The organism is Paenibacillus sp. FSL H8-0168 (assembly GCF_038592955.1).
Taxonomy (GTDB): domain Bacteria; phylum Bacillota; class Bacilli; order Paenibacillales; family Paenibacillaceae; genus Paenibacillus; species Paenibacillus polymyxa_B.
Map to the genome: position 1 here is coordinate 4,723,920 of NZ_CP151948.1, position 115,343 is coordinate 4,839,262.

Below are 115,343 nucleotides of genomic sequence, written 5' to 3' on the forward strand. Positions count from 1 at the left end.
CCCAACTTGTGTAACCGATAATTTCGACTCCGTCTTGCAGAGCCTCACCCATTTCGGCAATATGCCGCTTGAGATAGTCGATCCGGTAATCGTCGTTAACTTCTCCTTCAGGCGAAACCACATCATTGGCACCAAAACCGTTTTCCACTACGAACAGAGGCTTTTGGTAACGGTCATGCAATTGGTTGGCTGTGATGCGGAATCCTTTTGGATCGATCGTCCAGCCCCATTCGGACTTGTCCAGATATGGATTGGCCACGGAGCCAAATACATTACCACTGGTCATGTTCTTGACGATTTCCGGGTCTGTGCTGGTCGTCCGGCTCGAATAATAGCTGAATCCGATATAGTCAACGGTATGATCTTTCAGAATGGCTGCGTCGCCTGATTCCATCTCAATGTTTAATCCATGGTCCTTGAAGAAGCGCTTCGCATAACCAGGATATTCGCCGCGTGACTGTACATCAATAAAGAAGTAGGACTCGCGGTCTTTTTCCATGCCCTGATATACATCTTCGGGATTACATGTATACGGATAGAAGCTGCCGGCAGCAAGCATACAGCCAATCTGGGCATCCGGGATAATCTCGTGACACGCTTTAACAGCCAGCGCACTTGCGACAAGCTGATGATGTGCAGCCTGGTACTGAATTTGTTTAACGTTTTCACCTTCTTGAAAAACAAGCCCGGCACCGAGAAACGGCAAATGGAGAAGCATGTTAATCTCGTTGAATGTCATCCAGTATTTCACTTTATCCTTATAGCGGGTGAATACTGTTTTGGCATAGGTTTCAAACAGGCCTACCAGCTTCCGGCTCCGCCAGCTTCCATATTTCTCGACCAGATCTACCGGCACGTCAAAATGAGCGAGGGTAACGACTGGCTGAATGCCATGTTTATGTAACTCGTCGAACAAATCATCGTAGAATTGCAAACCTGCTTCATTTGGAGTAGCGTCTTCTCCTGTTGGAAAAATACGAGCCCAGGCAATGGAAACGCGCAGCGCCTTAAATCCCATTTCTGCAAATAGCGCGATATCCTCGCGATAGTGATGATAGAAATCAATGGCTTCGTGGGAAGGATAGAATTCGCTTTCAAGTGGAGTCAGCGAAGGAACATTCCCTTTCATTATGTTTCTTCTCTTCTCTCCGGTAGGCAGCAAATCTACCAGACTCAATCCTTTACCGTCTTCCAAATAAGCACCCTCAGCCTGATTGGCAGCAAGAGCACCGCCCCATAAAAAGTCTTTAGGAAAAATATAACTGGACATAAACATTCTCCTTCCAAATGTGTGATAAAAGGGGTTCCGATGGATGATAGATAATAAAAAAACCCAAACCAGCCTGTATACACTTACAGTGTAAACAAGCCAATTCAGGTTATGCCCTATCGGTAACATCCCATGAAAAGGTTATACGTATTTGATTGAAACTCTAACAAAGATTTGGGAACCTGTCAAATTCATTTGATATAATAACACGCATTTAACTAACCAACAGCATTACTTCAATCTATTGGGTAATCAATAGAAAGACCCAACCCAAGGTGGCGATAGACATGAAGAACGAAGAAATCGGTGATCTACTCAGTTGCTAATTTAAAATATTTTGTTGCAAGAAATTTAGAAAATCCCTTTGCATAGAGCCAAGAGGAATAATTTTTTTGATTATCTTGAACCTCCAATGCTGTCCTTTACTGTTAAATGACCATATTGCAGAAGAGAGATATATGGAATGATATTTTTGTTCTTGTAAATCAGCTACTTCAAATTCAACTTTTTGTACTACTTTAGTGGAAAATAGATTGAGGAAAAGGATAATAATTTTATCATTATTTAGGAGTAATATAGCCCGACTTGACCAAGCCGAAAGGCTTTGAGGAGTTGAATAGCAGATAAGCATGTTAGGTTCTCTATGCGATTCAGTTAGCTTATTAATAGTTTTTTTGTTAATGAATATCATAACCAAAAACCTTTCTATTTGGATGTTCAAATAAAATAGCTTTTTAAAGAATATCTTTCAAAATATTTAAAATTCTAATTGTTTCCATTGGTTGTTTATTGATTCGTTTCATAAACTGGCCGACATGAAGCTTAATCTTATAAAACCTCTAAAAAAACACGTTATTCGCCACATTGGATTTAAGCCACAGCCATAGCCCCTCGACTGGATTCAGATTGGTACTATAGGGCGGAAGAAAGACCCGGTGCAGGCGTAGATGTTCCTTCAGGAGGAGTTGTAACCCAGTGGCATATAGTTATTAAGTTGTCCTCAGGAGAGTGTTTATCTTACAACATCATATAGAAAATATCCTGCCCTTTTTTACTATAAAAACAAGAAACCTCCATCAATTTATCCCCATTCTTACTGGGTTTACTGGTAGATAGTTTGTCTCATTTAGATGTTATAAGTAGTCTTATTTGATTTTATAAACCACATAGACAGGAATTATTTTAGTTTAAAAGTTTCGTTTCGTTGTCTCATCGTCTCAAATAATAGCACCGTAGAAGCCATAGCTGCGTTCAGTGATTCCGCTTGCCCCTGCATCGGAATGAATACCGACTCATCCACCATGCGCGCGGTAGCAGCAGAAATCCCTTGGCCTTCGTTTCCGATTACAAGCCAAGTGGAAGCGCGCAAATCTATGGCATAGCATGACAAGCTCGCATCCAGTGAGGTGCTGAGCAAGCGGGCACCTTTACTTTTGGCCTGCGGTAAAAGCTCCTCCAGGCTGCCTTCAATCACCGGCAGGTGAAACAACGATCCCATCGTGGAGCGGATCGTTTTGGGATTGTACAGGTCGGCGCAGCCATGACCCAATATTACGCCTGCGGCTCCAGCAGCGTCCGCGCTGCGGATGATGGTGCCTACATTGCCGGGGTCCTGCACCCCGTCCAGCACCATCACCAGTGCATCCGGCTGCCCCAGCAATGCCGGGAATGCACTGCGCTCCTCCTTACGCACGATGGCAAAGACCGACTGCGGCGTCTTCGTATCGGTGCATTTTGCAATGACCGCCGCTGACACGGGAACCCATTCCACCGGCTGGTCGGCTTGATCTAGGCCATTCAGCTCAGCGGGAATGCCCTTGTCCAAATCATAGGCGACGGTTTCGACAGGCACGTCCGAACGCAGCGCTTCCTGCACCAGATGAATACCTTCGACAATATATTTATGCTGCCGTGTGCGATGCTTTTTCTCCAGCAGTTGCGCCCACTCTTTTACACGCGCATTATTCGGTGAAATGATTTCCATTCGTTTAACCTTCCGTTTCTTTGGTCCTTTTCTTTAAACATAAATGATGTATCACTTTTGCTTTAACACCAAGCCTCATTAGGCTGCAAAAGCCAGCTCCAGCTTGGTCAGATCATCCTTGTGGCCTACAATGACCAGCACATCACCCGGCTCCAGACGATCTTCGGCATAAGGTGAAATGTTCATTTCCTGATTTCTGCGAATCGCCATCACATTGCAGCCAAAGCGTGCACGTATGTCTAGCTCTTTCAGGTTTTTGCCAATCATGGAATCGGCGGCTCTCATCTCCAAAATACTGTAGTCCTTGGACAGCTCGATATAATCCAAAATGTTGGGAGATGTCAAATGATGGGCTACCCGCAACCCCATATCCCGTTCAGGATAAACGACTTTATCCGCACCTATTTTTTGCAGCACTTTCCCATGCAGTTCATTTTGTGCCTTGACCACAAGAGCGGGTACGCCCATGTCCTTGAGAATCAATGTCGTCAGAATACTGGCCTGTATATCTTCACCAATCGCAACTACGATTACGTCAAAATTACGGATACCCAGCGCTCGCAGCGCTTCCTCATCCGTCGAGTCGGCAGACACCGCATGCGTCACAATATTCGACATTTCCTGTGTACGCTGCTCGTCCGAGTCAATAGCCAGCACATCAAAACCCATCTCACTCAGCGCACTGGCAACACTGGAACCAAAACGGCCCATACCAATGACCGCATACTGTTTTTTTGCCATTCCTTCTTTACCTCCCGATCACCATACTGTCCGTCATAGTATAGCATATCATGCTACAAACATAAATTTTGACATACTTATGCCAAATGCTTCTCCATGTATACTGGACAACAGCCCAAGCCATAATACATTCGACCACTACTACAACATACGGGAGGTACACATGCCCATTACAATGGATTTACGACAAGCAATTGTTCACAAAGTACACGGCAAATCAGAAGCTGATCTTACGGACATGATTATTGGGTCAGTGGACGGACCGGAGGCCGCTTTGCCTGGGTTGGGTGTCATTCTTGAAATTGCTTGGAAGCATATGAGTCCAAACCAGCAGCACGATTTCGTCCACTTGGCACATGAACAAATCGATAAAATCAAACCCGTACCCTTAACCTAGCTCTAGCTATTTAACAATTGGTTCCGATTTAATTGTGCTCATTATTTTACCCGTATTCGAAAATGAGAATAGTCCACTCGCATTAACATCGAGTGGACTATTCGTGGTATACACTAAATGACCGAGATTAAACTGTTCTGCTTATTCAATCTTATGGAGCCATTTCTAAGAACTTAGCTGTCGGATTTTTCTCCATAGCCGTACGCATCGCATACTCGTTTTCGAACAAGGCGACATAATTGCCTTTCTTATCCTTTACCAGCGTAGAGTTAATACGGAACTTGCTTGGGTCAATCTGATCATCCACAATCCAACGTGCAAATTGGAATGGCATACGCTGAAGCTGTACATCAACGCCATATTCACCCTTCATGCGGTACTCAAATACTTCAAATTGTAGTTGGCCGACAACACCCAGTAGCGTATCGTCGAAGCTCACCGTACGGAACACCTGAATCATACCTTCCTCGGTCAACTGATCAATACCCTTCAGATACTGTTTGTGCTTCAAGGCATTTTTCACCGTTACCTTGGCAAAAATCTCAGGCGAGAAGGTCGGCAATTCATCAAACACAACCTCGCTACCTTGGCTGAGTGAATCACCAATACGGAAAATACCCGGGTCAAATAATCCTATAATATCGCCAGGAAAAGCCTCCTCGACAATATCACGGTCCTGTGCCAGAAACTGCTGTGGCTGGGACAGCTTAATTTCCTTACCCATCCGTACATGCTTAACACTCATCCCGCGTTGAAACTTACCGGAGACAATACGCAAAAATGCAATACGGTCACGGTGAGCCGGGTTCATGTTCGCTTGAATTTTAAATACATAGCCGGTAAACTTTTCGTTTGTTGGCTCAATTTCCCCAGCTGTACTACGGCGCGGCTCCGGTTTAGGAGCAAGCTGAAGGAAGTTTTCCAAAAATGTTTGTACACCAAAATTATTAATCGCACTGCCGAAGAATACAGGTGTTAATTCTCCGCGCTGTACTTTCTCCATGTCAAAAGGGTCACCCGCGACGTCAAGCAACTCCAAGTCTTGGCATAATTGGTCATGCAAATATTCGCCCGCCATCTCACGAATGATCGGATCATTGTAATCTTCCACTTTCTGTACTTTGATCGTGGAATGGTCATCTCCCTGAAACAGCTCGACCTGATTTTTGACACGGTCATAGACACCGCACAGCTCGCGTCCTGTACCAATCGGCCAATTCATAGGCACCGAACGGATGCCAAGCACCTGCTCCAGCTCCTCCATCAAATCAAAAGGACTGCGTCCCTCACGATCCAGTTTGTTAATGAAGGTGAAAATCGGAATTCCACGCTTCGCACAAACTTGAAACAGCTTAATCGTTTGCGCTTCCACACCTTTCGCTACGTCAATCAGCATGACTGCACTATCTGCTGCTGTTAATGTACGATACGTGTCTTCACTGAAATCCTGGTGACCTGGGGTGTCCAGAATGTTGATGCGGTGACCATTATAATCAAATTGCATTACTGAGGATGTTACAGAAATCCCCCGCTGTTTTTCAATCTCCATCCAGTCACTCGTGGCGTGTTTGCTTGCTTTACGCGCTTTAACTGAACCCGCAAGACGAATCGCGCCCCCGAACAGCAGCAGCTTTTCCGTCAGTGTCGTTTTACCCGCATCCGGGTGAGAAATAATCGCAAACGTACGCCGTTTGTCGACTTCCTGTTGAAGTATATCTGTTGTTTTACTCATTTCACATATCCCTTCATGATCAAATCCATTGCATTACTGCTCAAGCTATTCATAAAAAGGCCATGATGCACGCCTGTTTTCATAAGTTTATCGGCTCTATCGGCTACATTGCCGTTAGCTCCAGTATTCGGCGTACTCCGTTACCATATTCATTATAAATACGATCTATTTACATGTTTTAGCCTGCCTTTAACTTATAATCAGTTGCAAACTGAAAACCTGAGACTAAGCTATTATAGCACACTCCGAACGCAAAGCATCCCCTTACGTCCTGAACAGGACATAGGGGGATGCTGGACAAATCGGGATTACTGAACACCGCCTACTCGCCAGATGACATTATCTTCATCCTGACCGCTAACCGGCCACCACTTGAAGCCATCCTGCTCCAATAGCTTGTGAGCACCTTCCGGTCCCCATGAGCCTGCAGCATAGGTTTCCAGCGTATCCGGGGTCTGCTGCCATGCTTTGGCGATTCGATCGACGAATCCCCATGCCGTGGCAACCTCATCCCAACGCGTGAAGTACGTCGAATCACCCTCAATCGCATCCATCAACAACCGTTCATAAGCCTCCGGTGAGTTGATACCCACCATACAGCTTTGGCAAAAATCCATAGCCAGTGGCTCAATATCTGATTCCGAACCAGGTTTCTTGGCATTGATTTTAATGTAAATGCCCTCCATGGGATTGACCCGAATCACGAGCAAGTTCGGTTCCAGCTTATGCTTTTGACCGAGGTACACGTTCGTTGGCATGCTCTTAAATTCCACAACAATCTCCGTTGTTTTTACAGGGAGACGTTTGCCCGTACGAATATAGAACGGTACGCCAGACCAACGGAAATTATCAACAAACACGCGTGAAGCAAAATAAGTCTCTGTGTTCGACTGTGGATCAACCTTGTCTTCTTGGCGATACCCCGGCAACTGCTGACCGCGATAACTGCCTTCGGTGTATTGACCACGCACCACATTGGTTTTCACATCCTCAGACGTTTCAAAAGGGCGCAGCGAACGCAGCACTTTTACCTTTTCATCACGGATATCCTCAGGCAACAAGCGACTAGGTGGCTCCATCGCAATCATCGTTAGCATTTGCAACATATGGTTCTGTCCCATATCCCGCAAGGCGCCGGAATGGTCGTAGTAACCTCCTCGTTCCTCCACCCCTACCGTTTCACTAAGCGTAATTTGCACATTGGCAATATGCTTATTATTCCACAGTGGTTCAAAGAAGGCATTCGCAAAGCGAATCACCTCAATATTTTGTACCATTTCCTTGCCAAGATAGTGATCAATCCGATAAATTTCTTCTTCGGCAAATACTTCTCGTATTTCAACGTTCAATTCTTGTGCAGATTCGAGGTTATAACCGAATGGCTTCTCAATTACTAGGCGATTCCAGCCTTTTCCATCCATCATGCCGCCATCTTTCAAGCTCTTCGACACGCTTCCGAATAATTCAGGAGCCAAGGCCAAATAAAACAACCGATTTCCCGGTATGTTAAACTTGCTTTCTATAGACTCCGTCTGCTGTCTCAGCTCATGGAACCCTTCGACATTGTTGATATCCAGCGATTTATATTCAAAATGCTCGGCAAATGCCTGCCATTCTTGATCATTTTCTGCTTTGTAGCGACTAAACTCCTGTATGGAAGCATACAGGTCATTACGGAATTCTTCCTCTGTGCGCGGACGCCTTGCTACCCCAATAACGGCAAAATCTTCAGCAAGCTTGCCTTCGCGGTACAAGCTGTAAATAGCAGGAAAAAGCTTGCGACGAGCCAAATCGCCCGTAGCGCCAAAAATAAACAGAACTGCGCCTTGCGTCACAACAGATTCTTTAGCAGGTATGTCAGCCATGAAGTACCTCATTCTTCCCATGTCAAGATTCCGCAATCCACAATCCCCGAAATCCGCATGTAGTATTGTGTATATTTATACAAGATCATACTTGATTTTCGAAAAACATGGAACTAAAGATTTGATGATATTTTATCATATCCTACATGGATAAGCTATCCGATGAATCATAAATTTACCTTATAAGTCAGTATTCAATCGTGATGAGCGGGAAACCGAGCGTTATACGTGTATTCTGCTGCTCCCTATCTTCATGTACAGCCATCTGCATCTGGACCTGATGCTCACCGCTTTGAATCATTAACGGCAGCTCTGGAGCTTCATAGGATATAGCCACAGTAGTCGCATCCGTATATCTTTCTTTGGCCTGCATGGAGATGTTCTCTGCTAAGCTCGCCTCTGTCAGTTTCAACAGTTGATCTTTGGATTCCTTTGTATGCAGCGAACGCTGAAGGGCTGTGTTCCACTGCGCTTGAATCCCCATAGATTTTAATTGCTCAGCACAAAGCTTATGAAGCTGAATCAACCGCTCACGTCCTGCATTATTACTCTCCAGTTGAACAACTACATACCATTGTCCAGTTTGACGTTCCATCACATTTAAGCGGATTCTTAGATCCTCACTATGACGAACAGAACGATAAACCGTGTGTCCATTTTCTACGAGTTTGTTTACTGTGGGTATATTCAGCTGATCGGCTATCTGTGCCGCCACATCTGCCGGCTCTTCATGGTTAGAAATCCAATCGCCTTGCCACTTCACAACCAGCTTATCCAACGTACCCGGGGTCTGATCCGAGATGATTAACAATGAGCGTAAAGCCGTTTCTGCCTCGCGGGAGTCATTTCGGTTTGTCTGAAGGGTTCCGTAACGCCAGCCAGCTAGTACCAGCACCGTTCCTAATACCAAAATTACAATAATCCCCTTTTTAATCAGCTCTGCTTTTAACATTATCGTTCCCCCCGCTCCACAACCATCCGATTCCCACACCTACGCTCTGGATACTTTCTTTTTCGGCTGGATTGAAATCTATGAATCTATCAATAGCATTCCCATTGTCAGAGGTTTTATACACACAGCACTACGGCCAAGCCCTTCTAAAATATTCATCTGCCTACTGGGTGTTCGACCATACATCGTAGGCACCGTAAGAATAGACTATGATCACAATGCATCTTACACCAAAAGAGGTGAAATCATGTTTCCGATTTATCCTGTAAATGAAGCCAATGTGGCACCTCATGGTGGACGTCTGGTCTGTGCCGTTATGCGTGATGGTACACGACACATCGGCATCTTAAGTGGGTGTAGCAAAGGCAAGCTGATGTTGAACGGATATCCACCTTCTTTTCCTGGCAGTCTTTATGCCGGGAGCTACAGTAACAAAGGAAAACAATCCCCCAAAAAGAATTCCTCTAAAAAGAAAAAAAGGAATCCTACAAACAAAGCTCGTAGCTCTGCCAAACTAAATGCCTTAATTAAGCCGCCCAACGCACCTCTGAGTCCATCCTTTCTTTATGACGCAGGCGGCTTTGCTGGAAAGGGCTATAGTAATTATGGAAATGGTAGAACAGGCTATCGCGGTGGGTACGGCGGATATGGATACGGGGCAGGGCTTGCACTTGATCTGGCTTTAATCGCCTTTTTATTCCTCCTGATCTAAACAACTTGTTATGGAACACAAAAAAACCGGAGGACTATTGTCGTCTCCGGTTCTTTGTATTCGTTTATTCTACTTCTACTCTGCTAATCCGTTCTTATAGGCATAGATTGCCGCCTGTGTACGGTCTTCCACTCCTAATTTAGCGAGAAGGTTCGTGACATGGAATTTTACCGTCTTAATCCCGATAATCAGCTCATCTGCGATATCCTGGTTAGACTTCCCTTGTGCCAACAGGCGAAGCACCTCCATCTCACGATCAGTCAGCTCCGTATGCGCGGGTGCCTCAGCCTGTGGCTGGCGGAATCGATTCATCATCTTGGAGGCCACCTGTGACTCTAGTACGGACTGTCCGCGTGCAGCTGCACGGATGGCATCCGCTATCTCGGAAGCACGAGACGTTTTGAGCAAGTAGCTGAATGCCCCTGCCTCAATGACCGGATACATTTTCTCATCGTCCAAATAACTCGTCAGCACAATCACCTTGGTCTCTGGAAGCAGGCGAGTTACTTGGCGTGTCGTTTCGATGCCATCCATGCCATCCATGACTAGATCCATCAAAATCACATTTGGCTTGTATTCAGAAGCCAACCGTATGCCTTCTTCTCCGCTTCCGGCCTCGCCGACCACTTCAATACCTTCTTCCGTCCCCAGCACCGCCGCAAGACCAATCCGTACCATTTCATGGTCGTCTACCAGCAGTACGCTAATCGGTAATTCCGTTTCCATGATCATCGTTCCTTCCGCTTTCATCATTAATAACTGGCACGGACACCTCGATCCGTGTTCCTTTTCCCGGAGCCGTTATATACTGAATAGCTCCCCCAATCTCACTGACCCGCTCCTGCATTGTGGATAATCCATATGAAGTCTGCTTTTTCTCATCCAGTTCAAAACCAATACCGTTGTCCCGAATCGTCAGCCTGATGGAATCTGGACGTTGCACGATACGAATTTCCATACGGGTTGCTTTGGCATGACGCAATGTATTAGACATCGCTTCCTGAACAATACGAAACAAGTGGTTCTCAATGCCTTTAACCAACTGTACTCCGCTTTCAATCTCAAAATCAATCTCCATCGGTACCTTTGCCTGCAACTCTTGTACCAAATCACGCAAACCCTGCTCAAGCCGTTTCCCTTCCAGATAGACAGGCCGCAGATGAAGTAGTAACGCCCGCATTTCGGATTGTGCCACGGAAGACATTTCTTCAATTAGCGCAACTTGACGCTGCGCTTTATCAAAATCCTTATCCAGTGTCCTCCCCACAGCCGTTGCCGTCATTGAAATAGCAAATAATTGCTGTGATACGGCGTCATGCAACTCTCTGGCCAGCCGCTGCCGCTCCTCCACAATCGCAGTCATCCGTGCCTGTTCTGCCAGCTGAGCATTATCCGTAGATAAGCGTTGTAAAGACGTAACTTGTTCCTGCCATTTACGCCCAATCCGTTCCAGCTGCTCACCCAGCCTGCCAAGCTCATCATGCCCTAGGGGCGGCAACTCACGTGCTGGCGTTCCCTTTTCCCACATCAGCAACGTCTCTCTCAACATTTCCAGTCTGCTTTTAAAGCGGTAGCTTTCATAAAATCCGTACATTGCCCCTGTACCAATCAACACCAATATAACGGCTCCTGCAACTTTCAATATCATTCCCCAGGTTGGGAACGACTTCACATATCCATATGTATACAGCATATAAAAGACAACTACGCCCACAACAACACACAGGAGGATACCTTCACCCATACTGCGGGTTACCATGTTGGACGTTTTTTTATGATTCATCCCGGCTCCTCCTGATTCAATAAAATCGGACGCGGACATCGCCCGCCAAGTACGAAACGACAAACTTCACTTTATACTCACTCTGCTCAAAATGGGGAGACTTCCAAACCAGTCGATTGAGCATCCCCGCCTCATGATCCCGGTCAAACTGAATCTGTCCGAACAATATGAACATCTCCACCTCTACACCGTAATTATCCGGTAAGGTGATGTCAATGTCACCGAAGATCCCCTGTAAAAATATAACGGGCTCACGTTCCTCTGGGAGAGCCAACGTCAGGTCGGCGTCCACGTCCCCAACCACATGCCATATGCTTGTGCTGCGCAGGCTCCAAGGCACTTCATCCCATTTATGATTGGATATAAAATTGTGCTTGAATATGGAGCTTTGACCTTTATGCAGCTTCCTTGAACGTGAATAGAATACAGCTAATGATGCTAGTGTAACTACCACAAACAGGAACAAATGATCCAGTACTAACAGTCCAGCACCCATCGCGAGCATCGTGTAGCCCTTTTTGATTTTGGAATTGCGGATCTTATATATTCCGGCCAACATTAGGATCAGTGCAACCACGGAGAGGAACCCAATCCACTGACCGAATAAAATGATAATCCCGATGCCAATCCCTGCCAGTGCCAAGGCCGATTTTCTTCTCTCCATGCTGCACCCCCTTTTTGTTTATACAGGACGGAAAAGCCATAGTGGCGCAACATTCCGCCATATGGCTTTCCTGAACCATACAGATTAGGCACGATCATCGACCAATGTCCATTCCATACAGCATATCATAATGTCTTGTTTCCGAGTAGTCAGTCCTTCTTCATATCGACTGGTTTAGCACCTGTCTGAATTTTGGACTTAAGCTGTTGAAGCTGCTCATCCACTTTAAACTGTTTTTCAGCCTCAGCCGGATTAACATATGCTTCTCCTGGAGCTTGACGGTAAGGAGCACGCAGTACGTCAGCTTCAGCTTCCATTTGCATGATTTTTTCTTCCATACGGTGGAAGCCCAGTGAAGCAGACCCACTTTCAATCGTGTGCAAACTATTGATTTGAGACATTTGCTTTTTAGCTTTCGCCATTTGAGCACGGGATACCAACTCATTGCGCTTGTTGCGCATTTTATAGAATTCATCTTTCATGTCGTGAAGCTGCTGTACCAATTCTTTTGCTTGAAGCTCAGCTTGTGTATGCAAGTCGCGGTATTCGTCCTGCTTCTGCACAAAATAAATCTTCTCTCCCAACAACTTGCGCGCTACTTCTTCCTGACCATTTCGCAATGCGGATTCAGCTTGTTTCTCACGCTCATTGGATACACGTACCGCTTCCTCCAAACGCTGTTTCATACGTCGTTCATTCGCCATTTGCTTGGCAACCGTTACCTCAGCCTCGTGAATTTCCGCCTCCATATCGCGCAGATATTGATTCAACATAATAATCGGATCTTCCACTTTATCCAACACTTCATTCACCGATGCTCTTGTCATATCCTTCATTCTTTTAAAGATCCCCATTATTTACGATCTCCCTTCTCAAATTGCTCTACTTTTTTGCGTAACTCTGCCAATTCTTTTTTCATTGCCTTTTTCTCGATATCTTCCATCATGGAATCCAGGTCACTGTTCTGACCTGTGTTAAATTTAGATGAGTTGCGGGCATCTTGACCAAAAAACGGGTTCGAATTGCCATATGCACCGCCCTGGTTGTAACCAGTTCCCGGCCCATACTGCGATCTTGTATTGTTACTGCCATAATAGCGTGGATCCTGTTGATTGTAGGGTCCGCTGTCAGGGCCAAATCCTCCATCGAAAGGAGATCTCGGCTCCTTGGAGATAACTAGGGCCGCAATCACATAAATCATAAATGTGGTTCCTGCTGTAATAAAGAAACTGATCACAACCAGAATACGAATCCATGTTGAGTCCATTCCTGTTGCGTCAGAAAGACCGCCACATACACCTGTTATTACTCTATCCCGGCTTGATCTGTAAATTCGGGTCATTATCAAATTACTCCTTCCCGCTGTTGTTCAGCTTGCTTTTCAGTCTCGCCCACTCTTGTTCGAGCAGCGATCCACCGCCTTGGGCATCCTGTGCATGGTCGCCCTCACCCCGACGTAAATCACGCAGACTCATCGTTTCTGCTTCCATATCGGCTACCCGGTCTTCCAAGCGGTTGAACATTCGGGGAACATTCCGTCCACCGTATGTACCAGCCCGTTCGTTCATTTGCTGCTGGAGTCTCAACGTCTGTACACGTGCCGCATAATACTGACGCTTGCTGTGTACCGTTTGATATTCTGTCTTTAATGTATCTAGCTGTTGTTCTAGCTCACGTAGTGATTCACGGCTCTGCTCCCACAGTTCTCTATACTGCTCTTCTTTTTCTGCATATAGCATTTTCTCCTGAAGGGCCAGCTTCGCGATATGTTCTTCATCAGCCTTCAAAGCCAGTAGCGCCTGTTCCTCCCGTTTGGTCTGCATGGACAATGCATGATCCAACTGCTGCTTCATCTGTCTTGTATGCATCGCATACTGTTGATGGAGTTTTTCCGCTTCGGCAATTTCCTGGCGGGTATTATACAAGAACTGGTCAATCAGTTGCACTGGGTCTTGGCTTTGTTCCAAATGCTCATTGAAGGTCGCTACCGTGATATCGCGCATTCTTCGAAAAACACTCATTTGCGTCTGCTCCTTTCACAATTCGTATTCCATAATTCAACACTTAGTTACTGAAATCTTTCTTAATTCTTGCTAAACTGCTAAAATCAGTAACGTCTTCTACGGTCACTCAGCAGGGAAACACCAAATATGATTAATCCGATTGCCAGTAGCGGTCCCAGAAGCCAGGACAGTTTGCCAAGCAAAATCAGTACCCCAAGTACGAGTACGATCCAGCCGAAGAGCGCATTTCCTTTTTTCACACCGTAGTAGCCTAGCATCACCATAGCTATCGGAATTAAGTAACCAATCAGATGTCCTAAAAAGTGACCGAAAAACGGAGTAAACTTACCGAGCAGCATAATCGAACCCAACACGATCAGTACAATGGCTAACCCATTCCCTTTGTTAACTCTCATCATCTCTCACCGCCTTTCACTGTGTCTTGCTTATGTCCTTATTGTACGCTGAACTAGCGTTTGACAAAACGGACCCCAGACGGTTTTTGAACCTAGACCTAAGTCGGGGATGAGTATAGACCTGCGGCTATCCTCATCTACGCTGTTCTGCTGTACGGGCTATCGAGTGTTGCTCACCCGCTTGCTTGGAACGTAGTGAAAGGACGAGACAAGCCAGTAACGCTATAGCTGCAACCATATAAGGCAGATTAATATGAACATCGAACAGCAATCCCGCAACAAGCGGTCCAATCACATTACCCAAGCTGGTATAGGACGAGTTCATGCCTGCCACAAAGCCTTGCTCATCTCCAGCCTGCCGCGATAGAGAAGTGCTTACTGCCGGACGAAGGATATCCATAGCCAGAAAAATGATGAAGATCGTCAGCATAATCATCACGTACTGTTCAGCAAATAGGGTTAGAAAAATGAACAGGCCCCCAATAGCCAAACAGAGGTGAATTACTTTTTTCTCTCCAAAACGATTAATGATCCATCCAAATATAGTCGCTTGGACAACTGCTCCCAAAATGGAGCCTGTCGTTATGATGATGGCAATATCCATCGGTGTAAAACCATATTTATGGTCAACAAACAGTCCAAATACTGTTTCAAAGTTCGCTAACCCAAAAGCAACGACAAATACAATGAGTAAACCCATGAAATATGGAGATTGATATGACTTGGCAAATTGCTGCAAAAGATTTTCTTTTTGACGTGGAAGCTCTCTATTATATTGTTGCTTTTCCTTGCTTAAAGACTCAGGCAGTACTAACAGAGACAAGATAGCTGCTATTCCCGCAGCTCCTGCTGCCGCAAAAAAGGGAATGCGTATTCCATATGTGGCAAGCAATCCGCCAATCCCTGGCCCGATTATGAAGCCTGTGTTGATCGCTGCATTGATCATGCCCATTCCCTTGCCTCTTTCCTCAAACGAGGTCACGTCAGCGACATAGGCCATAATAGAAGGAGTAAGCAACGCTGCCCCTGCTCCACCCATGATTCGTGCTATGAACAGGGTAGGAATGGAATTCGCCAGTCCAAAAACAAGCTCTGATAACATGAAGATGAACATCCCAGAAACAATCAACTTTTTACGTCCATAACGATCAGACAACTTTCCTGACAATGGTGATAACAAAAGCTGTGTCAACGCAAAAGCTGCAACCATCAGTCCCATCGAGGAACCATTCATCCCTAGCTCACTTATAAACTTAGGTAACACAGGGACAACCAATCCAATCCCCATGAATGCCAAAAAAATGTTAAGCATCAATAACAGCATTGCTCCTCGATTTCTTGTGAGTATAGACATATTTCCACCCTTCCTTTTCCGTATCTCTTTATTCAGCATTAGGTAAACTTCATTATTCTTTTTCAAAAACAATTGAAACTAAAATTGTTTTCTTAGTTTTCATATAAAAAAATGGCCTCTTCAAATATGCAGCATATTGATGAGGCTATTTTTTATTTTTCGACCAATCCGAACAACAAAATATCTACAATAGAATAAGTTGCTTCCTCTACCGTCACACTGTTATCCAGAAAGAAACGCTGATCAAGCGTTAAATTTACAGATTCAATAATAAGCTTCATGATCAGAGCCTCATTTTTGTTCACAATAATTCCTTCACGGATGCCTTCCTGAATTAATGTTCTAATCGGAGACCAGTCATTTAAATCGGCATGTACCCTTTTCCATTGCTCAGGATAATACTTTTTCATCTGGTCCAATATTCTTAAATCGTAAAACTTATAATACAGAGGCATGACCCTAATCGACTGCTTAATCTTGTCTAACAAAGATAACTCATTATTTTCGATAATCTGCTCAGTTTTTCGAATCATATCATCATTTGTACGCTCAATAAGTGTTTCTAAAATAAGCGTCTTAGACGAAAAATTTTCATACAATGTACGCTTACTAATAGCGAGTCTTTTCGCAAGATCATCCATCGTAAATTTCAATCCATTTTCATGAACTTCATCTACAAAAGCCTCCAAAATTCTTTCCTGCATATTCATCCTCATTTCTCTTGTACTTAATAAACTAAAAATGTTTTTTCAGTACCACCATCTTACTATAAGATTAAAGACCTGGTCAAATCCATGTTAACCTTGTTGCCAAAATCATGAATACATAATAAAAAGGATGATAAAATGCCTTTAAGCATTTTATTATCCTTTTGTGTATACCGGCGAGAGGACTCGAACCTCCATGGTTTCCCACTCGATACCGAATACAATCTTTCTAATACCTTGTTTGATGAAGGAAAAAAGTGTTGCTCGTCGATTTCGACCCGCAAAGTAATCTGTCGATGTACTTTGGTATTGAGCAGCGGGATCAACTTCCGTAGCTATGGTCTGCGACAGGACTAACTCAGTTGCTCAGTATCAAGGAATTTAGAATACTTGTACAACTTCTTTAATATCATCAATTTCCTCAAGAATTGCGCGCTCAATAGCAACCTTTAACGTAATCGTAGCACTTGGGCAACCATTGCAAGCTCCCAAAAATCTTAATTTTGCTATACCGTTCTCAACCTCGACCAGTTCAGCATCTCCACCGTCACGCAGTAAGAAAGGACGTAGTTTGAGAAGAACTTCAGATACTTCATCGAATAAAACTCCATTTTCATCCATTATGTCAACTCCTCCCATTGTTTTACCAACCGTCAATTCAGACCTTTTTTCACCCTAGATCGTCTGAGTGATCCTTTGCTTTTTGCCTAAGAGTGACCTGTTGATCCGAAAGTTCCCTTATAAGCGTATGAATAGAGTCTAAAGGTATCATCACACCACAACTTGCGCTCAATCCTGACAGCATATTGAAGCAGAACTGAAGTTTTCGTATCTCTCGGGTAATTTGAGCTAGTTCTGAATCGTCCGAATTATTTTTCTTCATTACTAGCACCTCGCACTTCTTTAAAGAATGATAAAGGTTTGATCTATTAAATTAATGAATCAACCGATGCTTCCTTCCATCTCAAATTGAATCAACCGATTCATTTCAACGGCATATTCCATTGGCAATTCTTTGGTAAACGGTTCAATAAAGCCCATTACAATCATTTGTGTAGCATCTTGTTCTGTAAGCCCGCGGCTCATTAAGTAAAACAATTGTTCCTCGGACACTTTGGATACTGTTGCCTCGTGCTCCAAAGTAATCTGATCGTTTTTAATTTCATTGTACGGAATCGTATCTGATGTTGACATGTTGTCCAATATCAACGTATCGCACTTAATATTGGACTTGGACCCTGCGGAATCGCGGCTGAAGCTGGACAACCCTCGGTAGTTTACTTTTCCGCCCTGCTTGCTGATGGATTTGGATATAATCGTAGATGTTGTCTCGGGAGCAAGGTGAATTACCTTCGCGCCAGCATCTTGATGCTGATCTTTACCGGCTACGGCAATAGACAGGATGGACCCCTTGGCTCCCCGTCCTTTCAATAATACTGCCGGATACTTCATTGTTACCTTGGAGCCGATGTTGCCGTCCACCCATTCCATTGTGGCATTTTCTTCTGCCACAGCCCTTTGGGTTACCAAGTTGTAGATATTAGGAGCCCAATTCTGAATGGTCGTGTAACGGACACGGGAATCTTTCCGGCAAATAATTTCAATAACTCCACTATGCAGAGAACTGGTACTATAAATAGGTGCTGTACATCCTTCAACATAATGGACAAAGCTACCCTCTTCGGCAATAATTAATGTCCGCTCGAATTGACCCATATTTTCAGAATTAATACGGAAATAACCTTGTATAGGAACCTCGCACTGAACACCCTTCGGAATGTATACAAAGCTACCGCCTGACCAAACCGCACTATTAAGCGCCGCAAATTTATTGTCGGCGGGAGGGATGATCGTCCCAAAATGTTGCTTAAACACTTCGGGGTATTGCTTTAATGCACTATCCGTATCAAGGAAAATAACGCCCTGATCCTCCAGTTCTTTCCGCATGCTGTGATAAACTACTTCCGACTCATATTGAGCGGATACGCCCGCCAGGAACTTTTGCTCCGCTTCAGGGATTCCCAGCCTGTCAAAGGTTGCTTTGATCTCGGAAGGAACCTCCTCCCAGGTCTTTCCCTGTTTTTCAGAAGGGCGAACGTAATACTGGATGTCATCAAGATTTAGCCCGGTCAAATCCGCTCCCCATTCAGGCATCGGCATTTTGTAGAATTGTTTCAAAGCTTTCAACCGAAAATTGAGCATCCACTCCGGCTCTTCCTTGATTCGGGAAATTTCCCGGACAATCTCTTCCGTCAGACCTTTTCCAGATTGAAAAATAGACTGGTGCTTGTCGCGAAACCCATATTTATATTCGCCCATATCTGGTGCTTTTTTAGCCATTAGTATCACTCCTTTTTAACCTTTCAAGATTCATTTTGATTTGCTATGATCTGCCGAGCTTGCTTTCTACTAAATCTTTTAGGCGACTGCGAACACCTTCCAGCGGGATCTCCGAAATGACAGGAGCGAGAAATCCGAAAATAACAAGATGTTCGGCTTCACTCCGTGATATCCCGCGCGACATCAGATAATAGATTTGCTCTGCATTTACTTGCCCCACGGATGCAGCATGACCCGCGGTTACATCATCCTCATCTATCAGCAGGATCGGATTGGCATCGCCGCGAGCTTTAGGACTTAGCATAAGCACGCGTTCTGTTTGCTGACCATCACAATGGGTTGCACCTTTTTCAATCTTTGTAATGCCGTTGATAATGGCCGTAGCTTCTTCAAGCATGACTGCACGCGTAATCATCTGGCTTACCGAGCTTCTGCCAAAATGCTGAGCTTGAGTTGTATAGCTCGATTTTTGATTGCCCGTGCCAATAGCAATCACCTTATTGTCGGAGACCGCCCCGTTGCCTTGTAGCAAAGTCTTGGTATCGCTGGCGGTATAACCATTGTTCATCTCACCGATAATCCATTCCACACCCCCATCAGCAAGAACGACCGCCCGTCGCTGGGTGAAATCTGTTGTAGTTGCAGCAAGCTGATGAACCGAAGCTACTTGCACCTTTGAGCCCGCCCCCGCGAAGACCTCCGTCACACCGTTATGCAATACCTTGACATCATCACCACTCGATACACAATTATCCACATAAGTGATCTTGCTGTTGCTCCCTGCCACAATTAAGACGTGAGGAGCAAAACACACACCGCTTGTATCGTTAAGAAAGATCGCTTGAATAGGTGCTTCAACCTCTACACCGTCTGGGACATATAGAAAAACGCCACCACTCCATAAGGCACTGTGTGCAGCAGATAAACGATGTTCTTCTGGCTTTACTGCCTGAAAGAGAAAACGTTGAACCAGCTCCTCATGCTCTTTTGCCGCAGTATGCAAATCCGTTAAAATGACTCCCTGGGCGGCTAAGCTCTCGGACAATTTCGTATACACTACATCCGAGTTGAACTGAACGATTAGTCCGCCTTTCACCGGAGAAGCAACCAAACCTCGAACAACCTCCGGCGCTTCCTCCAAACTAGACCACGCATTCTCGGCTTTGTAATCTCCACTTTCGTAGATATCCCATTTTTCGAGATTGATTTTCTCCACTTTAGGCAACTCCAGCGTCCCTACCAGTTCGAGTGCGTGAACGCGGCGTTCAATCAGCCAACGAGGTTCATTCTTAGCGCTTGACCATGCGCGTAAATCGTCCACATTCATTGAAACTCTAGCTTGTATATCCACGTGCTGTTCCTCCTCTCCGGCTTTTAAGCTTCCCTTACCGTCTCATCCGTAATCCCAAGTTCCTCCTTCACCCAATCGTACCCTTCAGCCTCCAAACGGTGTGCAAGCTCCGGACCGCCAGATTTAACTATCCGGCCTTGCATCATGACATGCACAAAATCCGGGGTAATATAATTCAACAGTCGTTGATAATGGGTGATGATTAAAAAGCCTCTATCCGGGCTGCGCATCTCATTTACGCCATTGGCCACAATACGCAGTGCATCAATATCAAGCCCTGAGTCCACTTCATCCAGGATCACAAACTTGGGTTCAAGTAGCATCATTTGCAAAATCTCATTCCGCTTTTTTTCACCGCCAGAGAATCCCTCATTCAAATAACGATGCACAAATTCCGGGTTCATCTCCAGCCCCTTCATTTTGCTCTCCATTTCACGGATAAAACGGATTAAGGATATCTCATCGCCTTCTTCACGCCGTGCATTGATGGCACTTCTGAGAAAGTCCGAGTTGGTCACGCCAGCAATTTCACTTGGGTATTGCATAGCGAGGAACAAGCCTGCCTGGGCACGCTCATCCACCTCCATCTCCAGAAGGTCTTCATTGTCCAATGTCACCTTACCGCCAGTAACCTCATATTTGGGATGGCCCATTAAAGCTGAAGCCAATGTACTTTTTCCCGTCCCATTAGGCCCCATAATCGCATGAATCTCTCCGCCATGAATCTCCATTGTGAGCCCTTTTAAAATTTCTTTCCCTTCAATCTTGGATCTTAATTCCTCAATCTTTAATGTCGTCATTTATCGTAAACTTCCCTTCGGAGTATTCTTCGGCACGCGCCACCAAATCACTCATAAATTTTCCAATAGTCTGCAGTTCAACCTCTGAATAGGATTCAATGAATTGGTAAAACCTTTCTTCTTTTTCTTTGTGCAGTTCTTTATGCAAATGATAAACGTGTCTTCCCTTATCCGTTAAACTAAAGTAAATCTCCTTACGATTGCTGTTCAGTTGACTTCTCATAATGAAGCCCATTTCCAGCAGCTTTGCACTAATTTTAGTAATGCTAGCTTTGGACAACCCCATCTTCTCCACAATCCCGGTATGATTTATCGGTTCATAATCACCAATGCAATCAATAACGTGTACACTAGTAATATTGTTGGAGAGCATGTCAATCTCATACTTTCTGGCCTGTTGCCGAAACGAGTTAAATTCTTGTTCAGTATACAGCTCATTCAGATGTAGCATTTTAATATATTGCTCGTAAAGATGACCTTTAAAATGATTTTGAAACTCCAATTTCCCAATCTCCCCTCTCTTGTAGTAGTTGCAGATCAAGTTCAGTGTCACCATTAGATTATTTTTTGTTCACTAGTGAACAAAATCATATTAACACAATTGATATTGATAATCAATATCAATTGTGTTGAATGTGACGCAATTTTGGAGGCGCTTTTCATGGGTTTGTTGTCATTGTCATCGGCCTCATGCTGTGTTTTGACTAGGGCACGTCCTGGAAATGGTTTTGCCTACCTCTGATCAATCCTGCTTTGCGGGGGTTGAACAATGGAACCAATTCGGCAGCACCCGGATGGATCTGGTAACCGAAGCCAAGTCCAATACCGTTGCCTATGAACGTCATGGTACACCTGCCACAGACCGGGGGCGCTACCGTAAAAAGAGGACAAAGGTGGTGCTTGGCCGAGCTGTTTTAAAGCCGTATCGCCGCGTTTGAGTACGCTATCGTGAGCATGTATGGCAAAGAATAATCCGTCAATTACCTGTGTCTGGATATGGTATGGGGCCAAAGAGTATACCAAAAACTGTGGTTTTTGCTGGTGAATCCGAACAGGCGATGCTCCATTCTAGCCAGCACCGATCTGACACTGGAGGCGACTTAGATCATCGAACTTTATACCGCCCGGTTCAAAATAAAATGCACCTTCTGGGCGCTAAAGCAATCCATCGGCGGATTCAGCTACCACTTTTGTAGCAAATCCATTCGGAAGCCCAACCGGTATTTGAAAAAGGATCGGGTTCACCCTCTGGAGTTGTTGGAAGAGGAGAAAGCGCAACGGGACATCCGCCTAACTGTAAAGATAAGAATGGTAAACGATAACCAAAATGGATCCCTACGGGGCTTAAGATAAAAGGAACCAAGAAAAGAGCCGAAATCTTGCTTCAGGAAGCCAGGAAGAATTATCATATGGAAGGACAAGCACTCGCGGTTGAAAACGAAGATATGCTGTAAGAGTAAAAGCGGCTACTCCATCCGGTAATAGCAAAAGGCTGTTCGCAGACTTTATGCTTCAATGGCTAGAGATGATGAAAAACAGTATCGGGCTTATCTCCTATATCTCCTATTCCGACACTGTAAAAGGCCACGTAGATCCTTTTTCCGAGAGAAAGGGATGTATTGCTTGATGATTTAACTACAGAAGATTTTCAGACCTTGTATACCCATGAAATGAATGTGCAAGGTGTCAGCGCCAATACCGTTATTCATTACCACGCGAACATTTGCAGAGCCCTTCAGTATGCCGTGAAAATAAAGCCGATTGTGGCGAATCTCCCTGACTTAGTTGAAAGCCCAAAAAAGAACAATTACGTCGTGAGCTTCTACAATGCCGAGGAGCTGAATCAACTCCTCGCAGTAATCCGAGGCGAAAGAATTGAGCTTTTCGTTATCCTGGCTGCCTTTTATGGGCTAAGCCGAAGCAAGGTCGTAGGATTAAAATGGTCGGCTATTGATTTATTGAATTGGACTATTAATATTAAACATACCGCCACATCGGGCAATTTGAATGGTAGATATATTGAAATTGAAAAGGATCGAACCAAGAATAAAGCCAGTCGCCGTATACTGCCACTGGTGGACACGTTCTATGAGCTTCTGATTCGTATGAAGGAATAACAGGAATCCTATCTTCTGACAATTCTTATTGTCTTGAATACCTGGAGTATATTTATGTAGATGTATTAGGGGTAAGCATGAAAGAAGTTCAGGAATGGCCGGGTCACAGTGATTATGGAATACAACTCGAAAGTATCTTCAGCTCAAACAATGAGTGAGGCACTAAAACTCGAATAAAAAAAGCTCACTAGAAAATGTCTCTAATGAACTCTTTTAGTTAATACCGGCGAGAGGACTCGAACCTCCACGGTTTCCCACTCGATTTTGAGTCGAGCGCGTCTGCCATTCCGCCACGCCGGCGTATTCAATTATGGAGGCGCCACCCAGATTTGAACTGGGGAATAAAGCTTTTGCAGAGCTTTGCCTTACCACTTGGCTATGGCGCCAGAGTGTAACAAAGCGGACGACGGGAATCGAACCCGCGACCCTCGCCTTGGCAAGGCGATGCTCTACCGCTGAGCCACGTCCGCATAATGATGGCTGGGGATATAGGATTTGAACCTATGCATGACGGAGTCAAAGTCCGTTGCCTTACCGCTTGGCTAATCCCCAATAAGTAAAGGGCGGCCGATGGGGCTTGAACCCACGAATGCCGGAGTCACAGTCCGGTGCGTTAACCACTTCGCCACGACCGCCGCAAGTAATGAATGATTGGCAGGGGCAGCAGGAATTGAACCCACACCAACGGTTTTGGAGACCGTTGTTCTACCTTTAAACTATGCCCCTATAAAACTGGTGGAGGATGATGGATTCGAACCACCGAACCCGTAAGGGAGCAGATTTACAGTCTGATGCGTTTGGCCACTTCGCTAATCCTCCAAAAATGGTGCCGGCGAGAGGACTTGAACCCCCAACCTACTGATTACAAGTCAGTTGCTCTACCAGTTGAGCTACACCGGCACATAAAATATTCAATTAAAAGTGGCTCGGGACGGAATCGAACCGCCGACACGAGGATTTTCAGTCCTCTGCTCTACCGACTGAGCTACCGAGCCTTATTCTAAGACTCATCATTAAACGTTGTATTACTAATGGCGGAACTGACGGGATTCGAACCCGCGATCTCCTGCGTGACAGGCAGGCATGTTAGGCCTCTACACCACAGTTCCATAATAAATTTTAATTGGTTGCGGGGGCAGGATTTGAACCTGCGACCTTCGGGTTATGAGCCCGACGAGCTACCGAACTGCTCCACCCCGCGACAGTAATAAATATTTATTTTTCAAATGGTGGAGGCTGAGGGGCTCGAACCCCCGACCCTCTGCTTGTAAGGCAGATGCTCTCCCAGCTGAGCTAAGCCTCCACAATTAAGCACTTCTCATATTATACCATAATGAACTTTTTATTGCAATCCCTTTTATGATATTTTTATGACCCGTAGGGGATTCGAACCCCTGTTACCTCCGTGAAAGGGAGGTGTCTTAACCCCTTGACCAACGGGCCATGCTACAAATCAATTATGGCGGAGAGAGAGGGATTCGAACCCTCGAGACGCTTTTGGCGCCTACACGATTTCCAATCGTGCTCCTTCGGCCAACTCGGACACCTCTCCATATGGCTCCCCGAACAGGACTCGAACCTGTGACAACTCGATTAACAGTCGAGTGCTCTACCAACTGAGCTATCAGGGAATATTAAGCATTTGTTTCAAGGTTACACCCTGAAAACTGGATCCGAAACTCATTTGCGTTTTATTTTAGGATAAGCCCTCGACCGATTAGTATTGGTCAGCTCCATGCATTACTGCACTTCCACCCCCAACCTATCTACCTCGTCGTCTTCAAGGGGTCTTACTAATTGGGAAATCTCATCTTGAGGGGGGCTTCACGCTTAGATGCTTTCAGCGCTTATCCCTTCCGTACATAGCTACCCAGCGGTGCTCCTGGCGGAACAACTGGTACACCAGCGGTACGTCCATCCCGGTCCTCTCGTACTAAGGACAGCTCCTCTCAAATTTCCTACGCCCACGACAGATAGGGACCGAACTGTCTCACGACGTTCTGAACCCAGCTCGCGTACCGCTTTAATGGGCGAACAGCCCAACCCTTGGGACCTACTTCAGCCCCAGGATGCGATGAGCCGACATCGAGGTGCCAAACCTCCCCGTCGATGTGGACTCTTGGGGGAGATAAGCCTGTTATCCCCAGGGTAGCTTTTATCCGTTGAGCGATGGCCCTTCCATGCGGTACCACCGGATCACTAAGCCCGACTTTCGTCCCTGCTCGACTTGTAGGTCTCGCAGTCAAGCTCCCTTCTGCCTTTGCACTCTTCGAATGATTTCCAACCATTCTGAGGGAACCTTGGGGCGCCTCCGTTACTCTTTAGGAGGCGACCGCCCCAGTCAAACTGCCCACCTGACACTGTCCTCGCACCGGATCACGGTACCAAGTTAGAACCTAGATACGATCAGGGTGGTATCCCAAGGATGCCTCCTCTCAAGCTGGCGCTCAAGATTCTACGGCTCCCACCTATCCTGTACAGATCGTACCCAAATTCAATATCAAGCTGCAGTAAAGCTCCATGGGGTCTTTCCGTCTTGTCGCGGGTAACCTGCATCTTCACAGGTATTAAAATTTCACCGGATCTCTCGTTGAGACAGCGCCCAAGTCGTTACGCCATTCGTGCGGGTCAGAATTTACCTGACAAGGAATTTCGCTACCTTAGGACCGTTATAGTTACGGCCGCCGTTTACTGGGGCTTCGGTTCATAGCTTCGCCCCGAAGGGCTTACCACTCCCCTTAACCTTCCAGCACCGGGCAGGCGTCAGCCCGTATACTTCGCCTTGCGGCTTCGCACAGACCTGTGTTTTTGCTAAACAGTCGCTTGGGCCTTTTCACTGCGGCCCCCTCGGGCTATTCACCCTACCGAGGCACCCCTTCTCCCGAAGTTACGGGGTCATTTTGCCGAGTTCCTTAACGAGAGTTCTTCCGCGCGCCTTAGAATTCTCTTCTCGCCTACCTGTGTCGGTTTGCGGTACGGGCACCTTCTCCTGGCTAGAGGCTTTTCTTGGCAGTCTGAGATCATGACCTTCGCTACTACAATTTTCGCTCCCCATCACAGCCCAGCCTTAACGATGTGCGGATTTGCCTACACATCAGCCTCACTGCTTAGACGGACATCCATCAGTCCGCGTCACTACCCTACTGCGTCACCCCATCGCTCATAACGGATTACGGTGGTACAGGAATTTCGACCTGTTGTCCTTCGACTACGCCTATCGGCCTCGCCTTAGGTCCCGACTTACCCTGAGCGGACGAACCTTCCTCAGGAACCCTTAGGCTTTCGGCGGATCTGATTCTCACAGATCTTTTCGTTACTCATACCGGCATTCTCACTTGAATGCAGTCCAGCGCTCCTTACGGTACACCTTCAACCCGCATTCAACGCTCCCCTACCCCTGATGCATTGCATCAAGCCATAGCTTCGGTGGTGTGTTTAGCCCCGTTACATTTTCGGCGCAGAGTCACTCGACCAGTGAGCTATTACGCACTCTTTCAATGGTGGCTGCTTCTAAGCCAACATCCTGGTTGTCTGTGCAACTCCACATCCTTTCCCACTTAACACACACTTGGGGACCTTAGCTGATGGTCTGGGCTGTTTCCCTTTCGACAATGGATCTTAGCACTCACTGTCTGACTCCCGGAACTAAATCTATGGCATTCGGAGTTTGACTGAGCTTGGTAACCCTTGCGGGCCCCGCACCCAATCAGTGCTCTACCTCCACGATTCTGTTTTCCGAGGCTAGCCCTAAAGCTATTTCGGGGAGAACCAGCTATCTCCGGGTTCGATTGGAATTTCTCCGCTACCCCCACCTCATCCCCGCATTTTTCAACATGCGTGGGTTCGGGCCTCCAGTGCGTGTTACCGCACCTTCACCCTGGACAGGGGTAGATCACCCGGTTTCGGGTCTACGTCCACGTACTCATTCGCCCTATTCAGACTCGCTTTCGCTGCGGCTTCAGCTCTTCACCTTAACCTTGCACGGGAACGTAACTCGCCGGTTCATTCTACAAAAGGCACGCCATCACCCATAGATCGGGCTCTGACTTCTTGTAAGCACACGGTTTCAGGATCTATTTCACTCCCCTTCCGGGGTGCTTTTCACCTTTCCCTCACGGTACTGCTTCACTATCGGTCGCCAGGGAGTATTTAGCCTTGGCAGATGGTCCTGCCGGATTCATACGGGGTTTCACGTGCCCCGCACTACTCGGGATCCGTCTCGGAGAGAACAAGTTTTGAACTACAGGGCTTTTACCTTCTCTGGCGGGCCTTTCCAGACCTCTTCATCTAACCGGTTCCTTTGTAACTCCATGTGAGACGTCCCACAACCCCAAGGAGCAAGCTCCTTGGTTTGGGCTAATCCGCGTTCGCTCGCCGCTACTGACGGAATCACTATTGTTTTCTCTTCCTCAGGGTACTTAGATGTTTCAGTTCCCCTGGTCTGCCTCTATTCTGCCTATGTATTCAGCAGAAAGTGACTGTCGATGAAGACAGCCGGGTTTCCCCATTCGGACATCCCCGGATCAAAGCTTGCTTACAGCTCCCCGAGGCTTTATCGTTGTTCGCCACGTCCTTCGTCGGCTCCTGGCGCCTAGGCATCCTCCGTGTGCTCTTTGTAGCTTAACCTAGTATTTACATGGTAAATACGATTCGCTTTGAATTTCGGTTCAACACGAATGTGTGAATGAAATTCAAGGCAGCTACCTTTATTTCACTTGTTTACACAAGATCAGCTTAAAGGAATATTCTAAAACGCAATTTCGTTTCGGTATCCAGTTTTCAAGGTGCACAGCTGTAAACAACCAGCTTTTCCTGAGAGTTTGAGCTCTCAAAACTGAGCAACGAGTGAGTAGTTTTTGAAGCATACGCTTCATATTTGAATGTTTCCATTGCAGGAAACGATTCTCCATAGAAAGGAGGTGATCCAGCCGCACCTTCCGATACGGCTACCTTGTTACGACTTCACCCCAATCATCTACCCCACCTTCGGCGGCTGGCTCCCTTGCGGGTTACCCCACCGACTTCGGGTGTTGTAAACTCTCGTGGTGTGACGGGCGGTGTGTACAAGACCCGGGAACGTATTCACCGCGGCATGCTGATCCGCGATTACTAGCAATTCCGACTTCATGTAGGCGAGTTGCAGCCTACAATCCGAACTGAGACCGGCTTTTCTAGGATTGGCTCCACCTCGCGATTTCGCTTCCCGTTGTACCGGCCATTGTAGTACGTGTGTAGCCCAGGTCATAAGGGGCATGATGATTTGACGTCATCCCCACCTTCCTCCGGTTTGTCACCGGCAGTCTGCTTAGAGTGCCCAGCTTGACCTGCTGGCAACTAAGCATAAGGGTTGCGCTCGTTGCGGGACTTAACCCAACATCTCACGACACGAGCTGACGACAACCATGCACCACCTGTCTCCTCTGTCCCGAAGGAAAGGTCTATCTCTAGACCGGTCAGAGGGATGTCAAGACCTGGTAAGGTTCTTCGCGTTGCTTCGAATTAAACCACATACTCCACTGCTTGTGCGGGTCCCCGTCAATTCCTTTGAGTTTCAGTCTTGCGACCGTACTCCCCAGGCGGAATGCTTAATGTGTTAACTTCGGCACCAAGGGTATCGAAACCCCTAACACCTAGCATTCATCGTTTACGGCGTGGACTACCAGGGTATCTAATCCTGTTTGCTCCCCACGCTTTCGCGCCTCAGCGTCAGTTACAGCCCAGAGAGTCGCCTTCGCCACTGGTGTTCCTCCACATCTCTACGCATTTCACCGCTACACGTGGAATTCCACTCTCCTCTTCTGCACTCAAGCTCCCCAGTTTCCAGTGCGACCCGAAGTTGAGCCTCGGGATTAAACACCAGACTTAAAGAGCCGCCTGCGCGCGCTTTACGCCCAATAATTCCGGACAACGCTTGCCCCCTACGTATTACCGCGGCTGCTGGCACGTAGTTAGCCGGGGCTTTCTTCTCAGGTACCGTCACTCTTGTAGCAGTTACTCTACAAGACGTTCTTCCCTGGCAACAGAGCTTTACGATCCGAAAACCTTCATCACTCACGCGGCGTTGCTCCGTCAGGCTTTCGCCCATTGCGGAAGATTCCCTACTGCTGCCTCCCGTAGGAGTCTGGGCCGTGTCTCAGTCCCAGTGTGGCCGATCACCCTCTCAGGTCGGCTACGCATCGTCGCCTTGGTAGGCCTTTACCCCACCAACTAGCTAATGCGCCGCAGGCCCATCCACAAGTGACAGATTGCTCCGTCTTTCCTCCTTCTCCCATGCAGGAAAAGGATATATCGGGTATTAGCTACCGTTTCCGGTAGTTATCCCTGTCTTGTGGGCAGGTTGCCTACGTGTTACTCACCCGTCCGCCGCTAGGTTGTTTAGAAGCAAGCTTCTAAACAACCTCGCTCGACTTGCATGTATTAGGCACGCCGCCAGCGTTCGTCCTGAGCCAGGATCAAACTCTCCATTAAAGACCAACCAAAGTTGGTTTATAGAAAGAGCGATAAGCTCATGTTGAAACTGACGAGATAAAAATATCTCTTGTTTGATTTTGCGAACAAAACCGTTTTACTCACTCGTTGTTCAGTTTTCAAAGATCAAACCTACATTTTGTCTTACTTTGTTTCACCACCGCGTCTCAGCGGCGACTTAAATAATGTAACACATAACCTCATTTTTCGTCAAGCTTTTTTTGAAAATTCATTTTTACGCTTGATGCAACACGTTTATCCTGCTTTAAACAGTTCTAAATTATTCATGCTGCTTAATGGGGCGAGTTATAACTTAGCACATATTTTATATACTCGTCAACCTAAATTAATAATTTATATTTTTTAACTATCTATAAATACTAAATCACGTACAAAAAAAGGAAGAAAAGTCGATTTAACAACCTTTCTTCCTGACAAATCAACCCCTGCACATCAAATAAGGGAGTAACGCAGTTCACGATTTTGCCCACGATCCCTAAAATCCCCGGCAGCTGTTTCTCTAATAAGTGAACGATATACCAGTTTACGGAGCACGACGGTAAGATCCAATTGAAGATTCTTTAGCTCTGAATGGTTAATAAGTTCATTTATAGACCAGGGTTCCCGTCTGCTGCCTAATATACGGAATAGCGGAGATGAGCACTCCTCCATTTTTGACATCACTGAAAATTCACAAGCAAGCAATACTAGTTCAACCCGTTGTTCCAAGGTTTCTGTACTTAATGTGAGTTCGTTATACAGTTTGTCAATCGTTCGATCCAGAGGCTGTACCTGAACCCATAAGTGAGTCTTTGGATAAATCCCCCGTTCAATGAGTTCAATAGATGCCCAATGATCCAATGCTTTCAGAACACTTTGATAAGCGTCAATGATCCGCCCTTCTCGCACCGCTCTTTTACCATGAACGTAATTGACCAGAAAGCGGGAGAACTCATGAAATCGCTTCTGCTCCCGTAGTGGATCGTTAAAATCAACAATTTCCTGTCTTAAAAGACGGACCCCGTCATCCCGTTCCCAGACAATACGACCTTCTAGCACATAATCTATAATGTTGGCTTGTTCACCAGCGATAATCCATTCCTTCAGACAACTGAGCGTTGCGTACAACACTTGGCATCTTAAGCCATTCATAAATAAGTGTTGAATAGAACGAACCGGCTTGGTGCCTTCTCCAATAATTAGAATGAGTTCATCAAAGTCATACAACATCGAACCGTGAAAATACTCTCCCGGCTTTCTGTACGAAATAATACCTATTGAATCTTCCTGCAACATTTCATCATACATTAGGTTTAATTTGGTTAGCTGCACTTCTCCCTCCATACCTGCAAGGCGGCTATGACCGCAAATTGGATATTTGGATACATGTGATCATTTCTACATAAATAAGAAACTTCCTTCTTCAATTGTATAAATTTTTATCTTATTCACTTATTTTTTTCAGTGATACCCAAGCGTTTTCATCTGCAAAGGTTCGATTCCACGCCCCAATTCCTCCGAGCTTCAGCGATTTGGCAAGTTCTACTCTTGCCTTCAGAGATACCTCATCCTCTAGCCAAATCTTTTTGACCACGCCGTCTTCTGTATACTCGACATAATTCTGGCCTTCAGCAGCTCTAAACTTGGGCTTCAACTTAAATTCGGCTATGATACCGGCTGCTGACTTCATACCAAGTGATTTAGAGGTGACCTTAATCTTCCCTTCTTTGGGAGTCTCGGACCACACGCGAGTATATAACGGAATACCTAAAATCACTTTTTGAGGCGGCACTTCATCTTCCTGAATAATTCGCTTAATTGACGCTTCCGTCCATGGTAGCGAGGCGACAGAACCAGCCTTTGGACTAGCCGCCCAATGCTCATCATATGCCATTACCATGAGGTAATCTGTGATGGTGCCCAATGATTTTCGATCCAAAAAAGCTGACCACATTTCACTTTGAGATTTAGGCGTAACATCAATGGACAGTATCAAATCATGTTCCCGAGCCATCGGTTTAAGTTCCCGCAAAAATTGGGTGACATTGGGGCCATCCTTCGTATGAACATTTTCAAAGTCAATATTAATACCATCCAGATCATTTTCTAGGGCAAATGAAATCATCTGATCTATAATCGACTTTCGACGTTCAAAGGTAGACAATGCTTCAGTTGTTAATTCGGGATTAAAGCTGTTGCTCAACAAGCCCCAAACCTCCATCCCCTTGCGATGTGCCCAGCTGACATAGGCAGGATCTGCCTTGCTTTCTACAGTGCCCTCATGATCGACGACACTGAACCACGTAGGACTCACCACATTTACTCCAGGCATAGGATCAAACTTGGAAGGATCGGGCTTACGATTATAGACAGCTTCCCAAGCGAGGTTTACTGGCCTACCCTCCCAATGTTTTTCCGAGATGGACAAATCGTCTTTAGCCGAAGGGATCACAAGCTCTTCTCCTTCAGCGATATGGTCTGACTTAATGTATCCCGCATAGCCATTGTCTAATTGAACAAAATACCAATCTCCTTGTTTGGACCAAATACGTACCTTCGTCCGCTGAGATATATCTGTCAAAATAAAAGATAGGTTAGAGGCTTCTTTACGTAAGGCAATTCTAGCATCCTGTGAGCCATCCTTCTTTTCTACACTCCCCAGCCTGACCTTCTCTCCAGCTTTCATTAGGATGACAGCACCAGTTACAGGGTCTTCGTGTATAGAAACGCCGTATACTTCACGTACAGCCTCTATCGGGATATATACCTCTCCACTGATCACCTGAGGGGCTACGCTAAGCGCATATGTCTTACCATTCAGTTCCCCTTGTGCCTTCGAAACCTTCATATAGAGCAGGCTTTGTCTCGTCGCCATAATGACGGTTTGGCTATCATCCTCATAGCGAACCGTAGGATCAATTTGACTTTGCACCAATTTAAACGGCATCAGCATGTTCTTGCCCGAGCTTTGAGCTTCATACCCAGTCAACTTGCCCTGCATAAAAATAGGACGGACACTGCCCTGCCAATCGGGTTTCTCGTGAAGGGGATTACCAAACCATACGACAGTAATTGCGCATATAATCGCTGCAAATAATAGCAGGCTTGCCGCTCCTCTGAATCGCGAACGTTTACGGCGGCGTCTGGAATGATTTCTGGCCAATATTGAACCTCCATTGTATGAACTTTGAATTCTCGTATTTTGTAACCACAACAGATTACTTAAAACAAAAATACAGTGATTTAAATAAAAAAACGCGGTAAATCCCCGCTTATGGGGAATTCCTCACGTTTCCAATCCATTACAATATATACATACCGCACAAAAAACTTCTATTCCTTGTTTCGTTACGTTTGTTTGTTACTACAAGCTTTGCATACTCCGTGTAACTCCATTCGATGTCCATGCACCTCGAAGCCTGTTTCCAACGCGGCATGGCGTTCCACATCAGCCAAATAGGGATAACTGAAATCTTCAATTTTTCCGCATTTTTCGCAAATGATGTGATAGTGCTCCGAAATATTGGCATCATAACGACTGGCGTTATCTCCATAGGTCAACTCATGTACCATACCCGCTTCTATAAACATCTTTAAGTTATTATAAACCGTAGCCACACTCATACTTGGAAACTTGGACTCAAGCGCTCGATATATTTCATCTGCAGTCGGGTGCCCCATAGTTTCCATTAAATAGTTTAATATGGCATGACGCTGGGGTGTTATGCGTACACCTGTCTTCTTCAGAAGTTCCAAAGCATGCTGGACGCGTGCCGCCATATATGTCCACCGCCTTATCCCTTACTTACGATCCTATCAATTACCACGCATCTATTTACAACTTACTTCTAAACCTACTCACATTGTACGGTCTACTCAAGTTTCTTGTCAACGCGCCGTATTGTCGCCGGATGTTCCTATAGAAGTATCTGACTCAGGAGCTCCGGGTTCAGCCGTAGAGCTTTCAGATGTATCGGGCGCAGTCGTACCCCCGGAATCATCCAAGTCAGGTAACGACGGCATCAGTAACTTTTTAATGGTTAAATTACTGTTACCCTCTACGTTGATCGCATACTTGCCTGTCCCGTTTTGGCCTGAAATACTTTTACTGTCTATTTTAAATGGAAAATCGGATTGAAGATTACCATAACTGCTTGAACCCTCTAACTGAAAATCTCCATTCGACGGAAGATCCAATACAATATCACCGACAGCACTGTATATTTTCCAATCTCCGCCCACCTGCTCGCTATGCACTTTGATAGAGCCATTAAGCGAATTTGCATTCAGCTTGGCTGTAGAATTCAGCACATTCATGTCACCATTCTGAGTATCTACGGTGATGTCCCCTTCCGAACGAGCGAGCTGAATATCACCTACCATGGTGTGTAGTGTCACAGCTCCTTCAATATCTCCTGCCTGCATATCGCCACGGTTCGTGCGCACATCTACATCTCCAGAAATCCGATGCAATTTAACCTGACCGTTCAGCGTGCCTCCCTTGACATTGCCGATAGCGTCATTAACGGTGAGATTTCCATTACCGCTCTCGAGCCGAATGCTATCAATAGCATCAACTCCATTCAGGGTAATATTCCCGTTGGAGGTTCTAATCTGCACATTGAACCGCCGGTCCTCCGGCACGGTGATCAGCATGTTCACACGGGGCTGACGTTTGCTTGAAGCTCCGTATGACTGTGCCTCCGGACGAATCTGGATGGTCTTGCCGTCGGTAGAAGTCAGTGAAGAAGCTTGAGCAATCTTGTCCGCTTCGGCAGCAGGCGCTTGATCCACCCATAGAGTCCCACGTACCTCTATATTGGACACAGGCCGTCTGATCAGTGTTACATCACCATTAACCGAATCAACTACTAAATCGGACGTCTGCATAGTTACAGGTACCAGTACACCACCCATATCATACCGATTCTCTTTAGCCTGACTAAAATCCATAGAGGCTGACGTCAGATTGAGACTGACCCGGTTCCACAGATACATATAATGATTTTGCTGGGTCACGATAAAAACCGAGGCTGCCACTACCAAAGCGGACAGAATCCCCTTTAGGTCAGGTCTGAATCGCCTTCCGTTGTCAGACTTGCCTTCTTTCCGATAGTACACAGCAAAAAAAATCAGATATTCCAGTCCCCAAAGCACGAAGATTACGGGCCACCAAACGAGGAGCTGAAGCATATATTCAGTATTTTGAAACACATCTACAATAAGCAAAATGCCTACAGCCATCAACAGAAGCGAAGAGGTGTAGCGACCGACTCTTATTTTACGGTGCACGCCAGCTTCACCCTCTTTCTTTCAACTTTTTACGTTTAAAGGACAGAAAGGCTTCCCTTAGAAAAAGGGATAAACCGATCATCATTAATAAAATGGCCAGCGTCAGGAATCCATAATCCTCAAAGAAATTGCTCAACCAGCGAGGTTTCATGCGAAACAAAATCATAAGCCCACCGCCTGCCACCATCAGCACAGCAAAAGCAAAGCCTCTCTCCCATGCATAAAAAGGACTACTTTGCTGGCCTTTAGCATCCATTCGTGCATAACGATCTGGCTTACGCCGATAACGAACCATGTAATCTGCTGACTGTAAGACATCATATACATTATAAAAATATAAAACGGGTATGAACAATCCAAGCAAAATAAGTAATGGGATGTTAATCCTCAAGCCATCAGAAGAAACATACAGCATCGCAAAAATATCTAGCAGGAGCAACACAATAAAACTAAGCCCCCTAATAAACAGCCCTAAAAAAAGATGTCCCAGTCCGGGTAACAATGCGGCCATGATAATGGCAATCACTTTGCGAAATTTAGCGTATTTTAGACGCTTCCCCTGTCTGGGTTGTTCCCGCTGTTCCGGCGCTTGTAGCTGCCCAGCCTCTCCAGACGGTAACGGTTGTTCCGAGTTCATGCCATCCTCCCCTTTGAATCCCATGCGTGGCTCCGCTGAAAAATACTTCAATGCTTACATAGTACCCCAATCGGATTTAAGAGTAACTGTTAAAAAAAGGTAGGCTATTACTCAACAGAGACTGCAGCTATATCTTCCCATTGTCGTAAATCAGCTGCAATACGTACGGGATTAAAATCATGACGGGACAGCACCTCTAGGGAAACCTCCATACTCTGCCGATCTGGATGTAATTCGTGAAATGGGACATTTTCATGTTCTTTAATCATTATTTTACGTATTTCCACTTTTTCTTGCTCTAAATAAGTCGAAATCTGCTCCAGCAATCCGTGAGACGACAATCCGTACAATGTAATAAGATGACGCTTGCGTCCACGCATATACCGAAGTTCGACTTTGTTAAATACCCATAAATTTAAAAATACGAGCACTGTCGCCGCTATAGACGGGAAATAAAAGCCTGCTCCGACCCCAAGACCAATGGCAGCCACGACCCAAATGGAAGCCGCAGTCGTTAGTCCGGTAATGGATTTACCTGTGAACATAATCGTCCCTGCACCCAAAAAGCCTACGCCAGTGATTACAGCCGTAGCCAAACGAGCGGGATCTATGCGTACATTAGCTTCTTTAATAAAATCGGCAAAGCCGTAAATGGAGAGTAGCATAATCAGCGTCGAACCAAGACTGACCATAATATGAGTCCTCAAACCAGCTGCGTGATTGGAACGTTCGCGTTCAAAGCCAATGAATCCACCGAGAAGCATGGACAGCAAAAGCCGTAAAATGATATGTGAATCGTCTATAATCCACGGATTATTCATTCAAGTTACTCCTCCCGGTTATGTCGTGCTTCCCACTCCGGGTGCGCGGTTTGTGGGCTTATGTGCATTTTTAATGCCAATTTAATGATAACTCAATGCTATTCCAACTTATGCAGATGGTAGGTGGTTAATTCCACGCCTGGGGCGACCTCCGCCGCAGATACGGGGCGAAAGCCATGTTTTCGATACAATGTCACGGCAGGAGTATTTAAAGTTCCTGTAGAGACGATAAACAACGGGATATTTTGATATTCATTCAAAACATGCTTCATTAAAGAGTCTGCAATACCTTTTCGAAAATGATCTGGGTGAACCATCATACGTGTAAGAGTAAGCGAATCGGGCGACTCAGACTGCACAGCCAGTGCCCCTAGCAATTCACCTTCCTCCAGCCACCCATAAAAAGACTCTCCACAGCTTCTCAGCGTATCCAATGTATCCATCAGTGGAGGAATCTCATCAAACCCAATCAGCTCAGCTTCCAGCCTATAGGCAGCGTGCTGTAGACGCCATATCTGACTGACGATATCATCATCTTCCAATGAACATAGGGTAACCATGCTGTTTTCCCTCCTAAGGAAACTCATAAAATGCCATCAGGATTCTAAAGCTTGTTTGCGCCAATCGTTCTCAGCGTCTATGCAAAAGGGGCCTGTCCCTAAAAGACAAGCCCCTGTCAAATCTATGCCATTAGCGGTTCAGCACTTCCGTCAGCAACTTATTAGCAAGGCCAGGGTTTGCCTTTCCCTTGCTCTCCTTCATCACTTGACCGACTAGGAAGCCGATGGCCTTTTGCTTGCCGGCTTTGTAATCTTCGACCGATTGCGGGTTAGCTGCTACAACTTGTTCGACAATGGTCAAGATTGCACCCTCATCACTGATCTGTACAAGCCCTTTTTCTTCAACAATTTGCTGTGGCAGTTTATCACTTTCCAGCATTTCCTTGAAGACCGTTTTGGCGATTTTGCTATTGATCGTTCCCTTCTCCAGCAGTCCGATCATTTCACCCAAGCCCCGTCCGGTCAATTTAACCTGCGACAGCTCCACACTGGCACTGTTCAAATAACCAAGTAAATCCCCCATAATCCAGTTGGATACTGCTTTGGCATCCTTGGTGAATTGAAGGCTATCCTCAAACAAATCGGCCAATGGCTTGGAGGACGTAATCACCTGGGCATCATACTCAGGTAATCCATATTCCGAAGTGTAGCGTGCTTTACGCTGGTCAGGCAATTCAGGAATCGAAGCACGGATGCGTTCTTTCCATTCCTCATCTATATGCAGTGTAACGAGATCCGGGTCTGGGAAATAACGATAGTCATGGGCCTGTTCCTTACCACGCATGGATAAGGTTTTACCTTGTGCCTCATCCCAACGACGTGTCTCCTGTACAATCGTTCCGCCTTCGTCCAACGTCTGCTCCTGTCGGAACTGCTCATATTCCAGTCCGCGCTGTACGCCACGGAAGGAGTTCATGTTTTTCAGTTCCGCTTTAGTTCCCAGCTCTTTTTGTCCATGCGGACGAAGACTGATATTCGCGTCGCAGCGAAGTGATCCTTCCTCCATCTTCACATCGGATACATCACAATACTGCATAATGGCACGTATTTTTTCCAGATAGGCCTTGGCTTCTTCCGGCGAAGATATTTCCGGCTCCGAAACGATCTCGACCAATGGTGTGCCGACCCGGTTAAAATCGACCAAAGATGCGTAGCCACCATCAACATGTGTTAATTTTCCTGCGTCCTCTTCCAGATGCAGTCGGGTAATACCGATACGCTTTGTCTCACCATTCACTTCAATATCAATCCAGCCATTTTCGCCAATGGGTTGATCGTATTGTGAGATTTGGTAAGCCTTAGGTGAATCGGGGTAAAAATAGTTCTTACGGTCAAACTTGCTCACATCAGCAATGGTGCAATTCAGCGCCATTGCTGCTTTCATTGCATAATCAACGGCCTGACGGTTCAATACCGGCAATACCCCTGGATGACCGAGACAGACCGGACATGTATGAGAGTTGGGTGGTGCTCCGAAGGATGTCGAGCATCCACAGAATATTTTAGACTTCGTATGCAATTCCACGTGCACTTCAAGTCCGATGACCGTCTCATATTTGGATGTAGTTGTAGACATGAATAGGTTCCCTCCTTTTTAGCAAATTACAGCTGCGGACGCTGCTTGTGAAATTCGGTATTTTGTTCAAAAGCATGAGCTACGCGTAGCACGGAAGACTCGTCAAAGGCCTTTCCAATAATTTGTAGTCCGACTGGCATTCCATCCGCAAGACCACACGGAATGCTGATGGCTGGCACACCAGCTAAGCTCACCGGAATCGTCAAAATGTCGTTCAAATACATCGTCAATGGATCATCCACTTGTGAGCCGATTTTGAAAGCAGTTGTCGGTGCAGTAGGTCCGATAATTACATCATATTGTTCAAATACACGATCAAAATCCTGTTTAATCAGTGTGCGCACTTTTTGAGCTTTCAAATAATAAGCATCGTAGTACCCGGAGCTGAGTGCATAGGTACCCAGCATAATCCGACGCTTCACCTCGGGACCAAAACCCTGCGTACGGGACTGATGGTAAAGATCAAGCAGGTTGTCCGGATTGTCAGAACGCACACCATAGCGCACGCCGTCAAAGCGGGCCAGATTGGACGACGCTTCGGATGAAGCCAACAGGTAGTATGTCGCTACCGCATATTCCGTGTGCGGAAGAGATACCTCTTCCCATACCGCGCCCAATCCTTCCAGCGTTTTCAGTGCGTCGAGCACCTTTTCCTTGACCTGTGGATCTACGCCCTCACCAAGATACTCTTTAGGCACAGCGATACGAAGTCCTTTTACATCCCCGGTTAAAGCGTTCAAATAATCAGGAATGTCTACCTTTGCAGAAGTGGAGTCCTTCTGGTCATAACCTGCAATGGCTTGTAGGACATAGGCCGAATCCTGAACATTTTTAGTAATAGGTCCAATTTGGTCTAAAGAGGAGGCAAAAGCCACCAGTCCAAAACGGGATACTAGACCATAGGTTGGTTTCAGGCCAACTACACCGCAGTAAGAAGCAGGCTGGCGAATGGAACCACCTGTATCCGAACCGAGCGTGAAATAAGCCTCACCCGCTGCAACAGCCGCAGCCGAGCCGCCACTGGAACCGCCGGGAACACGTTCTAAATCCCAAGGGTTACGTGCAGGGAAAAAGCTGGAGTTCTCGTTAGAGCCGCCCATGGCGAATTCGTCCATGTTCATTTTACCGAGTGTCACAGTTTGCGCTGCGCGCAACTTGCTAACAACTGTGGCATCGTAAACGGGATCAAAATTTTTCAAAAACTGACTGCCACATGTTGTACGCAGCCCTTCTGTCACAATATTATCCTTAATACCAACCGGCAGACCAAACAACAACCCTCTTTCCTCTCCGGAAATCAGCTGATCATCCAGCTGACGTGCGGATGCACGGGCCTGTTCCTCGTCAACGGTAATATAAGCTCTGATCTTGTCTTCCCGCGCACCAATCGTCTCCAGAGCGTGTCCCACCAGATCACTCACGGAAATTTCCTTTTGATGCAGCTTGTTATGTATCTCGGGCAATGTGTTATTGAACAAGCTCAATTTGCATCCTCCTTTCAAATATGAGATCTATTCCAGAACAGCAGGAACCTTAAACTGTCCGTCTTCTTCTTCAGGTGCATTGCGCATCACTTGCTCATGTGTCAAACTTTCACGAACTTCGTCGTCTCGCATGACATTGCTGACGTGCAGCACATGAGTGGTCGGTTTTACCTGCTCCGTATCCAGCTCATTCAGCTTCTCCGCATAATGGAGAATGGCGTTTAATTGTCCTGTCATCGTTTCTTCTTCAGCCGCGGTCAGATTCAACCTAGATAGCTTGGCTACGTGACGGACATCTTCCGTGGAAATGTTCATACAAAACCCTCCTCATGTATATGAGGATTTTGCAAAAAGTCCAATAAGCGACTGGAATCGAATTTTGCAAAATCCTAATATTAAAAAATGCTGCACCGAACTTTGAAATAACGTTTTTAATTATAGGATAGAACCCTTTACAATTCAATCTTTGACGCGGTACAGAAGCAAACTGTACATCAATGAGGGAAATGTTGCTAAAAGAATATAAAAAAAGCACCTCTCGGTGCTCTTTCGAGATAACTATAAGAGCTGAGATTGTGCCCATTATATATTTTTAAAAAGAGTCGGCAGTAGCCGACCCCTATATCCAAGCACGCAAATTGACTTGTCTGATAAAATCAGCCTGTGACAACAACTCTGCCGCGGTTTCTTCTTCTTCAGTCTCTACCGAATCAAGACCACCGTTCATTACATGCTTGAACAGTTGCTCATTATGAGTAGCAAGGGCATAATCTATCAGCGCTTCACGCTCAATCCGCTCGGCTTCTAGCTTGAGAATACTCTCTTCCAGCTCGATGTCCCCGGATGGTACAAAAAAATTGCGGTTCACCTTCGGTACGCGAATGACATAGTCAAAAGCATTGTCCGCATTACGGTCGTAAGCAATGATATAACCATGTTCGCCCACAGGAAGATTCTGCTCAAAAGCATCCGCGACGATCATAATTCTAGCTCCTAAATGATGCATCGTTAGCCCCCCCGTTTGTCTGAACTTATCTGCTAAGTCTACTAAAAAAAAAGTAGCTTGTCTATATCATCTATGTATCTTCATAATCGACCGTCTCCACGTCCCAACCTGTGTTCATTCAATCTCACATGCCAGTTTTGTGAAGGGATTCCGCCCCGTCGTTTCACCTTTTTCCAAGTTATGATCTTCGGTTCGGAACCTACCACAGAATCTTCAATATCTATTATATTGGGAACACGGAAACTACCTCCAATCTCACGTTGTACCCCATATATATGTTTTCTTTTCATTCTTGCTCCCCCTTGTGATCTGACGGCCTCATGCCTCTTTATCCTCTTAATGGGCAAAAAAAAGAACGCAAACCGGGATTCATCCACAGCTTGCGTGCTTCGCGAGTTTAGTATGTAACTTTAATAAATTTATGTTAACAAAAATAAAAACCTTTGTCTATACATAATTTATAATTTGTTGTCGAATTGGGGCAAAACCTGTCAAACCTTTGATTTTGCCCCTCCTGAAAGGTTCATCACATTTACCGGATATACGGATTGTTAGCTTTCTCATAACCGATGGACGTTTTGGGACCGTGACCGGAATAGACTGTAACGTCATCTCCGAGCGGAAACAATTTGTTTTGAATAGAATCGTATAGATCCCGTTCCCGGCCACCCGTCAGATCCGTGCGTCCAACGCCCTGACGGAATAGCACATCCCCGGAAAAAAGATCTTTGCCGCACAAAAAGCTGACACTTCCGGGTGAATGGCCCGGTGTATGGAACACCTTGAACGTGTGCCCGATCAGGTTCAATTGCTGACCTTCCGCCAAATCATATTCGGCAGGACCGGTTGAGATTGGTGGAGATGCCTCTGGCCACATCAAGGAGCCATTCAGCTTAGGAGATGTGAGCCAGTCTTGCTCCAAGGCGTGCAAATACACCGGGCATCCTTTGGCATTGCGAATCTCCTCCACCCCACCAATATGGTCAAAATGGGCATGGGTCAGCAGGATAGCTTCAATAGTCAGAGACTCAATCGCCCTCAGCAAAGGACCCGGATTCATTCCCGGATCAATAATAATGGCGCGCTGTGGATCATCCCCTTGAAGCAAATAAGCGTTCGTCTGAAGTGGACCGAGATTAAAGCTGCGAATAGATAGCACCATAAGTTAAAATCCCGAGATCAGCTCACGTAATTCCTGAACAATCACAGGATGGACCTCGGTTCCCTCCCCATATTTTTCAGCCATTTCTTTACGAGCAACTGCAATTTTTTCTTGATAATCATCGGCTTCCCGATCTGGATTTTCACGTTTGAATTCGATCATAATTTGTTGGACATGTGCAGGGCGTGGTCCCCAGTGGCCAAGTACGTGACCTCCTGTATCCGCAAAAATCACAATCGGTACAGCACGTCCGCCCATTGTCAGGAAGTCATCCATCAGCGCCTGATGGTTTTCCAAGATTAATACTTCGGTCGGAATCCCGCTATTCTCCAGCGCACGGAACACAACTGGCACATTGCGTACCACATCCCCACACCAGTCGGCAGCCAAAATAAGCACGCGCAGATCATCCCTATGGTTCAGGCTTTCAAAATACTCTCGATCCTCTTCGCGATTCCACACAAACTGATCGTACCCAGAGCGGAAGGCTTCTTTGTTCTTTTCCATGCCCTCCATAAACTGTTCAGGGCTTAAGCCCTTTCCGAAGTATTGCGATACATTAGTACGGCTCATGTTATACACTTCCTTTTTTGTTTTTGGACAAAATCCATTTGATAACAAAATAAATGATCAAGAGCGCAAGGGCAACCAGCAAAATCGGTTTGATGTAAGGTGCTGCCACTTCGTCAATTTGCTCCCACTTGTCTCCTAGCAGCATACCTAAATATATAAACAAAACAGACCAAGGTATAATCGCTAGCGTCGTCAAAATAATAAAGCGCCATACGTTCATTCGAGCCAACCCGGCAGGGATTGAGATGGCATGACGCACAACAGGAATAAAGCGAGCTGTGAAAATGACCCCTGTACCGTATTTGTTAAACCAGGCTTCAGCATGGTCGACATGACTTTTTTTGATAAGTATGTATTTTCCATATTTATCTAATACCGGTCTGCCGCCATAGCGTCCAATCCAGTAAATGAACAACTGGGCCAGAACCCCGCCAATCGTTCCAAAAACGACTGCGCCAAAAAAATTAATATGACCCGAGGATACTAAAAAGCCACCGTAAGCGAGGACAATTTCGCTTGGAATGACCTCAACCATCAAGCCTAGCATAATACCAAAATACCCAAGACTACGAATGATCTCAAACAAATAATTAATGATACTAGATATTTGGTCCAATTCTCTTCCCACTCCCTGCCTGTTTCTCTATTTTCATTAGTGTATCACAGCGGCAGAACAAGTCGCCACTTCGCCCAAATAGGGAGGTCAGTGACCCCGGCTCCTCTGCCCGCATAAGTTGGGAGAGAGAGGAGGGGGTACAATATGGCTCCCGGCAAATTCCCCAAACATGACAATTCACAATCCCGTTTACCCACGGCTCGTGGTATCCGCCGCGCATGTACCAAAGAGTTGTATCGAACCTGCAAACGTCTGCCTGTTCACATTGCTCCTGATCTGGTCAAGCAGGGCGAGGAGCTATACTGCCGCAAGGTCGTCGGACACCTTATCTGGATTGCGGAAAACCATAGTAATCGCAAACTACTATGCGACTGGTGGGACGAAGATGTCAGCGAGGAGCTCGCGGCATTGTGGAAGGTGGATCGCGATGTCTTGTGCACCGCTTTTAGAAGCGCCTATGGCGGATAGATATTGGCGTACTGCAACCATGAACTGTAAACTACAAAAAAGTGGAGCCACCCCGCAGTGGCTCCACTTTTACTATATTGTTAGCTATGTGTCTGCTTCTTCCCCGCTCCTTCGGGAAGCAAATCCGCACAAGCGCGTTCCAAATAAGGATCAGCATGAATAAAATCCCGAAATGCTGTGTATTCACGCCACAAAACGGATTGTTCTCCCGCCTGCCCTTTGACGGCACGAATCAGAATATTTTTAGGTGTATGCTCCATGTCGATAAATTCCAATAGCTGTGTCCGATATCCCATCATATCCAGCAGTTTGGCCCGGATTCCATCCGTTGCCAGTGCAGAAAAACGCTCCTTTAAAATACCGTGAGATAGCAAAGGCTCCAATACCGGATTTTCTAGTTGGCTGAACAGCTCATGCTGGCAACACGGAACCGACAAAATAACGGATGCTCCCCAGCGGACGGCCTTTTCCAGCGCCGCATCTGTTGCTGTATCACAAGCGTGCAAGGTAACAACCATATCCACCTGTTCCAGTTCGTTATAGTCTGCGATATCACCGACCAGAAACTCCAACTGTCGATATTGCAGCTTTTGAGCCAGAACATTACAGGTTTCAATGACATCTGCCTTCAAGTCCAAACCAACGATCTGCAATGGTCGCTTTTGCTGTACAGCCAAATAGTGATACAGCGCAAAGGTCAAATACGATTTGCCACAGCCAAAATCTACAATCGTCAATGGGCGGCCTACCGGAAGGCTGGGCAATACATCCTGCACCATTTCGAGAAACCGGTTAATTTGACGAAACTTATCATACTTGCGGGCCAGTACCTTACCATCCTCATTCATAATCCCAAGCTCAATCAGGAAAGGAATTCGCTCCCCTTCTTCGAGCACATATTGCTTTTTGCGATTATGAGACAGGTCGGCTTTACTTTTGCTCGGTGACTTTGTCAGAATGGATACTTTATATTTTTTACTGATCAGCACTTGGTAGTCTGCATCCTTGGCGCATAGAAGTCCTTGGCGGAACGTGTCCTCAAACAAGGCAGTCATACGCTCATTAGCTTCGTCAGGGGTCAGATTTTCATGAATGACTTTGTTGCTATAATGAAAAGCAAACTGGTAATACAGCTTATTTTTCAATTCTACAGGTTTGATTTGCACTTTAGTAAAAGAAGCATCCTCCCGTTTGCGAAGCTGACTCAGCGTCGCTGTTATGAGGGATCCTCCCGTGGTCAATTGGTATATAAGTTCGCGCAGTGAATCCAAAAGGTACATCTCACTTTCTTTCATGTAATTGGGTGATCTCGGTCAAACCCTCGGTGACTTCCTGGCGTGAAATTCCACCCAGCTCCAGCTCTGCATTGGTCTTATCCAGTAATTGACTATAAAACGTCTCCGCTTCCGCTAGCAGCTCTGGCTGCTCCCATGCCAATCCAAACCAGACATCGGCGGCTTCGTCCAGCCTGTTTTCCCGCTCGTAATGAACAGCCAACAGTTTGCTGGTTTCAGGGGGAAGCTCATATTCACGCACCAGTTTCATGATACACGCTATTCGTTCAGGCAAGACCTGCAGATCACGAGTCGCGCCATTCGTATCGCTGTACAAATATAAATGAAGAGATTTCATCAAGATTCGTATGCCCTCGTCTGTTCTGCTGGTTTCCAGGTAAATCACGGCTTCTTCCTCTAAAATGCGAGCCACCTGCTGAAGCTTATCCGCTTCAATTCCAGGGCCCAATCGGAAAAGCTCAATAATTTGTTCCGGCGGCAATCGTCTGAGCAAATCTGAACGAAGACGAAACTGCTTGTTGAGCAGGTCATCTAGTTGTTTCAGCGCTTCGACGTGTTTATTTTCACGCCTTAGACCGAGCACCGATGCTACTGCGGATGTCAATTCTTCCATCATACTGAGCAAATAATCTTTTCTAAGCAAGCCGTTCCCTTCCTTTCATCCCGATGCCTAGACAACCAGAAACTCTGTCTTCTGATTGTATGACATCCTTGTCTAAAAGCCAAATGCCCTACCATGCAGAAATACCACTTATAACCTTCACCCTCAGTTAACAACATCAATGATCAGGAAGTCAGAATGCTCACACATGGCAGTGAATTCCTACGGTACAGCACTTTGTAGCAGATCATGTGACTAGCGAATGACGTTTTTTTTAAATCAATATTGCTTCTTCATTAGTGTTGTGATATTTTTGTTTCATACGAAACAAAAAAATAATCAGTATATTTAAACATTCCATAAAATTATTTATAATAATTATTTTCTTCAGAAACAAAATTTATATGAATATTTTTGTGAGAAAGGATGATGGAGTTTGGGTAAACAATTTAGCTCGATATTACCGGAACATCAAGAGTTTATACAGCGGCAGCACATTTTCTTTGTAGGATCAGCACCGCTATCCAAGACAGGGCACGTTAACCTTTCCCCCAAGGGATATGATTCCTTTCGTATTCTATCGGACCAAAGGGTAGCCTATCTCGACTTGGCGGGAAGCGGCAACGAGACAAGCGCCCACATTATCGAGAACGGACGGGTAACAATCATGTTTTGTGCATTTGAGGGCGCTCCCAGTGTACTAAAGCTCTATGGTACTGGTACCGTCGCGCTGCCCGATACTAAGCAATGGAATGAACTGTACCCTCTCTTCAACCCGCTTCCCGGCGCAAGACAAATCATTGTTGTGGACGTTCACATGGTGCAGAATTCATGTGGTTTTGCGGTTCCCTTCATGACATACACGAACGAACGGGAAAAGCTGAAGGAAGTCTCGATTCAGATGGGAGAAGAAGCACTTAAAAAATATGCCTATGAGAAAAATCTGGAGAGTATTGACGGTTTGCCGACAGCGTTTGCCTTTAACAAAAGCAATATAAATTAGACACCTTACACACCTAAATAATTGACTACCCAAAAACCGGAACCTTCTGTTTATCACATCAGAAGGTTCCGGTTTTTGGGCTTACCTTAGTCTACCTTTTCAAGTTTTGCTCTAAAAATGTCAAGATGGTGTTCGCTAATAACTCCGGTGCCTCGAACAGGCTCATGTGACCTGCTTCCGGTAGGGTAACCTGAGTTACTCCGGCCCGATCTGTTGTAAACGTCCGCGCTGGAGGAACCGCCTGATCCTGCTCACCCGCTACTAAAAGGGCTGGCAATGCAGAAGCCGACAACACATCCCGCCGATCAGTACGCTCGCGCATAGCCAGTGATGCTCCTACGGCTCCTTGTGGTGGTGTTTTGTAGCCAATTTCTTTGACTTTAAGTAATTGGCTGGACATTGACTCCACATGATCAGGAGCAAACAGTCCCGGTACGAGTCCATCTACAAAGGTCGTAATCCCCTCCGTTTGGATGGTGGATACAGCCTTATTCCGCTTTTCTTTACCTTCATCCGTATCTGCATATGCTGTAGAATGAATCAGTCCAAAGGCTGTCAGGCGCTCTGCATGTCTCTGCACTGCCGAAAGGGCAAGATAGCCTCCTAGGGAGTGACCAAACCAGGCAGCCTGAGGAATGTCCAATTGTTCTTGAAGTTTAAGCACATCATCTGCCATTTGATCAATAGTATAGGCTCCTAGTGGAGCATCGCTGCGTCCGTGTCCACGCAAGTCTGGAACAATACAACGATAGCTTGGGGATAGCAAGGGAACAACCTCATCCCAGTAGGAAGAACTTCCGCAAAATCCGTGCAATAGAATGATCGGATCTCCTTTTCCCTGTTCGGCATAGCAGATCGTCGTTCCTTCGCATAATACCTTTTCCATGTGGAACCCTTCCTTCTCTGTATATAATCTATTGGATCTGAATATATTAGTGAGTAGAACATGCTGATGTATATTATTAAGCAGACCATCAATATCTGAAACGGTAACCCTCTGGAAAATCTTGCGAAGCTGTTTTTAAACCAAATTCATAAGCCGCCGCATTAGCAATATGCGCAGCCATGGTCATGACCAAGTGAAGCGACGTCATTTGGAGTGTCCAATAGGGTTTGGGACTGCGCTCATTCACAATCGCTGCAACACTATAATGACCAACAGACGGCAGAGACAGCCCCACCGATCGCGCAGGAGTTAGCGGTTCACGCGCAATAAGAAACATTCCCGTTGAGCCGTGCTGTCCAAGACAAGCATCTATGGCGATCACATGATGATCTTGGGGAATGCACTCCAAGTATGAAACCAGATGATCTGCATCGCAGGGCTCCGTCATTGTGCCAATCACGTGCGGAAAGCCTTGCTCCTTGAGCATGGTGCCTACCAGTGGCCCGAGTGAATCACCCGATGAGCGATCTGTACCGATGCAAACAAAAGTCAACTTATCTATAGCATGCTGTTGATAAATTTCTCGGAAAAACGGCGCGAGTCCATCTCGATCTGTTTTCTTTACATTATGTTCTAAGGACGAGCGACCGGGTGCGGAAGCTCGATTATACAAAGACAACTTTGTCCATCCTCCTTGATTCGGTTGTATATCAGTAATCTGGCTTTCAGTACATTCTACAACAAAAACATGATACAATACAGGCAACTTCCCCTGTTATGAAAGGATGGAAAATTAACGATGGATTTGTCTGTACCGTCTCATGCCAACATTGAGTATATGATTGAGGGTATTAAAACCAAGCTCCGTATGGCGAGTGGTGCTGCTATGCAGGCATCCGCTTTCTCGCTGGAGCAATACGAGGACATCCATGATGTCTATGATATGGTGATAAGCAAGCCTAACCTGAGCATTTCAGAGGTTGAAGCTATTGTTTCTGAACTGGGCAGATTACGCAAATCCTCCTGAATAGCTTATAGGAATACAGCTTAGCTGTATTACAACCTATCATCATGAACAACAGCCTTCATGATAGTGCCCTGTCACCGTAAATAAAGCTCGTATCTCCGGTCGTCTCAACAGACGTGCAACGGGATACGAGCTTTATTTTCTCGATTGCATATACGGATTTTCATACACTTCTTCACTCACTCAAAGATGCTTCAAGGCAAATCCGCTAACACCAATTCAGATATATCCTCATTACCTGTAGCTAGTATTTTTAAGGAACAGCTTTTTTGAATTCGCGCGGCGTCACCAGGTCCTAACTGAAAATCTCCATCCTGGCACGTAATTTCCACATGACCGCTAACTACATAAATATGGGTGCGGCGCTCCTCTTGCTGCGGATATTCAAGCTGCTGTCCTTTTTCCAATCTGCTCAGATACAGATTTATATCCTGCGCGATGGATAACGCTCCCTCCACTTCTGAACCAGACACAACAGGCTGAAGCCGATTTAGACGTTCACTGTGCTTGAATCTTTGCACCTGATAAGAAGGCTGAATGCCAGGACTCTCGGGTAAAAACCACATTTGCAAAAAACGAACCGGTCTTTCATCCCCAGTATTTCGCTCTTCATGTTCAATTCCGGTGCCTGCACTCAGAACCTGGATCGAGCCGCTTTTCAAATCCTGCTCATGTCCTAGGCTGTCGCTATGATGCAATTGGCCTTCAATCACGTAGGTGACGATTTCCAAATCGTGATGCGGATGTCTTTTAAAGCCTTGCTGCGGTTCAAGCTCGTTATCATTATGGGCTAGCATACAGCCAAAATGGGCATTGCTCGGATCTTCATAATCGGCAAACGAAAAGCTAAACTCACTATGAATCCATCCTTTATTTGAGGTATGTCTTTCTGCCGATGTCACTATTTTAATCATCCTTAACACCTCCATGGATTACAGTTCCGTAAAGCAGCTTTGCTTCGTGATGACTATTCCACTTCCGGCCCTGGCATTACAAACGCTGTGATACGATCCCTTTACCCCGGGCTTATATGCCTCAATCAGCCTGTCGTCGCCGTCGGGTTTTGCTCTTAAGTTCATTATTAGTTAAGTTAATAGTACGAAAAATTGAATCTATTACAGCCATAAGGAGGAGATTTATTACATATGCTATCCCATGAACCCCAACCATCCCGGTTCCTACCAAGCTATTTGCGTCGTAGTCTGTATGCATCTATTATCATGATCGCTGTGTTGCTTCTCATCGCCTACTCTGTGAAGTGGATTGGCACAGCTCCTTTTCTATATTGGGATGAACGCATACAGGATGCCGTTTTTCCAGACACAGCAACTGCTCGTTACCAACTGCTAACCATCGCTATATTCATTACATCTTTCGGTTCATTCCGCATGTCGTTGATCATCGCCCTCGGTGCCGCTACCTTGTGTTGGGTCAGTCTTCGTTCAAAAGCTTATTCCTTTGCGATCCTAAGCAGCTTTACGGCGATGTGGGTGCTGAATACGCTCATTAAGGAAATTTTGCAACGGGAACGCCCGTCACTTCAACATTTGGTTGAAGCCGGGGGTTATAGTTTTCCCAGCGGTCATGCGATGATTTCCATGGGATTTTTCGGAATGATATTTGCCATTTGGGCCATAGAACGAAAGATTCGTGGGCGTTCGCTCTTTCTTCCGTGCGCTCTGGGTGTACTACTGATTCTCTTGATTGGATTAAGCCGCATATATCTAGGCGTTCACTTTCCTACAGATATTGTGGGTGGCTATATTGCAGGTATAATTTGGCTGGTGTTTACCGTTCCTGTGATCTATTGGCGAGCGCGCATGCAGCTTCCTTCCACTCCCCACCGGTAAATGTCTGAGTCGGCTTTTTGTTTCACTCCGGGTCACGACGTTTATATACGAAGTAAGCAAGGCTCAGCAATATCGAAGCTCAGCATTCATCAAAAGCGTTATGGTTTTGTGAACTTAGGATAAGGGAGGCGATCCTTGTGTGGGGAATTGTACTAAGTATTGTAATGGCTATTATTATCGGATTGATTGGCGATGCACTGGCTGGTCATGAAATGCCTGGCGGCATTGCGGGCTCTATGATTGCTGGATTTGTAGGAGCTTGGCTAGGTGTCATGCTATTGGGAGACTGGGGCCCGGTCATCGGAGATTTTGCCGTCATTCCAGCCATACTCGGAACCGCATTGTTCGTGTTCTTGCTCGGACTAGCGTCCAGGCTATTAAGAAGGGCTACCTAAAATTTTATATATATTTTTTATTCTTTAATTCTATAAGAGGAGTGATATAACATGAGTAACATTGACAATCAAAATATGGCAAGTACTTCAGGTTTTGCAAAAGGTTTATTTATTGGAGGTTTGATTGGTGCTGCCGCAGCCCTGCTGTTCGCGCCGAAGCCGGGTCGTGATTTGCGTAGTGATCTGTCTGATAAAATTACAGTCGTCTCCGATAAAACAAAGGACGTGGCATCTGTAGTGAGCAGCAAAGCGACAGATTTGGCCAAAACCGTTTCCACCAAAACAGCAGATGTAGCCAAAACGGTATCCGAGAGTAAAGACAACATCGTATCCAGCGTAACCAAAGCTTCTGCAGATGTCGCTAATGAAGCAGCCAAAGCGGATAAAGAAGTTATGGATGCAACGGCTCAAGCGGCCAAGGATACGCAAAAACAATTGAATGCAAATTCCTAACAGCTACACATTCTGATGGCAAAAAATAAGCCTACACTGAACAGCCAGCATGCAAGAAGCTGGCTGTTTTTAAATGATAGAAAGGCTGGGATGACAATGAACAAGCCAAATTCCTATGGAGATGATCTTACCGCGAACAACAAAAGAACCTTTCATCCCCTACAGGCTCAAGATCAGCCAGATGAAGTTTCATCCAAGCAGACTTCTTCTACTCATAATCATGTTAAAACACATGATCAGGAGAGAGACTTTGATGTAAATGAGCATCCTTTTGAGCTGCGCCATGAGGTCAAGCGGCTTAACAAACGCTTAGATCAAATAGCAGATACGCTTGAAAGAGCAGAATTCAAAGATATTCTAGAGAACTACTCCAGCACTAAAAGAAGAATTATGAGCAATCTGACCGCAGGCATTGCACGTGGTCTCGGTCTTACGCTGGGTACAGTGGTCATACTCGCCTTGCTCGCTTGGTTGCTCAGTTTCCTGGTGCAATTAAATCTTCCGGTCATCGGAGATTTCATCGCCGAATTATTAGGATATATCAAAATGAGCCAAGGTACTAAGTAATTGTCCCTATCTCATTTAAAAACGATCCATCGTAACCGGTAACAGACTCCTCAAAGAGCCTCCAGTTACGATGGATCGTTTTTTATTTGTAAATTGTAACAGCTGTAGTCAGCCGCTACAATTTGTTGCGCTTGTTAGCCTTCAATAAGTCTCCTGTCCACCCCTTCATCATCAGCCAGCCGTACATTCCCGCCATACTTAGCAGTGTGGCAATAATCACGGTGGTAAAGCCCCAGCCTGTTTTAATCCAAGGCAGATTTTCAAAGTTCATGCCCCATATAGCGCCTACTACGGTTGCTGGTGTAAATACGGCGGTGACAATGGTCAGCGTCTTCGTAATCTCATTCCCTCTAAATGCGGAAATGGCGTCGTCAATGGAGATCAATGTGTCGATTTCCTTTTCATAATGCAGGAAAAGTCCTTCCATCCGAGTAACACGGTAAAGTAACTGCTTAAAAAAACGATTCTCCTCCAGTTGATCCAGATATGCCTCCCGAGAAGCCGTCACCAGCTCTGAAAAAGGAATGAACATATTGCTCCAATACAAAAGCTCGAAACGTGCATTCAATATAGAATCCATCAGCGTACGGGCATTCCTTTTCTCCATCTCCTCTTCCAGTCTTCTCAGGTTGATCTCGAACTTATCCATACCTGTATGAAAATAATGAAGCACGGCTCTCGCCAATACAAACATGCCGTCAGCTGCATCCTCACACTGTTCCAGCATTTTTTGGCGTTCCGCGGTGTGCATGATTTCACGGGTATTTTGATCCAAATTTAAAGTCACTAACTTTTGGTTTAGAACCAGAAAATAAAACTTATTGCAATTACGCTGACTGTCGATCTCCTCCTGAACGGAGTAAATCAACGACCCGTACATTAAGGGCTGATTGCCATCTGGAAAGCGCACAGATATAAAGCTGGATGGAATGTCCTCTACCTTGTCCAGCCATTCTGCGGCTTCTGGGAGCTTCTCCTTCAAGTGCTGTATGACCGAATCTTGCCAATTCCCAGCACTGATGTCCCACCATTCCCATCCTCCACGAAAGGAAGAAATCTGTTCAAATGCTGTCATGGATTCCAACCTTCCTCCCAACCTTTTTCGCTTTATAAAAAGGACACGCTTCCCATATCGGAATAACGTGTCCTTACGATGTGACGTCAAATATGTTAAGCCAAGAATTCCGCGGTCTTCTCATGAAATAGAGGAATTAGACATAATCTGCTTCAGCTTTTCCGTTGCCCGCTTCTGAATACGGGAAACGCTCATCTGCGATACGCCCAACGTCTGTGCAATCGCACGTTGAGATTGACCGTCCTGAAATGCCAGAAGAAGCACCTTTTGTTCCTGCTCCTTCAGTTGGCTTAAAGCCTGCTGCAAATCCATTCGTTTTTCCACAGTGTCATAATCGTTAGCATCCGAACTAATGAGCTCGCCTAACGTAGCTGCACTCTCTTCCTGGGATAAAGGCGAGTCCAGTGAAACATAGTGATAGCACTCACGGCCTGCAAGCACCTCAATCGTTTCTTCCACGGTAAGATCCAAATAGGTCGCAATCTCATCCACATTGGGTGAGCGTTCCAATTTAACGGTTAGTTCATCAATAGCATGTTGAACAAGCGCACCCTTTTCCTTAATACGGCGAGGAACCTGGATGTACCAGGATTTGTCGCGCAAATAATTTTTCATATGTCCCAACATACTTTTCATAGCATACGGTTCAAATGGGATACCCAAGCTGATATCGTATTGCTGAAGCAGACGTATCAAAGCCATCTGACCGGTCTGATATAAATCCTCGTATAAGTCCGGACGGTTACGGGAGATCTTCCCGGCAGCCATCTTGACCATTGGCTCATACTTGCGGATCAGCACGGTAGCAATCTCGTTATCTTTTGTTTGCTGGTACTCCCAGATTAGACCAACGGCTTCATCCATCGACTCCGGGGGAGTTACCTTTTCATTCATACTCTTTCCTCACTTCTGGTCAGGCGCTTTACCAGCACCACTTCGGTGCCTTTTCCTGTCTCATTCAAGATATGGACATCGTCCATAAGCGCCTGCATGAGATAAAAGCCTAATCCGCCTATCTGCGCATCATTCAACTCCTTGTCATGCAAGGATGCGATACGGGACGGGTCCTCCACACGTTCAAAGCTCTCCCCTTCATCTTTGACACGAATGGACAACGAAGCTTCATCAAATTCGAATGTTACTTCCACGACTCCCCCCTCATGACCATATGCATAAAGGACAGAGTTATTACAGGCTTCCGATACAGCCACTTTCATGTCTTCAATATCCTCATAAGAGAATCCCATTTTCGCGGCAATACCGTATAAATTTAATCTTACAATATCAACAAAGTCAGCAGTTGCCGGTAAATTAAGAACTACTTTTTGAATTTGAGCATTCATTTCTTTTTCTTTCCTTTCCTATTGGGAATTCTCCTGGGGGACAAAGAATTTGGCAATACCGGTCATATCAAACAGCTTTTGAATTTGAGGCGGTACCTCTTGAACAGCAAAGCGAGACTCCATCCCATGCCTTGCTTTTAAAATGGATAACAAGATACCAATACCCGTGCTGTCAATGTATTTAAGGTCTCTCAAGTTAATAATCAAATCTTGGCTGGACTCCCCCACCAAAGGCTCCATCACCAGACGAAAATCAGGTGCTACCGAAAGATCCAACTCTCCACTCAGATAAACGGTATTTACGCCATCGGTTGTTTCTGTAATTGCATTAAATTTCTCATTTTTATTTGTATTCATAGGCCTACTCTCCCGAAAAAAGATTTCCCTACATACTAACCCATTATACGAGCGTTTGAATCACGGTATAACTTTTTAAATACTACCAAATGCCACCATCTAGGCTTCATTGATTTGATCTTTACCCGGCTGCATTGGAAAATGGTCCGGAGAATGCCGTAGCAACGCCTGTTTTACACTGCTGATTTTAACGGGCTTACTAATATAATCGTTCATCCCAGCTTCAATACATCGAGGCTGAATACCCTCCATGACGTTAGCCGTCATGGCGATAATGGCAGGTTGGGATCTTCCCGCCAATTGTTTACGCATTCTACCCGTACATTCCAGACCGTCCATCACGGGCATCTGCAAGTCCATAAAGATATAGTCATAGTCGTGATTCGCCATGACCATATCAAGCGCCTGTTGCCCATCTGCTGCCACATCTGAAGCTAAACCGAGCTTATCCAGTATATTAACCATTAGCTTCTGGTTGATCGGATGGTCATCCACCACCAGTACAGGTTTACGACTTGGAGACTCCTGATGTGGAATTTCCCAATCGTGGCTGGACTCCCCCTCCAGTTCATTTTCCTCAGCAAAGCCAAGCTTCATTGTAAAATGAAACGTCACGCCTTGTTCTCCGCTCGTATCTACGCGGATATCTCCGCCCATCATATTCACTAAGGTTTTACAAATGGCGAGTCCTAACCCGGTTCCACCATATTTACGCGTCATCGAAGAATCCAGTTGGGAAAAGGGCTGAAACAGCCTTCCAACCTTAGCGGGATCAATACCAATGCCTGTATCCTTCACAGAAAACTCAACGGTAAGTCCATTGTCGCTTTGCTCTTTGACAGATGCGAAGACATACACCCCGCCCCGATCTGTAAATTTGACGGCATTGGATACCAGGTTAATCAATACTTGACGCAATCTTCCCATATCTCCATATAACACAGGAGGCATCTGTTCATCGAGGAAATAAACCAGTTCCAAGTTCTTTCGGTTCACCTCTACCGTAAATAGGCTGAAAACTTCCTTGATACAGGAAACCAGATCAAAAGGATATTCCTCTACCTCCATTTTGCCTGACTCCAGCTTAGTGAAGTCCAGAATATCATTAATGACTGCTACCAGCGCGTCTGCACTACGACGGATGATATCGGCATATTCCTGTTGGTCGCTTTGCAGCTCCGTCTCCATCAGCAAATCAATCATGCCAATGACGCCGTTCATAGGTGTGCGGATTTCATGGCTCATCATTGCCAGAAATTCCGTTTTGGCATTGGCAGCAATCTCTGCTGCCTCCTTGGCGGCAATCAGTTCGCTGTTCATCTTCTCAAGCTCCTGCGTCTTGTGGTGAAGCAGCATGGATTGTGTCTTCAAGCGTTTGTTTGTCAGATACATTTGCACGAAGCCTTCAATTTTGGACTTGAGAATTTGAGGGATGAACGGCTTCACCATATAATCAATACCACCGGCTGAATATCCCGCAAACAAATGCTCAGCTTCCTTGCTGTTAGCTGAAATAAAGATAATCGGAATATCCTTTGTTTTCTCTCTGGCCTTGATTAACTTTGCAGTCTCAATTCCATCCATACCCGGCATCTGCACATCAAGGACTACAAGTGCGAATTCATCTTTTAATAGACATCGCAGCGCTTCTTCCCCGGATGTGGCTTTTACCAGATTATATTGTTCACTCTCCAGCACCGCCTCAAGAGCGAGCAGGTTCTCAGGTCTGTCATCTACCAGCAATATATGAATCGGTTCATGAAGCCCCATGGAATCCTCCTAAGCATCTCTATTTAATCTTCCGGTATATTTTTTCTATCCGGTCTAGCGGCTCGTAGGAATCACTATAATCGGTAAAATGTATGGATTCCTTGGCCCCAAGCACCAACACACCAAAATGACTTAAGCTATCATAAAACAACCCATGTACATGGTTGCGAAGTTCGTCGTTAAAATAGATCATGACATTCCGGCAAAAAATCACATTGAACTCGTTAAAGGACCGGTCTGTCGCTAAGTTGTGCTCCGCAAAAATAATATTCTTCCGTAAAAAAGGATGAAACATCACTGAATCATACTTGGCTGTATAATACTCAGAGAACGATTGTGTTCCCCCGGACTCCAAATAATTTTTGGTATACAGCTTCATTCGGTCGATCCCGTATACGCCTTCCTTCGCCTGCTGTAAAGACAGGTTATTCATATCCGTCGCATAAATGCGAGCCTTATCATATAAGCCTTCTTCATGCAGCAAGATCGCCATAGAATATACTTCCTCACCAGTGGAACAACCTGCATGCCAGATTCGAATGTACGGATACGTTCGCAAAATAGGAATGATTTTCTGCCTGAAATTTAGAAACAGCTCCGGGTCACGGAACATCTCGGTCACCGGAATGGAAAGGCTTTGTACCAGTCTATCGAAGGCGCTGCGATCATGCAGCACCTTCTCCTGAAGTCCTGATATCGTGCTTACATTCTCGGACTGCGCATGATAATAAACACGCCGCTTAATCGAAGGCAGAGCATAGTTACGAAAATCGTAGCCGTACAGCCGATGTATACCTTCCAGCAACAGCTCAATCTCAATCAATTCCCGCTCAGTATCATTCGATTTCACTTCATTAGCAGCATTATCCGCCATATCCTTAGATGTCATAATCTCTCTCCAATTCCTAAATAGGTTTTGCCTATGCCGCTCCAATCATGTGTCGATTTATATTACCCATTTTTTTGGGTTACGAATACAACCACACCCGCATTAATGATAAAAGCTGTTCGGTTTGAATCGGTTTTTTTACATAATCGGAAGCGCCTGCCTCAATACACTTGGAACGATCATCCTTCATGGCCTTGGCTGTCAGGGCAATAATAGGCATCTTCTCGAATTGTGGCATTAGCCGGATACGTCGCATCGCTTCATATCCATCCATTTCCGGCATCATCATATCCATCAGCACCAGATCAAAATCAGGTGTCTGTTCCAGCAGTTCCAGTGCTTCTCTTCCATTTTCCGCAAAGGTAACCTCCATACGATAGCTTTCCAGCACACTGGACAGAGCAAATACATTGCGAATATCATCGTCTACCAACAATATTTTTTTACCTTCAAACAGCTCTTCCTTGTTGTATAGCTTCTGCAAAATTTTGCGTTTGTCCTCAGGAAGGTTCGCCTCTACACGATGCAAGAACAACGTTGTTTCGTCCAAAAGCCGTTCCGGCGATTTAACATCCTTAATAATAATAGACTCTGCATATTTACGAAGTTGCGTTTCTTCTTTACTATCCAGATCTTTGCCTGTATAAATAATGATCGGCAGATCAGTTAGCTGTTCATTCTCTCGAATACGATCCAGCAGTTCAAAACCAGTCATATCGCTCAGCATCAGATCCAGTACCATGCAGTCATACCGCTGGGTAGCCAGCTCATTTAGTGCTTCCTGACCTGTCGATACCGCCGTAATGGCAACATCATCATGATCGATCAGCTCAATAATGGATTTACGCTGATTATCATCATCTTCAACCACAAGAAGACGTTTGACCATCTGGTCCGTATACGATTTGATATGTGAAAATGCCTTATCCAGACTTTCCTTCGAAGATGGCTTTTTGAGATAGGCAATCGCGCCCATCATCAAGCCCTGCTTCACATCATCTATGACCGAAATAACATGCACTGGAATATGACGTGTCGATGAATTTCCTTTTAGCTCGCCCAAAATAGACCAGCCATCCATCACAGGTAATTGAATATCTAATATAATAGCGTCCGGCAAATAAGACTGAGCCATGTTGAGCCCATCGTCTCCTTGGAGAGCGATCAGGGCCTTAAAGCCCCGGCTACGGGCCATATCGTACAAAATATTAGCAAAATTAATATCATCCTCAATAATCAGCAGCACTTTATCCTGTGAGGTAATCTCGTTTCGGTCGTCCCCCGGATGAATAATGTCCGCCGCTTTGTTTTTCGAAGGCATTTGATATAATGGCAACCGTTTAGCAGGCATAATCATGGGAAGATCCGTTTCTGCCGAGGCTGCGACATTCTCAACATCCGAATTCACAACCGTACCGTTAAATTCCTCTCTCGAATGAGAATCCATATCCTCAGCCGTTGGCGTTTGTTCCGGCAAATACAGTGTGAAGCAACTGCCCTGTCCCTGCTCGGATTCTACCGTAATAACGCCGCCCAACAATCTGGAAAGCTCGCGGCTGATCGACAGACCTAGTCCTGTCCCCCCGTACTTCCGGCTGGTTGTACCGTCTACCTGCTGGAAGGCTTCGAAGATCAGATCCGTTTTATCGGAAGCAATCCCAATGCCCGTATCACGCACAGATAGAGCCAGATAGGATCTTCGTGGATTTAGCAGACCAGGAAGCTGCTCTCCGTTTGCACGGGATACATTGAAACTAATAGAACCTTCCGTGGTGAACTTAAACGCATTGGACAGCAAATTACGTAAAATTTGTTTGAGACGATAACCGTCACTGATAATGGCATCCGGCAGGTTCTCTTCGATTTCGGTATGCAGTTGAAGCTCACGTTGGGCTGCGACCGGAGCAAAATTCTGCTCCACAAACAGTTCCAGTTCCTTCAAGTGGACCGCTTCATGGTTAATATCCATTTTTCCAGCGTCCACTTTGGATAAATCCAGAATTTCATCAATCATTTTCAACAAATCGGCGCCTGACATATAAATGGTTTGTGCATATTCCACTTGCTTTGGCTTAAGATTGCCTTCCTTGTTCTCAGACAAGAGCTGAGAAAGAATAAGCAAGCTATTTAGCGGAGTACGCAGCTCATGAGACATATTGGCCAAAAACTCGGATTTGTATTTGCTGGTGATTCCTAGCTGCATTGCCTGTTGCTCCAACTGAGCTCGTGCACGTTCGATCTCATCGTTCTTTTCTTCTACTTCTCGAACCTGTTCTTCTAGCGCTCTAGTTTTGGCAATCAGTTCAGTATTAAAATGCTCCAATTCTTCTTGTTGACGTTGTAACAATTCCTCTGAACGCTTGAGTTCTTCTGTTTGCTCCTCCAAATTTTCGTTGGAGCGCTTGAGCTCCTCTTGCTGAGTTTGTAGTTCTTCGGATTGGCATTGCAATTCCTCAGTAAGTGCCTGAGATTCGCGCAGCAATTGCTCTACACGCATCCGTCCCTTGATGTTGTTCAGAATGATCCCCAAGCTCTCTACTAATTGAGCAAACAGCTTCGTTTCCAGATCACTGAAGCGATCCAGTGACGCTATTTCTACAGCACCGATACACTCATCCTCGAACAAAATAGGAAAAATCATAATTCCCACGGGCTTACTTTCTCCTAAGGCAGAGCCTATGGACAAATATCCGTCAGGAGCCTCTGTAATCAAGATCGGCTTACGATCCAGAACACATTGTCCGAGCAAGCCTTCGCCCACATGGATAACGTCCCTAATCGAATTTTCGCCAGTCACCTTTGCATAGGAACCGTATAACTTAAAACGGTTGTCTTCTACATCTTTCCCTTGCAAATAGATGGCTCCATAGCTACCTCCCAAGATGGGCGTAAACTCACTAATGAACATCTGAGCAACCTGCTCCAGTGAATTCACACCACGGAACAGCTCAGTTACCCGAGCAGTATTGGCATTAAGCCAAGTTTGATCCTTCTGCGTTTGAAGGACAGAATGCTCAAATCTCCGCTTTTCTTCCAAGTCTCCGGCCATTTGTTGAAATACACGAGCGACCTCCCCGATTTCATCCTTGGAAGAAACACTCATTCGGCTAATGGCCCTGTATTTCCCCTTGCCAAAACCATTAATCATGAGATTAACGATATTTAGACCTTTGGCAATGCTTGGGAGCACCCACAAAATAACCAGTAAGCCCATGATCAGACCGGCGGCCATCAGAATTGTGGTAATCTGCACAGATTCCTCATAAGCCTGATTGGCTTGCTTCATGTCGTTATCAATCTCCCGATCCTGAAAAACGGCAAGGGCATTAATGCTATCCATTGCCTCCTCTTGAGCAGGCAAACCAGTACTATTGCGGAAAGCGTTAGCCTCATCAATGCGATCTTGTCCCAGTAAGGAAACTAACCTTTGTTCGTAACTTAGAAATTCATTCCAGGCGACGGCTACCCGATCAACCTGCTGCTGCTCTTCACTGGTGCCTGAATTTGTTTGCAAACTTGCCAGCACTTTCGTTCCAGTAGCAGAAATATCATCAAGCTCACGTTTGGCCTCGCCGACGGAGGAGCCCGGATTTAAAATCAAGTTGGCCATAACTTTAGCCATATCATTCACCTGACCACGAATAGCTGTTGTTTTCCGGACCTTCACATATCGGTCCTGGTAAACCTGATTCAGCTGCTCATTCAGGTTCCCCATACGGTCATAGCTGATTAGCGTCAGCACAAGGAGGATCGCCATAAGCGATCCAAAGCCGATCAGCAGTTTATTTCTGATTTTCATGCAAGCTCTCTCCCTCTTTCAATGAAATCCAGATCAGGCACTTATCATCATCGCGATCCTGTGGCGTCTCATTACGAAAAAATGCATCCAGCATCGCTTCTTCGTTCCATTCCTCATACTTACGTAGACACTCAGTCAGATACTCCAACTGCTCCTCATATTCACCTTCCACCGCTTCCAGCAAGCCATCCGTATACAAAGCGATATGTCCAGTTCCTTCATAATGAATCGTGTGCATTTCTGCATCAATCTTATCAAACAAACCAACCGGGCTACATGCACGGTCAAATTTGGTAATGCTGCCATCCTGATTGAACAGCAAACCGGGAGGATGTCCCGCATTTACATAGTCAATTCGCCGTGAACGGGTATCAATCACCATATAAATCGCCGTAAAATAATACTGTACCAGCTGCTTGCCCAGATCCAGTTGGTTAAAACGCCGATTCAGCTCTTGTATGACTTTCTCAGGCTCCACATATGTGGTCACCGTATCCTTAAGTACAGACGCAATGAACATGCAGAACAGCGAGGAAGAAATGCCATGCCCCATCATATCAAGCAAAATGATGGCATATCGCCCCTCCCCTAACGGATACCATGAATATAAATCCCCTGCCAGTTCAAAGGAAGGCTGATAGAGCGCATTCACTTGCAGCACTGGGTCATGGATGGCAGGGCTAAGCACCGCCTGCTGCACCATCGCGGCCAGCTTCAACTCATCCTGAATTCGCTGATCCCGATCCTTATGCCAATCCTTCTCCTGTTTGAGACGCAAGGCAGACCGGATTCGCGCCATGAGCTCTACCTTGTTGATTGGCTTCGTGACGTAATCGACGGCTCCCACATCTAGAGCTTCGGCCAATTTTTTGGAATCGCCTACCGCCGTTACCATAATAATCGGGATATCTTTTAAATGCTCATATTCCTGTACAATACTGCAAGCTTCAATGCCGTCCATTTCAGGCATCATCATATCCAGCAGCACCAGATCAATATCTGAAGGACGGGGCCTGAGACTAATGGTACGGTCGCCGATTCCCAGATGCTCCAACATTTCTGCGGCCGAGCTAGCAGAGATCACATCCCGATAATTTTCTTTTTTCAGTATTTCACGAATAATAATGACATTCGTCGGGTTATCGTCAACAATTAGAATTCTCATTGGCCTCTCCTTATCTGTAACTCATGTATTATACTATACCTGCTTATACGGCAACACCCTTGTTGATTGGAAGTAGTGTTTCCGTAAGAAGGCATTCCAAAAACATAGATAAGGAATGAGGCTAAAACCCCATTCCTTATCTATGTTTTTGGAGGACCCGCGAAACACTTGTGGTGCGGTCAACTTCCTTTTTTTCGAATCTAATGTCACTCAGCTTTTATGGTGAACAGCAATATCACGCTTTTTTAGCAATGACCAGCACTTTACCCTGATCCAGTTCTTTTTCATAAAAGTCAGCTTCGGTATCTGTAAATCCCAAAGAAGTAATTTTAGCGCGAAGCTCATCGCCACGGGAACGGAACAAGTTGGCTAATGAATCGAAAACGCCCTCTTCCTTAATCCCGATTTCCTTGGCATCCACCGTATCGGCAATACGATCTGTCCGATCCTGATCATGAGCGAGCACGAACACATCCTCATAACGATAGCCCGTGTTACGCAACTCATTTACTGCTTCAACGGCTTGTACACCGTTATCTACCACTTTGGCATAAGATTTATGATTGGTCTGATTCATGTTTCTCACGCTCCTTTAAGGATTGACTTCTCTGACTATTACACTTCACATATCCATTTGAAACTTCCATGTTATGTCACGCCTCAAAAAAATCGATTACCACTCCGTTTCATCAAAAAATTCAACATACTTAGGTTTATCAGACGTCTCATCCATAAACACTTTGATTGCACGTTGTCCGCGTACATAGACCTCTCCGTCTTCCGCCGTGAATTGCGAGCCACCCAGCGCCTGATCCAGCGTTTTCCGTTGCAGCGGCAGCCACTTATCATTTACCTTGATTCGACCAGCAGCAGGATCTACATGCACATAAGAAACGACGTCCTCACGCATACCTACAACAACATCTGGATATTGGTATTCTGTAGAAAGCAGCAGCATATCCTTTTTGACTCGTTGTGGCTTGCCTAGCTTCTTCAACACATCCGCACGGGTGTCATCCAAAGATATGCCATTTAAGGTATGAAAATCTGCTGGTACAGCATGTGGAGCGGGTATCGTCTGTACAGTCCTAACCATATGCCCCGCTGTTTGCGGGGAAACGGTTTGCTGAACCGTATCCTGTCCGGAAAAGGGAGTGAGCAAACCAGCAGCTAGTAATAACGTCTTCATCATAAATCTCACCCTTTCAATGAATTTCCTGTAGTTTACGGTTCAGCCACTATGCTACTGACGCATTTTCTGCCACACTCCAGCAGCGATGTCTACATAACCCAACCAGTTTTTACCCGGTTTGGCCGCAGGCTCCTCATAAGTCGCATTGTAGCTCTGAACCGTCCGCTCCGTTGCGGTCAAAGGTCTATTCGGTGTCGTTGCCTTGATCGCGTGATCTGTTCTGGAAGTATTACTCGCAGCGCTATGCGATTTCTGAAACCGTGTCATTAACGCTGTTGAAGCCTGCTTGGCAGCCAGCGTCACTTCACTGAGTACCTCTCCCAAGTTTCTAACCGATTCCATCACTGGCTCCACTTGCTTCAATTTATGATCAACGTCTGCGGTGATGTCATTCGCATGTCGAACCGTTTGTTTTACTTCATAACTCAGTTCATCTATCGTTTTTTGTACATCCTGCAAGGTTTGAGTCACCTTATCCAGAGAGCCTTGTGCTGCTTTTAACGTTTTGATGAGGAAAATAACGAGAACTGCAAATGCGATAGCAATAATAAAAATGCTGACCTGTGTTAACATAGCGTAACCTCTCTTTCGTCTTTCACGATGATGTTTATGATTACTGCATAGTTACCCTTTAGATTCAGACACGAAACAACGTCCAGGCTGGCTTCTTCTCCGCTCCAAACGTTATGATTCACGGACTCTCGCACCGTTTAAAACACCATATAACGATGGCACAGCCACGAATAATCTATAGAAGTCATTGTCATCTGCAACCACGCTCTATCGGAGCGTGAGTATGCCACATTATATACAATTAAAGGAGGATACAGAACATGCTAAAATGGTCCGCTTTATTCTTAATTTTTGCTGTGATCGCCGGGATCTTAGGTTTTTTTGGTATCGTCGTGTCCATAGCTGCTACAATCGCTAAAATATTATTTGTGATATTTCTGGTATTGTTCGTCATTTCACTCTTTACCGGAAGAAAACGGGTTTCATAGTTATCGGATGCTAGCTGCACAAAAGTAATATTCTAAATGTTTATAAAAAAAGGATGTTCCCACCCTGGTTAACAGGGCTGTGGAACATCCTTTTTTGATACAGCTTTTTAACATTTAGCAGCGCTCTATTGAATCACGCTGCCCCCAAACAGGAAACGATCCTGCCAAGGCTTGCTGAAATCCGTAACTTTTACACCGCCACCCGCTACAGAAAACGTATGGAGAAGCTTGTTGTCTCCCAAATATACAGCTACGTGTGTAATCGTTTGGGAGGAATTATCCAAGGACGTGTACGCCCCGGAAGATGCATTATAATTTGTAAAGAAGAGCAAATCACCACGCTTCAGCGTAGTCATGTCCGTATTCGGCTGACTGTTTTGCTTGATCCACTCACCCTGTGAACGAGAATCTGCCGGAAGCTGGATACCTACAGCCTGACGGAAAATTTGACGGGTAAATGCCGAGCAATCAAAAGTAGCCGTACTGTTGCGATCTGAACCATATTCATATGGAGTTCCGAGATAAGTCATCCCCGTGTTAATAACCTGCTCTATTGCAGCCGCTGCATCACCGGAAAACATGTTCATAGTTGACACAGGAGAGGCTGTCGCAGGTATTGCGGTAGTATCAGGAGTGGTTGTCACCGGAGCAGACACAGGCTGCTGCACAACAACGCCCTCACCAATACGAATATACTGTGGAGACGAGCTGACGTAGCCCACCGTACCATCAGCATTGGTAACCTTGAACCAATAAGCATTACTTGGGTCGGTAATCGTAACGACATCCCCTGCATTCAAATAGCCCAAAACCTCGGAAGAAGTGGATGCCTCCGCCCGCAAACGAACGGACGTTTGAATCGTGGCTTTCGTTTGACCGGCAGAACTATTCACTGAGGCCACTGCCTCTTTAGCTGAAACATTTTTAACTGACTCGGTGGCTTCCGATTTACGAGTGGTAGACGGGGTGACAGCAGCAGCGACGCTGGTAGCGCCAATTTTTATGTACTTGTCGGAGCTGCTAGTGTATCCGGTTACTCCATCAGAAGTCTTGATCTTATACCAATAGCTGTTCGTTTTCTCCAATACCGTTACGGCCTCTCCCTGCTTCATAAAGCTGACTACATCCCCTGTAGTCGAAGGACCGGATCTAAGCTTTACAGCCGCCTGAATAACCGCCTTCTGTCCTGTGGATGCTGTTGATGCCGCTGCGTCAACTTGACCCGCCGCCACATGAATTGCTGCCAACAGCGCGGCTGACGTCATGAGCATTCCCATCACGCGTCTTCTCAATGTTGCACCTCCTGGCTGTTTTTACGAATTTGAAGAGCATATCCAATTCCGACGAATATAGCCGGACATGCCTTCATTATAGTAAAAGCAGCAGGAAGAGAGATATAATCCAAACGTCACAAAAGGAAGCGTATACGGCTTTTGCATATAGGTCTAAAGTCACTTTTAATACTAACTATTCAATAATTAATCTATAATTTGGGTTCTACATGGACATGGACATGCATCGTGTTATGAACCTCTTGCAGGCGCTCCTCAATCCGGTCGCTGATCCGATGCCCTTCAATCAGGCTGAGTTGCGGATCCACCTCAATGACCACATCCACCAGCGCATGATTGCCGTGTACACGTGCCTTAACGTCCCGAATCCCCTCTACTCCAGGTATACAGGCAATCGTACTCCGTAAGTCAGACAGTTCTTGCTCATCAAATCCATCGGTCAAGCTGTGCGTGGAATCCTTAAAAATATCCCATGCTGTTTTACAAATGATAAATCCTACCGCGATCGCAGCTACAGTATCCAGCCAGGGTAGCCCGAACTGTGCGCCGATAATGCCAACTGCTGCCCCAACACTGACAAGTGCATCCGATAGATTATCCTTGGCCGCCGCCAGCAAAGCCTTATTGTTAATTTGCCGTGCCAGTCTGTTATTGTAAAGGTACACTCCCAGCATAATCACTGCACAAATCACAGCTACACCCGCGGAGGTGATATCCGGTATTTGCTTTCCGCCCTTGAAAATGCTCCCTATCCCATCAATAAGCACCTGCAAACCGACGACAGCCATAATAAAGGACGCCAGCAGCGCCGCGATCGTTTCTGCGCGAAAATGTCCATAGGCATGGTCAGAGTCCGGTGGTTTTTGGGAAATTCTCAGTCCAACCAGTACAGCGACCGACACTATAATATCGGTGACATTGTTGAACCCATCCGCCCGCAACGCGCTAGAAGCAAATATATATCCGCTAATCAGCTTAAAGGCGGATAGCAAGAGATAAGCAGCAATGCTCACCCACGCCCCACGCTCGCCTTTTCGTATTTCTTCATAGACATTTACCACAACGTAGGACACTCCTTCAAATATATAGTTTCCAGCAGAACGATCTCACCGGGCCTAAAATAAAAATAGCAGCGTTGCTGCCCTGAATAATAACAATTTTTCTTTGGTTAACTGTTATTTTCAGGATAGCAGACGAACTTTGTGTGGGTCTAGAGAAACAGTCTTTCCGCTCTGCATCGCTGTAGTAACAACGAAAAAGTATTGCCAGGCCTCATTCCTGTAGGTTACACAAAACATTTTTTCCTTCACACAAAAAACAGACGTTTTCTCTTCCACCCCACCCCAGATGTGTGTTATCATTGTTGCCCTTGTCCCTTCTTTTAAAAACGTATAAAATGAGGACACAGCCGCGTTTTTCTTCAATCCAGCATGATTGACATGAATCTGGCGGCAACAGGAGGAATTTATTCATGAGCGATGCCAATGAACCACGTAAAGTTAATCTCGCAGATGCCATTCGGGAAAAGCTGGCACAAAAAAAACAGCAGTCCGGCGCTTCACAGCAGGGCGGCTTTCAAGGCGGTTCCACCAAAACACTGAAAAGCCAAAATACGAAGAAGCCGAACAACCAACGCCGTCGTACAGGCGGATCATAATCCACCTCATAGCCTTTATAGGGTATCAAAGGTCTGGCGTACCTCACTGCCAGAACCAAGTAAGCTATGGGCATGGTACAAAAACGAAAAAGAGGAGTCTCCCTGCCATCTTAATGGCCTGAAGGAGCTCCTCTTTCGTTTATCTAGTTGCTGAAGTTAGCCAATTTCTACCGGATACATACGTTCACGCAATTTCGCGATTTCTTCATTTTCCAAGTACTCATCATAACTCATCGTACGGTCAATTACGCCGTTTGGTGTAATTTCTACGATGCGGTTCGCGATCGTTTGAATAAACTGGTGGTCATGAGATGTGAACAATATAGTACCGTCAAAGTCGATCAGACCATTGTTCAGCGCTGTAATGGACTCCAGATCCAAGTGGTTGGTCGGTTCTTCCAGCAGCAACACATTGGCACCGTTCAGCATCATTTTCGCCAGCATACAGCGAACCTTTTCGCCCCCGGACAGTACACTTGCTTTCTTAAGCGCTTCTTCTCCAGAGAAAAGCATACGTCCCAAGAAACCGCGCAGGAACGTTTCGTCCTGATCCTTGGAATATTGACGGAGCCATTCCACAAGATTCATATCCACGCCTTCAAAATAGGTGGAATTATCTTTCGGGAAATAAGCCTGGCTAGTTGTAATCCCCCAAGAGAATTCTCCGCTATCCGCTTCGATCTCGTTCATCAACACCTGGAAGAGCGTCGATTTAGGCAAACCGTTCGGGCCAACAAACGCGATTTTATCGCCTTTGTTCACAACCAGACTGAACTCATTCAGTACTTGCTCGCCTTCAACGGTTTTACTGAGGCGGTCTACTGTCAGGAGTTGTTTGCCTGCTTCGCGTTCAGGCTTGAAGTTCAGGAAAGGATATTTACGGTTCGATGGACGGATGTCATCCAACGTAATTTTATCCAGTTGTTTTTTACGTGAAGTAGCCTGTTTGGACTTGGAAGCATTCGCGGAAAAGCGCTGAATAAAGGCTTGCAGTTCCTTGATCTTCTCTTCCTTCTTCTTGTTGGCATCACGAGTCAAGGCAAGCGCAAGCTGGCTAGACTCATACCAGAAGTCGTAGTTTCCGACGTACATCTGGATTTTACCAAAATCGATATCCGCAATATGCGTACATACCTTGTTCAGGAAGTGACGGTCATGGGATACAACGATGACGGTGCCTTCATAGTCCATCAAGAAATTTTCCAGCCATTGAATGGATTCGAGATCCAAATGGTTGGTAGGCTCATCAAGCAGCAAATTGTTCGGACGACCAAACAACGCTTGAGCCAGGAGAACACGTACCTTGTCATTACCACTCAGCTCAGACATGTTCTTGTCATGCAGGTCGCGGTGAATACCAAGACCGATCAGCAAGGAAGCTGCATCTGGCTCGGCATCCCATCCGTTCAGCTCCGCAAATTCACCTTCAAGCTCACCGGCACGTAGACCATCCGCTTCGGTAAATTCCGTTTTGGCATACAGCGCATCCTTTTCCTTCATGATTTCATACAGACGCGTGTGGCCCATAATAACGGTTTCCAGAACCGGGAATTCATCGTATTCATAATGGTTCTGCTTGAGGACTGCCATCCGTTCACCCGGTGTCATGTGAACCTCGCCAGAATTGGCTTCAATTTCACCGGAAAGAATTTTCAAAAAGGTGGATTTACCCGCGCCATTCGCCCCAATCAGGCCGTAGCAGTTCCCAGGAGTAAATTTGATATTTACGTCTTCAAAAAGTGGGCGTTTACCATAACGAAGCGTTACGCCGCTTGTACTGATCATATAAGCATACCATCCTTATCATTAGTAAAGTGCTAAACACAAAATTACCGACGGCAATAGTATAACACACAAAAGATCGGATTCGAACCGTAGTATAAGCATAACCGCCCCTGAATCTCATCCAATATCTTATAAATAAAATAAAAAATGCTTCTGTCTCCACGATTGTCACCTGACAAACACATGGACCAGAACCATTTTCATGTTTTAAATTCGTTGAGATGCCGTGAGGACAGACGCGTTATTCAGTCGCAGCATTGATTGTTCCGTGCGCTTGTAAATGTCAGGAAACCCCGACACCTATCGGAATGAGGTACATGCCCGCTTCATCATCCTGTTTGATTACGACCTCCACGTCATAGACCGCCTGGATCAGCTCAGATGTAACGACCTCTGTAGGTGGGCCGTTCGCTATAATACGCCCTTCCTTCATGGCAATCATCACATCGCTATACCGAATAGCCTGATTGATATCATGCAGCACCATCACGATGGTCAGTCCATGTTCCTGGTTTAACTGCCGAATGAGCTCTAAAATTTCAAGCTGGTAGTACATATCCAAATAGGTGGTCGGCTCATCCAAAAATAAAATTGGCGTCCGCTGTGCCAAGGCCATTGCAATCCATACACGCTGCCGTTCTCCTCCTGAGAGCTGATCCAACGTGCGAGTTCTACGTTCGTTCAGATTAGTACAGGCTATCGCCCACTCGATCGCTTCCTCATCCTCATCACGTCTCGCTGTGAACATGTTCTTATGGGGCAACCTTCCGAAGCTGACGAGTTTTTCTACAGTCAAGTCGGAAGGTGCCTCATTCTGCTGATGGACTACTGCCAGTTGACGGGCCAGCTCCTTGGGCTTGTAGTGGGCTATCTCCTTGCCGTCCAGAATCACCTGGCCCAAGCGGGGAACAGCATTGTTGGACATCACGCTGAGCAGCGTCGATTTGCCGCATCCGTTGGGACCAATTATGGTCGTAATCCGTCCCGACTCAATAACAGCATTAATAGCGTGCAGACGATCCGTTTTCCGATCATATGAGAAGGTTATATCCTTAATGTCCATAGGTGCGATCCGCCTTTCTGATCAGGAATATCAGGAACGGCCCGCCAATGACGGCCATAATAATAGAAGCCGGGATTTCATTGGGAGCAAGCACTGTCCGCCCCAGTGTATCCGCGAGCAGCAACAGCAAGCCGCCACATAATGCGGAAAATGGAATCAGCCACTTATGATCCGAGCCAACCAGGTAGCGGGCACAATGCGGAACGAGCAGGCCGATAAAGGCAATTACTCCTGCGATGGCTGTAGCCGTTGCTGCAAGCAGCACTGCAATCACAGAAATCAAAAGTCGTGCGCGCGTTACATTGAATCCTAGATTTTTAGCTGTTTTATCTTGAAGGGACAAGAAATTGCACCAAGAGAACACGAGCATGGCTAAAATTAGCCCAATCCCGCCATAGGTCACAATAACCTCGACATCTACCCATTTTTTCATAGACAAGGTTGAAGTGGTAACCTGATTAATGCTGGTGACTGCATAACTGCCTCGATAGTTAAACGACTGACCTAGGCCGGAAAAAATGGCGTTCACAGCTACCCCGATCAGAATGAGACGAATCGGATGCAAGCCAGATTTCCATGAAAATCCATAAACCATTAGGCAGGCTAACGCACCGCCAATAAATGAAAAGAACGGCATCCAGAAATAAAGCGCCGGAAAGACCGTCACCGCAATCAGCGAGATCAATGCCGCTCCCGAAGAAATGCCGATAACCCCAGCATCCGCCAGCGGATTTTTCATGACGGCTTGCAGTAAAACACCCGCTACTGCAAGGGCTGCACCTGCCATTACGGACACGAAAATTCTCGGTAGTCTCAGGTCCTTGACCACATTCACCTGATCATCTGTACCTGTCCACAATCCGGTCACCAACTGACTCAAATCCACCTTGAGACTGCCTGTCATCGCTGAATACAGCATGACGCCAACGAGCAAGACAATTACAACAATAAGGCTCCAACCTTTTTTGGACATGTCATCAGCTTCCTTTAATTCGAAGGATACAGCATTTTCATCAGCTCATCCAGCGCCGAGTTTGCCGCTAAATTCCCTGTTGTGCCAAACAACGGTTCAGGCAGATCATAGACATGCCCATTTTTCACAGCGTTGAAATGCTTCCAGATATCGTTAGTTTTGAACTCTTCATCGAACATTTTCACTACTTCATCCGGCATCCCGTGTGCAGCGCGCAAAATGATATCGGGGTTGGATTGCTGCAAGGCTTCGGTATTGTGGGCAATGAACTCCACCTTCTCGCCCTGAACCACATTGGTTCCCCCTGCAATTTTAACCAGATCCCCAATATAGGAATGCTCTGTAGCCACCAGATAGCTTCCCGGTACTCCCAGCAAAATCAATACTTTAGGGGATTTCTTCCCTTTGATCTTTTGTTGAATCTCGGCTACTTTCGTATCCAAAGCTCCATTAATCTCTTTGGCCTTATCGGCTTTGCCAAACGTGTCTCCCAGCTTTTGAATTTCTGTTTGCATATTCGCGAGACTTTCAAAATTTAAAAATTCGGCATTGATTTTCAAATCTTTAAATTTAGGCTCCAGATCATATTTCAGTGTCGTCACCGACAGTACGTCCGTCGGCTTCAATGACATCACTTTTTCCATATCAGGGCTCATCGGATTACCCACATCAGGCACATCCTTGTAACGGTCAGGCAGCACTTTCGTGCTTGTCGGCTTGCCTGCCAAATCCAGGCCCAGTGCATCCGTGATTTCCGCAATGGCTACCGTAGTCGCCACAATACGAGGAGCTTGAGCTTTACCGTCAGACGACTTTCCGGTTGCATTAGATGTTGCCGCTGATTTCGAACCATCGCTCTGATTCTGCCCGGCCTGTGCCCCTCCCGAACATCCAGCCAGCAACAAGATCACGATGCCGATTAACATATATAAACCAAATGTTTTTCCTTGAGCCAATGCTATATACCGTTTCATGAAAATCCAGTCACCTCAATTCAAAATATAGAAAAACAGTAGGAGCCCCAACTTTTCGGGTATCAGGATTTTGCAAAATTCGATCCCAGTCGCTCCAAGGTGCAATATATAGACGAACTAGACCATTTCGATCTACATATTGTTCATTAGAAGTCGCTTATTGGATTTTTGCAAATTCCTCGGGTATGTAAATGCTGACAAGTCTTGATGCCGGGGCACCAAGACTTGCTCGCGTACAAACTTTGCTGTTATTCAGACTACATTGATTATCACAACCTGAGGCTACTTCGCTTTTAGGCTTTCTTCATCAAATTGGAACTGAACTGTATACCAGTGATCATACGGCACTCCGCCAAGAACCAAACCAGGCACAATGACGTGTGTGTAAGCACCAATTTTCTGAGACAAGTCCCCTACCTCGAATTGAACGACACGTGTATCGCCGGATGTCGAGATTACTTCCACATCTTTCAGGGTACCGTTTTGCTCTACTTGGAGAGCTGGCATCCAGGAACTATTTTTCAAAGTAATTTGAATATAGCGCTTGTCTCCCTTTTCAATCAGTGTAGCTGGCTTGTCGAGATAACCGTCCATAACGGAAGCTTCACTCGTTTTGTCTTTAAATACGTTGTAATTAATCGTGTATTGCTTCTCAGGAGCCGTTTGAACCGGTTGCTCAACTACTGGTTTTGTTTCAGCCACAGGTGTGGTCGTTTCTGCTGCCTTGTCCGTAGAAGCTACTGTTGGTTCAGTTGCGGTTGCAGTTGTAGCTGCATTGACTCCCTCACCTTTAAGCGATGCACGGTCAAATTGAATCTGTCCGCCGAATTTCTCATTTAGAATGTATTTCTCAGGCAGATATACCTGTGTGTACACACTCAACTTTTTATCCAGATCAGGCACTTCGAACGCAATAGTGTGCGTATCACCTTTGGTGTCCGAATCCATAATCGTCGGATTGGCATAACGGCCTTCAAAATCCGTTTGGAATAGCTTCAAAGCCTGGTTGTCCGTAACGGTTACATGGGCCTGAACTTTACCATCTTTCACAATCAATTTCGCTAGATTTTGTACAAAAGGAGCCGCTAGAGATTCCTTGTCCGTTCCGTTCGCAAGCACACGGAAGTTCGCAGTGTACTCTCCATCCGCTAAGTTGTTTTTCCCTTTTTCTGCTTCAGCCGACTTCTTGTCGTTGTAATAAGCTACATTACTGGTATCGAATTTAAATTCAAAATCGTATACTTTCTCTACCCGATCCTCAGTCTTAAAGACCATCGGAGTGGCACTTGCCACTTTAGGGGCTTCATAGACAACTAGTTGGCCTTTTACATTGTTTTTAAAGTCATTTACGCTAAAACGAACGTGCTTCGTATTGCTTGCTGCATCTTCCTGGGTCACTTCTGCGTCTCGGTAGTCCCCGCTTGCGTTGTCCCAAATGCGCAACGCCTTCACTTCATTACTGTTTTGCAGCTTCAGACCTACAAACCGTTTGTCGCCTTCCACGACCAATTGCGCTGGTTCATTAGTGATAAAGCGTTGAGCTGGAGAATCCACTCCTGTGGAACCATCCGACAACAGAATGCTGAATTTCAAGGCATATTTCCCATTGACAAGCTTGTCAAAATCCAATTTTACGATAGGATCTGTAGCTCCTGTAGAGGAAGGCTCGACAAAGCTGCGAATAGTAGCAGGCTCGAATTGAAATTGCACATCATATACGTGATCATATGGGATGCCGCCCAAATCCAATCCAGGTACGATCACATGCGTATTCACTGTCACTTTATCCGAGAGATTTGGCACTTCAAATTGTACTGTTCTTGTATCTGCGGAGGTCGATTGCTCAACCACCGGAGCTTCTGCACCATTTACTTTAAAGGTTTTGATCCAGCTGCTCTTGTCCATTTTGATCTGAATCACATTTTTACCGGACTGTCTTAGCAGCGTGGCTGGTTTCTGCATATAGCCATCCATCACAGATATTTCATTGCTTCCGTTTTTAAGTACAGAGAAATCAATGCTGTATCTGCCGTTTTCAGTCACGGGAGTTGTGCCGCCGTCTGTTCCTTTTACCGCAATGCTGCTGCGGTCAAATTGAAGACGAAGCTTATGATCCATCTCATAAACCCCACCTGGATAGGTCGTGCTCACATGTACCTGTGCATTCATAATAGCGTCCAAATCGGCCACTTTGAATTTCACAACACGTGTGTCCGCTTTCTTGTCCACGCTTACGATATCTGCATCTGTTAACGTTCCGTTTTGTTCTGTTTTGAACTCCGTCACTGTGGCGCTGTCTTTGATCGTGAAGGAAGCTTCATACTTGCCTTTTGATACCGTCAGTGTTGCCGGAGATAATAAATATTGCGCCATTGCCGATTTTTGATCTTTTGTTGCGTGCAATGCATTGAACTGGATCGAATACGTTCCATCAGCTAAAACTTTTCCAGGCGTACCTGGCGTCCCAGGATCAACCGGGGATGTTGCATTAGTGATGCTACTCTTATCAAATTGCAGACGAAGTTTATGATCCATCTCATAAACCCCACCTGGATAGGTCGTGCTCACATGTACTTGTGCATTCAAAATAGCGTCCAAATCCGCTACTTTGAATTTCACAACACGTGTATTAGCATTCTTGTCCTCACTTACAATATCCGCATCCGTTAACGTTCCGTTTTGTTCTGTTTTGAACTCCGTTACTGTGGTGCTGTCTTTAATGGTGAAGGAAACTTCTTTTTGCCCTTTCGATACCGTCAAAGTCGCTGGAGACACCAGATATTGTGCCATGGCTGACGCTTGATCTTTTGTGGCATGCAGTGCGTTAAAGTTAATCGAGTACGTTCCATCCGCCAAATCTGATGGTGCGGGTACAGAAGCCAGCTGAAGATCTACATTATAAGTATTCACGTAGCCCAGCTCAGGCCAGTTGATGCTTACCCATGCGCTTAACTTAGCAGGTATTTCTTTAACCTCGAATTCAATAACTCGTGTATTCGCAGTTTTGTCTTCACTTACTGTAGCAACATTAGTTAATAGTCCATTTTGTTCTACCTTAAAGCCATCAATTTGCTTACTGTTTTTCAATGTAAAACGTACATACTTCTTGCCATTACGTTCAATCAAAGCGCCTGGTTTCTCTGTATAACCATCCATCATTGACTTTTCATTGGTTCCATCCTTTAAAAGGGTGAAATCCAGATTGGAACTTGTTTCTGGAGAGGTTCCATTTCCTGTAATACTATTCTTATCAAATTGCAGACGAAGCTTATGATCCATCTCATAAACCCCACCTGGATAGGTCGTGCTCACATGTACTTGTGCATTTAAAATCGCGTCCAAATCCGCTACTTTGAATTTCACAACACGCGTATTGGCTGTCTTGTCCTCACTTACAATATCCGCATCTGTTAACGTTCCGTTTTGTTCTGTTTTGAACTCCGTTACTGTGGTGCTGTCTTTAATGGTAAAGGAAACTTCTTTTTGCCCTTTCGATACCGTCAAAGTCGCTGGAGACAACAGATATTGTGCCATGGCTGACGCTTGATCTTTTGTGGCATGCAGCGCGTTAAAGTTAATCGAGTACGTTCCATCCGCCAAATCTGATGGTACGGGTACAGAAGCCAGCTGAAGATCTACATTATAAGTATTCACGTAGCCCAGCTCAGGCCAGTTGATGCTCACCCATGCGTTGAGCTTGGCAGGCAGATCTTTTACTTCAAACTCGATCATTCGTGTATTCGCAGTTTGATCTTCACTTACAACAGAGGTGTCGGTTAACACTCCATCTTGCTCTACCTTGAAACCATCAATCTGCTTACTGTTCTTTAATGTAAATTGGACATATCGTTTACCACCACGCTCAATTAGAGAGCCTGGTTTCTCCGTATACCCATCCATCATTGACTTTTCATTGCTTTCATCTTTCAAAAGGGTAAAGTCCAAATCAGCGAGTTTCTCTCCTGTATTAGGAGGCGTTACCGGTGGTGTTACAGGTGGAACCGTTGGATTCTCCGTTGAGTTTTTAAGTCTCAAACTGGAAGGATCAAACTCAATCCATTCCTTCACTGAACGGTCTGGATCGGTATCTACATACCATGGAGAACTGCTATTAAATCCAAACTCCGTATTTACATTTTGATGAAAATCATAAACATCGAAGCTTACAGTCCCGGAAGTTTTCCCAGAATCCACCTCTATTTTTGCGGGAACTGTTTCCCCGTTTTGTTCAACTAAAAATTTCGAAAGACCTTGAGATTCCGCAAACTTAAATGAAAAATGGTATTTTCCATCCTTAATGATCAAATCTCCAGGATAGGTATAGTTTGTTTTGAAGCTTGAATCCCTCGTGCTTCCGCTGACTGTCTTTCTTAAAGGTTTGTAATCAATCAGGTATTCTCCATCTGCATAGGTCGCATCAGTAGTGGTCACAGTATTGGTAGGCTCAGCATATGTGCTGGGCACTTCTACCGGAATCTCATAAGTAGCATAAGTAGCACTAGTGACTGTAGTGCTTAAATCTGGCAAATTCGACGAAGTGGACTCACCCTCAGGTGTTGCTCCTACGTATGGTGAAAATAAAGAAAACAACATTAGAATAGCAGCAAATGTCGTTATAAATTTGTTAAATCGGCTTTTCAAGGTGATGTATCCCCCTACTTAAAATATACTCATTTGGAGCTTTGAAACTAAGCTCCAAATGAGTATTCAATTCAAAATTATATTTTCAAAAAGAAGTCTTAGATATCGCTGTCGTCGAATTGGAATTGAACAATATAGTCGTGATCGTACGGAATACCACCAGTGTATTCTGCAGGCACACTTACATGCAGTTTAACGTTCAATTTTTGAGACGGGCTAGTTACAGGGAATTCGACTATTCTTGTATCCCCTGATGTGCTTACTACAGTCGCATTCACATACTGACCGTTTTGTTGAGTTTTGAATTCAGTAACCCAAGCACTTTTGGTAATAGCTACTCTCACTTTATATTGACCATTCGTAACAATCAGTGTGGCTGGTTTTTTCACATAACCATTTGTATCCATGTAAGATGGCTGAGTCGTTCCATCTTTATAAACGGTATAAGGCAATTGATACGTTCCATTAGGCAAAGCCGCGTTCGCTTTATTGGCAGAAAATGGAGCTAGTACCACAAAAACAAGCGCTGCCATCAGTACAGTAAGCATTACTTTTTTCAAAGACAATTTTTCCATACGATTCATAATCATGTTCATGTTCTTAATCTCCTTTTACGTTTTATTTTGGATTAGATTTCGTCGAATTGCAGTTGTACATCGTACTTGCCTGTGTAGCCGATTACTGGAATTGTGATTTCAGCGTAAGCATTCACTTTTGCATTCAGATCAGCAACTTCGAATTCCACTACACGAGTGTTGTTCGCAGTATCTGTGCTTACCACAGTCGCATCTTGCAGTACGCCATTTTGCTCTACTTTGAACGTTGTAATCAGATTGCTGCTTTTCACAGTCAGACGAACGACATTTTTGCCATTAGCTACCGTAACCTGAGCAGGCTTCGTCAGGTAGCTATCCAATCGAGAAGTTTCATTGGTTTGATCCTTCAGAACGGTATAGTCTACGTTATACGTGCCGTCGGCTGCTGCCGCTTTAGCTGAGAATGGAGCAACAAGTGCAAAAACAAGCGCTGTCATGATCAATGCTACAAATACCTTCTTAAAAGAAAATTGCTCAAAGCGATTCATTACCATATTCATATCTACACACACTCCTCAATTTTTTATGCTTCAATTTGTGTTGATTTTATGAACGATAAAGATGGCTTGAATTTACTTCTTGGAAGATTTAGTTGATTTCGCTGACTGGACGGCTGCTATTTTTTTGACGCTTTTGGAATCAAAAGCGAAGCGGATCGTATAATCATGATCGTAGTTATACGCAGGGACAGTAACATGAATTTTAGAGATTAGCGGGCTGTTCACACTCGTAATTGGAAATTGTACGGTGCGGGTATCGGTTTTGGCATCCTTATGGATGACCTTTGTATCGATGATTTTGCCTTTGTAATCTACTTTAAACCCAGTTGTCCATTCGCTATGATTCAGCTTAATTTGCATGGTCATTTGACCTTTTTTTACATACAACTTAGCTGGTTTTTCAAAATAATCATTAGCCATGGACACCGAATCATTTTCTGCCTTGAGAATATTGTATTTGAGCGTGTATGTACCATCCGCCAATTTTGGAGAAGCCGCAGCGGCTACTACAGATGACGAAGTTGGCCAAAAGTTCAGCACACTCACCAGCAGAAACACAGCAATAATTGCAGAATACCCCTTCTTCATTTTGACAGCAGTCCCTCCCCACGAGAATAAACTAATTGATTATCATTCTCAATTGATAATTTAAAAAAAATAGCTCTTTCCGAGCTTGTCTCCCCACCTCTCTATTCCATAATTTCGCAAAATCAAGTAAACCCATCACCAATATATCTTACACTTTTCGAAAATGTCAATATGTATTTGCGTGTACGTAATCCCTTGATATATGCTATTTTTTAAGAAAAATTTGTAGTTCCTTCTTCTTTAATTCGTATATATCCCTTTTATTTTCAGTTCAAAATTTATTTAAAAATTTTCTTTTTTCAATTGACATTCCCCAGTGATATTCATTATCATTCTCTTATACATAATTGAAAATGATTATCATTATTGTTTAACTCAAAATTGCAGGAGGAATAACATGAAATCTTATGTGTTGTGGTCGTCCGCAGCGCTTTTATTGGCAGTTACCGGATGTAGTAATGGTGCCCCGACCGCAGATCACAAACCAACCAGTGCATCCGTATCTGCCACTTCTGGCACGACAAGCAGTGCGGTGATTCAAGTTACTGATTTTTCTAAACGGACGTTAGCGTTTCAAAAGGTCCCTCAACATATCATTGCGCTCAGCAATGGCGATCTGGATATCATATACGCATTGGGTGGAACTGCCGTGGGCAGGCCCAACTCCAATGGACCTGCCATCGTACCTGCTGCTGAGAACGTTCAGCAAGTAGGCTCCACTCATGAAGTCGATCTGGAGAAAATTACGATGCTCAAACCGGATGTCGTGCTAGGCAATTATCCTATGAATGAAAAAGATATTCCAGCCATTGAAGGAGTCGGTTCACAGCTGCTGCTGACGGGAGCCAATTCAGTTCACGATATTCAGTCGCAAATTACGCTGTTCGGACAATTACTGCAAAAGCAGGCTCAGGCCGTGAAGCTAAATCAGCAAATTGACCAACAAATAGCTAAGCTGCAAAAGGAAACCGCTTCTGCCTCCAAACCGAAGGTGTTGCTCGTCTACGGAGCCCCGGCCACGTACATGGCTGCACTGCCGAATTCATTGAGTGGAAACATTCTGGAAGCTGCGGGTGGCTCTAACATCGCCGCTGATTTTCCGGGCCTGCAAAATTTCCCGCAATATGCGCAGCTGAACACAGAACGCATCATACAGGCTGACCCTGACTACATCTTCATCATGACTCATGGCAATACGGAAGATGTTAAAGCTGCATTTATAAAAGAAATGCAGGAAAATGCAGCTTGGAACGGAATCCGAGCAGTCAAAAATAATCAGGTCGAGGTTTTACCTTCAGATCTGTTCGGTACGAATCCGGGCACACGTGTCACTAAAGCGCTGGATTTGATGCATCAAAAGCTGTATCCGGCGAAATAGGCGATGGAGATGAACAAACTACAGCGCGCCAGAAGACGCACCATCGCCTGGATTACCCTTCCGATTCTACTGCTGGCCGTCTCTGTGTACGGTCTGGCCTACGGTTCGGTGTCGATTCCACTTCAAGAAATCTATCATGTTTTGCTACATAATGATGATTCTACATATCGCACGATCCTGATGGATCTCCGGCTACCCAGAGTATTAGTAGGTTTACTCGTAGGAGCTTGTCTTGCAGCTTCCGGAGCACTTCTTCAAGGTGTCATGAAAAATCCATTGGCTGACCCTGGCATTATTGGTGTATCGGCTGGAGGTGGACTTGCCGCCGTCATTACGATGGTGATGCTTCCACAGCTCAGCTACCTTCTTCCGATAACGGCCTTTTTGGGAGCCTTTCTGAGCGCAATCGTCATTTATCTGCTGGCTTGGGACCGAGGGGCTTCCCCTGTCAAAATTGTGCTGGCTGGCGTTGCGATCAACGCGCTGCTGGGCGCACTTACCAACGGCGTAATGGTCATGTACAGCGACCGCGTACAGGCCGTTCTTCCTTGGTTATCCGGCGGATTAAACGGAAGAAGCTGGCATCATCTGGAGTTCATGGCGCCTTACGCCATCATTGGTTTAATCGCCTCTTTCTTTGCGATTAAACCTGCTAATTTATTGCTATTGGGCGACGATTCAGCACAGCTGCTGGGCCAGCGAGTAGAGCTTCAACGTATGCTCATTATCCTGCTTTCTGCCCTGCTTGCCGGTACAGCAGTCAGTGTAGCCGGGTTGATTGGCTTTGTAGGACTGGTTGTTCCCCATGTCATACGGCTGCTAATCGGGGAAGATTATCGTTTCCTCCTTCCCCTTTCCATTGCGGGCGGTGGAACGCTGGTTGTCCTGGCAGATACGGTGGCACGATCCTGGTTTGACCCGATTGAACTGCCTGTAGGTATTTTGTTGGCCGTCATCGGGGCACCGTTCTTCTTAATCCTGCTCAAGAAACGGGGGAATTTCGGATGACAGCCATTCAGGGTGAGCATATCTCCTTACAACGTGGGTATTTCCAGCTGGACGATGTGAATATCACCTTGCCTGCTGGTCAGCTCACCGCGATCGTCGGACCGAACGGTTCAGGCAAGTCCACGCTTTTGCGGATTATGACCCGGTTGCTCAAGCAGGATCAGGGTCAGGTTTCCGTGCTGGGCAAACCCGTGCAGGAGTACAAGCGGCGTGACTTTGCCCAGACGATTACAATGCTGCCGCAAATGAAGGATATGCTGCCGTTATTGACGGTCCGTGAGCTGGTCGCTTACGGGAGATCTCCTCATGCCAAAGGCTTGAGGGTACGCCATACCGGACAGGACCAGCAAATCGTGGACCATGTCATGAAAATCACGGGCATCCAGCCCTATGCAGATCGAATGTTCCATACTCTATCAGGAGGTGAACAACAAAAAGCGCGAATTGCAATGGCTTTGGCCCAACAAACAGGTATTCTTTTGCTCGATGAACCGACCACTTTTCTGGATATCGCCCACCAATTTGAAGTTATGGATATGCTGCGGCGTATCAATCACGAGTCCGGCTTGACGATTGTTATGGTACTGCATGATTTGCAGCAAGCTGCGGCCTATTGTCATCATATGATTGCACTTAAAAAGGGACGAATCGCCGTTGCCGGCGAACCCCGTGAGATTTTGACGTCTGCTTTTCTTCGCGACATTTATGAAATGAACGCTACCATCAAATTTGAGGATGGCTATCCGGTTATTATACCGACCATACCACATCATTCAGGAGGAATTTAATATGGTTATCGTTACAAATACATCTAAAATCACACCGGGCAATGCACATCTACTCATCGAAAGATTTAACAAAGAAGGAAAAGTTGAAAAAATGGAAGGTTTTCTCGGTCTGGAAGTGCTGCTGACTGAAAACACGAAGGATTATGAGGAAGTAACCATCAGTACACGCTGGAAAGAAAAAGAGAACTTCCAAGGCTGGACGAAAAGCGAAGCGTTCCGCGAATCCCATAGCCATCGTCATATTCCGGACTATATTATTGAAAATAAAATCACGTTCTATGAAGTTAAAATCGTTCGTCATCCCATCGCCAACAGCGATTCCTCTTTGGCAAGTGATTCCGAAGCAGTTTAATCCTGCATCACAGCCCAAAAACAAAAAAAGCGACTCCGCAGACAACATCATTTGTCCGCAGAGTCGCTTTTTTTATCAGGATTTTGCAAAATTCGATTCCAGTCGCTCCGAAGTACAAGATATAGACGAACTAAAACATTTCGATCTATATCTTATTCATTGGAAGTCGCTTATTGGATTTTTGCAAAATCCTCTTATATAAGGATTATGTCGAATTCCTCAAATTGTAGTTGAGCAGCGACGTCCAATTTTCAGCGTCTCTCCGTGCCCAAGAACATGAATGCGTTCCTTCGCAATACCCATACGCTCACGCTCCGCTTCGAGACGATCCAGCGCCTCTCTTGGCGTATCATCCGCCAGCTTGAAGGCTCCGTAGTGCATCGGAATCATCTGATCTGCGCCGCAATCTACAAACCCTTGCAATGCCTCCTCCGGTGTCACGTGCTGCGAGGTCATGAACCATTCCGGTTCGTACGCGCCAATCGGCATAAAGGTCAGATCAATGGCAAAGCGCTCGCCAATCTCTTTAAACCCACGAAAATATCCGGTGTCTCCCACAAAATACAACGTTGGTGCATCCTTTGAGTCTGTATTCGAATGAGGATGGGATTCCGTGACGGACGTGGCAGAGCCAATCACCTGCTGCTCATTTTGCAGAACGTATCCCCCCCAATGCGAAGTGTTCGTATCAAACGGCGTGCGTCGTGTCCAATGCTGGGCTGGAACAAACGTAAATCGTACCCCTCCTACCGTAAAATGCTCCCACCATTGCAGCTCATGACAGTTTCGAAAACCTTTGCGGATCATTTTCGCCTTTAGCCCCGAGGGTACAAGCATCAGCGTATCTGCACGATATAATTTCCGCAACGATTCTAAATGTAAATGATCATAATGTGAATGAGACAGCAGAATGATGTCCAGTGGTGGTACATCCTGAATACGAATGCCAGGCGGAGCCAACCTTTTATCAAAAGCCATACGCTCTGCCCATACCGGATCGGTGACGATATTCAGCCCAAGATACTGGATGAAAAAGGTGGAATGTCCCACCCAGGTCGCTGTCGCCATCTCCCGATTGCTATGCAGGAACTCCAGCTCCGGGGGATGGTTTGGCACAACGAACGTATAATCCTTTATTTTGCTGCGTCGCTCTTGCCGCCATTGTCTGAATTGCTTGATTGTTTTATCGGTATTTACATGATCCATATTGTTAAAACGCACTTTGGGCATGATGCAGCTCCCTCCCTGATGAACCCGTTCTCCAAAAAACACAGCGGTTCCATTTAACTATATATTGTCACTCGAGTGTGAACATGAAATGATGCAACATCCTGATATATGTAAAGTATAATTCAATCACGTCTGTAAAGGAAATTCTGCGATAATACAGCAAAAGCAGACCTCCCGCATCAATCAGGAAGGCCTGTTCCACCTGTAGTTGTCAGTCCTGTGGATTTTTAAAGCGTGCCGAATAAATAAACAAAAACACAATCGCCACGACAATAATGATAGGTGACTCGTACATAATCGTAAAATGCTCGAAAGCAGCCACTCTAACTCACCCTTTCTTCCCTTCATGTCCGCGCACATATTTTGCATCGAATAGAAACAATCTTAATATCAGAATCAGCGAAGGGATCAGCACCAGCAGACCCGCAACAAACGCCGTAATCAACGCATACGCCATCGTAGAATTTGTAAAGCTGTCGTAGACATTAATGTAGGGATACAGAACATACGGGAGATGCGAGCGGCCGTAGCCATACCAGGCAAATGCAAATTGCAGCATCACCAATATAAATGAAACCCCCAGATGCCGCCGCTGCCATACCAGATAAACTGCTCCCGCGAAGCATATGAAGGATGCAACAAACATCCAGGCTATGTTCAGCATATTGGTAAAATGATCTGGATTTTGTTTGTTAATCTGAAAAAATGCGAGCAGACTCGCAACAATCGTTGGACCGCTCCAAAGCAGCGCATATCCCCGTACAATTTCAAAAGCGACCTTGTCTCCCGCCCTTTTGGCATAATAGGCCAAAAACATCGCCGAGATATACAGCACGCTCACCAGCGCCAGAATAATAACCGCCCACGTGTAGGGATTACTTAATAGCTGACCCCATTGCAGGTGTACACCTGTACTGTTTTCCACAATAATGCCGCCCTCCGAAATAGCGAGAACTGTGGACAGTGCCGCCGGAATCAGCAACCCTGTCGCACCGTATAACGCCATGTAGACGATATTATTTTTACCAGAATGCCCATACGTATTGTACGCATAATACACTCCCCGGATGGCGAGAAGCACAATCGCAATACTGCCGGGAACGAGTAACGCCGTGCCATAGTAATATGCCGCATCCGGGAAGAACCCGTTTAATCCCACCACAAAAAAGATGAGAAATACGTTTGTTACCTCCCACACCGGGGATAGATACCGTTGAATAATATTGTGGATTTTGTTCTGGTGGCCTGTTAACACACTGTAAAAGCTGAAAAAACCTGCACCAAAATCAATGGATGCCACAAGCAAATATCCGAACAGGAACGTCCACAAAATGGCGATACCTACAATTTCATAGCTCACTTGCCTTCAGCCCCTTCCAGGCCCAGCTGCCTTATCTCTTCCACCGCATCCTTATTGCGGAATAGCTTGCTGAGTACCTTAATGGCCGAGAAACACAACACCAGATACAAAATAACAAACAACACCAGCATCCACCCGACACTCGTAGAAGTGGTTGCTGCTTCGGACACTTTCATATATCCGCGTAAAATCCACGGCTGTCTACCGACCTCCGCAAACATCCATCCGAGTTCAATAGCTACCATCGCCATCGGCCCCACCAGAATGAGCGCCAACAGTAGCCATCTGGGGTACGGTTTGCGGCCTGGCAAACGCTTACGGATCAGATACAGCAGTGGGATGACGAGAATCAGCACTCCTGTGGTGATCTTGAGGTCAAACATATAATGAATAGACAGCGGCGGACGCTCCTCCACCGGATAGTCATTTAATCCCTTAACCTCCGTACTGGGCAAATTACCAGCCAACACACTAAGTGCATAAGGCACTTTCAAGGCATATTTGATTTCACCGTTCTTATCCATGTATCCGCCATATACGAAGGGGGCGTGCGTCATCGTATCAAAATGCCATTCGGCGGCAGCCAGCTTCTCCGGCTGATATTTGGCCAGAAATTTACCGGATGCGTCTCCAATCATCACGGTGCTGATGGCAAACACAATGGTACAGATGGCCGTCAGCTTTAGCGCCTTTTTAAAATAAGGGTGATTACGCCCTCGCAGCATGCTGTAAGCAGCCAGCCCCATCAGCACACCAGCGCTCAATGTATACGAAGAAGCCAATACATGGGACACTTTGGTTGGCGTAGCCGGATTTAGCATAGCCTCGATGGGATGAATATTTGTCATGACTCCATTTTTGAGTGTAAAGCCTTGAGGTTGGTTCATGAACGAGTTCACAGTCGTAATAAAAACCGCTGAGGCAGACGAGGCAATCGCTACCGGGATGAGCAGCATTAGGTGAAAATATTTGCTTTTAAACCGATCCCAGGTATACAAGTAGATGCCCAGGAATATAGCTTCGATGAAAAAAGCAAACGTCTCCAAAAACAGGGGCAGCGCAATCGCTTGTCCAGCCACCCGCATAAAGGTGGGCCAAAGCAAGCTGAGCTGCAGACCAATGGAGGTGCCTGTAACGACACCCACGGCAACGGTAATGACAAACCCTCGTGCCCACCGTCGGGCCAGCAGTGTATAATGCGGATCACCAGTTCGCAGCCCGCGCCATTCTGCTAGTGCAATCATTAAGGGTACGCCGACGCCGATGGATGCAAATACGATATGAACAAACAGGGTAATTCCGGTCAGCATCCGGCTTAGCAATACAGGGTCCAGTAAAGACAAATGGGTTTCACTCCTTCATTTCACATTTTAAACATCGCAGATCACTCTGGATTACCAACTAAGGAGTCAAGCGAGCTATGCTTTTAATTACGGCATATAGCATGATGGCCGCAATTACTATACATACAATAATGAGCGTTCTTTCCTGCTTGCGGAACATAGGAACGCCTCCTTCACTTATCTATTGGCGCATTTTGGTAACCTATTCACAGTTTGGTTCATTCTATCGAGTTTTAACCCTGCTTCTGCATTGAATGTAGCAGTATTTCTTTTTAGATATTGTTTTATGCATTTCAATACGCTATATTGATATATAGTTAGATAACCTAATTATATGAAAAGAGTGAATGTATGCCACCAAAACAAAGTAAGCGGGACACCGTCCAGCAACCTCTTCCCCGTCTGGGTCCAGAACCTTATCTGGAGTTAATGGATCAAACTGCCCTTGCAGGAACGGACCGACAACTTGCCCGCATGGGTCTCTTCTTGCTATGGACGAGCGATAACGTGCTCGACGCGATAGATCTAGATCTATCTGCTTACGGCCTCACAGAGAGTAAGCTCGATCTGTTGTTGCTGTTGACACTGCACCAATCTCAGGCTCAGATGAGCCCCTCTATGATTGCCGACCGTCTAGGAATCCGGCGTGCATCTGTTACATCCCTCCTGGACTGGACAGAGCAACGAGGATGGATTATCAGAGAACATAATTCTACAGATCGACGTAAAATTCATGTACGCATTACAGAAGCGGGTTCTCATCTTGTACAGCAGGTGCTCCCTGTTTTTTGGTCTTCCTGTGCTTCACTAGCGAGTATTTTGGAGCCTGAGGAGCAGGTCGTTTTTTCACGGATTATAGAAAAAATCCATCATTATATGGAAGGCAGACTGGGGGTGGGCAGATAAATTTTTTAAACATATAATTAGGTTATCTAATATATTCAATTGTTTGTATTAACAAGCTGCTTATTTTATGATTAAGGAGTGTTTAATTAATGAGTAAATTACGAACCCATCATACCGTTATACAGAAAGGAAATGTTGCTCTCCCTTATGCATGGATGACTGTAATCCTATGTTGGTCGGCGGTTGTCGTCATGTCCAGCCTGTATGTGACGATCCCTTTGCTCCCTTTCTTTGCTAAAGTATTTGGAAAAACGCTTGCTGAAGCAGCCCTGCCGGGCAGTATCTTTTCCTTAGGCTTTGCGGCAGGATGTCTTGTTTATGGTGGATTGTCTGACCGCTTTGGACGAAAGCAGGTTATCGTCACCGGACTGCTCGCGCTAACGATTATTTCTTTGTCCATCAGTTTAACCAGTCAGTATTCTGTATTGGTTATACTGCGCTTGCTTCAAGGTTTGGCTGCAGCCACCTTTTCTCCCGTTGCTCTCGCATACGCCGTCGATATGTTTCCGGCCGAAAAACGGGTAACAGCTATCGGCTTTATCAGCACCGGTTTTCTAGTAGCGGGCATTGCTGGACAGGTATTTAGTATTGTCATCAGCGAACAAATGGGATGGAATACGGTATTTCGGATGCTAGGCGTTTTGTATGCAATTACCTTCCTAATCGTCCTTTTTTTCCTACCTAAAACCCCTTCCCCTCAACGAGGTATTCGCATTTGGTCAGCTTTCAGTCAATTAGGGACCGTCCTGCGCTCGTATCCTTTATGGTTAACCTACACGGTCGCTTTTGTTCTCCTGATGTCCTTTGTGAGCATGTATACGGTTTTGGGTAGCTATCTTAGCGGCCCTGAATTTGGCCTGAATAGCCGACAGATGCTTTATGTCAGATCCGCTGGTATCATCGGCATGCTTCTTTCACCATTCGCCGGAAAGCTGGGCGAGAAATTCGGTGTGCATATTATATTACGTACAGCCCTTATTCTTGCTATCCTCAGTTTGGCACTAATGGGAATGACGCATTCTCTGATAGCTATCGTAGTATTGAGTGTATGTTTTGTCAGCGGCATTGCCCTGAGTGTCCCTTCACTTATAGCAATCGTCGGCCAGCTCGGCGGTGCAGCAAGGGCTATAGCCGTCTCACTGTATACCTTCGTCCTGTTTGCCGGTACGAGTCTAGCCCCTACGCTTTCCATTCGTTTGATGGGAAATGGCAGTAATCAGACAACTACATTTATGATGCTGGCAGCTGTTCTGTCTGCGGGCTTTATCGCCTCCGTGCTCATTCGCAGCCACCAGAACGATCCGCTGAAGCGGGATGCATAGTACAGCATCAAACTATAAACCGAACTTAAAAGCTACCTATAGTGCCACTGCGTAGTCGGATGGTACTTCCCATCGCCACCGCTACGCTTGGATAGCACCATTCCGCCTACTCCGTTTTCATGTTCATTTTTCGAGTTTGGCTTATATAGCATCCTGTTTTTATTAAAAAACTCCATATTCATCAGACAAGTTTACCCGAATTAGTGTGAGATATGTCATTGTGTTTTTCCTGTATACACGAACTTATCTTTGGAGACATTCGCAGAATGAGTTACAATACAGATAAGCTATATATGGAGAACTTTTGAACAGGAGGCTGTACTGAGCTATGAAAATAACATCTATCGAGCCAACTCCCAGTCCGAACACCATGATGCTGCATCTGGATGAGCGACTGGAAGCGGGTATCCGCAGAACATATACACGGGACAATGAGCGTTCCGCTCCCCCATTTATCCGGCGCATGCTGGGCATTGAAGGGGTCAAAAGTGTGTTTCATACGACTGACTTTGTAGCCCTTGACCGCAAAGGGAATGCAGATTGGTCAACCATTCTGGGTCAAGTCCGGGATCGGCTAGGCGAGGAAGGCGCTGACGCCAATTGGGATTTGCCAGAGGAAACCTCTGGAGAAGCATTTGGCGAGGCACAGGTCTTTGTGCAATTTTTTCGCGGCATTCCAATGCAAATCCGAGTCAAGGCGGGGCAGCAGGAGGAACGAATTTCCTTGTCCGACCGCTTCGTGCAGGCCGTTACCCGTGTAGCGAGTGCAACGCTGATCAAGGAACGCAAGCTGAGCGATTACGGCGTCCGCTACGGTGAACTGCCGGACATTGCACGCGAGGTCGAGCAGGAATTGGAGGCAGCCTTTCCACAGGATCGGCTGGAGCAGATTATCCAACAGGCGATTGCCCACGGCGCAAACAACAGCGAATTCGTAGAGGAACGCCGCGAATGGAGCGATGCCGAGCTGGAGAAGGCCCTGCAGCACGAGGATTGGCGCACACGCTACGCTGCGCTGGATCGGCTGGAGCCGACGCCTGAGCATTTGCCGCTTATCCGGCAAGCGCTGCATGACGACAAAATGCAGCTACGGCGGCTGGGCGTCGTCTATCTGGGCGATATTCGCTCACCAGAGGCGATGGATCTGCTAGCCGAGGCGCTGCGCGATCCTTCAGCGGCAGTACGCCGCACCGCAGGCGACACGTTGTCAGACATCGGCGACCCGGTCGCTACCAGCGCAATGATCGGAGCCCTGTCGGATAGCAGCAAGTTGGTGCGCTGGCGGGCGGCACGTTTTTTATACGAGGTTGGAACCGAGGATGCACGTGATGCGCTGGAGAAGGCTGTCGATGATCCCGAATTCGAGGTTAGTCTGCAGGCTAAAATGGCGCTGGAACGTATCGAATCAGGCGAACAAGCCGCGGGCACAGTTTGGCAGCAGATGGCCAAGCGGAACTCTTAATTTAAGATTCTACGAGTGATTTTCAAAAAATTGTCGATTGTCAGAAGATGTACAGGTACGATATACTGTAGTTCGCTATACAATAAAATATCATGTCATACACCTCATCAACCCTGTTTTATGATGAGGTAGAGGTCGCGGATGTAATCAGTACACCGGAGGAGACGATAAGAGCCGTCTGAGATTCCAGTGGAAAGGTACACCCGCCGAAGTATGCGGAGCTGACTCTTTGTAAATACTCCGAATGCTGGGGCTGCTAACCGAAAGGAGCAGAACTGTCACACGCTGTCCTAACACAGACACGTGTGTTGAGCTATCTTGTTATAGAAGAAGGTATGGTGCGGAATGCATAGACAAAACCGCAGGCGTATTCCCTGCGGTTTTTTGATTTATATACTCCCCCTCCTTCTGGCTCTTGCCCTGACATGAAATACAATTTCATGAAGGAGTGTTTGAACGTGCAACACAAAGCAACACCTGACGCAACCTTGCGTAAAAGTCTCAAAGCCCGCCATATGACGATGATCGCCCTCGGCGGCTCTATCGGTACGGGCCTGTTCCTCGCCAGTGGAGGCGCGGTTGCCGAAGCTGGACCCGGCGGTGCGCTGCTGGCTTATGCAGCAGTTGGCCTCATGGTCTACTTCCTTATGACCAGCCTCGGTGAGTTGGCTACATTTATGCCTGAATCCGGCTCTTTTAACACCTATGCAGGTCGCTTCGTCGATCCGGCTTTTGGTTTCGCCATGGGCTGGAACTTCTGGTACAACTGGGCGGTGACGATTGCTGCCGAATTAGCAGCAGCGACCGTGCTCATCAAATATTGGTTCCCGGAAAGCCACTCTGCCTGGTGGAGTCTGTTATTCCTAGCCGTAATCTTCGCGTTGAACGCATTGACAGTCAAAGGCTACGGTGAGTCTGAATACTGGTTCGCCATGATTAAAATTGTGACCGTGGTCATCTTTTTGACCGTAGGTGTGCTGATGATCTTCGGCATTATGGGTGGTCCTGCGGTCGGCTTTGCCAACTTCACGGTAGGAGACGCCCCGTTCCATGGCGGATTCTTTGCTGTATTGGGCGTATTCATGGCAGCGGGCTTTTCCTTTCAGGGAACGGAGCTGATTGGGGTAGCCGCTGGAGAGAGCGAAAATCCGCGTGAAAATGTGCCGCGCGCCATCCGTCAAATCTTTTGGCGCATCCTGTTCTTTTATATTCTCGCGATTCTCGTGATTGGATTGATCATTCCATACACCAATCCAAATCTGCTGCGGGGAGATATCAGTGACATCGGGGTCAGCCCATTCACGCTCGTATTTGAAAAAGCAGGGCTTGCGATTGCTGCTTCTGTTATGAACGCCGTTATTTTGACTTCCGTATTGTCGGCAGGTAACTCGGGTATGTACGCGGCAACTCGGGTACTATACGCTTTGGCACGGGAAGGTAAAGCCCCGCGTTTCCTCGGACGTATCAATAGACGCGGCATTCCTATGAACGCGCTGCTGATCACGACCGCTGTCGGTATGCTAGCCTTTCTCGCCTCCCTGTATGGAGACGGTGTAGTCTATAACTGGCTGCTGAATGCTTCTGGAATGTGTGGGTTTATTACGTGGGTCGGGATTGCAGTCAGCCATTATCGTTTCCGCCGTGCCTTTACTGCACAGGGCCACAGTCTGAGTGAGCTTCCATACAAAGCCCGCTGGTTCCCGTTTGGGCCGTTGTTTGCCTTCGCTCTGTGTATCATTGTCATTATCGGGCAAGGGGCGGATGCCTTCACCGGACAGGAGATTGACTGGAAAACGATGATCGCTACGTATATGAGTGTGCCGCTGTTCCTTCTGCTGTGGCTCGGCTACAAATGGATCAAACGTACTAAAATCGTTCCGTTAAAAGAATGTGATTTGAGTCCAGATGCTTCTTCGGATAAATAATAGAAAACAGTAAAAAAAGCCCGTCTCCACATATCAGGGAAAACACGCTGGTAAGCCTGGTCCAAGACCGTTTATCCGCATTTTCACCTGTATATGCCCGGAGACGGGCTTTTTCTGTTTATTTGGAGGAAGGTTCCAATGAAGCTGACAAAGACATGGATAAGGCACGACGACTAAAAACACCGTATATAACAGCAATCAGCGTCAGCACTGCAGAAAACAAGTACAAATTAACGATGCCTAGATGATCTGCAATCCAGCCCATTAACAGGAGCGAAATACAAAAGGTCAAACTTGTCAGTGTGGCCTGGGCAGACAGCACCTTGGGCAAATCTTGTACGGACACACTCATTTGCATCATCGTGCGGCGGGATACGACGGACATTTCCGCAGGTAGTCCCATCAGCAACACGATAAGCAGCGTCAGTGGCGGTAATGTGTTCAGTGCATACCATGCTGTCAGCAGCCCGTAGCCTGCCATCCCCGCCAACATGGCGGGCAGCAGCCTGCGCTGCAAATGCTTGACGCAGGCGAGGACAACGATGCCGCCGCCAATCGCTCCTGCAAAATACGCTGCATTGATGTATCCCCACCATGCCTCGCTCTTGTGCAAAACCTGCTGGGCGAAAGCAAGCGTGAACGCGCCTACCCAAACCGAACCCCCTAGAAGGTCAATCATATCCATAAAAATAAGAGCTTTCAGTCTGCGACTGGCTCCGATAAGGCTCCAGCCTTCACGAAGTATTTCCTTTTTACGTTTGGGAGGTAGTGCGGGGCTCTCTGATTCCGGGCCATACAATGTATCTTCCAACTGTGAAGGGGGCAAGTCATGATGCCCTTGCCCGGGCTCAGTACCAGCTTCGGAAACCGAAACATCTCCACCTCGCACCCTTGTTCCAGGTTGCAGCAAATAATGGGCTTTGCCCTCTAGTGGATCTCGAATCAAGCTGGTGAAGATCATTGCTACCATATAGAGTCCGCCAGCCACTAGCAGTGTTTTTTCCGAGCCTAGCATGGCTACGAGCACCCCACTAAGCCCCCACCCCGCTAATTGCACCGTCTGATCGCTGACCGATACCAGACTGTTTGCCCGCATGAGTCCTTCCCCGGACGCAAGGCGGGGAATCAGCGCATTACGTGCAGGCGTGGTCCAGCCGTCCAGAAAGGACATGGCTGCCACCAACGTAAACACAATCACCCATATCGGCTCCGTACCCGCTGACCACAAGTGGCCCAGCAGAATAGCGAAGAAAACCAGTTGTCCGAACTGAGAAACGAATAAAATAAAAGGAAGCTGGAATCGGGCCAAAATGAGCGGTGCTAAAAAGCCGCTGATCATCTGTGCTCCCATTCGCAGCAACGGAACGAGCACCGAAGAGAAGATGGAGTCCGTTTCATGAAAAACCAGAGACACAAGTGCCATAATGTAAAGAATGTCGGCCGCATTAGACATGGTCTGCGTGCCAAGCAAATAGGTAAAGGAACGCTTGTGCATATAAATAAAATACTCCTTTGTTAATGTAGCTTTTTACAGCAAGATGATCAGGTCCATTTCAGGGTTACACGAAGATTGCCGGTACTTCCTAGATCCGTAATCTGATAGGAAATGGATTTCAAACCGAGTTGATATAAGGATTGTAAATCCTCCTTGAGACTTCGCTCCGTTCCCTGATAGGCAAAGGTAAGTGTCGTCCCTCCCTTATTTACAATCTTACGTACCTGTTCCTTAATGTCGGCAGATGATTTAACCAGACCCTTGCCGTCTTGCAGCGGATATTCGAGGGTATTGTACAGTTTTTGATACACAGCAGCCTTTGATCCTCCGGCAGTTACCAGTGCTGATAAGGTTTCCCGATACGATGTATTCGCTTGAGGATACGGCTTAACCCAGGAGTGATCCCGCCGCATTTCGGTATCCGTCAGCAGATAATATGAAGTGCTTACCTCGTTCGCGCGATCCGGGGTTGGATCATCCCATGTCGTATCCATGTGATACCATCGACCATCTAATAAAACCAGATTCCATGCATGCAGCTGGCCCCCTGCTCTTCCTTCCACAATCCGGTTCGTAATGCCTGCACGTTCCAGCATTTTATAGGCCAGCAGTGAATAACCCTGACAGACCGTGCTTCCCGTTTTCAGGCCATCATAGGCTGTGTACTTTTGCTGTGCTTCATCATACTTCAGGCGAACGACGATCCAATCATGAATGGCCTTTACCTTCTCATGATCCGTCATTCCCTTCGTAATAATATCCCCCAGCACCGCTTTAACTGTGCTATCCACATATGCTGTCTGTTCCTTCGTCTCCCGGTAGCTTAGACGAATCGTAACCTGAGCGGAGGTCGTTGTACCTGTATAGCTGAATGCGTAGCTTTTGATCGTATAATTCACATACGGATCGCTCTCCATGGCCTGTTGGATGGCCGTCTGTAATTGCTGCTTGAGACCGTTCACTCGCCCTTGATATGTAAAGGTCAGCGTTTCACTCCGCGTAGCCATTGCCTGTAAAAGCTTGTTCTGAAGCTGCTGCGATGATACGGATGGAGCCGGCTTAACCGACGTCGCATACACATTGCTGCCCCACTCCACAGCCTGCGGCAGCAACACAGCCAGCGCTGCACCCGCAACCAGACATTTTACAAGCCTAACCCCGATTTTTCTGTTCATACAGAGCGTTCCTGCCCTTCTTAGCATAGTTGTAAACAGCTATATCTTACCATAAAAACAGTTGCCCCAAACGCTCTAGTTTTGTCGGTTGCAGACGAGTAAGGGTGCAGTTCAAGACAGGTTGTGACATCATACTCGGCTATATAACAGATCGGATAATGAGCAGACATGTCGTTCGTAGAGAGTTTTATCACAGCAATCTAGACTTCCTCATGATATGGTACTGGCATCGGAAGTAAATGATATTGATTCTCATTCTAGATCAGAAAGGCTGAGCACCATGCCAGAATGTATCTCACTCCTTCGTACGCCACTGGGTCAGACTGTGCGTTTGCAATCTCTCGCCCCTCTTCATCCCTCATTGCGCCGCCGCTTAACAGACATGGGCATTAACGAAGGTTCCATCATACGGTTAAAAAAAATCAGTTTATTGGGCGGTCCTATTGTCATTGAATGCAACGGCCAGCTGGTCGGCCTTCGCCAAAATCAGGTGAAACAACTGGAGGTTGTTCCAACATGGACATGATCGCTCTATTCGGTAATCCCAACACAGGAAAAACCTCATTATTTAACAAGCTGACTCGTACGTATGCAGAAGTAGGAAACTGGTCCGGCGTCACAGTGGAAAAGAAAACAGGAATCCTGCGTGACAAGTCTGCCGTATTGGTGGATTTGCCGGGCGCCTACTCTTTACTCCCTCTTTCGCTGGATGAAGGTGTCGCAACTCGATATTTGCTGGAAGAACCTCCTACGGCCCTGATCAACATTGTGGATGCCTCCCAGCTCCAGCGTAATCTCTATCTGACCGTACAACTACTGGAGTATGGCCGTCCGCTTGTACTTGGCTTAAACATGACTGACGTAGCCGATGCCACGGGTCTTCGTGTAAACAAGGAATTGTTAGCCGATCAATTGAACGTTCCCATCATTCCTATGGTGGCGCGTACAGGCAGTGGAAGTAAGCAAATGCTCGCTTCTCTTCGGGAGGTAAGACGTACATCCAATGCTTTTCAATTGGACTACGGCCCTACCGTTGAAGCTGCTATTACCGATATTTGCGACTTGCTGCCAAATGCACCTGTGCCGCAACTGCGGTGGGCCGCACTGCAATGTCTGGAAGGCAATCCTGTCGTCATGGAATGGATGACGAATGAGGTACAGCGTGAACAAGTAACTGCACGCATCCACCGTTGCGAGGAAGAACTTCTCGGTGAAGGCCATGCCATCACCCCTGCTCAGCATATTCGTTCTGTACGAACAGCATGGATTGCTGATCTGTGCACCAAGGCACTCGACACCTCCAAACTCAGACCGCACAGCTTGACGGATAGGCTGGATTCACTATTAACTCACCGATATCTGGGGATTCCGATCTTTTTGCTGTTGATGTACGCTACCTTCAAGTTCACCTTCGATTGGGCGGGTACGATCCTTTCAGATATGCTGGATGGATTTTTTTCAGGGACACTCAGCACTTGGATTTCTGAGTTACTCGTTCACTTGAACGCGTCTGCTTTTACGCAAAGTCTAGTCGTAGACGGCATCGTAGCTGGAGTCGGGGGTGTGCTTGTTTTTCTGCCTCAAATTGCTATTTTATTTCTGATAATTTCAGTGATCGAAGACTCTGGTTATATGGCACGGGTCACGATACTCATGGATCGCCTGATGCAAGCCGTTGGCTTGAACGGGAAAAGCTTCATTCCCTTCATTATCGGATTTGGCTGCAATGTCCCTGCGATTATGGCGGCACGCACCATTGAACAGCCCAGAGAACGTCTCATTACCACGTTGCTGGTGCCCTTTATGTCGTGTTCAGCCCGCCTGCCGGTATATGCGTTGTTTGCGGGTGTGTTTTTCCCAACACATGCGGCAAGCATTATCATGCTGATGTATGTGTTAGGAATCATCGTTTCACTTATACTTGCCAAAATTTTTTCCAAAGTATCCATTTTGTCGGGTGAGCCCTCCCTCTTCATCGTGGAACTTCCTCCCTATCGAGTGCCGCAGGCTCTTACACTATTCCGCAGCACATGGGAGAAGGTCAAAGGCTTCGTCCGTAAAGCCGGAACCATTATTCTTGCAGGTTCCGTTGGCATCTGGCTCTTGTCCAATTTCGGTCCGCAGGGCTTCGGGGCAGAAATGAATGACAGCCTGCTTGCCACCGTTGGGGGTTGGTTCGCTCCATTACTGGCCCCTCTCGGTTTTGGCACCTGGCAAGCAGGAGCTTCCCTGCTCACAGGCTTTATGGCCAAGGAAGTTGTCGTATCAACGATGAATATTATTTACCACGTTCCTGATATGCAGGGACTTGAACTACAAGTCAGACAGGCCTTTACACCGCTTGCCTCTTTTAGCTTTATGGTGTTCATTCTGCTGTATGTTCCGTGTCTGGCTACGGTAGCGGTCATTCGTAAAGAAACCCTTTCGTGGCGTTGGACTGCATTTTCTGTGATCTATCCTTTGACCGTCGCATATATCATCGCCGTTTTGATCTATCAATGTGGCAGATTATTAGGTTGGGGTTAAGTCAGGCCCTACAGTAAATAAAAGGAAGTGGATTCCATGATCAATATCATCATTTTATTGGTGATCCTCGGTTATAGCGCGTGGGTGTTGGTACGATTTTTACGAAAAAGCCGTCAAGGCGCCTGTGCGGGGTGTTCGTCGAGCAAGTCATGTCCTGGCTGTGCCGTGAGTTCTATGAATGAAGATCATGCGAAAATCAAGAAAAGTATTTAATTCAAAAACTCATCATTACATGAAAAAAGCGGCTCCGGGGGTTTCTTACACCCGGAGCCGCTTCTTATTTACGCTTAAAGCTCACCGTATTCACCGATATACTGCCAAATGCTCACTTAGCTCTCGCGTGTGCAAGTAAACTTCACGGTACAGCTCGTATAGGCCTTCATACTGTGCCACACGTTCTGGGTTCGGGGAATATCTCGCTGCTTCACGCAGAAAAGCTTCAGCGCACGCTTGCAGAGATTCAAACCAGCCGCTACCATAAGCAGCCAGCATGGCCGCTCCCAAGGCAGGTCCCTGTTCGCTTTCCAGCTTAATGATATCCGCGTTAAAAATATCTGCCTGCATTTGCAGCCATGCCTCATTACGCGCACCGCCGCCGATGGAAATCACTTCATTCACCGTTTTGCCCGTTCCTCTCAGAATATCAATGGATTCCTTGAGCGAAAACGTAATTCCCTCCAGTACTGCCCGTGTAAAATGCGCAAGCTTATGCCCCGCATCCATCCCGATAAAGCTACCTCGAATGGTTGCATCTGGATGAGGTGTACGCTCGCCGACGATATAAGGCGTGAACAGCAGCCCTCGGCTGCCTGGTTCAATAGAGTTCACATCTGCCAACAGTGCATCAAAAGAATGCTCTGGTGCAAAGGTATCCTTGAACCAAGTCAAGCTGTATCCGGCCGCGAGCGTAACCCCCATAATATAATAAGCATCCTGCTCACTATGATTAAAAAAATGCGCCCGCCCCTGCACATCAATATCCTTGCGTTCCTCATAAGAAAGTACAACCCCTGAGGTGCCGATGCTGCACAGGGTGCGGCCTTCGCTCAAAATGCCGGCGCCAATCGCGCCACATGCGTTGTCCGCACCACCTGCAAAGACCTTCGTTTCAGGCGAAAGCCCGCTCTGCTCCGCAATCTCCGGCAACAGTGTACCCGTCTGATCAAAGGATTCCACCAGCGGCGGGAACAGTGACAACGGTAGGTCAAACGCGGCAGCGATCTCTTCGCTCCACTGCTTGTTCGCAATATCCAGCAGCAGCGTGCCCGCCGCATCCGAATACTCCGTCGCCAGCTCTCCTGTCAGACAGTAGCGCACATAATCCTTGGGCAGCATAAAATGTGCCGCACGGGCCAGCACGTCTGGCTCATGCTCCTGCACCCACAGCAGCTTGGGTAGCGTGAAGCCTTCCAGCGCGCGATTACGTGCGATGTTCAGCAGCTCCGATCCGAGCTTTTCTTCAATACGACGGCATTGTGCTGTTGTACGCGTGTCATTCCACAGAATAGCCGGACGAAGCACTTGGCCTTCCTTGTCAGTCAGCACAAGCCCATGCATCTGTCCCGAAAAGCTAATACCGTCTACGGCATCTGTGCCGCCGATTCCGGCCTTCTCCACAAGCTGTTTCAGTGATGCTAACGTGCCACTGACCCAGTCCTCAGGGTGCTGTTCGCTATACCCTGCCTTCGGCTGATGGAGCGGATAAGACTGGGAGGTTTCATAAGCTACCTGCCCCTTACGGTTGACCAGCACCGTTTTGACCGCGCTGGTACCCAAATCTACGCCGATGACATAGCGTTCCTGCTCCTGATTCAGCTTCTCCTGCATTGGAGTTCCTCCTTCCCTGTTATCGTACAGCCCTTATAAGTTCTGATATTAGTCAGCCAAAATGTATTGATTTAATGTTGCTTTCAGATATTCCTGACGACCGGATACGTTTTTACGTGGTGCTTCGTTCGCCAAAGCATATTCAGCCAGAGAAGCAAGCGTTGCTTTTCCGGATACGATGTCTGCTCCAATACCTTCTTTAAAGCTGCTGTAGCGCTTCTCAATAAAGTCTTCAAACACACGATCCTCGATCAGTTTAGCGGCTACCTTCAGTCCCTTCGCATACGTATCCATACCTGCGATGTGCGCAAGGAACAAGTCTTCCGGCTCAAATGATGCTCTGCGCACCTTGGCATCAAAGTTGATACCGCCACGGCCCAAGCCTTCATTTTGCAGCACTTCATACATGGTTAGTGTGGCATCATACAGATCAACCGGGAATTCGTCCGTATCCCAGCCCAGCAGCAAATCTCCCTGATTTGCATCCAGTGATCCCAGCATGCCGTTAATCCGTGCTACACGTACTTCATGATCAAAAGTATGACCCGCCAAAGTTGCATGATTAGCTTCCAGATTAAGCTTGAAATGCTGATCCAGATCATATTTTTGCAGGAAGGCAATCGTCGTCGCGGCATCAAAATCATACTGATGCTTCGTTGGCTCCTTCGGTTTTGGCTCAATCAGGAACTGAGCGTCAAAGCCAATTTCACGCGCATAGTCCACGGCCATATGGAACATACGTCCCAAATTGTCCTGCTCCAGCTTCAAATCCGTGTTCAGCAGTGTTTCATAGCCTTCACGGCCTCCCCAGAAAACATAGTTATCTGCGCCCAGACGTTTGCCAACTTCCAATCCTTTTTTAATCTGAGCAGCTGCGTGGGCGTATACATCTGCATTGCAAGTCGAGGCAGCTCCATGCAAATACCGTGGATGGCTAAACATGTTCGCCGTGTTCCACAGCAGTTTTTTCCCCGTAGCTTTCATATGTTCCTCAATCAGGTCCACGATGGTATCCAGATTGCTGTAAAATTCCTTCAATGACGCACCTTCTGGTGCAATATCCACATCGTGGAAAGCAAAATAAGGTAAATTCAGCTTATCCAGTAGCTCAAAGGCAGCCTCCACACGGGCCTTCGCCAAATCCAACCCGGTAAACTTGGACCATGGACGTTCCGCTGTTTCTACACCAAAAGGATCGGAGCCGCCTGCAACCAGTGTATGCCAATAGGCCATGCTAAAACGCAAATGCTCCTCCATCGTTTTTCCCGCTACAATTTCCTGTGGATTATAAAATTTGAACGCAAAAGGATTGTCGGATTGCTTGCCCTCAAAGTTAATTTTAGATACCTGTTCGAAATAAGCCATTATAAGTTCCTCCTTTATAGTAAACGTTTACAAAAACGATTCTAGCACAGCCAAAAGACTTTGTCTATTGCTTAAACTAAGTTTGTTTTTATGATATAATATCAGGAATTACACCAACAGGAAGTGAATTAACCATGAATGTCACTGGCGATCAGGCGCTTGTCAAAAAGCTAAATAAATCTATTGTGCTGGAGCGTATTCGCCTTCATGCTCCGCTATCCCGGGCACAGTTATCCAGTCAAACTGGATTAAACAAGGCTACCGTTTCCAATCTGGTGGCAGAGCTCATCACCGATGGACTTGTATATGAGACGGGATTAGGGGAATCCAGCGGCGGGCGTAAGCCTTTAATGCTGCTGTTCAACAGCCGTGCAGGCTTTGTACTCGGTATTGAGGTGAGCGTACAGTACATCAAGGGCGCTCTGACTGATCTGGCAGGTACCATTGAAACTGAGCTTACCCTTTCCCTTACTCAGCATGATCCCGCCTTTGTTATGGAACAGATTCGAAAGCTCGTTCAGGAGCTCATGCAGGCCACTCCTCCCTCCCCTCACGGTATTGTCGGCATTGGGCTGGGGGTGCCGGGTATGGTGGATGAAACCGGAACCGTTTTGTTCGCACCCAATCTGGGCTGGGAAGAGGTTCCGCTGCGGCAGCAACTTGAGACCGAGCTAGGTCTGCCCGTCGTAGTGGATAACGAAGCTAACGTCGGCGCACAGGGCGAGTTGTACTATGGGATGGACGGCGATCACCGACAGCAGGTGCGGAATCTGGTCTACATCAGTGCAGGGTCCGGGATCGGGGCCGGGATTATCATTGATGGCAAACCGTATCAAGGAGCTTGGGGGTACGCCGGAGAGACGGGTCATATGACCATTGATTGGAACGGACGACTCTGCTCCTGCGGTAGTCGCGGCTGCTGGGAACTCTATGCTTCAGAGAAGGCGTATGTAGCATCCACATTGAAACTACCTGCACAGAATACAGCGGAATTACTGCCATTTGCTCAGCAAGGTGAAGCAAGTACATTAAGCGTCCTTGATGATATTGGGCGATATTTGGGTGTGGGTATTACCAACATTGTGAACAGCCTCAACCCCGGAATGCTTATCATCGGCGGTCCACTGGCGGAAGCCAGACCTTGGTTGGAGCAAAGCATGCGTGATGTGATTGACGAACGTGCCCTGCCCTATCACCGTCGGCAACTACAGATTCGTTTCTCCACGCTTGGCAGCCGTTCGACGATGCTAGGTGCCGCCTATGCAGCAACAGCTCCTTTTCTGGGGCGAGTACGCGTGTCTTTATAAGAAAAAAAGCGTACGGGAACACTCAGGTTCCTGTACGCCCACTTTTCTCGGAATTTTGCAAAATCCTATAAAAAAGATTAGGGACTATAAAAAGGCCTCCATCGCAGTATGTAACTGCGATGGAGGCCTTATCTATGCCCTATGACGATCCACAGGACCGACAGATGCTGTTAGGTTGGATTAAGCGTTCAATACTTTTTCAAACTTGGTTTTGTTCATACCGGAAATACGTTCTTCTCCGATCAAAGTCAATGGAACGGCACGAATGCCCATATCCCAAACCTCTTGTGCAAAAGCTTCATTGGTTTCAATGTTGCGTTCTTCGTACTCTACGCCTTTTTCACTCAAATAGCTTTTTACTTGACGGCAATGCGGGCAGTTTGTAGATGTGTATACTATTGCTTTTTCCATGAATATCACCTCATCATTTATTTTGTTACAACATATTTATTCATATTTCCAAGGATCATTACAGGGCCAGTGCGCTGTGCTCCAGGCTTTCGATGTACTTCTCGCTGTCCATAGCAGCCATGCAGCCACTACCTGCTGCGGTAATCGCTTGTCTGTAGCGAGTATCCTGTACGTCACCACAAGCGAATACGCCAGGCACGTTTGTTTCGGAAGTACCCGGATTTACGACGATATAACCGTTCGCATCCGTTGTAATTTGTCCCTCAAGGAAGCCCGTATTTGGATGATGACCAATCGCCACGAACACGCCGCTAACTGTAATGATTTCCTCTTCACCTGTTGCATTATTCAGTACTTTCAAGCCAGTGACTCCGTTCTCGTCCGCAATCACTTCTACAGGAGTACGATTAAGCGCCCATTCAATTTTGTTGTTCGCACGAGCACGATCCTGCATAATTTTGGAGGCGCGCATTTCTTCACGACGATGCACCAACGTTACTTTGGAAGCAAAACGAGTCAGGAAATTGGCTTCTTCCAAGGCAGAGTCTCCACCGCCGATGACAACAATTTCTTTGCCACGGAAAAAGAAGCCGTCGCATGTTGCGCAAGTGCTTACGCCACGTCCGATATTATCCTGTTCACCGGGAATACCCAGATATTTGGCAGTCGCCCCTGTGGAAATAATCAGTGTATCAGTAACCAGTTCACCCAAACCTTCTACATCCAATGTAAATGGACGAGCCGTTGTGTCTACCTTGTTTACCCAGCCGGTGCGGAATTCAGCGCCAAAACGCTCCGCTTGCTTACGCATATTATCCATCAAATCGGGTCCCATGATTCCTTCAGGAAAACCCGGGAAATTTTCGACTTCCGTAGTCGTAGTTAACTGTCCGCCTGGCTGTGGTCCTTCGATCACCAGTGGGCTCATGTTAGCGCGTGCCAGATAAATTGCAGCGGTCAAACCGGCAGGGCCGGTACCTATAATAATGGACTTGTACATATCTTGGTTCCTCCTAAAATATCATAAGTATTATATAACGAGTTTTCAGCACCGGGTGCTGGGCAACTGCATATACTCTAAAAGTAATTCCACCAGAAGCTTATCCCAAAATGTGGACACCCGGATATTGCAAAAACGAATCACTTGTTTTGTAGCTTCTTATGACTTAGACTGATTCTAAATCCTAATTTCATTATGCGGAAATAGCTGTAAACAGTCAAATGAAGTTTTCATGAAGCGAAGCTTAAAGATAAATCAGGTATGGAGGGATTATCCCGATTATGAATGACGTTTTTGTAGGTAGCTTTATTTCTGCCCTGTCCACTGGACTCGGCGCCGTGCCCATACTGTTTATGCGCAATATCACGCATCGGCTTCGCGATGTTCTGTTGGCTTATGCCGCAGGAATTATGACCTCTGCATCCGTGTATAACCTCATTCCCGAAGCAATCCAGCATTCCAATTGGTTCGTGCTGACTGCGGGAATCCTGCTCGGCTGTCTCGTATTACTGGTGATGGAAATGTACATTCCCCATGCGGATTTGGAGGACCCAGACTCCAAGACCTTTCAACTGGAGTCCAAATCTTTTCTCATTATCGCAGCTATTACATTGCACAATTTGCCAGAAGGACTCTCTGTTGGGGTCAGCTATGCGAGTGAGACTCACAATCTCGGCAATCTGATCGCCTTCTCTATCGGCCTGCAAAATGCCCCGGAAGGCTTTATCGTAGCACTATTCCTTGTGAATCAAAACATCAGCCGTTTCAAGGCATTGGGCATTGCCACCCTCACTGGAGCCGTGGAAATCATAACGAGTCTGATCGGCTTTTATTTGAGCAGCTGGGTGAACGGACTGGTACCTTACGGGCTTGCTTTTGCCGCCGGAGCCATGATGTTTATCGTCTACAAGGAACTGATTCCCGAGAGTCACGGGGATGGCAACCAGCGGATCGCCACATTCTCTTTTATTCTCGGCTTAATTACGATGATTGGGCTAACCGAATGGCTATAGCCGAGCAACACAAAAAGGCTGCCTTCTGCCTGTAATCCAGACAGATAAGTAGCCTTTTTAGCATGTTCACATGGAGATACCTCATTTTTTTTGGTTCATGGAGCGCAGTGCTTCACGGTACTGCTCGTCCTCACTTTTGTGAGTCTCCTTCTCTCCATTGGATATTTGGGAACGTCTATCCTTTTCTTCGTCCTTTTTGGCAAAACCACGTAAAGCCGCACGATAATCCTGATCTCCGTAAGCATCTTTGATATTCTCGCGATCCTTTTCCACCTTCTTATCCGTCTGGATATCAGGCATATTGCGATGCTCCTCGGCATGGTGTTCTTCGACGTCGAGATTTTTATGCTGCATCTCTCGCGTTTGATCTGTCAATTCACGCACCTCGGGTTCTACCTGCACAGGATAAGGACGTTTGCTTCTTTGCCGTGTATCCTCTTCGGTGGGCCGAGTCTTGGGAGAGGACTTGCGCGTCATCTTCGTATTAAATACCAGCAAAAAAATAAAGGCAACCGCAGCTACTACGATAAAAGCAATGGTCATCGGCGGCCTCCTATTCTCTTTCAGCGCTACGGTACCGTCCCGCTATCTCAGCGACCCGTTTGCCCAAAGAGCGACCTAGTGCAAGATCATCACCCGTTGGAAGATTAGGCGGTCCATTGGGGTCTGTCTCCACCGGACATGTTATCCCTACGCCGTAATAGGAGCCGTATAACGCATTTTCCGTAATATTAGCGGGCAGTCCTACAATAATCATGCCTTGATGAAGCATCGGAGTAATCAAATTTAGAAGCGTGGATTCCAATCCACCATGAACGGTAGCGGTTGTGCAAAACACAGCGCCGATTTTATCCACCAGCTTGCCCTGTGCCCACAGATACCCCAGCTTATCAATCCAGCTTTTCAGACCGCTGCTGATCGTACCAAAATGGCCTGGGCAGCCCCATATAATCGCGTCCACACTTACTAGCTCATTCACATCAGCCTCATTCACATGCTTTAACAACACTTCCGTGTGCTCAAGGTGTGCTCCTTCTGCGATCGATTGAGCGAGACGTTCGGTATGCCCATTTTCACTGTCATATACAATCATGATTCTGGTCGTCATTATGCGCATCATCCTTTGTCAACAAAATCATCCTTTTCGCATGCGCTCTTAACCTTGCCCAAAACCCATCTGAATATTATGAATCATTTGACGCATACTTTGAAAATCCAAGAACTAGGGAGGCATGTAAACATGAATTCACGCGCCATATTAGTCAACCTGCTAGTTATTATCATTATTCTGGCAGGTGGTGGAGCCGCCGCCTATTACTACAATCAATCCGCCAACTACATAAAAACCGATAATGCCCAAGTGAGCGGACAAGCAGTTACCGTTGCCTCTCCAGGCGCGGGCAAGCTCACAGGCTGGAATGCTGAAGTTGGCAAAACCTACACTGCTGGAAGCACACTTGGTAGTGTTGAGGGAGGCGGAAGCCGAATTAGCGTTACGATTCCAACCGATGGTACTATCGTGCAGCAATCTGCGGTCAACAACTCGATTGTTGGGGCGGGCACACCTTTAGCGAAGGCTTTTGATCTAAACAATTTATGGATTACTGCCAATATAGATGAAACGGCTGTACAGGATCTTCAAGTAGGACAGACCGTTGATGTATATATTGATGCTTACCCGGATACGTCCCTGAGCGGTAAACTCGAAAAGATCGGCCTGGCAACCGCATCGACTTTTTCACTACTGCCCACTTCCAATACCACTGCCAACTATACCAAGGTGACGCAGGTCGTACCTGTCAATATTTCCATTCAAGGTTACAAGGGGCTGGGTATTATCCCGGGAATGAGTGCGACCATCAGAGTTCACAAGTAGGAGGCTGTCATGGATCAAAAAATGTCCGTCGGACGTATTCTGTCCGTGCTGCTGCTAGGCGCCTTCATTTCGATTTTGAATCAAACGCTGCTTAACGTGGCCATTCCACACTTGATGAATGATTTCAATGTGTCTGCCACGACCGTTCAATGGCTATCCACCGGATATATGCTAACCAACGGGATTTTGATTCCTATCACCGCTTTTCTGATTGAGTCATTCGGAACACGTGCGCTATTCATCTCCGCGATGGGGTTATTTACTGCGGGATCTGTCGTCTGCGCTGCCAGTACCGGCTTTGCGCCTATGCTGGTTGGACGCGTTATTCAGGCCAGCGGAGCAGGCATTATCATGCCTGTAGTCATGAACGTGTTCCTGACTGTGTTTCCTCCGGAAAAACGGGGCGCCGCCATGGGTACCATGGGGATCGCCATGATGTTTGCCCCGGCGATTGGACCAACTTTATCCGGCTGGATTGTGGAGCATTACAGCTGGCGACTGCTATTTTTACTCGTTATTCCGCTGGCAATCATTGATATTCTGTTTGCCATACGCTGGCTCAAAAATGTATCCAAGCTAACAAAACCGAACTTTGACCTGTTGGGAACCATCTTTTCCACACTGGGCTTTGGCTTCCTGCTGTATGGCTTTAGTTCAGCTGGAGACAAGGGCTGGGATAGCAATACGGTAATACTTACACTCGCTGCCGGGGTTGTGTTTATTGTATTGTTTATCGTGCGCGAGCTGAATATGGTACAGCCGATGCTGGAGTTCCGTGTGTTTAAATATGATATTTTTACTGTATCGACCTTAGTTGGGGCTACCGTCAACATGACGATGTTTGGCGGGATGCTGCTGCTACCGATCTATTTGCAAAATATACGCGGCTTTACACCGCTGCAATCCGGTCTGCTGCTGTTGCCGGGTGCACTGCTGATGGGTGTGATGTCACCGATATCAGGGGCAGTATTTGACCGTATAGGCGCAAGGCCGTTGGCGATCATTGGACTGATTATTACGGCAGTCACGACATGGGAATTCAGTCTGCTGACCGATGCCACCACCTACGGACATATTATGATCATCTATACGATTCGCAGCTTCGGAATGTCATTGCTGATGATGTCCGTCCAGACAGAAGGGTTAAACCAGCTGCCTCCCCATCTCGGCAGCCATGGTACAGCCATGTCCAATACAGTACGGCAAATTGCCGGGTCTATCGGTACCGCTTGGCTCATAACTGTAATGAGTAGCCGGACCACGATTCATGTAGCGGATTATGCGAATGTCGCTACCACCGCCAATGTTCCTTTAACCGAAGGGGTAGCACAGTTGGGACAAACCCTCGCGCAAACAGCGAGCATTTCAACAGAAAGTGGTTCATCGTTGGCGCTACAACAGGTGTACCGAAGTGCCGTTACAGAATCAACGATCCATGGCATTAATGATGCCTTCATCATTGCTACAGGGATTGCACTAGCGGGGCTATTGTTTTCCTTGTTCTTGCGACGGTCTACGCCGCGCCGAAGATAGACGTACAGCGTTGGCGAACAAGAGGTATAAGATGAACTTGCCTTTCAGACAGGCTGGTACTGTAAAAGAAGGAGCATTCACCCCTTGGATTTTAAGAGGTATGAATGCTCCTTTCTGTTTGTCATCTTGTGATTATTAGTCCTATGACCGCAATAAGCGCAGGCCATTCAAAATGACAAGTAATGTGCTGCCTTCATGTCCAATCACCCCAAATGGCAGGGCTATATCTTGCACAAAGTTGCTGATCACAAGCAGCAAAATGACACTTACCGCGAAGATCATATTTTGTTTGACCACCCGCTGCGCCTTGCGCGCCAGTGCTATCGTCGGAGCGATCTCCTCGATTCCATCGTTCATCAATACCACGTCAGCGACCTCTAGCGCTGCTCCGCTGCCATGCATCCCCATGCCTAGTCCTACGGTTGCCGCAGTCAACGCTGGAGCGTCATTCACACCGTCGCCGACCATGACGACATGCCCGTACTGCTCCCGCAGCATGCGAATATGGCTGACTTTGTCCTCCGGCATTAAGCCAGCATATACGGCGTCGACTCCGGCCTGCTCCGCGATCACAGCAGCCGTTTCTGGGCGGTCTCCGGTCAGCATGACGACCCGGATCCCCTGCGCTTGCAGGCGTTTCACGGACTCTTGGGCCTGCGGACGCAGCTCGTCGCGTAGTGCCAGCATCCCGGCAATCTGATCATCCGCGAGGATAATGGATACGGTTTTGCCCTCAGCTTCCAGCCGGGCCCGACTCTCCATCCAATCTGGCTCTGCCAGAGAACCAGGTCCATCCAGTACATTTGTACGACCGATTTTCCACTTCACCCCGCCTATGATGCCTTCCATTCCCCATCCGGTGAGTGCCTGCACTTGCTCGGTTGGGAGAAGATCTCTCTGTCCCAATTCAGCTTCCGCTTTGGTTACAATCGCTCGCGCCAGCGGATGCAAAGAATAACTTTCAATTGTAGCAACAATGTGCAATAGCTCATCGGCATCGTATTCTGCGGCGGTAATCCAATCCGTGACGACAGGTGACCCCATCGTTAACGTGCCTGTTTTGTCAAAAGCAACAACAGAAGTCAATGCCATATTCTCCACATGTGCACCACCTTTGAACAGGATGCCTCGTCGGGCACGGTTGGAAATGGCCGATAGCATCACTGGCATAATGGATGACACGAGCGCACAGGGTGAGGCCACGACGAGGAACACCATAGCCTTGTAGAACGCTGCTGCCCACGTCCAGCCTAATGCTATGGGTGCACCGGCAATGACGATCAGCGTGACAGCAACAACAATTCGGGCGTACACCGATTCGAACGTTTTAATAAACCGCTGGGAATCGGGAACTTCGGTCTGGGCCTCTTCCACCATACGAATGATTTTTGAAAATAAAGTGTCCTCTGAGGACTGACTAACCTCTACATATAGCACGCCTTCTCCATTGATGGTGCCGGCATATACTTCGTCACCTTCCACCTTATTTACCGGAACAGACTCACCGGTAATAGATGCCTGATTCACTGCCGAAACGCCCTTGGAGATTCGGCCGTCCGCCGGAATCAGTTCGCCCGGCTTCACCAGCAGCAGGTCGCCTGGCAACAGTTGCTCAATGCCGACTGTTTCCGTCCCCTCGCGAGACAAGCGCAAAGCCGTTTCCGGCTTCAATGCCATGAGCTCAGAAATATCCTTACTACTACGCTCGGTGGTATAGCTCTCCAGCGCACCGCTGAGTGCAAAAATAAAGATCAGCATGGCTCCTTCATTCCAATAGCCAATGGCCGCAGCTCCTAGGGAGGCAGCGATCATGAGCAGATTAACATCCAGATCATGTTCTCGGATCAGTGTTTCGACCCCTTCTCTGGCTTTGGACCAGCCCCCAAGGGCATAGGACACTACATACAGAATGACCGATAGCCATTGCCACCAATGTGAGACTCCCCATGCCATCAGCATCAGCAATCCACTACCTAGAGCAGCTTGCATCTCCTTATTTTTCAGCATGCTTTTAAGCTGAAATTGCGGCTTGCGATTCGGACCGGGTCGTCCGCTGCCACTGTTTTTTGAAAGGGTTCGGTTAGAGGGAGACAATGTATCTTGTAATCGTTGAGCAGCTTGCATCATGTCACGTTCCTTTCCATATTTTGTTCCTTGTACTAGCATTTCATTGAGAATGATATCCATTGTTAAGTGCCCTAAAATAGCACATGCTGCTTCGGGAAGTCCGAAGCAGCATGTTTGACAATGAGAATGATAATCATTTTTGCATCTATACAATTATTTTGGATTAGCGAAACTTTTGTTTTATTATATATCTTTTCTTTTCCACTTGTAAACCAGCAATGGCCTAAATAAAAAAAGATACCCGCGCAAACACCGCAGGTATCCTCCATATTTAAAGCATCCTATTCCAAGAATTCCGGTTATCTTCAGGCTAAAGGAAACTTCCACGCATGATTGTGTGCAGTTCCTGAAGTGTGCTGACGATCTCCGGGCTGTTGCAATCCCAAACGCGCAGCCGCAAGGCGTGCAGTGGGAACCGCTGTGTCCGGGCAAATGACCCCCGTCAACTCATTCTCCAAGATCGAAATTCTATCCAGAGAATGGTTAATTTCATCTATTGCTACCCATAAAGGAAGCTCAGGCTTTACACGTCGAACAGCTTCCATTATGCATTTTATCGTATCACTATTATTCTCATGACCATCGACACCGGATGGAATCAACTGATCCTCAGCCCTAATGCCATCGGATGAAGTTGGTATGACTTCTAAGATGACCGTATCGGCAAAACGTGCCAGATCTGCAGCTTGAGCTACCTGCTTGATCTGTCGTACGCTCACTTCGGACATGTTATTGGAATTGGCTGACTCCCCCGACCGTGCGGCTTGCCTGTTCCCTGTTTGGCTTACGTTAGGCACCAAAGACGGGTCAACTGTCAAAAGCACACCTACCCGATATGGAATGCACCGAAGACGCCCGCATAAAGTCTGCTCTGCAACGCCGTCAATCCAGTCTCGCGTTGCCCGGAATTCGTCCACGTCAGCCGGATTGCGCACTATAATCTCCAGCTTGGGTTCTCCCCCCTGCCGCACGCTCCGCAACGCCGCACGCAGTAATGCCTCCAGCTGCATATCTTGCAAGCTTCCAATACCCACTGCATTGTTCTGCTCAATTAGGGCTATAGTGAGTGGTGATCCGTTCAAAGACTCGAATAAGCTTTCATATTGTGTTTCCAGCAAACTGATAATTCGACGGGACAAATGCTCACACAATCCAGGCAGGCCAGATGCCTGGTTAAAGGTTTTGTACGTGTCAGATGCACGTGAACCGGGAATAAGGATGGGATCGGGCTCCCCGTCAGGGGCATGAATCGTCTGTCCAGACTCTGCTACGTCCAGATAGGCATAGCATAGTTTCCCTACACGGCCAGATGCCAGTGACAAGGGACCATGCAGAAGACTATAACCGTCATAACTGCCTATTTCTGATGCTGTCTCTGTGCTTATACGACTCAAACTTGCAGGAGCATCGGCATAAATCCGTATGGAGGTGCGCCTGTATTCATCGCTCCATTTTAGGAGTGTGCCCATTGCTTGCCCAATATCGTTGCCGTTATTCAGCATCGTTTCCTCAAGTAATTCCGGATTCGCAGCCATCAAAGCCTCTGCTCGACTGATTACGCCCTGCTCAGCTAAACCAACCAGCCAGCCCAATTGATCTTCCTCCTGCGTAGCAGATACTTCATGGCTGCCTGCCTTTAGCGTCTCCATAGCCAACCTCTGTGCAGCAGCCTCCATACCCGGCTCTGGAACTTTGAGATCCCGGCTATTTTTGCCACCCAACAGCTCTGCGAATACATGCATCAGTTTAGCCTCCATGCTATTAATCCATCCTTTCTTCCGTCAGCAAGTTGGCACACACGAATTCGAGTACCCCTCCAAATAAAGAAAACGCTTACCCATAATGGAGCAACCGAATTTTACATGGGCCTTACTTGTAAAGCCCCTACCTTAACGTATTAGGCACGCCACACATTTATACATTTCGGCACAACTACCCTACATCCCAAAATAAATCTCTATCCTGATGGTACAAGACCACTCGAAAAAGGAACCTATAAAATAAACACCCCCGGTCTTCACAGGATGCCTATACATCCAATGCTAACCCAGGGGTGTTTATTTTTATTCGTAAGAACGAACCTTCAATACACGCATCACATTCAATACGGCTAGCAATGTTACACCTACATCGGAAAATACAGCCTCCCACATAGTAGCAATACCGAATGCTCCCAGCGTAAGAAACACAGCTTTGACGCCTAGCGCAAATATAATGTTTTGCCATACGATACGACGTGTGCGCTTAGCGATATGGATCGCCGTAACTAGCCTTGAAGGCTCGTCGTTCATGATTACGATATCTGCCGCCTCAATCGCAGCATCCGATCCCAAACCGCCCATCGCTACACCGACATCTGCCAGTGCCAGTACGGGTGTATCATTAATCCCATCGCCTACGAACAAAATTTTGTCGCTCGTTTTTTTACTTGCAGACAACTGCTCGATAGCTTCAGCTTTGTGCTGAGGTAACAGCTCTGCCCGTACTTCATCCAAACCCAGCTGTCGTCCTACAGCCTCGGCAACTGTCCGATTGTCACCCGTCAGCATGATGGTTTTCACCACACCCAACTTTTTCAGTGAAGCAACCGTTTGGGCTGCGTCTTCCTTAACCTCATCTGAAATCAGAATGCACCCAGCATACGTTCCGTCTACAGCCACATGTACGACCGTTCCTTCATCCAGCGTCCCTGCTTGCTGCGCCGCGTTAAAAGCCACATGCTCCCGCTCCATGAGCTTGGCGTTCCCGGCCGATACCAGACGACCATCTATTTGTGCCTGAATCCCGTGACCCGATATTTCACTATATTGCTGAACTCGGTCTGCTCTGAGTTCTTTACCGTAGGATTCACGCAAAGACGCAGCAATAGGGTGTGTGGAATGCAGCTCCGCCAAAGCGGCGGTTTCGAGCAAGCTTTCGTTTGTAAAATCTCCGGCAGGATAAATCCCTGTTACACGGAAAACACCTTTGGTGAGTGTACCTGTTTTATCAAAAACAGCGTATTTCACATGATTCAGAGCTTCAAGATAGTTCCCGCCCTTGATCAGAATACCTGAACGGGAGGCTGCCCCAATTCCCCCAAAAAAGCCCAGTGGAATGGATACTACCAGCGCACAAGGACAAGAAATAACGAGGAAAACAAGCGCACGGTATACCCAATCTGCAAATTGTGCACCTGGCACAACAAGCGGTGGAACAACCGCCAACAACAGCGCTACAATAACCACTACTGGAGTATAGTATCTGGAAAATTTCGTGATAAACTTTTCAGTCGGCGCTTTTTTGGCACTCGCATTTTGCACTAATTCCAAAATTTTAGAGACCGCGGATTCACTAAATTCTTTGCTAACCTCTACCGTTAGAAGTCCGTTCGTATTGATAAATCCACTCAACACGTTGCTTCCTGGCTCTACGGTACGAGGCACCGATTCACCAGTCAACGCAGAAGTATCCACATGCGATTTACCATCTACAACCTTACCGTCCAGCGGGATCTTCTCGCCCGGCTTAATCACAATCAAATCCCCAATGCGAACGTCTTCTGGGGACACCCTCCGTACGGACTCAGCCGTCTTCAGGTTGGCATAGTCCGGTCTAATATCCATCAGATCACTGATGGACTTACGTGAACGGTTAACTGCGATGCCTTGAAACAGCTCTCCGATTTGATAAAAGAACATGACAGCTACGCCTTCCGGGTATTCCCCAATGGCAAATGCACCAACAGTAGCCAGCGTCATCAGGAAGTATTCGTCAAAGGCCATTCCACGCACTAAACTGCGTGCAGCCTGCAAGACAACATCACCGCCAACGATGATATATGCCAGTAAAAATAGGGCCAGCTTGCCTACACCTTCGACAGGTAACCACCAGGCAACAGCCGCAACGACCGCACCAATAGCCAAACGCGCAATCATGCGGCGCATACCGTCCGTACCGTGATCATGCGTATGCCCAGCGTGGCCATCATCTCCATGCGAATGTGAATGAGCGTGGTTGGCTTCACCATGTTCGTGCTCTGCATGGTGGTTGTGATGCTCGTGTCCATGATCGCCGTGGTTGTGTCCATCGTGCGTATGGGCTTGCTTGCCATGTGCTCCATGATGATGATCAGCGTGGCTGTGAGCCGCATGTTGCTCGACCTCGTGTGTATGCCCTTCACCTTCACTATTATGTTTATGACCGCATGCACAATCATCTGTGCAGTCTGACTGTACTGCACCAGCATTGCTTCGACTGTCTTCATGCAGGCGGCCACGAGCATTTTTTACAACCATTCGAACATGCGGCTCGAGTCTTTGAACCTTCCGTTCAGTCTGGCGAAAAACCTCTTCTTTTTGATCCGAACTTGTGGTCATCGTCAACGTTTTCGTAACAAAATTGACCGAGCAATCCAGGACCCCTTCTATTTTACTGACTCCATTTTCAATCTTTAGAGCACAGTTGGCGCAATCCAAACCTTCCAAAATCCATTCATGCCGTTCCGTTCTTTTTAGAGCATCCATAATCATTGGCCTCCAATTAACTATATATGAGCAACTGTTCATATATTATTTGTTAAGGCCATTATATTCAGGATCAGGGTCAAAAGTCAATGACTATAGCCCTTTTTTAACAAAAAAATCGACTTCAACGGACAAACGCCAAAAGAGCGCCAATCGCTTGGCGCCCTCTGTTGTTTTATCCCAAAAATTATTGATGTGATATGTGCTGATGGGTTTGCAAAAAAATCTGCTCCACATGATTATCATCCAGTGAATAAAACACCGTCTTGCCTTCTTTGCGTCGTTTGACAATACGCAGGTTGCGCAAATAACGAAGCTGGTGGGATACCGCAGATTGTCCCATGTTCAACACCTGGGTCAGATCATGAACACACAGTTCTTTTTGTGCCAGGGCATAAATCAGCTTGATTCGTGTCGGGTCACCCAGTGCTTTGAACAGCTCCGACATTTTGTATGCGATGGAATCCTCAACAAGGGAAGATTTTATGCGCTCAATTTCCTGATCTGAACCGTGACAAGCCGGCTCGCAATCCAAAGCTTCCGTTTCAGAATTCATCCTTTTCACCCCGTGTATTTCGACTTGATGCTCCTATTATAGCAAATTCGTAGAGTTTACGAATAGCTTATATTACAGCTTGCCCTGTAACAGAAAACTTCCAAGTCTCAATGCTTGCCTAACACTACAGCTTTACACTACTTAGAGCTTAATAAAGCTTAATTCAACGTTTTTAATACTTCATCACTGTAAGGAATAATTTCATTTATTTTTTGATCACGTAACTTCACCGCAAACGCTGGATCAACCAGCAAAGCACGTCCAACCGCAACCAGATCAGCTTCCTCTCGTTCTACTTGCCCCACGAGTTGTTCTAATCTTGCCTCTACACTACTGGATTGATCGGTTTGACGATTATTATTTTCCAAATCACTCAAAAACGCCTTCTCCAAACCAATCGAGCCCACAGTAATCACTGGCTTGCCTGTTATCTTTTTGGTCCAAGCTGCCAGGTTTAGATCAGACCCTTCAAATTCCGGTTCCCAAAAACGGCGGCTTGAGCAATGGAATACATCCACCCCGGCCTTCACTAATGGAGTGAGAAACTGTTCAAGTTCCTGTGGTGTTTGGGCCAGCTTTTCTTCATAATGGTACATCTTCCACTGGGAGAATCGCAATACAATTGGGAAATTCGGTCCTACTGCACGACGACAAGCCTCAATGACCTCCACCGCAAACCGAGTACGCTGGACCAAGTTGCCTCCGTATTGGTCGGTGCGCTTATTGGTTTTGTCCCAGAAAAATTGATCGATTAAATAGCCATGTGCTCCATGAAGCTCAATACCGTCAAAACCCACTCGCTGGGCATCGGCAGCGGCCTGTGCATAAGCTGAAATAATATCCGCAATCTCAGCCTCCGTCAATGGCTCAACCACCTTTTCGCCGGCGGGAGAGATACCGGATGGACCGACAGGCAATGCCTCGGGATTCGGTTGATTATCTGCACCTATTTTACGGGCCGCACC

The 115,343-nt window shown here is 46.5% G+C and carries 105 protein-coding genes, 15 tRNA genes, 2 rRNA genes, 1 pseudogene and 1 riboswitch (2 of these 124 cut by a window edge); of the genes and pseudogenes, 28 read left to right on the top strand and 95 right to left on the bottom strand.

Going from position 1 to position 115,343, the window contains the following annotated elements:
- From MHI21_RS20930 to MHI21_RS20945, 4 genes and pseudogenes are all read right to left on the bottom strand, one after another.
- Window positions 1-1,270, bottom strand: partial view of a 6-phospho-beta-glucosidase gene (locus MHI21_RS20930; protein WP_341163147.1) — the 5' portion only. 170 nt of this gene lie to the left of the window's left edge; only the first 1,270 of its 1,440 coding nucleotides appear in the window; it begins with the start codon at window positions 1,268-1,270; its stop codon lies beyond the left edge, outside the window.
- Between the two features lie 839 nt (window positions 1,271-2,109).
- The gene (locus tag MHI21_RS20935; protein ID WP_165179240.1) at window positions 2,110-2,229 is read right to left on the bottom strand and encodes a transposase; all 120 of its coding nucleotides are present in this window, start codon (window positions 2,227-2,229) and stop codon (window positions 2,110-2,112) included.
- A 218-nt stretch (window positions 2,230-2,447) separates the two neighbouring features.
- Window positions 2,448-3,254, bottom strand: coding sequence for an RNA methyltransferase (locus MHI21_RS20940; RefSeq protein ID WP_342418854.1), 807 nt, complete (start codon window positions 3,252-3,254; stop codon window positions 2,448-2,450).
- 78 nt (window positions 3,255-3,332) lie between these two features.
- A pseudogene (locus tag MHI21_RS20945) lies at window positions 3,333-3,998 on the bottom strand (TrkA family potassium uptake protein); the annotation flags it as partial.
- Between the two features lie 160 nt (window positions 3,999-4,158).
- Here MHI21_RS20945 and MHI21_RS20950 point away from each other — a divergent pair.
- On the top strand, window positions 4,159-4,392 hold the full coding sequence (locus MHI21_RS20950) for a small acid-soluble spore protein SspI (protein ID WP_016819939.1): 234 nt from the start codon (window positions 4,159-4,161) through the stop codon (window positions 4,390-4,392).
- A gap of 151 nt (window positions 4,393-4,543) precedes the next feature.
- Here MHI21_RS20950 and MHI21_RS20955 read toward each other — a convergent pair whose 3' ends face one another.
- The 3 genes from MHI21_RS20955 to MHI21_RS20965 form a co-directional block, all read right to left on the bottom strand.
- Window positions 4,544-6,124 carry a peptide chain release factor 3 gene (locus MHI21_RS20955; RefSeq protein WP_013311888.1) on the bottom strand — a complete coding sequence of 527 codons (1,581 nt, stop codon included), beginning with the start codon at window positions 6,122-6,124 and terminating at the stop codon, window positions 4,544-4,546.
- Between the two features lie 308 nt (window positions 6,125-6,432).
- Entirely contained in the window at window positions 6,433-7,989 is a 1,557-nt protein-coding gene (gene zwf, locus MHI21_RS20960; protein ID WP_209949690.1) for a glucose-6-phosphate dehydrogenase, read from the bottom strand.
- Window positions 7,990-8,176: 187 nt separating this feature from the next.
- Window positions 8,177-8,941, bottom strand: a complete 765-nt coding sequence (locus MHI21_RS20965) for a YwmB family TATA-box binding protein (protein WP_342418855.1) — start codon at window positions 8,939-8,941, stop codon at window positions 8,177-8,179.
- Window positions 8,942-9,188: 247 nt separating this feature from the next.
- Here MHI21_RS20965 and MHI21_RS20970 point away from each other — a divergent pair, with 247 nt between their 5' ends.
- Window positions 9,189-9,653 carry a hypothetical protein gene (locus MHI21_RS20970; RefSeq protein ID WP_209949688.1) on the top strand — a complete coding sequence of 155 codons (465 nt, stop codon included), beginning with the start codon at window positions 9,189-9,191 and terminating at the stop codon, window positions 9,651-9,653.
- 75 nt (window positions 9,654-9,728) lie between these two features.
- On the opposite strand, the gene MHI21_RS20975 is transcribed toward MHI21_RS20970, so the two are convergent.
- The 14 genes from MHI21_RS20975 to MHI21_RS21040 form a co-directional block, all read right to left on the bottom strand.
- The gene (locus tag MHI21_RS20975; RefSeq protein ID WP_013372995.1) at window positions 9,729-10,379 is read right to left on the bottom strand and encodes a response regulator transcription factor; all 651 of its coding nucleotides are present in this window, start codon (window positions 10,377-10,379) and stop codon (window positions 9,729-9,731) included.
- On the bottom strand, window positions 10,357-11,436 hold the full coding sequence (locus MHI21_RS20980) for a sensor histidine kinase (protein WP_023990236.1): 1,080 nt from the start codon (window positions 11,434-11,436) through the stop codon (window positions 10,357-10,359). The genes MHI21_RS20975 and MHI21_RS20980 overlap by 23 nt, the downstream gene beginning before the upstream one ends.
- Before the next feature lie 16 nt (window positions 11,437-11,452).
- Window positions 11,453-12,100, bottom strand: coding sequence for a cell wall-active antibiotics response protein LiaF (gene liaF / locus MHI21_RS20985; RefSeq protein WP_341163143.1), 648 nt, complete (start codon window positions 12,098-12,100; stop codon window positions 11,453-11,455).
- A gap of 149 nt (window positions 12,101-12,249) precedes the next feature.
- Window positions 12,250-12,954 carry a PspA/IM30 family protein gene (locus MHI21_RS20990; RefSeq protein ID WP_061829898.1) on the bottom strand — a complete coding sequence of 235 codons (705 nt, stop codon included), beginning with the start codon at window positions 12,952-12,954 and terminating at the stop codon, window positions 12,250-12,252.
- Entirely contained in the window at window positions 12,954-13,442 is a 489-nt protein-coding gene (locus tag MHI21_RS20995; RefSeq protein ID WP_209949687.1) for a PspC domain-containing protein, read from the bottom strand. The genes MHI21_RS20990 and MHI21_RS20995 overlap by 1 nt, the downstream gene beginning before the upstream one ends.
- A gap of 7 nt (window positions 13,443-13,449) precedes the next feature.
- On the bottom strand, window positions 13,450-14,121 hold the full coding sequence (locus MHI21_RS21000; protein ID WP_013311897.1) for a PspA/IM30 family protein: 672 nt from the start codon (window positions 14,119-14,121) through the stop codon (window positions 13,450-13,452).
- An 86-nt stretch (window positions 14,122-14,207) separates the two neighbouring features.
- The gene (locus MHI21_RS21005; protein WP_013311898.1) at window positions 14,208-14,519 is read right to left on the bottom strand and encodes a hypothetical protein; all 312 of its coding nucleotides are present in this window, start codon (window positions 14,517-14,519) and stop codon (window positions 14,208-14,210) included.
- A 133-nt stretch (window positions 14,520-14,652) separates the two neighbouring features.
- Window positions 14,653-15,912, bottom strand: coding sequence for an MFS transporter (locus MHI21_RS21010; protein ID WP_342418856.1), 1,260 nt, complete (start codon window positions 15,910-15,912; stop codon window positions 14,653-14,655).
- Window positions 15,913-16,025: 113 nt separating this feature from the next.
- On the bottom strand, window positions 16,026-16,577 hold the full coding sequence (locus tag MHI21_RS21015; protein WP_039272741.1) for a TetR/AcrR family transcriptional regulator: 552 nt from the start codon (window positions 16,575-16,577) through the stop codon (window positions 16,026-16,028).
- A 384-nt stretch (window positions 16,578-16,961) separates the two neighbouring features.
- The gene (locus tag MHI21_RS21020; RefSeq protein ID WP_013373004.1) at window positions 16,962-17,201 is read right to left on the bottom strand and encodes a NifU family protein; all 240 of its coding nucleotides are present in this window, start codon (window positions 17,199-17,201) and stop codon (window positions 16,962-16,964) included.
- A 321-nt stretch (window positions 17,202-17,522) separates the two neighbouring features.
- The gene (gene sufB / locus MHI21_RS21025; protein WP_342418857.1) at window positions 17,523-18,920 is read right to left on the bottom strand and encodes a Fe-S cluster assembly protein SufB; all 1,398 of its coding nucleotides are present in this window, start codon (window positions 18,918-18,920) and stop codon (window positions 17,523-17,525) included.
- 43 nt (window positions 18,921-18,963) lie between these two features.
- Window positions 18,964-20,247: a Fe-S cluster assembly protein SufD gene (gene sufD / locus MHI21_RS21030; RefSeq protein ID WP_342420232.1), complete on the bottom strand. Its 1,284-nt coding sequence runs from the start codon at window positions 20,245-20,247 to the stop codon at window positions 18,964-18,966.
- Between the two features lie 47 nt (window positions 20,248-20,294).
- On the bottom strand, window positions 20,295-21,071 hold the full coding sequence (gene sufC / locus MHI21_RS21035) for a Fe-S cluster assembly ATPase SufC (RefSeq protein ID WP_061829905.1): 777 nt from the start codon (window positions 21,069-21,071) through the stop codon (window positions 20,295-20,297).
- Window positions 21,052-21,573, bottom strand: coding sequence for a MarR family transcriptional regulator (locus MHI21_RS21040; protein WP_061829906.1), 522 nt, complete (start codon window positions 21,571-21,573; stop codon window positions 21,052-21,054). The genes sufC and MHI21_RS21040 overlap by 20 nt, the downstream gene beginning before the upstream one ends.
- A 220-nt stretch (window positions 21,574-21,793) precedes the next feature.
- On the opposite strand from MHI21_RS21040, the gene MHI21_RS21045 reads away from it, so the two are divergent.
- On the top strand, window positions 21,794-22,009 hold the full coding sequence (locus MHI21_RS21045; protein WP_025718898.1) for a hypothetical protein: 216 nt from the start codon (window positions 21,794-21,796) through the stop codon (window positions 22,007-22,009).
- A 681-nt stretch (window positions 22,010-22,690) separates the two neighbouring features.
- Window positions 22,691-23,188, top strand: coding sequence for a hypothetical protein (locus tag MHI21_RS21050; protein ID WP_342418858.1), 498 nt, complete (start codon window positions 22,691-22,693; stop codon window positions 23,186-23,188).
- A 221-nt stretch (window positions 23,189-23,409) separates the two neighbouring features.
- On the opposite strand, the gene MHI21_RS21055 is transcribed toward MHI21_RS21050, so the two are convergent.
- The 32 genes from MHI21_RS21055 to MHI21_RS21210 all read right to left on the bottom strand — a co-directional run bounded on the left by MHI21_RS21055 (window position 23,410) and on the right by MHI21_RS21210 (window position 43,383).
- Window positions 23,410-23,488, bottom strand: a tRNA-Leu gene (locus tag MHI21_RS21055).
- 11 nt (window positions 23,489-23,499) lie between these two features.
- Window positions 23,500-23,574: transfer RNA gene (locus tag MHI21_RS21060), tRNA-Cys, on the bottom strand.
- A 12-nt stretch (window positions 23,575-23,586) separates the two neighbouring features.
- Window positions 23,587-23,658: transfer RNA gene (locus tag MHI21_RS21065), tRNA-Gly, on the bottom strand.
- A gap of 7 nt (window positions 23,659-23,665) precedes the next feature.
- A tRNA-Gln gene (locus MHI21_RS21070) sits at window positions 23,666-23,740 on the bottom strand.
- A gap of 10 nt (window positions 23,741-23,750) precedes the next feature.
- A tRNA-His gene (locus MHI21_RS21075) sits at window positions 23,751-23,823 on the bottom strand.
- Window positions 23,824-23,840: 17 nt separating this feature from the next.
- A tRNA-Trp gene (locus MHI21_RS21080) sits at window positions 23,841-23,914 on the bottom strand.
- 7 nt (window positions 23,915-23,921) lie between these two features.
- A tRNA-Tyr gene (locus MHI21_RS21085) sits at window positions 23,922-24,007 on the bottom strand.
- 5 nt (window positions 24,008-24,012) lie between these two features.
- A tRNA-Thr gene (locus MHI21_RS21090) sits at window positions 24,013-24,088 on the bottom strand.
- Between the two features lie 22 nt (window positions 24,089-24,110).
- Window positions 24,111-24,183: transfer RNA gene (locus MHI21_RS21095), tRNA-Phe, on the bottom strand.
- A 37-nt stretch (window positions 24,184-24,220) separates the two neighbouring features.
- Window positions 24,221-24,297, bottom strand: a tRNA-Asp gene (locus MHI21_RS21100).
- Window positions 24,298-24,312: 15 nt separating this feature from the next.
- A tRNA-Met gene (locus MHI21_RS21105) sits at window positions 24,313-24,389 on the bottom strand.
- A 26-nt stretch (window positions 24,390-24,415) separates the two neighbouring features.
- Window positions 24,416-24,491: transfer RNA gene (locus MHI21_RS21110), tRNA-Val, on the bottom strand.
- A 68-nt stretch (window positions 24,492-24,559) separates the two neighbouring features.
- Window positions 24,560-24,631: transfer RNA gene (locus MHI21_RS21115), tRNA-Glu, on the bottom strand.
- Window positions 24,632-24,648: 17 nt separating this feature from the next.
- Window positions 24,649-24,740: transfer RNA gene (locus MHI21_RS21120), tRNA-Ser, on the bottom strand.
- A 3-nt stretch (window positions 24,741-24,743) separates the two neighbouring features.
- A tRNA-Asn gene (locus tag MHI21_RS21125) sits at window positions 24,744-24,819 on the bottom strand.
- Window positions 24,820-24,885: 66 nt separating this feature from the next.
- Window positions 24,886-27,814: ribosomal RNA gene (locus tag MHI21_RS21130) — 23S ribosomal RNA — on the bottom strand.
- Between the two features lie 286 nt (window positions 27,815-28,100).
- Window positions 28,101-29,656, bottom strand: a 16S ribosomal RNA gene (locus MHI21_RS21135).
- The 16S and 23S rRNA genes sit together here with 15 tRNA genes alongside, the layout of an rRNA operon.
- A gap of 453 nt (window positions 29,657-30,109) precedes the next feature.
- Complete coding sequence (locus tag MHI21_RS21140; RefSeq protein ID WP_341163136.1) at window positions 30,110-30,988, bottom strand: nucleotidyltransferase-like protein; 879 nt, start codon at window positions 30,986-30,988, stop codon at window positions 30,110-30,112.
- A 112-nt stretch (window positions 30,989-31,100) separates the two neighbouring features.
- Window positions 31,101-32,819, bottom strand: a complete 1,719-nt coding sequence (locus MHI21_RS21145) for a glycosyl hydrolase family 18 protein (protein ID WP_342418859.1) — start codon at window positions 32,817-32,819, stop codon at window positions 31,101-31,103.
- Between the two features lie 185 nt (window positions 32,820-33,004).
- Window positions 33,005-33,436, bottom strand: a complete 432-nt coding sequence (locus MHI21_RS21150) for a Fur family transcriptional regulator (protein WP_013311903.1) — start codon at window positions 33,434-33,436, stop codon at window positions 33,005-33,007.
- A gap of 108 nt (window positions 33,437-33,544) precedes the next feature.
- The gene (locus MHI21_RS21155) at window positions 33,545-34,948 is read right to left on the bottom strand and encodes a DUF4097 family beta strand repeat-containing protein (RefSeq protein WP_342418860.1); all 1,404 of its coding nucleotides are present in this window, start codon (window positions 34,946-34,948) and stop codon (window positions 33,545-33,547) included.
- 7 nt (window positions 34,949-34,955) lie between these two features.
- Window positions 34,956-35,609 carry a hypothetical protein gene (locus tag MHI21_RS21160; RefSeq protein WP_069290370.1) on the bottom strand — a complete coding sequence of 218 codons (654 nt, stop codon included), beginning with the start codon at window positions 35,607-35,609 and terminating at the stop codon, window positions 34,956-34,958.
- 83 nt (window positions 35,610-35,692) lie between these two features.
- Window positions 35,693-36,406 carry an MgtC/SapB family protein gene (locus MHI21_RS21165; RefSeq protein ID WP_023990255.1) on the bottom strand — a complete coding sequence of 238 codons (714 nt, stop codon included), beginning with the start codon at window positions 36,404-36,406 and terminating at the stop codon, window positions 35,693-35,695.
- 98 nt (window positions 36,407-36,504) lie between these two features.
- Entirely contained in the window at window positions 36,505-36,966 is a 462-nt protein-coding gene (locus tag MHI21_RS21170; protein ID WP_061831450.1) for a GNAT family N-acetyltransferase, read from the bottom strand.
- Between the two features lie 130 nt (window positions 36,967-37,096).
- Complete coding sequence (gene gatB / locus MHI21_RS21175; RefSeq protein ID WP_322174847.1) at window positions 37,097-38,542, bottom strand: Asp-tRNA(Asn)/Glu-tRNA(Gln) amidotransferase subunit GatB; 1,446 nt, start codon at window positions 38,540-38,542, stop codon at window positions 37,097-37,099.
- Between the two features lie 26 nt (window positions 38,543-38,568).
- Window positions 38,569-40,026, bottom strand: a complete 1,458-nt coding sequence (gene gatA / locus MHI21_RS21180) for an Asp-tRNA(Asn)/Glu-tRNA(Gln) amidotransferase subunit GatA (protein ID WP_023990257.1) — start codon at window positions 40,024-40,026, stop codon at window positions 38,569-38,571.
- Window positions 40,027-40,053: 27 nt separating this feature from the next.
- On the bottom strand, window positions 40,054-40,341 hold the full coding sequence (gene gatC, locus MHI21_RS21185; RefSeq protein ID WP_013311910.1) for an Asp-tRNA(Asn)/Glu-tRNA(Gln) amidotransferase subunit GatC: 288 nt from the start codon (window positions 40,339-40,341) through the stop codon (window positions 40,054-40,056).
- Window positions 40,342-40,645: 304 nt separating this feature from the next.
- A complete protein-coding gene (locus MHI21_RS21190) occupies window positions 40,646-41,032 on the bottom strand; it encodes a hypothetical protein (RefSeq protein WP_061831452.1) in 387 nt (128 codons plus the stop codon).
- Between the two features lie 80 nt (window positions 41,033-41,112).
- A complete protein-coding gene (locus tag MHI21_RS21195) occupies window positions 41,113-41,322 on the bottom strand; it encodes a hypothetical protein (protein ID WP_061831453.1) in 210 nt (69 codons plus the stop codon).
- A 242-nt stretch (window positions 41,323-41,564) separates the two neighbouring features.
- Window positions 41,565-42,194, bottom strand: coding sequence for an MBL fold metallo-hydrolase (locus MHI21_RS21200; protein ID WP_061831454.1), 630 nt, complete (start codon window positions 42,192-42,194; stop codon window positions 41,565-41,567).
- A gap of 3 nt (window positions 42,195-42,197) precedes the next feature.
- The gene (locus MHI21_RS21205; RefSeq protein ID WP_061831455.1) at window positions 42,198-42,767 is read right to left on the bottom strand and encodes a thioredoxin family protein; all 570 of its coding nucleotides are present in this window, start codon (window positions 42,765-42,767) and stop codon (window positions 42,198-42,200) included.
- Between the two features lies 1 nt (window position 42,768).
- Entirely contained in the window at window positions 42,769-43,383 is a 615-nt protein-coding gene (locus tag MHI21_RS21210; RefSeq protein ID WP_069290373.1) for a DedA family protein, read from the bottom strand.
- Window positions 43,384-43,527: 144 nt separating this feature from the next.
- On the opposite strand from MHI21_RS21210, the gene MHI21_RS21215 reads away from it, so the two are divergent.
- On the top strand, window positions 43,528-43,851 hold the full coding sequence (locus MHI21_RS21215; protein WP_342418861.1) for a dehydrogenase: 324 nt from the start codon (window positions 43,528-43,530) through the stop codon (window positions 43,849-43,851).
- A gap of 80 nt (window positions 43,852-43,931) precedes the next feature.
- On the opposite strand, the gene MHI21_RS21220 is transcribed toward MHI21_RS21215, so the two are convergent.
- A complete protein-coding gene (locus MHI21_RS21220; RefSeq protein ID WP_209940434.1) occupies window positions 43,932-45,146 on the bottom strand; it encodes an SAM-dependent methyltransferase in 1,215 nt (404 codons plus the stop codon).
- Window positions 45,133-45,789 (bottom strand): DUF6483 family protein, encoded by a 657-nt coding sequence (locus MHI21_RS21225; RefSeq protein WP_342418862.1) that lies wholly within the window; start codon window positions 45,787-45,789, stop codon window positions 45,133-45,135. Before MHI21_RS21225 ends, MHI21_RS21220 begins: the two co-directional genes overlap by 14 nt.
- A 394-nt stretch (window positions 45,790-46,183) precedes the next feature.
- Between MHI21_RS21225 and MHI21_RS21230 the strand changes: the two genes are divergently transcribed.
- Window positions 46,184-46,750 carry a pyridoxamine 5'-phosphate oxidase family protein gene (locus tag MHI21_RS21230; protein ID WP_341163129.1) on the top strand — a complete coding sequence of 189 codons (567 nt, stop codon included), beginning with the start codon at window positions 46,184-46,186 and terminating at the stop codon, window positions 46,748-46,750.
- Window positions 46,751-46,841: 91 nt separating this feature from the next.
- On the opposite strand, the gene MHI21_RS21235 is transcribed toward MHI21_RS21230, so the two are convergent.
- Both MHI21_RS21235 and yyaC read right to left on the bottom strand, forming a co-directional pair.
- Window positions 46,842-47,636 (bottom strand): alpha/beta hydrolase, encoded by a 795-nt coding sequence (locus MHI21_RS21235; protein WP_190297952.1) that lies wholly within the window; start codon window positions 47,634-47,636, stop codon window positions 46,842-46,844.
- An 88-nt stretch (window positions 47,637-47,724) separates the two neighbouring features.
- Complete coding sequence (gene yyaC / locus MHI21_RS21240; protein ID WP_341163128.1) at window positions 47,725-48,315, bottom strand: spore protease YyaC; 591 nt, start codon at window positions 48,313-48,315, stop codon at window positions 47,725-47,727.
- A 120-nt stretch (window positions 48,316-48,435) separates the two neighbouring features.
- Between yyaC and MHI21_RS21245 the strand changes: the two genes are divergently transcribed.
- Complete coding sequence (locus MHI21_RS21245; RefSeq protein ID WP_013373034.1) at window positions 48,436-48,663, top strand: DUF1128 family protein; 228 nt, start codon at window positions 48,436-48,438, stop codon at window positions 48,661-48,663.
- Window positions 48,664-48,857: 194 nt separating this feature from the next.
- Here the strand turns inward: MHI21_RS21245 and MHI21_RS21250 are convergent, their stop codons facing one another.
- Window positions 48,858-49,577, bottom strand: coding sequence for a pirin family protein (locus MHI21_RS21250; protein ID WP_341163127.1), 720 nt, complete (start codon window positions 49,575-49,577; stop codon window positions 48,858-48,860).
- A 231-nt stretch (window positions 49,578-49,808) separates the two neighbouring features.
- Between MHI21_RS21250 and MHI21_RS21255 the strand changes: the two genes are divergently transcribed.
- The 4 genes from MHI21_RS21255 to MHI21_RS21270 all read left to right on the top strand — a co-directional run bounded on the left by MHI21_RS21255 (window position 49,809) and on the right by MHI21_RS21270 (window position 51,928).
- Window positions 49,809-50,513, top strand: coding sequence for a phosphatase PAP2 family protein (locus MHI21_RS21255; RefSeq protein ID WP_342418863.1), 705 nt, complete (start codon window positions 49,809-49,811; stop codon window positions 50,511-50,513).
- A 137-nt stretch (window positions 50,514-50,650) separates the two neighbouring features.
- Window positions 50,651-50,908: a GlsB/YeaQ/YmgE family stress response membrane protein gene (locus MHI21_RS21260; RefSeq protein ID WP_069011991.1), complete on the top strand. Its 258-nt coding sequence runs from the start codon at window positions 50,651-50,653 to the stop codon at window positions 50,906-50,908.
- A gap of 51 nt (window positions 50,909-50,959) precedes the next feature.
- Window positions 50,960-51,361, top strand: coding sequence for a YtxH domain-containing protein (locus tag MHI21_RS21265; RefSeq protein ID WP_023990268.1), 402 nt, complete (start codon window positions 50,960-50,962; stop codon window positions 51,359-51,361).
- Between the two features lie 90 nt (window positions 51,362-51,451).
- Window positions 51,452-51,928 (top strand): DUF5665 domain-containing protein, encoded by a 477-nt coding sequence (locus MHI21_RS21270; RefSeq protein ID WP_165179367.1) that lies wholly within the window; start codon window positions 51,452-51,454, stop codon window positions 51,926-51,928.
- 115 nt (window positions 51,929-52,043) lie between these two features.
- Here MHI21_RS21270 and MHI21_RS21275 read toward each other — a convergent pair whose 3' ends face one another.
- The 11 genes from MHI21_RS21275 to MHI21_RS21325 all read right to left on the bottom strand — a co-directional run bounded on the left by MHI21_RS21275 (window position 52,044) and on the right by MHI21_RS21325 (window position 64,091).
- Window positions 52,044-53,003 (bottom strand): magnesium transporter CorA family protein, encoded by a 960-nt coding sequence (locus tag MHI21_RS21275; protein WP_061831462.1) that lies wholly within the window; start codon window positions 53,001-53,003, stop codon window positions 52,044-52,046.
- Window positions 53,004-53,123: 120 nt separating this feature from the next.
- Window positions 53,124-53,897: a sigma-70 family RNA polymerase sigma factor gene (locus tag MHI21_RS21280; RefSeq protein ID WP_013311929.1), complete on the bottom strand. Its 774-nt coding sequence runs from the start codon at window positions 53,895-53,897 to the stop codon at window positions 53,124-53,126.
- Window positions 53,894-54,346, bottom strand: a complete 453-nt coding sequence (gene rsbW, locus MHI21_RS21285; RefSeq protein ID WP_061831463.1) for an anti-sigma B factor RsbW — start codon at window positions 54,344-54,346, stop codon at window positions 53,894-53,896. Before rsbW ends, MHI21_RS21280 begins: the two co-directional genes overlap by 4 nt.
- Window positions 54,347-54,364: 18 nt before the next feature.
- Entirely contained in the window at window positions 54,365-54,703 is a 339-nt protein-coding gene (locus MHI21_RS21290) for an STAS domain-containing protein (protein ID WP_023990272.1), read from the bottom strand.
- A 99-nt stretch (window positions 54,704-54,802) separates the two neighbouring features.
- Window positions 54,803-56,473 (bottom strand): response regulator, encoded by a 1,671-nt coding sequence (locus MHI21_RS21295; RefSeq protein ID WP_341163125.1) that lies wholly within the window; start codon window positions 56,471-56,473, stop codon window positions 54,803-54,805.
- A gap of 19 nt (window positions 56,474-56,492) precedes the next feature.
- Complete coding sequence (locus MHI21_RS21300) at window positions 56,493-57,362, bottom strand: protein-glutamate O-methyltransferase CheR (protein WP_023990274.1); 870 nt, start codon at window positions 57,360-57,362, stop codon at window positions 56,493-56,495.
- Between the two features lie 79 nt (window positions 57,363-57,441).
- Complete coding sequence (locus MHI21_RS21305; RefSeq protein ID WP_342418864.1) at window positions 57,442-61,161, bottom strand: response regulator; 3,720 nt, start codon at window positions 61,159-61,161, stop codon at window positions 57,442-57,444.
- Window positions 61,145-62,326 carry a fused response regulator/phosphatase gene (locus MHI21_RS21310; protein WP_028541849.1) on the bottom strand — a complete coding sequence of 394 codons (1,182 nt, stop codon included), beginning with the start codon at window positions 62,324-62,326 and terminating at the stop codon, window positions 61,145-61,147. The genes MHI21_RS21305 and MHI21_RS21310 overlap by 17 nt, the downstream gene beginning before the upstream one ends.
- 235 nt (window positions 62,327-62,561) lie before the next feature.
- Entirely contained in the window at window positions 62,562-62,903 is a 342-nt protein-coding gene (locus MHI21_RS21315) for a general stress protein (protein ID WP_023990277.1), read from the bottom strand.
- A 96-nt stretch (window positions 62,904-62,999) separates the two neighbouring features.
- The gene (locus MHI21_RS21320) at window positions 63,000-63,518 is read right to left on the bottom strand and encodes a hypothetical protein (RefSeq protein ID WP_028541848.1); all 519 of its coding nucleotides are present in this window, start codon (window positions 63,516-63,518) and stop codon (window positions 63,000-63,002) included.
- Window positions 63,519-63,569: 51 nt separating this feature from the next.
- Entirely contained in the window at window positions 63,570-64,091 is a 522-nt protein-coding gene (locus tag MHI21_RS21325) for a DUF948 domain-containing protein (protein ID WP_069290384.1), read from the bottom strand.
- Window positions 64,092-64,351: 260 nt separating this feature from the next.
- On the opposite strand from MHI21_RS21325, the gene MHI21_RS21330 reads away from it, so the two are divergent.
- Window positions 64,352-64,519 carry a DUF1328 domain-containing protein gene (locus tag MHI21_RS21330; protein WP_028541846.1) on the top strand — a complete coding sequence of 56 codons (168 nt, stop codon included), beginning with the start codon at window positions 64,352-64,354 and terminating at the stop codon, window positions 64,517-64,519.
- Between the two features lie 125 nt (window positions 64,520-64,644).
- Here MHI21_RS21330 and MHI21_RS21335 read toward each other — a convergent pair whose 3' ends face one another.
- On the bottom strand, window positions 64,645-65,811 hold the full coding sequence (locus tag MHI21_RS21335; RefSeq protein WP_342418865.1) for an SH3 domain-containing C40 family peptidase: 1,167 nt from the start codon (window positions 65,809-65,811) through the stop codon (window positions 64,645-64,647).
- Between the two features lie 191 nt (window positions 65,812-66,002).
- Complete coding sequence (locus MHI21_RS21340; protein WP_341163123.1) at window positions 66,003-66,872, bottom strand: cation diffusion facilitator family transporter; 870 nt, start codon at window positions 66,870-66,872, stop codon at window positions 66,003-66,005.
- Between the two features lie 410 nt (window positions 66,873-67,282).
- Here MHI21_RS21340 and MHI21_RS21345 point away from each other — a divergent pair, with 410 nt between their 5' ends.
- On the top strand, window positions 67,283-67,468 hold the full coding sequence (locus MHI21_RS21345; RefSeq protein ID WP_029517162.1) for a hypothetical protein: 186 nt from the start codon (window positions 67,283-67,285) through the stop codon (window positions 67,466-67,468).
- A 156-nt stretch (window positions 67,469-67,624) separates the two neighbouring features.
- On the opposite strand, the gene MHI21_RS21350 is transcribed toward MHI21_RS21345, so the two are convergent.
- The 8 genes from MHI21_RS21350 to isdC all read right to left on the bottom strand — a co-directional run bounded on the left by MHI21_RS21350 (window position 67,625) and on the right by isdC (window position 78,588).
- Entirely contained in the window at window positions 67,625-69,253 is a 1,629-nt protein-coding gene (locus tag MHI21_RS21350) for an ATP-binding cassette domain-containing protein (protein WP_342418866.1), read from the bottom strand.
- Between the two features lie 283 nt (window positions 69,254-69,536).
- Window positions 69,537-70,316 carry an ABC transporter ATP-binding protein gene (locus MHI21_RS21355; RefSeq protein ID WP_025718721.1) on the bottom strand — a complete coding sequence of 260 codons (780 nt, stop codon included), beginning with the start codon at window positions 70,314-70,316 and terminating at the stop codon, window positions 69,537-69,539.
- Window positions 70,306-71,289: an iron ABC transporter permease gene (locus MHI21_RS21360; protein ID WP_069290386.1), complete on the bottom strand. Its 984-nt coding sequence runs from the start codon at window positions 71,287-71,289 to the stop codon at window positions 70,306-70,308. The genes MHI21_RS21355 and MHI21_RS21360 overlap by 11 nt, the downstream gene beginning before the upstream one ends.
- 14 nt (window positions 71,290-71,303) lie before the next feature.
- A complete protein-coding gene (gene isdE / locus MHI21_RS21365; RefSeq protein WP_342418867.1) occupies window positions 71,304-72,263 on the bottom strand; it encodes a heme ABC transporter substrate-binding protein IsdE in 960 nt (319 codons plus the stop codon).
- A 282-nt stretch (window positions 72,264-72,545) separates the two neighbouring features.
- Window positions 72,546-76,904 (bottom strand): NEAT domain-containing protein, encoded by a 4,359-nt coding sequence (locus tag MHI21_RS21370; RefSeq protein ID WP_342418868.1) that lies wholly within the window; start codon window positions 76,902-76,904, stop codon window positions 72,546-72,548.
- 98 nt (window positions 76,905-77,002) lie between these two features.
- Window positions 77,003-77,500, bottom strand: coding sequence for an NEAT domain-containing protein (locus MHI21_RS21375; protein ID WP_322174813.1), 498 nt, complete (start codon window positions 77,498-77,500; stop codon window positions 77,003-77,005).
- A gap of 32 nt (window positions 77,501-77,532) precedes the next feature.
- Window positions 77,533-78,000 (bottom strand): NEAT domain-containing protein, encoded by a 468-nt coding sequence (locus MHI21_RS21380; RefSeq protein ID WP_025718712.1) that lies wholly within the window; start codon window positions 77,998-78,000, stop codon window positions 77,533-77,535.
- Between the two features lie 72 nt (window positions 78,001-78,072).
- Complete coding sequence (gene isdC / locus MHI21_RS21385; RefSeq protein WP_341163119.1) at window positions 78,073-78,588, bottom strand: heme uptake protein IsdC; 516 nt, start codon at window positions 78,586-78,588, stop codon at window positions 78,073-78,075.
- Window positions 78,589-78,985: 397 nt separating this feature from the next.
- Here isdC and MHI21_RS21390 point away from each other — a divergent pair, with 397 nt between their 5' ends.
- The 4 genes from MHI21_RS21390 to isdG are packed head-to-tail and all read left to right on the top strand — an operon-like array spanning window position 78,986 to window position 82,114.
- Complete coding sequence (locus tag MHI21_RS21390) at window positions 78,986-79,966, top strand: ABC transporter substrate-binding protein (protein ID WP_342418869.1); 981 nt, start codon at window positions 78,986-78,988, stop codon at window positions 79,964-79,966.
- Between the two features lie 9 nt (window positions 79,967-79,975).
- Window positions 79,976-80,974, top strand: a complete 999-nt coding sequence (locus MHI21_RS21395; protein WP_316244198.1) for an iron ABC transporter permease — start codon at window positions 79,976-79,978, stop codon at window positions 80,972-80,974.
- Complete coding sequence (locus MHI21_RS21400; protein ID WP_342418870.1) at window positions 80,971-81,762, top strand: ABC transporter ATP-binding protein; 792 nt, start codon at window positions 80,971-80,973, stop codon at window positions 81,760-81,762. The genes MHI21_RS21395 and MHI21_RS21400 overlap by 4 nt, the downstream gene beginning before the upstream one ends.
- A 1-nt stretch (window position 81,763) precedes the next feature.
- Window positions 81,764-82,114, top strand: coding sequence for a heme oxygenase (isdG, locus tag MHI21_RS21405; RefSeq protein WP_316244200.1), 351 nt, complete (start codon window positions 81,764-81,766; stop codon window positions 82,112-82,114).
- 219 nt (window positions 82,115-82,333) lie between these two features.
- On the opposite strand, the gene MHI21_RS21410 is transcribed toward isdG, so the two are convergent.
- The 3 genes from MHI21_RS21410 to MHI21_RS21420 form a co-directional block, all read right to left on the bottom strand.
- A complete protein-coding gene (locus MHI21_RS21410; RefSeq protein WP_316244201.1) occupies window positions 82,334-83,344 on the bottom strand; it encodes an MBL fold metallo-hydrolase in 1,011 nt (336 codons plus the stop codon).
- Between the two features lie 328 nt (window positions 83,345-83,672).
- Window positions 83,673-84,704 (bottom strand): cytochrome d ubiquinol oxidase subunit II, encoded by a 1,032-nt coding sequence (locus MHI21_RS21415; protein ID WP_103050321.1) that lies wholly within the window; start codon window positions 84,702-84,704, stop codon window positions 83,673-83,675.
- Window positions 84,701-86,047 carry a cytochrome ubiquinol oxidase subunit I gene (locus MHI21_RS21420; RefSeq protein ID WP_342418871.1) on the bottom strand — a complete coding sequence of 449 codons (1,347 nt, stop codon included), beginning with the start codon at window positions 86,045-86,047 and terminating at the stop codon, window positions 84,701-84,703. The genes MHI21_RS21415 and MHI21_RS21420 overlap by 4 nt, the downstream gene beginning before the upstream one ends.
- A 351-nt stretch (window positions 86,048-86,398) precedes the next feature.
- On the opposite strand from MHI21_RS21420, the gene MHI21_RS21425 reads away from it, so the two are divergent.
- The 4 genes from MHI21_RS21425 (at window position 86,399) to MHI21_RS21440 (ending at window position 91,662) form a co-directional block, all read left to right on the top strand.
- Entirely contained in the window at window positions 86,399-86,953 is a 555-nt protein-coding gene (locus MHI21_RS21425; RefSeq protein WP_254327088.1) for a MarR family transcriptional regulator, read from the top strand.
- An 89-nt stretch (window positions 86,954-87,042) separates the two neighbouring features.
- Window positions 87,043-88,275, top strand: coding sequence for an MFS transporter (locus MHI21_RS21430; RefSeq protein WP_342418872.1), 1,233 nt, complete (start codon window positions 87,043-87,045; stop codon window positions 88,273-88,275).
- A gap of 328 nt (window positions 88,276-88,603) precedes the next feature.
- Window positions 88,604-89,737: a virulence factor gene (locus tag MHI21_RS21435; RefSeq protein WP_103050324.1), complete on the top strand. Its 1,134-nt coding sequence runs from the start codon at window positions 88,604-88,606 to the stop codon at window positions 89,735-89,737.
- 121 nt (window positions 89,738-89,858) lie between these two features.
- Window positions 89,859-90,061: riboswitch (Lysine riboswitch) on the top strand.
- Window positions 90,062-90,195: 134 nt separating this feature from the next.
- Window positions 90,196-91,662, top strand: coding sequence for an amino acid permease (locus MHI21_RS21440; RefSeq protein ID WP_069290395.1), 1,467 nt, complete (start codon window positions 90,196-90,198; stop codon window positions 91,660-91,662).
- A gap of 118 nt (window positions 91,663-91,780) precedes the next feature.
- Here MHI21_RS21440 and MHI21_RS21445 read toward each other — a convergent pair whose 3' ends face one another.
- On the bottom strand, window positions 91,781-93,157 hold the full coding sequence (locus MHI21_RS21445; protein WP_342418873.1) for an MFS transporter: 1,377 nt from the start codon (window positions 93,155-93,157) through the stop codon (window positions 91,781-91,783).
- Between the two features lie 47 nt (window positions 93,158-93,204).
- On the bottom strand, window positions 93,205-94,332 hold the full coding sequence (locus tag MHI21_RS21450; RefSeq protein ID WP_165179339.1) for a transglutaminase domain-containing protein: 1,128 nt from the start codon (window positions 94,330-94,332) through the stop codon (window positions 93,205-93,207).
- 280 nt (window positions 94,333-94,612) lie between these two features.
- Between MHI21_RS21450 and MHI21_RS21455 the strand changes: the two genes are divergently transcribed.
- Genes MHI21_RS21455 through MHI21_RS21465 form a run of 3 tightly spaced genes read left to right on the top strand, consistent with a single transcriptional unit; the run spans window position 94,613 to window position 97,071 of the window.
- Complete coding sequence (locus tag MHI21_RS21455) at window positions 94,613-94,858, top strand: FeoA family protein (RefSeq protein ID WP_016820309.1); 246 nt, start codon at window positions 94,613-94,615, stop codon at window positions 94,856-94,858.
- Window positions 94,849-96,858 (top strand): ferrous iron transport protein B, encoded by a 2,010-nt coding sequence (gene feoB, locus MHI21_RS21460; protein WP_342418874.1) that lies wholly within the window; start codon window positions 94,849-94,851, stop codon window positions 96,856-96,858. The genes MHI21_RS21455 and feoB overlap by 10 nt, the downstream gene beginning before the upstream one ends.
- Window positions 96,859-96,894: 36 nt before the next feature.
- Window positions 96,895-97,071, top strand: a complete 177-nt coding sequence (locus tag MHI21_RS21465) for a FeoB-associated Cys-rich membrane protein (protein WP_342418875.1) — start codon at window positions 96,895-96,897, stop codon at window positions 97,069-97,071.
- A gap of 90 nt (window positions 97,072-97,161) precedes the next feature.
- Here MHI21_RS21465 and xylB read toward each other — a convergent pair whose 3' ends face one another.
- Both xylB and xylA read right to left on the bottom strand, forming a co-directional pair.
- Window positions 97,162-98,685, bottom strand: a complete 1,524-nt coding sequence (xylB, locus tag MHI21_RS21470) for a xylulokinase (protein WP_342418876.1) — start codon at window positions 98,683-98,685, stop codon at window positions 97,162-97,164.
- 48 nt (window positions 98,686-98,733) lie between these two features.
- Window positions 98,734-100,050 (bottom strand): xylose isomerase, encoded by a 1,317-nt coding sequence (gene xylA, locus MHI21_RS21475; RefSeq protein WP_061828897.1) that lies wholly within the window; start codon window positions 100,048-100,050, stop codon window positions 98,734-98,736.
- A 134-nt stretch (window positions 100,051-100,184) separates the two neighbouring features.
- Between xylA and MHI21_RS21480 the strand changes: the two genes are divergently transcribed.
- Entirely contained in the window at window positions 100,185-101,357 is a 1,173-nt protein-coding gene (locus MHI21_RS21480; RefSeq protein WP_342418877.1) for an ROK family transcriptional regulator, read from the top strand.
- 180 nt (window positions 101,358-101,537) lie between these two features.
- Here MHI21_RS21480 and MHI21_RS21485 read toward each other — a convergent pair whose 3' ends face one another.
- Both MHI21_RS21485 and trxB read right to left on the bottom strand, forming a co-directional pair.
- Window positions 101,538-101,768: a glutaredoxin family protein gene (locus MHI21_RS21485; protein ID WP_007432162.1), complete on the bottom strand. Its 231-nt coding sequence runs from the start codon at window positions 101,766-101,768 to the stop codon at window positions 101,538-101,540.
- 58 nt (window positions 101,769-101,826) lie between these two features.
- Window positions 101,827-102,768, bottom strand: a complete 942-nt coding sequence (trxB, locus tag MHI21_RS21490; protein ID WP_023990316.1) for a thioredoxin-disulfide reductase — start codon at window positions 102,766-102,768, stop codon at window positions 101,827-101,829.
- 281 nt (window positions 102,769-103,049) lie between these two features.
- Here trxB and MHI21_RS21495 point away from each other — a divergent pair, with 281 nt between their 5' ends.
- Window positions 103,050-103,781 carry a ZIP family metal transporter gene (locus MHI21_RS21495; RefSeq protein WP_316244204.1) on the top strand — a complete coding sequence of 244 codons (732 nt, stop codon included), beginning with the start codon at window positions 103,050-103,052 and terminating at the stop codon, window positions 103,779-103,781.
- Window positions 103,782-103,862: 81 nt separating this feature from the next.
- Here the strand turns inward: MHI21_RS21495 and MHI21_RS21500 are convergent, their stop codons facing one another.
- The gene (locus MHI21_RS21500) at window positions 103,863-104,324 is read right to left on the bottom strand and encodes a hypothetical protein (RefSeq protein ID WP_341163105.1); all 462 of its coding nucleotides are present in this window, start codon (window positions 104,322-104,324) and stop codon (window positions 103,863-103,865) included.
- 10 nt (window positions 104,325-104,334) lie between these two features.
- On the bottom strand, window positions 104,335-104,889 hold the full coding sequence (locus tag MHI21_RS21505; protein ID WP_342418878.1) for an NAD(P)H-dependent oxidoreductase: 555 nt from the start codon (window positions 104,887-104,889) through the stop codon (window positions 104,335-104,337).
- A gap of 132 nt (window positions 104,890-105,021) precedes the next feature.
- Here MHI21_RS21505 and MHI21_RS21510 point away from each other — a divergent pair, with 132 nt between their 5' ends.
- A complete protein-coding gene (locus tag MHI21_RS21510; RefSeq protein WP_103050342.1) occupies window positions 105,022-105,657 on the top strand; it encodes an HlyD family efflux transporter periplasmic adaptor subunit in 636 nt (211 codons plus the stop codon).
- Window positions 105,658-105,666: 9 nt separating this feature from the next.
- The gene (locus MHI21_RS21515) at window positions 105,667-107,190 is read left to right on the top strand and encodes a DHA2 family efflux MFS transporter permease subunit (protein WP_165179334.1); all 1,524 of its coding nucleotides are present in this window, start codon (window positions 105,667-105,669) and stop codon (window positions 107,188-107,190) included.
- A gap of 141 nt (window positions 107,191-107,331) precedes the next feature.
- On the opposite strand, the gene MHI21_RS21520 is transcribed toward MHI21_RS21515, so the two are convergent.
- From MHI21_RS21520 to MHI21_RS21540, 5 genes are all read right to left on the bottom strand, one after another.
- Window positions 107,332-109,314, bottom strand: a complete 1,983-nt coding sequence (locus MHI21_RS21520) for a heavy metal translocating P-type ATPase (RefSeq protein ID WP_342420233.1) — start codon at window positions 109,312-109,314, stop codon at window positions 107,332-107,334.
- A gap of 308 nt (window positions 109,315-109,622) precedes the next feature.
- Window positions 109,623-111,074, bottom strand: coding sequence for a PEP-utilizing protein (locus tag MHI21_RS21525; protein ID WP_342418879.1), 1,452 nt, complete (start codon window positions 111,072-111,074; stop codon window positions 109,623-109,625).
- 306 nt (window positions 111,075-111,380) lie between these two features.
- Window positions 111,381-113,822, bottom strand: coding sequence for a heavy metal translocating P-type ATPase (locus MHI21_RS21530; RefSeq protein ID WP_342418880.1), 2,442 nt, complete (start codon window positions 113,820-113,822; stop codon window positions 111,381-111,383).
- 187 nt (window positions 113,823-114,009) lie between these two features.
- The gene (locus MHI21_RS21535) at window positions 114,010-114,378 is read right to left on the bottom strand and encodes a metalloregulator ArsR/SmtB family transcription factor (protein WP_007432172.1); all 369 of its coding nucleotides are present in this window, start codon (window positions 114,376-114,378) and stop codon (window positions 114,010-114,012) included.
- Window positions 114,379-114,536: 158 nt separating this feature from the next.
- On the bottom strand, window positions 114,537-115,343 hold the 3' portion of the coding sequence (locus tag MHI21_RS21540) for an NADH:flavin oxidoreductase (protein ID WP_341163101.1). 315 nt of this gene lie beyond the right edge of the window; only the last 807 of its 1,122 coding nucleotides appear in the window; its start codon lies beyond the right edge, outside the window; the stop codon is at window positions 114,537-114,539.

Bases quoted from the DNA above. Each gene is read 5' to 3' on its own strand.
- MHI21_RS20940 (WP_342418854.1), bottom strand. From the start codon at position 3,254: ATGGAAATCATTTCACCGAATAATGCGCGTGTAAAAGAGTGGGCGCAA.
- MHI21_RS20950 (WP_016819939.1), top strand. From the start codon at position 4,159: ATGCCCATTACAATGGATTTACGACAAGCAATTGTTCACAAAGTACAC.
- MHI21_RS20955 (WP_013311888.1), bottom strand. From the start codon at position 6,124: ATGAGTAAAACAACAGATATACTTCAACAGGAAGTCGACAAACGGCGT.
- zwf (WP_209949690.1), bottom strand. From the start codon at position 7,989: ATGGCTGACATACCTGCTAAAGAATCTGTTGTGACGCAAGGCGCAGTT.
- MHI21_RS20965 (WP_342418855.1), bottom strand. From the start codon at position 8,941: ATGTTAAAAGCAGAGCTGATTAAAAAGGGGATTATTGTAATTTTGGTA.
- MHI21_RS20970 (WP_209949688.1), top strand. From the start codon at position 9,189: ATGTTTCCGATTTATCCTGTAAATGAAGCCAATGTGGCACCTCATGGT.
- MHI21_RS20975 (WP_013372995.1), bottom strand. From the start codon at position 10,379: ATGGAAACGGAATTACCGATTAGCGTACTGCTGGTAGACGACCATGAA.
- MHI21_RS20980 (WP_023990236.1), bottom strand. From the start codon at position 11,436: ATGAATCATAAAAAAACGTCCAACATGGTAACCCGCAGTATGGGTGAA.
- liaF (WP_341163143.1), bottom strand. From the start codon at position 12,100: ATGGAGAGAAGAAAATCGGCCTTGGCACTGGCAGGGATTGGCATCGGG.
- MHI21_RS20990 (WP_061829898.1), bottom strand. From the start codon at position 12,954: ATGGGGATCTTTAAAAGAATGAAGGATATGACAAGAGCATCGGTGAAT.
- MHI21_RS20995 (WP_209949687.1), bottom strand. From the start codon at position 13,442: ATGACCCGAATTTACAGATCAAGCCGGGATAGAGTAATAACAGGTGTA.
- MHI21_RS21000 (WP_013311897.1), bottom strand. From the start codon at position 14,121: ATGAGTGTTTTTCGAAGAATGCGCGATATCACGGTAGCGACCTTCAAT.
- MHI21_RS21005 (WP_013311898.1), bottom strand. From the start codon at position 14,519: ATGAGAGTTAACAAAGGGAATGGGTTAGCCATTGTACTGATCGTGTTG.
- MHI21_RS21010 (WP_342418856.1), bottom strand. From the start codon at position 15,912: ATGCTGAATAAAGAGATACGGAAAAGGAAGGGTGGAAATATGTCTATA.
- MHI21_RS21015 (WP_039272741.1), bottom strand. From the start codon at position 16,577: ATGCAGGAAAGAATTTTGGAGGCTTTTGTAGATGAAGTTCATGAAAAT.
- MHI21_RS21020 (WP_013373004.1), bottom strand. From the start codon at position 17,201: ATGGATGAAAATGGAGTTTTATTCGATGAAGTATCTGAAGTTCTTCTC.
- sufB (WP_342418857.1), bottom strand. From the start codon at position 18,920: ATGGCTAAAAAAGCACCAGATATGGGCGAATATAAATATGGGTTTCGC.
- sufD (WP_342420232.1), bottom strand. From the start codon at position 20,247: ATGAATGTGGACGATTTACGCGCATGGTCAAGCGCTAAGAATGAACCT.
- sufC (WP_061829905.1), bottom strand. From the start codon at position 21,071: ATGACGACATTAAAGATTGAGGAATTAAGATCCAAGATTGAAGGGAAA.
- MHI21_RS21045 (WP_025718898.1), top strand. From the start codon at position 21,794: ATGGTTTTGCCTACCTCTGATCAATCCTGCTTTGCGGGGGTTGAACAA.
- MHI21_RS21150 (WP_013311903.1), bottom strand. From the start codon at position 33,436: ATGGCGGCACGCGTCCAGCATGCTTTGGAACTTCTGAAGAAGACAGGT.
- MHI21_RS21160 (WP_069290370.1), bottom strand. From the start codon at position 35,609: ATGGGATTCAAAGGGGAGGATGGCATGAACTCGGAACAACCGTTACCG.
- MHI21_RS21165 (WP_023990255.1), bottom strand. From the start codon at position 36,406: ATGAATAATCCGTGGATTATAGACGATTCACATATCATTTTACGGCTT.
- MHI21_RS21170 (WP_061831450.1), bottom strand. From the start codon at position 36,966: ATGGTTACCCTATGTTCATTGGAAGATGATGATATCGTCAGTCAGATA.
- gatB (WP_322174847.1), bottom strand. From the start codon at position 38,542: ATGTCTACAACTACATCCAAATATGAGACGGTCATCGGACTTGAAGTG.
- gatC (WP_013311910.1), bottom strand. From the start codon at position 40,341: ATGAACATTTCCACGGAAGATGTCCGTCACGTAGCCAAGCTATCTAGG.
- MHI21_RS21190 (WP_061831452.1), bottom strand. From the start codon at position 41,032: ATGCATCATTTAGGAGCTAGAATTATGATCGTCGCGGATGCTTTTGAG.
- MHI21_RS21195 (WP_061831453.1), bottom strand. From the start codon at position 41,322: ATGAAAAGAAAACATATATATGGGGTACAACGTGAGATTGGAGGTAGT.
- MHI21_RS21200 (WP_061831454.1), bottom strand. From the start codon at position 42,194: ATGGTGCTATCTATTCGCAGCTTTAATCTCGGTCCACTTCAGACGAAC.
- MHI21_RS21205 (WP_061831455.1), bottom strand. From the start codon at position 42,767: ATGAGCCGTACTAATGTATCGCAATACTTCGGAAAGGGCTTAAGCCCT.
- MHI21_RS21215 (WP_342418861.1), top strand. From the start codon at position 43,528: ATGGCTCCCGGCAAATTCCCCAAACATGACAATTCACAATCCCGTTTA.
- MHI21_RS21220 (WP_209940434.1), bottom strand. From the start codon at position 45,146: ATGAAAGAAAGTGAGATGTACCTTTTGGATTCACTGCGCGAACTTATA.
- MHI21_RS21235 (WP_190297952.1), bottom strand. From the start codon at position 47,636: ATGGAAAAGGTATTATGCGAAGGAACGACGATCTGCTATGCCGAACAG.
- MHI21_RS21245 (WP_013373034.1), top strand. From the start codon at position 48,436: ATGGATTTGTCTGTACCGTCTCATGCCAACATTGAGTATATGATTGAG.
- MHI21_RS21250 (WP_341163127.1), bottom strand. From the start codon at position 49,577: ATGATTAAAATAGTGACATCGGCAGAAAGACATACCTCAAATAAAGGA.
- MHI21_RS21255 (WP_342418863.1), top strand. From the start codon at position 49,809: ATGCTATCCCATGAACCCCAACCATCCCGGTTCCTACCAAGCTATTTG.
- MHI21_RS21265 (WP_023990268.1), top strand. From the start codon at position 50,960: ATGAGTAACATTGACAATCAAAATATGGCAAGTACTTCAGGTTTTGCA.
- MHI21_RS21270 (WP_165179367.1), top strand. From the start codon at position 51,452: ATGACAATGAACAAGCCAAATTCCTATGGAGATGATCTTACCGCGAAC.
- MHI21_RS21275 (WP_061831462.1), bottom strand. From the start codon at position 53,003: ATGACAGCATTTGAACAGATTTCTTCCTTTCGTGGAGGATGGGAATGG.
- MHI21_RS21280 (WP_013311929.1), bottom strand. From the start codon at position 53,897: ATGAATGAAAAGGTAACTCCCCCGGAGTCGATGGATGAAGCCGTTGGT.
- rsbW (WP_061831463.1), bottom strand. From the start codon at position 54,346: ATGAATGCTCAAATTCAAAAAGTAGTTCTTAATTTACCGGCAACTGCT.
- MHI21_RS21290 (WP_023990272.1), bottom strand. From the start codon at position 54,703: ATGAATACAAATAAAAATGAGAAATTTAATGCAATTACAGAAACAACC.
- MHI21_RS21295 (WP_341163125.1), bottom strand. From the start codon at position 56,473: ATGGGGCTTCATGAACCGATTCATATATTGCTGGTAGATGACAGACCT.
- MHI21_RS21300 (WP_023990274.1), bottom strand. From the start codon at position 57,362: ATGACATCTAAGGATATGGCGGATAATGCTGCTAATGAAGTGAAATCG.
- MHI21_RS21305 (WP_342418864.1), bottom strand. From the start codon at position 61,161: ATGAAAATCAGAAATAAACTGCTGATCGGCTTTGGATCGCTTATGGCG.
- MHI21_RS21310 (WP_028541849.1), bottom strand. From the start codon at position 62,326: ATGAGAATTCTAATTGTTGACGATAACCCGACGAATGTCATTATTATT.
- MHI21_RS21315 (WP_023990277.1), bottom strand. From the start codon at position 62,903: ATGAATCAGACCAATCATAAATCTTATGCCAAAGTGGTAGATAACGGT.
- MHI21_RS21320 (WP_028541848.1), bottom strand. From the start codon at position 63,518: ATGATGAAGACGTTATTACTAGCTGCTGGTTTGCTCACTCCCTTTTCC.
- MHI21_RS21325 (WP_069290384.1), bottom strand. From the start codon at position 64,091: ATGTTAACACAGGTCAGCATTTTTATTATTGCTATCGCATTTGCAGTT.
- MHI21_RS21330 (WP_028541846.1), top strand. From the start codon at position 64,352: ATGCTAAAATGGTCCGCTTTATTCTTAATTTTTGCTGTGATCGCCGGG.
- MHI21_RS21345 (WP_029517162.1), top strand. From the start codon at position 67,283: ATGAGCGATGCCAATGAACCACGTAAAGTTAATCTCGCAGATGCCATT.
- MHI21_RS21350 (WP_342418866.1), bottom strand. From the start codon at position 69,253: ATGATCAGTACAAGCGGCGTAACGCTTCGTTATGGTAAACGCCCACTT.
- MHI21_RS21355 (WP_025718721.1), bottom strand. From the start codon at position 70,316: ATGGACATTAAGGATATAACCTTCTCATATGATCGGAAAACGGATCGT.
- MHI21_RS21360 (WP_069290386.1), bottom strand. From the start codon at position 71,289: ATGTCCAAAAAAGGTTGGAGCCTTATTGTTGTAATTGTCTTGCTCGTT.
- isdE (WP_342418867.1), bottom strand. From the start codon at position 72,263: ATGAAACGGTATATAGCATTGGCTCAAGGAAAAACATTTGGTTTATAT.
- MHI21_RS21375 (WP_322174813.1), bottom strand. From the start codon at position 77,500: ATGAACATGATTATGAATCGTATGGAAAAATTGTCTTTGAAAAAAGTA.
- MHI21_RS21380 (WP_025718712.1), bottom strand. From the start codon at position 78,000: ATGAATATGGTAATGAATCGCTTTGAGCAATTTTCTTTTAAGAAGGTA.
- isdC (WP_341163119.1), bottom strand. From the start codon at position 78,588: ATGAAGAAGGGGTATTCTGCAATTATTGCTGTGTTTCTGCTGGTGAGT.
- MHI21_RS21390 (WP_342418869.1), top strand. From the start codon at position 78,986: ATGAAATCTTATGTGTTGTGGTCGTCCGCAGCGCTTTTATTGGCAGTT.
- MHI21_RS21395 (WP_316244198.1), top strand. From the start codon at position 79,976: ATGAACAAACTACAGCGCGCCAGAAGACGCACCATCGCCTGGATTACC.
- MHI21_RS21400 (WP_342418870.1), top strand. From the start codon at position 80,971: ATGACAGCCATTCAGGGTGAGCATATCTCCTTACAACGTGGGTATTTC.
- isdG (WP_316244200.1), top strand. From the start codon at position 81,764: ATGGTTATCGTTACAAATACATCTAAAATCACACCGGGCAATGCACAT.
- MHI21_RS21410 (WP_316244201.1), bottom strand. From the start codon at position 83,344: ATGCCCAAAGTGCGTTTTAACAATATGGATCATGTAAATACCGATAAA.
- MHI21_RS21425 (WP_254327088.1), top strand. From the start codon at position 86,399: ATGCCACCAAAACAAAGTAAGCGGGACACCGTCCAGCAACCTCTTCCC.
- MHI21_RS21430 (WP_342418872.1), top strand. From the start codon at position 87,043: ATGAGTAAATTACGAACCCATCATACCGTTATACAGAAAGGAAATGTT.
- MHI21_RS21435 (WP_103050324.1), top strand. From the start codon at position 88,604: ATGAAAATAACATCTATCGAGCCAACTCCCAGTCCGAACACCATGATG.
- MHI21_RS21445 (WP_342418873.1), bottom strand. From the start codon at position 93,157: ATGCACAAGCGTTCCTTTACCTATTTGCTTGGCACGCAGACCATGTCT.
- MHI21_RS21450 (WP_165179339.1), bottom strand. From the start codon at position 94,332: ATGAACAGAAAAATCGGGGTTAGGCTTGTAAAATGTCTGGTTGCGGGT.
- MHI21_RS21455 (WP_016820309.1), top strand. From the start codon at position 94,613: ATGCCAGAATGTATCTCACTCCTTCGTACGCCACTGGGTCAGACTGTG.
- feoB (WP_342418874.1), top strand. From the start codon at position 94,849: ATGGACATGATCGCTCTATTCGGTAATCCCAACACAGGAAAAACCTCA.
- MHI21_RS21465 (WP_342418875.1), top strand. From the start codon at position 96,895: ATGATCAATATCATCATTTTATTGGTGATCCTCGGTTATAGCGCGTGG.
- xylB (WP_342418876.1), bottom strand. From the start codon at position 98,685: ATGCAGGAGAAGCTGAATCAGGAGCAGGAACGCTATGTCATCGGCGTA.
- xylA (WP_061828897.1), bottom strand. From the start codon at position 100,050: ATGGCTTATTTCGAACAGGTATCTAAAATTAACTTTGAGGGCAAGCAA.
- MHI21_RS21480 (WP_342418877.1), top strand. From the start codon at position 100,185: ATGAATGTCACTGGCGATCAGGCGCTTGTCAAAAAGCTAAATAAATCT.
- MHI21_RS21485 (WP_007432162.1), bottom strand. From the start codon at position 101,768: ATGGAAAAAGCAATAGTATACACATCTACAAACTGCCCGCATTGCCGT.
- trxB (WP_023990316.1), bottom strand. From the start codon at position 102,768: ATGTACAAGTCCATTATTATAGGTACCGGCCCTGCCGGTTTGACCGCT.
- MHI21_RS21495 (WP_316244204.1), top strand. From the start codon at position 103,050: ATGAATGACGTTTTTGTAGGTAGCTTTATTTCTGCCCTGTCCACTGGA.
- MHI21_RS21500 (WP_341163105.1), bottom strand. From the start codon at position 104,324: ATGACCATTGCTTTTATCGTAGTAGCTGCGGTTGCCTTTATTTTTTTG.
- MHI21_RS21505 (WP_342418878.1), bottom strand. From the start codon at position 104,889: ATGACGACCAGAATCATGATTGTATATGACAGTGAAAATGGGCATACC.
- MHI21_RS21510 (WP_103050342.1), top strand. From the start codon at position 105,022: ATGAATTCACGCGCCATATTAGTCAACCTGCTAGTTATTATCATTATT.
- MHI21_RS21515 (WP_165179334.1), top strand. From the start codon at position 105,667: ATGGATCAAAAAATGTCCGTCGGACGTATTCTGTCCGTGCTGCTGCTA.
- MHI21_RS21520 (WP_342420233.1), bottom strand. From the start codon at position 109,314: ATGCAAGCTGCTCAACGATTACAAGATACATTGTCTCCCTCTAACCGA.
- MHI21_RS21525 (WP_342418879.1), bottom strand. From the start codon at position 111,074: ATGGAGGCTAAACTGATGCATGTATTCGCAGAGCTGTTGGGTGGCAAA.
- MHI21_RS21530 (WP_342418880.1), bottom strand. From the start codon at position 113,822: ATGGATGCTCTAAAAAGAACGGAACGGCATGAATGGATTTTGGAAGGT.
- MHI21_RS21535 (WP_007432172.1), bottom strand. From the start codon at position 114,378: ATGAATTCTGAAACGGAAGCTTTGGATTGCGAGCCGGCTTGTCACGGT.